Source organism: Pseudofulvibacter geojedonensis, assembly GCF_042675745.1.
In the GTDB taxonomy this organism is placed as follows: Bacteria; Bacteroidota; Bacteroidia; order Flavobacteriales; family Flavobacteriaceae; genus Pseudofulvibacter; species Pseudofulvibacter geojedonensis.
Genome location: NZ_JBHTJM010000008.1, coordinates 230,332 through 345,674, shown reverse-complemented (window position 1 = coordinate 345,674; position 115,343 = coordinate 230,332). Strand labels below are relative to the sequence as shown.

The window sequence follows — 115,343 nt, the reverse complement described above, 5'->3', positions numbered from 1 at the left end:
ATAATGTAACTTCTAAAGCACAGACTGTTTTAGGTAAGGTAGCTAAAGTTATAAATAGCAAACCTGATTTTGAATGTATGGTTGAGGGCCACACTGATAATGTACCTTATAAAAAAGGAGTTTTATTAGACAATTGGGATTTAAGTGTTAAACGTTCTACAGCTATTATTAGAGTATTACAAGAGCTTAAAGTTAACCCTAGTCAGTTAATTGCTGCAGGTAGAAGTCATTATGTTCCACTAGTTGAAAATAACACTGCAGAAAATAGAGCAAAAAACAGAAGGACTAGAATTGTAATTCTTCCTAAGATTGATCAGTTTTATGATATGATTGAAAAAGAAATGAAAAATCTTGCTAAAGAAGAATAAAGAAAAGTCATTCAATACAAAAAACAAAAGAGCTTATAGTTTATAAGCTCTTTTGTTTTTTGTGAAGTTTACAAATTAAAAACAAGTTATAATTTCCCTCTAATTATTTCCCCTAGCTCATTTACCACAACCCTTTTTATTTTCTTATCCTTTTTCATAATTACTTTGTATTCTTTTTTAGTAATTCTACCTTGTTTTTGAGCATAAGAATACTTGTCTGTTATCATAGACCATCCAGGAAATTTTTTAGCCAAAGATTTTCTAATATTTTCTGGCAATTTGGCATGTTTGTAACGTTCAACTACAGACATTAACTCACCAGTAGCACTAAACGAAGCTGCTAACACCGCCCCTTCTGTCTTTAGAATAACAAAATATGAGTTTTCTCCGTCTATTTTATCATCTAAGTTATAGGCTATAAATTTATCTTCTAACCTTGCCACCCTTGCATCTGGATGCTTATCTGGCAAATAAACAGAAAATTCTTCTCCTGCTTTCTTTAAAACAATTTCTGGTAGTCCTCCTGCTTCTAATAATTCTTCGTAAGTTTCTTGTTGGGCATAAATTCCTAAAATAAATCCTAAAGAAAGGATTAAACTCATTAACTTTTTCATAATATAAAATTTTAAGATTGATGAATCATAGCCAAAATCTATCAGGCCATTTAATATGAAAAAAGAGTTTTCAATAAATTAGTTAGTCAACATTTAACCGTGAAAAGTAAACTCAATAAAAAGAAATTGGGGAGGCTTTCTAGTAATAAAGAATAACGATTCTAATGATTAATTAGAATTATTAGAGTAGTATCAAAAATACAAATTAATAAGATTTGTTTGTGTTAAGTAAATTATAAAACATCTAGACTGCCTTTTCCTTCTCGAATTATTTCTGCTTCGCCTTGAGAAAAATCTATAACTGTAGATGCTGTATTATCTCCGTAACCACCATCTATAACAATATCTACCAAATTTTGCCATTTTTCGAATATCAATTCAGGATCAGTGGTATATTCTATAATATCATCTTCATCATGTATAGAAGTAGACACAATTGGGTTTCCTAATTCTTCTACAATAGCTCTTGCAATATTATTATCGGGTACACGAATACCAACCGTTTTTTTCTTTTTAAATACCTTAGGTAGGTTATTATTTCCTGGAAGGATAAATGTATACGGACCTGGTAAAGCTCTTTTTAATACTTTGAAAACGGAAGTATCTATTTGTTGTACATAGTCACTTAAATGACTTAAATCGTTACAAACAAAAGAAAAGTTAGCCTTTTCTAATTTAATCCCTTTTATTTTAGCTATTCGTTCAAGTCCTCTTACTTTAGTAATATCACAACCTAAACCGTAAACCGTATCTGTAGGATAAATTACAATACCACCATTTTGCAATACTTTAACCACTTTGGCTATTTCTTTTGGGTTAGGGTTATCGTTGTATATTTTTATAAATTGTGACATCTTTAAATGTTATTATTTGATTGAACATTAACAAAAATAATTGACTATATTAAGTTACGAAAAGTATTTTTAAAACTTTAGACTACCCAATAACATTTAACTTAGCAAAACGCAATAGCAATTTTTTTAATCCACCATTTTCAAAAAGTATTTCGGCTTTTTTATCTCCTCCAACTCCTTCTAACCTAACTACTTTTCCCTTTCCAAAACGAATATGCTCTACAATATTACCTGCTTCTAAAGTTGTACCTAAATTATTAGCTGTATTAGAAGCCCCTCCTCCTGGTTTTATCTTACGTAATTTTCTACTAGCAGCTTCACTATCAAATCGTTTAGGTGGTGTTCCTGATACTGGTTTTTTTAATCGAAGTTTACTTTTATCTACTTCGCCAAAAATATCAGCATCTATCATAGGCTTATACCTACGCTCGTGAATTGGCGTTAAATATTCTAAATATTTCTCATCTATTTCTTCAATGAATCTACTAGGCTCGCAATCAACTAGTTTTCCCCAACGATACCTACTCTGTGTATATGTTAAATATGCTTGCTTTTCTGCTCTGGTTAAAGCTACGTAAAATAGCCTACGCTCTTCTTCTAATTCACTACGAGTGTTCATACTCATAGCAGAAGGAAACAAATCTTCTTCTAAACCTACAATATACAAATACGGGAATTCTAACCCTTTAGATAAATGAATCGTCATTAACGCCACTCTATCATCATCTCCTGTATCTTGATCTAAATCTGTTGCAAGAGCTACATCTTCTAAAAACTCTGCTAAAGAACCTGTTGTTCCATCTAATTCTTTTTGCTCTTCAACAAAATCTTTAACCCCATTTAACAGCTCTTCTATATTTTCTAAACGAGCTACTCCTTCAGGAGTTCCATCTTTCTTTAATTCCTGTAACAATCCAGTTTTTTTTGCTACATGCTCTGCAACTTCGAATGCATTAGCATTTTGATTCATTATTTGAAAACTCTGAATCATGGTTACAAAATTATCCAGTTTAGTTCTAGTTCCTGAGTTGATTTTTAACTCAGGTAACTTCTGAATATTCTGCATTACTTCAAAAATAGAACGCTTGTAATGATTAGCAGTTATAGTTAACTTTTCTAAAGTAGTCTGCCCTATTCCTCTAGCCGGATAATTAATAACTCTTTTTAAAGCTTCTTCGTCTGCAGGGTTAACTAATATTCTTAAATATGCTAATACATCTTTAATTTCTTTACGCTGATAAAAAGATAAGCCTCCATAAATTCTATACGGAATATCTCTTTTACGCAAAGCATCTTCCATAGCACGAGATTGAGCATTAGTTCTGTAGAGAATCGCAAAATCACCATTATTTAACTGGTGCTCCATTTTGTTTTCAAAAATAGAACTCGCTACATATCTACCCTCTTCCCCGTCTGTTACCAGTCTATTAACCTTAATCTTTCCTCCATCTTCATTATGAGTCCAAACATCTTTATCTAATTTGGTCTTATTATGCTCAATAACTGAATTGGCTGCCTCAACAATATTTTTAGTTGATCGGTAATTTTGTTCCAATCTATACATTTTAACTCCATGATAATCTTTTTGGAAGTTTAAAATGTTATTAATATTTGCTCCTCTAAAAGCATAAATACTTTGGGCGTCATCTCCTACAACACAAATATTCTGAAACTTATCTGATAATGCTTTAACTATTAAGTACTGAGAATGGTTGGTATCTTGATACTCATCTACCAATATATATCTAAATCGATTTTGATACTTGGCTAACACTTCAGGAAAACGAGTTAGTAGTTCGTTAGTACGAAGCAACAAATCATCAAAATCCATTGCGCCTGCCTTAAAACAACGCTCTACATATTCTTGATATATTTCACCTATTCTAGGTCTTTTAGCCATGGCATCTGCCTCTTGCAATTCTCCATTTTGGTAATATGCCTTAACAGTAATTAAGCTATTTTTAAAAGATGATATTCTACTTTGTACTTGCTTGTATTTATATACATCTTTATCTAATCCTTTTTCTTTAATTATAGAAGATATTAAACGCTGTGAATCTTGCGTATCGTATATTGTGAAGTTAGACGGATATCCTAATTTATCAGCTTCTATCCTTAAAATTTTAGCAAAAATAGAATGAAAAGTTCCCATCCATAAATTTTTAGCTTCAGAATTTCCCACTATAGCTGCTATACGCCCTTTCATTTCACGAGCAGCTTTATTCGTAAAAGTTAAGGACAAAATATTAAATGCATCTACCCCTTCGCTCATTAAATAAGCAATACGATAAGTTAATACTCTCGTTTTTCCAGAACCTGCTCCTGCAATAACAATCATTGGTCCTTCTTTATGTAAGGTAGGCTCTTTCTGTGCAGAATTTAATTCTGCTATATAATCTTGTATATTCTTCTTCATAATCGCTTCAAAAATAAGATTATCAGTTACTAGAAACAACTACCTTTATTGAAAGTTATAAACTAAATTCATTTTAAATTAACAATACTTTTTTTAAATATAATATCTATTGGTATTTTTGAATAAATCAGTGATTATTTTATGAATACAATTCTAAACTTCTTAGGTACTATTTCTTGGTGGATGTGGATTATTATTGGTTTACTTATACTTGCCATAAGAGATATTATTCAGCGTAGCCATGCTATTAGTCATAATTTTCCTATTCTAGGTCATATTAGATACCTATTTGAAAGTATTGGCCCTGAAATTCGCCAGTATTTTGTTGCAAATAACAGAGAAGAGTTACCTTTTAATAGAATTGAACGCGGTTGGATTTATGCCTCTGCAAAACAGGAAAACAACTACGAAGGCTTTGGTACCGATAGAGATATCTATGCTCATCAGCACATTTTTATAAACAATGCAATGATGCCCTATCAAATAGGTGAAAATCATCCTAACAAGATAGACAAGTCTTTTATTCCTTGTGCAAAAGTAATGGGGTTACATAGCAAAAGGAGAAAACCGTACAGACCAGCATCTGCCATAAATGTATCTGCAATGAGTTTTGGTTCATTATCTGCTAGAGCAATAGACTCATTAAATAAAGGTGTAAAAATTGCTGGTGCTTATCACAATACAGGTGAAGGTGGATTATCTCCTTATCATAGTAATGGTGGTGATGTAGTTTTCCACTTCGGAACAGGTTATTTTGGAGTTCGGGCTGAAGACGGTGGGTTTTCTATGGAGAAAATGATAAAACTAGTTGAAGATAATCCATTTATTAAAGCTATAGAAATTAAGTTATCTCAAGGGGCTAAACCTGGAAAAGGAGGAGTTCTACCTGGTAAAAAAATAACCGCAGAAATAGCTAAAATTAGAGGAGTTGAAATAGGTAAAGATGTATTATCTCCTCCTAACCATAAAGCTTTTTCTAATGTACCAGAAATGGTTGATTTTATTGAAGCCATAGCAGAAGCTACTGGTTTACCTGTAGGTATCAAAGCTGCAATTGGAAAATTAGACCAATGGGAGGAATTGGCAGACATTATGGTAAAAACCGGCAAAGGACCAGACTTTATTGCTGTAGACGGAGGTGAAGGAGGAACTGGGGCTGCTCCACCTAGTTTTGCAGATCATGTATCCTTACCTTGGGTTTATGGATTTTCAGATTTATACAAATTGTTTCAATCTAAAAACCTAACTGAACGTATTGTTTTTATTGGAAGTGGTAAATTAGGGTTTCCTGCTAAAGCAGCCATGGCCTTTGCTATGGGCGTTGATTGTATAAATGTTGCCCGAGAAGCCATGATGAGTATTGGTTGTATACAAGCTCAAGTTTGTCATACCAATTCGTGTCCGGCTGGAGTTGCTACACAGAATAAATGGTTACAACGTGGTATAGATGTGCCTATTAAATCAGAACGTCTTGCTCAATATTTCAAAACCTTTAGAAAAGAACTCATAGAAATTACTCATGCTGCTGGTCATGAACACCCTTGTCAGTTTACTATGAAAGATATTGAGGTTAATGTAGACGACCACAATTTATCTAAAGAATTGAATAAAACATATAATTACGAAAAAACACCCGTGCCTTTTTCTTCTGTAGAATACTTTAAAAAGTGTGAGTATTTAGGAGGGAAAGACTACATGGATAAATCTACTAGAATATATACATCTGTATTAAAAAAATAAACTTATTTTTAGCCTTCAAATTTCTTAAACATGGATTTACAAAAAATTACCGAGCTCATTTTATATCTTTTTCCTGCTATTATTACTGGTGGAGTTGCCTATATGTTTTTTAAGAAACATACAGCCAATGAAGAAGGTAGAAGGCGATATTTAATTCAAAAAGAAGCTCAAGCTACCGCCCTGCCACTGCGATTACAAGCTTATGAGCGTATGGCATTATTTTTAGAACGCATTAATCCATCTAGCTTACTTTTAAGAGTGAACCCTATAAGTAATGATAAAGACCAGTACCAACAATTAATAGTTGCCAATATAGAACAAGAATTTGAACATAATCTAGCTCAACAAGTGTATATAAGTGACGAATGTTGGAATGTTATAAAAACAGCTAAGAGTACTACTATACAAATGGTTAGAAATGTTGCTGGAAATCCGGAAACAGAAGATGCTAATAAACTGAGAGAGATTATATTAACTAGTCTATTAGATAAATCTTCCCCTTCAGAAACAGCAATGGCCTTTGTTAAAAGTGAAGTTGGCGAAATGTTTTAATTCATCACAAAACATCCCATCAATCAAACCGTAATTATGGTTCTATGAACATTATTCTCTATAAATTTTATAGAGTAATAAACTGTTTAACAATTATTTATGTAGTTTATCGGATATTTTACACGTAAACCCTTGTTTTTCAGATATTTGTACTAACAAAACAAGAGATTGTATCTTTTTTTAGTGAAGTTGCAAACACATTGAACATAAATAAATAGTAAATTATTTTGGGGCTACTTATGACTGTTTGGCTATACTTACTTGAAAAAATATCCTTGTTAACAATATAAAAGCTGGTTGTTGAGTGTCATAAACAACTAGCTTTTTTATTTCAACGAAGTTCCATTTTTTTTCTTAGCATGCATATAGCCCAACTCCCACCATAGAGTCATTTGCTTTTTATTAAAAACCAATGAGTTATCGGTTAATTTAGTCGGAGTATAATATATATTTAGTTTTACATTGTTATGCTTAGCCGCTAGTTTCCCCAGAGCAATATCTTTTTTCTCTACCTGATCTAATAAACTATCAAATAAATCAATCATCATAGAAAAAGGGTTTTTACCTATAACCTTTCTGTAAGAAAAAGCTTCTGTTTCTAAAATAATTGCATCTATTTCTGTTGCTCCTCTAGCTATAGCCTCCTGCAAAGGAACTATACAAGAAAAACCTCCATCTGCATACTCATGCTCATCTTTTTTTACCAAACTCATAAAAGGAACATAATTACAAGATATCCAAATCCATTCAATATATTCTTCATAAGTAAAGTCTCTAATAGATTTATATTCTACTCTATTTAAAGTTAAATTAGTTACAGTAATAATTATATCTTTATGAGTAGCTCTTATTTCATTAAAATCGGTTTCGCTAATACTATTTTGAATAAGTTTTTTTAGTCGTTTGCTCTCTCCAAAAGTTCTTTTTCCTTTTATAAGCTGCCTTAACACATTAAAATGATGAATTCTAACAAATTCTTCACCTTTTCTATGTCTTATTAAAAAAGGTGCGATACTAAAAATACTATGTTGATTTACGTTGGTGTAGACCCCCTGTATCTTTTTAATTTTCTGAATAGATAAATGAGGAATTAACAAACTACCTGTAGATGATCCTAAATACAAATCGTAATCACGTTTTAGCTCCGTAATAAGATATTCGGCCACTCCACCTGCAAAGGCCCCTTTACTTCCTCCTCCTGATATAACTAGAGCTTTCAAATAGTTTTAATTATAAATATTAAATAATTTACGTGTTATTATTGAATTATTCAAAAAGATACGACAACTATTTATTTTCTTGGGTTATTTGGTTCAATAGCTTTTTACAAAATGAACGAAATCGCCAATTATGGTGGGTGCTTGCCTGGTATAAATTCTTTAATGTTATTGAACTAATTAACTCTAATTCGTTTAAATATTGAAATGCATTTCTCCTCACTTCAAAATGAAAAGCCGGGTGGGTATAATTTTCTAATTCCTTATAAAACTTATTATAATCTCCTTTCTGAAATCCTTCTGTATTTAATGCGAGAGCTAACCATAGTGTCCTAATGTTTCTATTATTAAAACCTATTATGTTTTTTGTTTGATTTAAATATTTCTCTCTATCATCTGGAAAATTCACCCATAAATTATACAAAGCATTTTCTATAGTTTGATAAGATGTATCATTTAGCAAAGATTCGTATTTACCCTTTAAGTCATGTGGAATTTCTCTCATAGAATTAGCTATATATTGACGAGTTTTTAACTCTGACTTAAATCCTTCTTTAATTAAATCCATTGAAGTAGGATAATCTTTTTTAATCAACGACTCTCCTAGTACAACATTCTTAACTCTGTAATTTCCTTTTGGTAATTGGGTAATAAGACTTGATACAATAATTGAATCATTATTGTTAGTTCTGTACCTAAGATATTCATTTGTTTTATGGGTTTCTAAAAAACCAATATCTTCATTTTCTTCTATAAGTTTTATCAAGGCAGATTGAGGAAATTCTGTAGATAGCAACCAATCTTGCCTAAAGTTATTTAAGTTAACCCTTTTTGTTTCTTCAATAATGCTCAAAAAATCTTCTGTTTCAACATTTTTATATTGATAATTTTTTAAATATTTCTTGACTGAGTTCTTAAAAACTTCATCGCCTACTAAATCACGTAAACTGTGTAAAGCCCAAGCTCCTTTTTTATAAAAGGTTAAACTACTAGCTTTTGGATTCATTAACGGAATGGTATCTTTCTCTTGAGCATTAATAATCTCCTGCGAATACTCATACAATTTATGTTGATAATGTTTTTCTCCAAACAATTTCTTTTCAGCTAATAAAGCATAGTACGTAGCAAAACCTTCATGCAACCAATGATGGGTACCATGAGTTTCGGTTACCAAATCGCCAAACCATTGGTGAGCTAACTCATGCGCATTTACATTTACATAATTTTTATCTATAAAAGCAGTATCATTAACCACAAAAGCATCAGAAAATATGGTAAGACTTGTATTTTCCATACCTGCATATAAAAAGTCTTTAACTGGTACTTGCTTGTAATTTTTCCAAGGATACGGAACTCCTATTTCTTCTTCTAAAAAATCAAACATTTGTTTAGAATAGCGGTAAGTAGATTCAAACTTAACCGAATCTTTAGGATAGTAATACATTTCTAAAGGAATACCACTAGCAGATTTTTCTACTTTTTTATTGTAATTACCAATAGCCAACGCTACTAAATAAGAACTCATAGGTTTTTGCATATCGTATTGCCAAGTAAGAATTGAATCGTTTTTCTTCTTTTTAGATATGAGCTTTCCGTTAGCTATGACATCATAATTTTTGTGAAATGACACTGATAAATCAAACTCTATCTTATCATTCATATCGTCTATACTAGGCAACCAGTTAGAAGTATATTTACCTTGACCTTGAGTCCAGATTTGTGGATTCGCTTCCGGATGATTTGGATGCTCCCAGTCTATAAAATATAAAGCTTTTTTAGGGTATGTTATATACCCCAAATTAATCTTATACTTGTTGCCTTTCTTGAAAGGGTAATTATAAATAATATGCTTATCAGTAAACTTATGAAATATTCTTTCACTAGAATTTAAAGCTGATTGAGCATGAGAAAAACTCTTAGCATCTAAATAAATTGAATCAACATCCTTTAATATCTTAAATTCATAAATAACATTTCCTCTCACCTCTTTTGCCTTTGGAAGAATAGAAATTTCAGCTTTGCATCTTAAAAAATCAACATTATTGGTTTGCTGCCCAAAAGATTTACTAATGAATACAAACATTAATAGTAAAATATAATATCTCATGCCATAAAACTATCAAAAATGACTCCAAAAAAAAAGCAAATCACAACTAAGTGATTTGCTTTAAAGCATATTTATATTATTATTTTACTAATTTACTGTTGGAGCAGTAATAGCTGTATTACTTTTAACTATTACATAAGTAGAAGTTGCATAATAAGCATTACCGTTTTGCGTGTCATTAGTCCAATCTTCATAATCATATTCAAAAGTAAAAGTAGAACCAGCCATAGAATTTCCAAAAGTATCTATTCTATTTGGCACTGCCATACCAGGACACCACCCTGCTCTATCAGGCATCCAATTACCTGGAGCTTGATTATTTATTGGGTTAGAAGCGCACCCCATTGGCCCCATATAATGCTGAAAAGTATTCGCCCCGTCTATTTTTACATCATGAGTTCTAAAACACCATTCTGCACAAGGCCTATTCCCCGAATCATATGGTGTTGCATGTCCCCAACCAGAAATAGTTGTTCTTAAGTGTGTGCTTTCTGCATTTGCAGGTATAGTAACTTGCTTATCTAAATCAAAATTATGAGATTCACCGTATGGTACTCCATCAATAGAATTGATATGATATGGTAAAACTTCAGCAACAGAATAGTACGGATAATCTGGTGTTCCCTCTATAAAATCAAAATCTACAGTAATTAAATCAGCTTTAGGAGTCCAATTTTCTATATAAATTCTCAATTCAACAGAACCTGTTAACAAAGATTTAAAGTCAGTCACATCAAACTCCAACCCCCTTTCAAGCAACTCAGTACCAACCCAATAAGGTGTAATATAACGTCCTATTTCAAACCAGTTTCCTGTTGCTGGATCTTTAACTTTTACATTAGCAAAACGATCCCAATCATCACAACCACTTGTTGGACAATCTATCTGTAAAAACATTTTTATTTCTGCAATATTATCTAAATCAGGATGCAATGTAAATGTTTGAGTAGCGGATTGATTGTATCCTCCTCCAAAAGCTATTGGTTGTTCATTAAAAGCTACATAATTATGAGTAATTGGTACTCCTGAACCTGATACGTTTTTAGTTATTGTTGTAACTCCTGTACTCTCTATTACTAATTGTCCAGAATGATCACCTACTGTAAGAGGAGAAAATCGAACATATACTTGCTGATTTCCTGAATTCGCTGTAGCAAAAGGGATTGTTAAAGTATCAGAATATGTTGAACCATCTAAAGATATTTTAAAATTATTATCAGAGATAGTAACACTAATATCTGCCGTTAAACCAGATGATTGAATTGTTATACTTTGCGAAGCAGAGCTTTGATTAATCAAAACATCTCCAAAATAACTTATATTACTTGTAGATGTCATAGCTGGCGCTATTGGGTCTGGTGGTGTAGTACCTCCACTTCCAGAATCATCACTACCTCCACAAGATAATAAAGCAAAGGTTAAAATTGTAAAAAATAAATGTGGTAATCTTTTCATATTTTAGAAATTAAATTGGGTTAATTACTCAAATTTACCAAAATATAAACGGCACTATATTTATAGGGACAGAACATCCTTTTTTAAGGATATATAGTCCTGTTAATTCATTATATTTGATTTTTAAATCAAAAAAATTGAGTGTTTTACAAACTCCCATAGACTATTTAAAAACTGTTGGTCCCAACAGAGCAGACTTACTAAAAAAAGAGTTAGGAGTTTACACCTATCAAGATTTACTCAATTTATTCCCAAACAGATATTTAGATCGTACTCAGTACTACAAAATTAATCAGCTACAACGTAATTCTGCAGAAGTTCAAATAGTAGGCAAGATTATCCATATAAAAATGGTTGAGCAGAAAAGAGGTAAACGATTGGTTGCTACTTTTGCTGATGAAACTGGTGAAATGGAGCTTGTTTGGTTTCGCGGACATAAATGGATAAAAGACAGTTTAAAATTAAATACTCCTTACGTTATCTTTGGTAAATGCAATTGGTACAATGGTTTTACAATGCCTCACCCAGAACTAGAGTTATTGGCAGAGCATAAAGCTAGTATTAAGTCAAGCATGCAAGCTATTTACCCTTCTACTGAAAAATTAAATAACAAAGGAATTTCTAACCGAATAAAAATAAAACTTGTTCAAATTCTTTTTGAAGAAACCAAAGGACGATTTCAAGAAACCTTATCTCCAAATATATTAGAAGAGTTTAATCTGTTAAGTAAATCTGAAGCTTTAAGAAATATTCATTTTCCTAAAAATGCAGAGCTATTAGCTAAAGCTCAATTCAGGTTGAAATTTGAAGAGTTATTCTATATTCAATTACAATTAGTTAGAAAAAATATAACTAGAAAACATAAAATTAAAGGATATCCGTTTGATCAAGTTGGAGAACTATTCAACGAGTTCTATCAAAATCACTTGCCTTTTGAACTCACTAATGCTCAGAAAAGAGTAATTAAAGAGATAAGAAATGATTTAGGTAGCTCAGCTCAAATGAATAGGCTATTACAAGGTGATGTTGGTTCTGGAAAAACAATTGTTGCTTTAATGACTGTTTTACTTGCCATAGATAATGACTTTCAAGCTTGTTTAATGGCTCCTACAGAAATATTAGCTACTCAACACTATAATGGTTTAAAAGAATTGGTAAAAGATTTACCCATTACACTTAAACTGTTAACGGGTTCTACCAAAACAGCTGAGAGAAAAGTTATTCATCAAGATTTAGAAGATGGTTCTCTTAATTTATTAATAGGAACTCATGCGGTTCTAGAAGACAAAGTTCAATTTAAAAACTTAGGTCTAGCTATTATAGATGAACAACACAGATTTGGTGTAGCACAAAGAGCTAAATTGTGGAAAAAAAATACTGTACCTCCTCATATTTTAGTAATGACAGCCACACCTATCCCGAGAACTCTAGCTATGAGTTTGTATGGTGACTTAGATATTTCTGTAATAGATGAATTACCCCCGGGTAGAAAACCAATAAAAACAGTACATCGATACGATAGCAATCGTTTAAAAGTTTTTGCGTTTATAAGAGATGAAATAAAGAAAGGAAGACAGGTTTATATTGTTTATCCATTAATTCAGGAATCTGAACAATTAGACTATAAAGATTTAATGGATGGTTTTGAAAGCATTTCCAGAGATTTTCCACAGCCAGGTTATCAAATATCAATCGTTCATGGTAAAATGAAACCTGCAGACAAAGAGTACGAAATGCAACGCTTTGCTAAAGGTGAAACTCAAATTATGGTAGCTACAACTGTTATAGAAGTTGGTGTAAACGTTCCTAATGCTAGTGTTATGATTATTGAAAGTGCTGAGCGTTTTGGTTTATCACAATTACACCAATTACGCGGACGTGTTGGTAGAGGTGCCGAACAGAGCTTTTGTATTTTAATGACTGGATATAAATTAAGTAACGAAGCCAAAACTAGGTTAGAAGCTATGGTGAAAACTAATGACGGCTTTGAACTTTCTGAAGTAGATTTAAAATTACGCGGACCAGGAGATATTATGGGAACTCAACAAAGTGGAATCTTAAATCTAAAAATAGCTGATATTGTTAAAGACAATGACATATTAAAACTAGCTAGACATACAGCAATTAGAACATTAAAAGAAGATCCTAATCTTAGTTTAGAAAAAAACAAACTAATTAACTATACCTACCAACTATTAGGTAAACACAAAAATATCTGGAACTATATTAGTTAAGCAAAACTTTTTTCATTGTTGAAGTCTTATTTACCGTTTCCTGAAATTCCATTTCAGGGTTAGAATCTTTTGTTATCCCTCCACCTACATAGATAGCAACTTGGTTATTTTCATATTGCATGCAACGAAGGTTTACAAACAAATTAGACTCTGTTGTAGAAAATTGATACGCTTTGTTCTCTGTATTTCTCCTATTATTTCTTCTTTCAATTGGTTTGTTTAACTCACCTAAAAACCCCGTATAATATTCTCTATCGTAGGTTTCATTCTTCATAATAAAATTCTTTGCTGCTTTTTTGGGCAATCCACATACTGCTGGGGTTGGATGCAATCTTTCAATCACCTCTTTTAAACTTACATTAAAACTTCCGGTAATATCTGTTCTAATATGTGCTAGTTTACCTGCTTGAACTGTATAAGGTTCACTTACCTGAAGTTTATTGGTAACAGTATTTAACTCTCCAATAATAAAATCAGTAACAAACTGTTGTTCTTGTTTTTCTTTATTTCCCCATGCTACTTCTTCTTTATACAATTGAGTTCCAGCTAATGCCATTGTCTTAAATCGCTTAGCATGAGTAGACAATAACACCTCTGGAGTAGCACCTAACCAACAACCAACTTTAGGATGATACCACACATATACAAATGCATTTAAATAAGTATTTAATAAAGCTTCAAACAAATCTATAGGTGATTTTTCACTGATTAAAACTGACTCTTTTCTAGAAAGAACCACCTTCTCAAACTCTCCTTTTTTTATAAATTCAACTCCTTTTTCTACTAAACTAATATGATCTTCTTTTCCAGCTTCATTATTAGCTATACTACCGGATTCATTAGTGTTTTCAGAAATATATCTTTCTTCTATTACTTTATCAAAAGGAATAATAACTGACTGATTCTCCATATTAAAGGGAGCCATTACAAATCCACTCTCATTAAAAGTAGTTGATAAATGCAATGTATTATCTTCTTGAAAAACCCCAGTTAAAACATCAGTTTTTGGCTTTTTATAAGCAACAAAAGGTAAATTAAAACCGTATTGAGTTTGTATTTTATTGAATAGAGTTTGTTTCATATATAAATTTTCAACCTCATCTTTATGAGATTCTGAAACAAGTTCAGAATGACGATAATTTATTTAGACAGTACAATATTAGTAAGTTTACATAAAGAAATTAGTTTGCCTTCTTCATCTTCAATTCGTATTTCCCACAAATGAGTTGTTTTTCCTTTATGTTTTATTCTTGCAGTGGCAAATACAAATCCGTCTCGTTTACTTTTTAAATGATTAGCAGAAATTTCTAATCCTTTAACTGTAAACTTATCATTATCAATAAAAAAATGAGAAGCAGCACTACCAACACTTTCTGCCAACGCAACAGAAGCTCCACCATGTAAAAAACCCATTGGTTGGTGTACTTGAGCAGTAACAGGCATTTTAGCTGTTAAAAAATCTTCTCCACAATCTATATATTCAATAGAAAGGGTTTCCATTAATGTGTTTTTAGAAATTTTATTACACATTTCTAAAATTGCTTCTTTATCTAAAGTCATTGCAGTACTTTTATAGTGTAAAAATACAAATACCTATCAACATATTCCTAATGAACTACCAACCTATTTTAGAGAATGATTTTGTTAGATTAGAACCATTAACCATTAAAGATGTTAATAGACTAATTCTTGTTGCTCAAGAAGAAAACCTTATCCAGCATTCTCCGTCAATTATTAATTCTAAGGAATCACTTTCAAAATATATAGAAAAAGCTATTTCAGACAGAGTCAATAAAACTTCTATTCCTTTTATAATCTATCATAAAGGATTGAATAGTTATCTAGGTTCTACAAGATTTGGATTAATTAACAACTATAATAAAGTGTTACACATTGGTTGGACTTGGATTAGCAAATCTATTCAAGGAACCGGTATTAACCAGCAGATGAAATTTTTAATGCTACAATATGCTTTTGAGGTATTAGAATTTGAAAAAGTAGAGTTTAAAATTGATGAACGAAATATTCGTTCTAGAAAAGCTGTAGAAAAAATTGGAGGAACACTTGAAGGTGTTTTAAGAAAAGATACGCTAATGAAAGATGGTTTTAGAAGATCTACTTGTTGCTATGGTATTCTAAAAGAAGAATGGCCACATATAAAAAGTTCAATCTTTAAAGGTTTTGAAAATGACTGAAGAAAAAACAATTAGTTATACTATAAACAATACTTATTCTACTTTAAATAAGCTTACAAATGCAACCAAAAATAATTGGTTTGTTATTCACGGATTAGGCTTTTTGAGTAAATATTTTATTAAATATTTTGATGAATTAAATAAGGAAGAAAACTACATCGTTGCTCCTCAAGCTCAAAACAAACATTACTTAAAAAATCAATACAAGCACGTAGGAACTACTTGGTTAACTAAAAACAATACTCAATTTGATATTGTAAATGTTTTGGCTCATTTAGATGCTGTTTACTCCGCTGAAGGATTACCAGAAAGTACTAACAATATACTATTAGGTTTCTCTCAAGGAGTCTCTATTGTAACCAGATGGGTTGCTTCCCGACAAATACCTTGCAACACTTTGGTTTTATATGCTGGTAAGATTCCTAGAGAATTTAAACCCAATCATTTTAAACATATTAGTAGGGTATTATTAATTGTTGGAGATAAAGATGAATATGTAACAACCGAGGTTTTACTAGCTGAAACTAAATATGCTCAAGAACTATTTGGCAATAAACTAGAAATAAAAGTTTTTGACGGTACTCACGAAATGAAAAAGAACATTATTAACTCAATTTTAAGCTAGTCTACTCTCCCTTGGGGAGAGGATTGAAGTGAGGGTGAATGAAAAATTTAAAAGAACATATTAACCAGTGTACTACTTGTGCTCCTTTTTTTAAGCACCAACCAAGACCCGTTTGCACATTTCACTCAAATTCTAAAATTGTAATTATTGGGCAAGCTCCAGGAACAAAAGTTCATCTTTCTGGAATTCCTTGGAATGATAAAAGCGGAGAGAATTTACGAAACTGGATGGGTATTGATTCTGAAACTTTTTACAACGAAAAACTCATTTCTATTGTACCTATGGGTTTTTGCTATCCTGGAAAAGGAAAAACAGGCGATTTACCTCCTAGAAAAGAATGCGCTCCCAAATGGCATCCTGAGATTTTTAAACAATTAAAAAATGTTGAGTTGGTATTATTAGTTGGTAAATACGCTCAAGATTATTATTTAAAAGAAACCAAGAAAAGAACCCTAACAGAAACGGTATTAAACTATAAAGAATACATGCCCAACTATTTTGTATTACCACACCCCTCTCCTAGAAATAATATCTGGATGAAGAAAAATGAGTGGTTTAAATATGAGGTTATTCCAAGTTTGCAAGAAATAATAAAAAGGATATCTCATAATAATTAATTTTATAACTCGTTAGACTAACAACTAACTAAGTGCAAATGAAAAAATCACTCAATATTGTATTTCTTCTATTTTCATCATTAATTTTTGCTCAAAAAGAGATAGATACCAGCCAAATCGAATATATAAGAAGATCTTATCAATTTGATTATGACAAAAAAGTCCTAACAACTTTAGGGCCTAATTCTTTAATTAAATACAAAAGTGGCTTATATAAAACAACCGATATAATGGGCTATACAACTATAAAAGATTATCATGTAAATCACTGGCAATCAGTTTACAATAATTTAGGAAAAACCTACATGCGATCAGATAAAACCTCTAAAAGAATTTACTATTATCGTGGAGAAATTATAGACTCTATAAGGGTTACTTACAAAAACAACTTCAAAAAAGACACAATTATTATTCCTAAAAATAATAGCAAAAGCAATAATTATCCAAAAAACATATATAAAAATAGCTTAATTCAAGAAAGAATTCATAATGATCAAAGAATTGAATTTTTCAAATACGATAAAAACAAAAACTTAATAAAAAAAGGATTTAAGGGAACAAAAAATCATACTAACAGTTATCAATATAATGATGAAAATAAATTAATATCTAGATCTAATTACAGGATTAGAAAAAACACATTACTCATATTCAATTATAATTATTATTATAATGAAAGAGGTTTACTTATAAGAATAGATAAATATCTTTATATTAATAAAATAGATCATTCAAAAGAGCCTATTTCATGTACATTATACCATTATGATTATCAATAATTACTTTACAAGCTTATCAACAATATCTTTAACAGGTAATATAGCCTTGGTGTACTCTATGCTTGGTCCAGCAACCCAAACGGTTTTATAAGTAGCTTTATTTGCAGCATTGGCAACGGCTTTCATACCAATAGAAAAACGAATCATCTTCACCCACTTTTTCAGTTTCCTATTTTTGTTCAGGATAGACTCTATCCATGTTTGTTTGGTTCCAATCTTTTCTACATAAGGAGTTTTAATTACGGTACAAGGGGTTCCTGAAATACGCTCTGTCATGATTATATCTTCGGCTCCATAATCTACACAAGCTTGTTTGTATTCTTGAGATACTGAAGCTTCTTCACTTGCTATAAACGGACTTCCTACAGAGACACCAACAGCTCCATAAGATAACATCTCATCTATATCTTGCTTACATCCTACTCCTCCAGCAGAAATAACTGGTATAGAACAAGCTTCATTAATAGATTCTATTAGTTGTTTTGGAGACATATCACCTCTATGCCCACCTGCTTCATTGTTAACAGCAATAATAGCATCTCCACCTAAACCTTCTACCTTTTTGGCCATTGCCACATCTACAACATCACAAAAAACTTTAATTCCTACTTTGTGTGCTGCTTCTATGGTTGATTTTGGACTACCTAAAGAAGTTATTATAAAATCTGCTCCTTCTTCACAAATCACTTCTAATTGCCCTTTAAACTTTGGGTTAGATTTGTTTACTATTAAATTGAAACCAAAAGCTCCGTTATCTGTCTTGGCTGCTTTTAACTCTTTACAAGCTGCTCTTAATTCATCTAAAGTTCTATAATTAAGTGCTGGAATACAAGTAGCTATTCCTTGTTTCATTCCCTCTATAGACATAGCTACATTAGATACTAAAAACATTGGTGCCATGATTACTGGATGCTCTATTTGTAATAATTCTTGTAAAGTTTCTTTAACCATTTGAAAAGAAGATTTTATCTTATAAATTTACATCAAATATAGCATTTTATTATTATGCTTGCATAATTTATTTTCATGAATTCTACAATTTCAATTATAAAATTTCAAGATGATTACGCTAAAGACTTTGCTAGCCTAAATTATGAATGGTTAGAAAAATATTTTGTTATAGAACCGCATGATACAGAGATGCTAGAAAACCCCAAAGAATATATTATTGATAAAGGTGGTGAGATATTTTTGGCAAAAATTAAAGATGAAATTGTTGGTACTGTTGCTTTAATAAAGATTAAGGATGGTGAGTTTGAACTAGCAAAAATGGCTGTTACCGAAAAGTATAAAGGTTGTAAAATTGGCCATCAATTAATGGAAGCTACTATTAATTATGCCAAAGAGAAACAAATTAACTCCTTGATGTTAGAATCTAATAGAAAGTTAAAACCTGCTTTATATTTATATAAAAAATTTGGTTTTAAAGAAGTGCCCACAGACCCTAATAGCCCCTATGAAAGAGCTGATATAAAAATGGTTTTAAAGTTTAACTAACCATTTTGTAAAATTTCTTAATAACCGTTAAACTTTTGTTTGATGAGATGTAATCGGTAATGATTTCTTTACGTAACATATCTATATCAGTATTGTAATATCTGGCCCATTTATCTTCAGAAAACAACTTTCTTATTTGTTTTACCCTTTTTTGAGCCTCTAAAGCAGTAAACAAGACTTTGCCTTCTTTATTACTAATTCCTATATGTTGAAAATTCACTTTTTTCGATTCAAAATCAACTAAAATATAAAAAAGCTTATCGGTATCATTTAAATGATAGAAATCGGTCCACTTAGCAAAACCTAAATGATATTGTTGATTCTTATAAGCTGAATTAGCTAACAACTTCCATCTACAATTAGCTACTCTTCCCCAATGATCTGAATACCTGTATACTCCTTCTTCTGTATAATGATATAAAGAATCTGATTTACTTTTATAATGAGCCGGATTCTCTTTAAAAAGATTTTCAGACACTTCTTGAAATTCGCAATAGGTATGCTTGAAGAAATTATATTTATTATAAATTTTCAAAGGATTAATTTTTTGAGGCATCAAAATTACAACAATCCTTCTTTTTCTCTTTGTTTCTGAATAAAATCTACTCCACAGCTTAGCTTTTTAGCTATTTTATCTTTAGGTGTCATCATTCTCCAAAAAGGAGTAATTTCCTCTATAGGTTTTCCTTGTTCTAATTCTTCTAATGCAGCTTCTGCAACTGTACGTAAAAAAATACTAGAAGTTACCGGACATGTTTTTTCTGCTCCATATTCTATTGCTAAATCATTGCGCATCGTAGGTATATCTATTTCATTCCCCTTCTCTATACACTTAACATATTCATCAACTATTTTAGGGGTAGCTATAAACATTTTGCATCCTTCAGGCATATCAGCAAAACGCTTATCAATCCTTTTTATGATAAACTCCTTTTTAGCATCTCGCTTTTCTATCCAAGTTTTCTTTGCCATACTATTTTTTAAAAGCTGCTTCATAAGTTGCTATCCATTCTTTTGGAGTTACTTTAGACACCAAGTCTCCTAATAACTTATACGGTATATGTGCTTCTTTTTTAAAACGAATACAGCTTTTACCCATATTCAGCTTTACTTTTATATCTGTTTTTGTATATTCCTTTGTTAACCAATCCATTAACTCTTTATTAGCATAAATTCCCATATGGTAAAAACCAATATGAGCTTTTTGAGAAGCCAAGCTTATAAATGGTAGCGGTAGTTTAGGATCACAATGGTATCCATTTGGATATAATGAATGTGGTACTACATAGCCCAACATTCCATAGCTCATTACCTCTTCAAATCCATCTGGTAAATTATCTAATATAGTGTTTCTAAGCTTTTTAATAACTTCTTTTCTATCATCAGGTAATTCTGCTATATATTGCTCTGGCGTTGTAGCTTTAGATTGCATATAATAAATATTGATTAGTTTATAAATTTAGAAAAATCTATTTTATAAATTCTACTCAACCCATTATTATATTTGTTTATTTCTGACATAAACTCTGTAGTTGAGTAATTGTTTCCTGTTTTAATAGTAGATCTTCTACTAGTAAAATACAAAGTCTTAGAAGGCATATGTACAAACGGACAATAATCCATTTGTTGAGAATTATAATTTTCTCCTAAGTTCTTAGCTGGAGTCCATTTACCTTCTTTTTTATAACTTATATACATATCTCCACTTCCCAATCCATCTTTTCGTTTATATGCTCCGAATAGTATAAAACTTTCATCTGGCGCAACGAAAGCATTGTATTCATAACCTTCTGAGTTAATTGCTACTGATAAAGAAATAGTTTCTTGGTAACTCTGGTCTTTCCACTCAGATAAAAAGATATCATCTTTACCTTTTGCTGTAGGCTTATCACTTGTAAAGTACATATTTTTAGAATTAGTAATTACTGGATAGAACTCGTTGTATTCTGTATTTATAGGGGCTCCTAAATTTCTAGGTTTAGACCAGTTACTTGTTTTAGATTTACGCTCAACGACCCAGATATCATAATCTTTAGGATTCTCTTCTGATTCATTTAAAGGTCTGTTAGAAACAAAATATAATTGCAAACCATCTGGAGATAAAAAAGGTTCTAAGTCTTTATACTTTCCCGAAAAAGATACTAAAACTGGACTTTGCCAGTTTCCCTCTTTTTTTACTGTTTTAAAAATACCCGATACTTCTTCATTAGGACTCTGCACTGTAAAATAGGCCTCGTTTGAGTTATTAGAAATTGTAAAATCTCTTGTTTTAGCAAAATCTTTTAAGTTGGGTAATGCTGGTTCTTGGCTAAATGCAAATAATTGTACCCATATTGCAAGTACAGAAAAAAGAAATTTCATAGTGTAGTTTTTAAAACTTAAAAGTAAAACTAAACTAAAAACCCTCTTTTGTTTTTATAAATATTTTAACAATAAAATCAATATAAAAAGGCAACCCTAATTGGGTTGCCTTGAATATTAAAGATATGTAACGTAACAATTACTTTACTTCTTCAAAATCTACATCTTGAACATCTTCTGTATCGTTAGTAGACTCTGTTTGTCCTTCTGGTTCAGCAGCTCCACCTTGTTGAGCTTCTTGCTGAGCCTTATACATTTCTTCTGATGCTACTTTCCAAGCTTCATTTATTTTATCTAAAGCTGGTTGAATAGTTGCAACATCTTTTGTTTCGTAAGCTTTCTTTAACTCTTCTAAAGCTGCTTCTATTGGCTGTTTCTTATCATCAGATAATTTATCACCAAACTCTTTTAATTGCTTTTCCGTTTGGAAAATCATTGCATCAGCTTCATTTAACTTATCTACTTGCTCTTTTTTAGCTTTATCAGCTTCAGCATTTGCTTCAGCCTCACGCTTCATCTTTTCTATTTCCTCTTCTGTTAACCCTGAAGAAGCTTCTATCCTAATATCTTGAGACTTACCTGTAGCTTTATCTGTAGCAGATACTTTAATAATTCCGTTAGCATCAATATCAAAAGTTACTTCAATTTGAGGTACTCCTCTCTGTGCTGGTGGAATTCCATCTAAATGAAAACGACCAATTGTTTTGTTATCTGCAGCCATTGGACGCTCTCCTTGCAATACATGAATCTCTACAGATGGTTGATTGTCTGCTGCAGTTGAAAACACCTGAGATTTCTTAGTAGGAATAGTTGTATTGGCATCAATTAACTTAGTCATTACATTACCCATAGTTTCAATTCCTAATGATAATGGAGTAACATCTAATAATAATACATCTTTTACATCTCCAGTTAATACACCTCCTTGAATCGCTGCTCCAATAGCAACAACCTCATCTGGGTTTACTCCTTTTGATGGAGCTTTACCAAAGAACTTTTCTACTTCTTCTTGAATTTTAGGAATACGAGTAGAACCTCCTACTAAAATTACTTCATCGATGTCTGATTTAGAAATTCCTGCATCTTGTAATGCTTTTTCACAAGGCAACATAGAACGACGTACTAAATCATCTGCTAATTGCTCAAACTTAGCTCTAGTTAATGTTTTAACTAAGTGCTTAGGTCCTGAAGCATCTGCAGTAATATATGGTAAGTTAATTTCTGTTTGTGTAGAAGCAGATAATTCAATCTTCGCTTTTTCTGCTGCTTCTTTTAAACGCTGCAATGCCATTGGATCTTTAGTTAAATCCATTCCACCATTCTCGCTTTTAAACTCATCAGCCATCCAATCAATTAATACTTGATCGAAATCATCTCCTCCTAAATGTGTATCACCATTTGTAGATAATACTTCAAATACACCATCTCCTAATTCTAAGATAGAAACATCAAAAGTACCTCCTCCTAAATCATATACAACTATTTTTTTGTCTTGATCTGCCTTGTCTAATCCATAAGCCAATGCTGCTGCTGTTGGCTCATTAATAATTCTTTCTACTTTTAAACCAGCTATTTCTCCAGCTTCTTTAGTAGCCTGACGTTGTGCATCGTTAAAATAAGCTGGAACTGTAATTACTGCTCTAGAAACATCTTGCCCTAAATAATCTTCAGCTGTTTTTTTCATTTTCTGAAGTGTCATAGCAGATAGTTCTTGAGGAGAATATAAACGTCCGTCAATATCTACACGAGGTGTATCGTTATCTCCTTTTACAACTTTATAAGCTGTTCTACTAATTTCTTCAGTACACTCTGAAAATTTATTTCCCATAAAACGTTTAACAGAAGCTACCGTTTTTGTTGGGTTGGTTACCGCTTGCCTTTTTGCAGGGTCACCTACTTTAATCTCTCCTCCTTCTACAAAAGCAATTACAGATGGGGTTGTTCTTTTTCCTTCTGCATTAGGTATAACTACTGGCTCATTACCTTCCATTACAGAAACACAAGAGTTGGTAGTACCTAAATCGATTCCAATTATTTTACTCATTTTATAATTTATATTTAAATTTTTAATTCAATTTTACGCTTACTTATTGTCAAGATGTATGCCAATACTTTTTGTATGACATGGTGTCAGTTTCATATTTTTTTATATATTTGGAATGAATTTAATCTACTAAAAGAATCCTCTAACATATGGAAGAAATTGGGAGGAGCAATTCTTGATTGAATTTGTATAGTACTTACTATATACCATATCTAAAAAATGTAACCTATAAATTTTTAGATATGGATTGTAAATTCCCCTTTTCGAAATTCTTTAACTTAGTAGTATTTCTATTTAGTTTTATTGCAAATTCTCAAACACCTGAGTCTTGTGATTGTACTCCTGACATTTCTGGTCTTAGTAATTACTTAAACAGTTTAACTCTAAATGAGAATGCTCCTTTGCGTTTTGATGTACCTAGCAACACATCTACTTATGCTGTATTACACGGAGTAATTGGCAGTACTACCCCTGCCGTTACTCAAACTTTTATAGATAATTATCCCAATGTTACCACTCTAGTATTTATGCAAATACCAGGTAGTGAAGATGATACTGCCAATTTACAAGCTTCTCAAAAGTTAAAAGATAGAGGTTATACCACCTACCTTCCTGCTGTAAATGCTTATAATCAAGATGCTTTTATTGCTTCTGGAGGAACAGATATGTTCTTTGCGGGTAACAAACGTATTATAGATCCAGGTGCAGAAGTTGGTGTACACTCATGGAGCGACGGTACTAACGAAGCGACCGATTACCCAGTAGGCCATGATAATCATCAACCATATATAAATTATTATGTGGCTATGGGTTTAAGTCAAGCAGATTCTGAAGCTTTTTATTATTATACTATTAATGCAGCTCCAGCTAATAATATTCACAATATGACAGAAGCAGAAATAGAACAATATAAACTAAGAACTTGTAAATATACTTCTAACCCAACTTACACAATTACAAATAATAACAATACTCTTAGCTCTAATTTAACTGGGGCTAGTTACCAATGGGTTGATTGTAATAATGGTAATGCACCTATAAGTGGAGCTACAAATCAAAACTTTACTCCTACTTCTAACGGTAGCTATGCAGTACAAATAACTGAAAATGGTTGCAATGGAATTTCAAATTGTATCCAAATAAATTCTTTATCAGTTAGTCAACATGAGCTAAATAATTTAATCAAACTATACCCAAATCCAACTGAAAGTGACAATGTATACCTAGACTGTTCTCGTTTAAATGAAGAAGTGTATATTTCTATTAAAGATATAAATGGCAAACATATCAAAACCATTAATTCTTTAGGTGCTGAAATACTAACTATTAATACTCAACGCTATGCTCGTGGTATTTATTTTTTAACATTACAGTCAGAAAGTCTATATAAAAACATTAAAATGTTAGTAAAATAAAATTACTACTTTACAATACCTCACATTAAACATAAAAAAAGAGCGCATAAAGCGCTCTTTTTAAAGATTTATTATCTGCATTAAAAACCCGAATTTTAATTACCCATTGTGTAATAAATCTATATATAATTGGGGGCTAAACTCTTATTATTCAGTTATTAAAACATCAAAGTAAAATTGACCTTGCCAACAATCAGAAGTTTGATCTCCAAAAATATCAGTTCTAGTAATATTCATAGTAATAGACGCTGCTGATTTAGAGGCATAATTCAAACTAAAAGTGTCTGGATGTGAGCTGTTATTATTTGCACTAAATATCATTCCACTAGGAGCAAATGGTAATGCTGGAGAAAAATCATAACGTACTTGTAATCTTTCTGGCCTGTAAGGTGCCAATAAGACATCGTTTCCGCTTATAGTAGCTACTGTTCCGACAGTAGTTTGTCTTGATAAAATCTCCCATGATACAGTTGTATTAACACCTCTAACATCTATATTAAAACTACCTGTGCTACCAGTTGACACATTATTACAAATAGGAATTTCCATTGTTTGAAACTCTAATATATTTGGTAAGTTACTAATGTTATTATTAGATAAAGTTTGCCATGTAGCATTTCCGTTTGCATCAGATACTAATGCCTTACCCACACCTTGATTACCGTCTACCAATCGCATAGCTGCAGGTGCTGTTGTTGTAATAGTTATATCGTCTACATAAGCCGTATCACTACCACTACTTGCTGAACTATCTTTTTCATAAGCCCACCTTAAAGTTTGAGTCCCTGCTGCAAGTAAATATATTTGTTGAGTATAACCTATTGTACCTGACCACTGGTCTTGCTGTACTCCATCAATATAAAAGCGTAAATAATCGTAACCAGATTCACTACTTACTTCATAATAAAAACTAAGTGAAGCACCTCCTGCTGGAATGGTTATTGTTCGCTCCATGTAAGTTGTTTGTGAGTCAGTAATAGTCCCCGCTCCTGCTGCGTTTGATCCTGAATTAACATTAGTAGACTGTATTGTCCAATTAGCATCTCCTCCTGTTGTAAATGACCCCATTCCTGATTCAAAACCTTGATTTAATAAGCTTCCAGGGGTACCTATGTTTTCTATATGAAATTTAGTAGAAGGACTGTTGGTACCTACTCCAACATTGCCAGAATTAGCATTATACATATCATTCCCCACTACTGTCCAGTCAGTATCTGCTCCTCCAAAGGTTGTCCATATAGTTCCATTATAGTAATAGAATCCAGGTGAGTTATCTGTCTGATAAATTAATAAACCTGTAGCAGGACTTGTTATTGCGTTACGTTCTGTTTCTAACATTCTTGGTATTAACAAACCAGAAGTATTAGAATCTATATCTAACATAGCACTTGAATCTGGTGTAGTTGTACCTATTCCTACTTGAGCATAGGTACCAAATGTGCATAACAGCAACATTAATAGTAAATTGTTTTTATTCATTTCGGGTATTATTTTAAAGATGATACAAATCACTTAATAATAAAACCCTTTTTAAAAAAGTTGGGATATAATTACATAAAACTGGTATAGAACAACTTATGTGCTTATTTAGATTCTATAAATCTTATTAAATCAGCTTTGTAGCTTTTAGAAACAGGTATTTTATTGTTTTCAATTTCTATTTCCATTACTGACTTTTTGTAACTGCTTATTTGATCTAGGTTAACTATAAAAGCTCTATGAACTTGAATAAATTTTTTATTTGGTAATACTTTTATAAATTCTTTTATTGTTTCCCTATGCTTATATGTAAGCTGCTTTGTATGAATAAAAAGATAGTTTTTTTGAGACTCAATATAACGAATATCTTTCCAAAGCACCTTTTCAAATTTATCAATGTTTTTTAAATATATATATTGTTCTCTTTCAGTTAAAGAACTTTTTTCTTTTAAACGCATTAATGAATTATGTTTCAATAAGGCTATTTCTATAGATGAAAATAGTTCTGACTTTTGAAATGGTTTATTTAAAAATCCGTAAGGGCTAGTATTTATAGCTTCGTTAAGTGTTTTATGATCTGTATATGCTGTTAAATATATAAATGGTATCTGATAATTTTCCTGAATATATGTACCTAACCATATACCATCTTTATCATCATTTAAATTAACATCTAAAATTACACAATCAATCTCTTCTTCTTTGAAAAAATTCAAGGCTTCATTTATATTTAACGCACATCCGACAATTGTATATCCTTGAGAAGATAAAAAATTTGCTATTGATTTGGCGGTTATATATTCGTCTTCTACTATTAATATTTTAGCTGTTGTATTCATTAAATACCTCCTTTAAAAATAACCTTTACCAATGCGCCTTCTGAATTCAAAACACTTAATTTGCCTTTAAGCTGTCTTGACAATCCGCTTATTAAATCAAACCCTATTGAGCTAATTTTATCTAATTTAAAATCCTTATCTAAACCAACTCCATCATCTTTAATACTTAACTCAAAAGCATCTTCGTTCAATTGAATCAATTTTATACTGATCTTGCCTGAGTTTTGTTTTACAAAAGCATGCTTATAAGCATTACAAACTGCTTCGTTAACTATTAAACTTACAGGAACAGCTGTTGTTACACTAAAGTCGATATTATCTGCAACAATACTAATTAAAATATTCTTAGTGTTATCTCTATAAGAGCTTTCTAATACTGATAACAATTCCTCTAAATAGTTTTGCATATTTACCTTACTAACAGCGTCAGATTGATACATCATTTTATGCATAAGCGCTACAGATTGAATTCTGTTTTGACCTTCTTTGAGTAATATTTTTACCTTGTCATTATCAATATTAATACTCTGTAAGTCTAACAATCCAGAAATAATCTGAAGGTTATTTTTTACCCTATGATGTACTTCTTTAAGTAAAACTTCTTTTTCTGATAAAGCAATTTTTATTTGTTCATTTTTTAGCTTTATTTCTTTTCTACTTTTCTTTAAAAAATAACCGTTGTACAAACTAATAAACAGTATTATTGACAAAAAAACTGCCAAAAAAGTTATTACCTTGTTTAACTTATCTTTAAATCTTACTTCTTGATTTATTAAATTTATTTTATGTTGCTCTACTAATTTTTTTTCTTGTTCTCTTGTATAAACTAATTCATTACTAGCCAATAATTTATTTAGGTCGTTTTTATCAATAACATTTTTAAGTTTAAAAGCTTTGTTAAAATAAGAGTAAGCAGAATCTTTCTGATTTATTTTATAATAATACGTTGCCGTATTTTTTAAGTAAATAACCTCTGTATCTTTATTTGTCAATTGACTTAATACATAGGGTATTTTTTCTAGTGTAGATTTAGCTTTGTAATACTGCCCTATTTTAATATAGCATTTTACTAGTAAATTATAGCTATTCGCTGTACTTTGCAAATTACCAGAGTTTAACAAACCTATTTCTATATCTTCAATTAATAACGGAATGGCCTCTTTATATTTTTCTTTTACTACATAAACCTCTGCAATATTACCTTTAACCAACGCTGTAATATCTCTATAATGATCTTGATGCTTACCTTTTAAATTTTGTTCGGCATAACTCAAAGCTTTATTGTAATTTAACAAAGCAAGGTTATAATTTTCTGCCTTAAAAAAATAATACCCTAAATCATTAAAACCAGATGAAACAATTAAAGGCTCCCCTTTATCTTCTGCTATCAATTCTTCTAATTCTCTCCTAAGTGTTGAGGCTGCCTTATCATACATTTTTAATTGGGCATATAGCCTACTATTCATGTTATATGTCCAAAGAGGGTACTCTGCTCCTTGCTTTATGTAATCTTTAATTTTAGTGTTTAATTCAAAAATATCTGAGTATAATTGTAATTTGTAATAAGCTCTTTTTAATTTAGATAGCACCTCAACCTTATTGCTTACAGACAATTGTTCTTTTCCTAACAATGTTTTTAACGTATTAATGCTTTTAATATAATCGTTATTAAAATAATGCAAATCTGCATAAGCTAAATTAAGTTTAAGAAATAAGTGGTCATCTAAATCATTATTTAGATTATCAGGTAGGTTGTTTAATAAAAAAGTAGTGTTTTCTATTATTTCTGAATCTGATAGATCATTGAAAATTTCTAACTTATCATTTAATGATAAACTTTCATAGTCATAAAGTTTATCCTCTGTTTGAGCTGATAAACTAAAACTAAAAAAGTAATTAAAAATAATAACGAGTATGTATAAATGTTTAGCTTTCATTCTTTTAGCTACTAGTACAAATATAGCAAGAACATAAATAATTAACTGTTTTTTAAGCTTAGTAACGAAAGAAATGTATCCCTAAAAGTCTAGCAATTATCCCAAACAAAAAAAGCAACAATATCACTGTTGCTTTTTGTTATTTCTAAATATTCATCCATTTAAATTGGTATTTGGTATCTGGTATAACTGCTCTCTCGGCTATACGATACATTCTATCTGGCAAACGCATTAGATAATCTCTCGCTTTTTCGGCCTCAGAAGACAAATTAGAAATTTTATCTATTTCCCATACTTTATTTAGCTTTTTCATAATATCAACATAATCAAAACCAGTATAAACTCCAGCTCTTTGAGCTACCATTGAAAATTGATCGAATATTGAAGCTTTTTCTGCATACGACTCTCTTAAAAACATAGCGGGCATTACTATTTGCTTTTTCATCATATAGTAATAAGCTAGCATCATTTCATTAGGATCTATTTTAAATATCTCCTTTACAAAGTCTGAATATGCTACATGATGTCTCATTTCATCTCCTGCAATAATTTTAGACATTTTAGCCAATACCTTATGTCCATTTTTACGAGCTATTTTAGCTACATTATTATGAGATATATATGTTGCTAATTCTTGAAAACTTGTATAAACAAAGTTTTTATACGGATCTTTAGCAGTACCAATATCAAACCCATCAGCTATTAAATACTGAGTAGACATTTCTACTTCTCGCATATTTACCCGTCCAGATAAATATAAATACTTATTTAATACATCTCCATGTCTATTTTCTTCTGCAGTCCAAGCTCTTACCCACTTTGCCCAACCATTGTTAGGATCTTCCTCTTGGTCTTGTTGCACTCCATCTAAATCCATTAGCCAAGATTCATATGTAGGTAATGCCTCTTCAGTAATCATATCTCCAACCATTACAACCCAAAAATCATCATCTAGTTCTCTAGATATTTCTTGAATTTCTTTTATTTCATCAATAAAATTTTCAGACTGAGCGTTAGGTAAGAAATCTGTTGGTTGCCAAATTTCTTCAACAGGTATTAAAAATTTATCTACAAACACATCAATTTTTTTTTCTAGTGTTTGCATTACTTCTTTTCTTATGTTTGGTATAGACATTTTTTACTTTTTAAGGGGATTTAAGTCGCTTGAATTGTCCAAATATACCATATTAACATTAGTTAATAGCTCTATTTTAGGTATAATATTATATTTAACTATTTTTCTTTTAAATTGTAAAATTTGTCTTAATAAATAAGGGAGGTATTTACTAAAAAACACCTCCCTTAGTAAAATACTTAAATTACTAACTAGTTTACAGTTGGTAAATTACTGTATTTCTTAGCGTATTCTAACATTTGACCTTCAAAGGTTTCTGGTTGTTCAATTGTAAATCCACTAATGTCTCCATTTACATCTGTGGTAGGTACTATAACAGGATTTACAAACCCGCTATAAGCTGGGTCTTTAAACTGTTCGTTACGCTCTAATACTTCTGCATGTATCGCCTGATCTACTTTTACACCATAACCTTCTACTAAAGCTTCAACAGCATTAAAATCTCCTTCAGATTTAATACGCTGAGTTTCTCTTAATAATTCACCAAATAAATCATGCAGCTTATCGTAGTCATTGATATTAAAATAGGTCTTTCCGTCTTTTACAACTTTCTCTATAACATTATCAGCTTGTCCTTTTTCAAAAACCCATGCAGATACCCACTGACGGTTACGCATATGCGCTTCTTCTACATTATCTCCTAGATTTAATCGAATTAATTGAGTCATTAAACCATTTCTAATATAGCCATCGTAAGCAGCTTTACCAACAGCTTTCCAATCATCTACTAAACCTAATTCTTGTAATTTAGCATCATATAAATAATATAATCCTACCAAATCTGCTCTTCCTTCTTCTAATGTTGAAGCATAATTTTTTAAGGTTTCTTTTGTTTCTCCCACTCCAGGGTTTAGCTGTCCAGAAGCATGACCAATTACTTCATGCAAAGCAGTATGAAGCTTATCGGCTAACTTTCCGTATTTCTCTTCTAGTTCTACTTCCTCTGCATCGTGAGCAAATTCTTTTAAACGACCGCTCCCTCCTGCATTATTATACGAATTTATTATATTTCCTAAAGAAACTGATTTACTCCCTACTGCAGCTCTAATCCAATTAGCATTAGGCAAGTTAACTCCTATTGGTGTACTTGGAGAAGCGTCTCCAGCCTCTCCAGCAACGCTAACCACTTTATAACTTACCCCAACTACGTTTTTCTTTTTATGGGCATCCATTAAAGGTGAATTATCTTCAAACCATTGCGCATTATTGGCTAAAACTGCCATTTTTTTAGACATATCAAAGTCTTTTATTTGAACAATACTTTCATAAGAACCTCTATAGCCTAACGGATCGTTATATACTTCTATAAAACTATTAATATAATCTATATTACCTTCTGTAGCAGCAGTCCAAGCAACATTATAATCATCCCAAGTTTGTAAATCTCCTGTTTGGTAGTATTTTATTAAAAGTGCTAAAGCATCTGCCTGAGCCTTATTTTCTGCTACACCCTGAGCCTTTTCTAGCCAACCAATAATTTTATCAATTGCAGATCCATACAAGCCACCAGATTTATAAACACGCTCTTTCAATTCTCCATTTTCTTTCACCAACTGAGAGTTTAATCCGTATGATAGAGGCTTATCTGGATTAGGATGTTTCATTTTTTTGTAGAAAGATTCTACATCTGCATTGGTTACATTAGGACCATAAAAATTAACTGCACTTAATGCTACATTATCAACTCCTTTTGCTTGGTTCACTTTTTTTGCATCTTTATCATTAAAAATCACATCAAAAGCTTCTCCTTCTAAAATAGTATTAGTTTCTGCTAAAAGTGTTTTTAGATAATCTGAAGAAAACTCTGGTTGTAACTTATCGTTAGAGTAATGATGGTGTATACCATTTGAAAACCATACTCTTTTTAGATATTCTTCAAAAGCCATCCAATCATTAGTAGTTTTATCTCCCGAAAAATTGTTGTATACACTTTCTAAAGCTTTACGAATCGTTAAATTATGACGGTAATTTTGATCCCACATTATATCTCTTCCCTCAAGTCCAGCTTGAGTAAGATAGTAAACCAATTTTTGTTCTTTTAAACTCAATTCATTAAAACCTGGTATTTGATAGCGTAATACTTTTATATCTGCAAATTTACCTACGTTGTAATTAAATTCTTTGTTTTCTTTTTTATTAGCTACTTGTTCTACAGCTGGTTGAGTAGATTCTTTAGTTTCTTCATTTTTGTTTTTACCACAAGAAATAACTAGTGTAGAGGCCAATACTAAGCCTAAAATTGGTTTTATTTTCATTTGTTAAATAGATTTAATTGCCCTAAAAGTAGTGAAAGTGACTAATATATAAAAACAACATTTTTTATTATATTTAGGGCACTAGAATATTAACTTTTACTAACTCGTTAGTTTAAACAACTAACTTAAAACAAACTAAACATGAAAATAGTTAAGTATTTACTCATTTTAATTGTAGTTGTAGTTCTTGGTTATTGCATTTTAGCAGCAATGCAACCTAGTTCTTATAATTTTGAAAGAAGTAGAATAATTAAAGCGCCAATTGAATATGTATACAAACATATAAGTGATTATAAAAAATGTGAAGCTTGGGGACCTTGGCAAGAACAAGATACTACAATGACATTTCAATACAGTGACCAAACTTCTGGGGTTGGTGCTAGATACTCTTGGAATGGAGCTTGGGGACCAGGAAGTATGAAGACTCTAGAAGCTATTGAAAATAAATCGCTGAAACAAGAATTAAAATTTGCAGGTTTTGAACCTTCTGAGGTAAACTGGAGTTTAGAAGAAACTGACGAAGGAACAAAAGTTACCTGGGGTATGAAAGGTAATTCAGATTTTAAATTAAAAGCTATGATGTTACCTCAAGGTGGAATGGAAAAAGCAAATGAAGCTTCTTTTTTAAGAGGTTTAGAAAAGTTAGACAGTATTGTTGTAGACGATTTTACCAAGAATCCACCTGCTCCTCCTGCACCTACTTATTCTTTAGGAGGTATTATGAAATTAGATCAAGAAGCTCAGCAATTTATTGGGTATAAACAAAATATGAAAATAGACCATGAAGCAATGACTAAGTTGTTTATGGAGTTTTTACCTAAAGCTGGTATGCATGCTGTAGCACAAAAAATGGAAGAAGGTGATTACACACCAGGCGCAGTATTTACAAAATGGGATGAAAAAGCTGGAGAAGCTGAATTTTATATTGGACTTGTAGTTAAAAAAGATATTCCTTTAGCAGATGGTATGGAAAAAATCACTTTACCTAAAGGTAATAACATTATGATGTCTAAATACGGCCCTTACGGAACTGGTGATCATGAAGCTCATATGGCTATAGATGCCTATTTAAAAGAAAATGGGTTAGAACAAAATGGACCTATTTGGGAATTGTATGTTAACGATCCTAGTACTGTTAAACCTGAAGAAATTGAAACTGAAATTCACTATCCAGTTAAATAAAAAATTCTCTTATAAAAAAATAGAGGTTGTTTTTAAAAACAACCTCTATTTTTTTATACTAATTCTTCTTTAAGCTCTTCAACTATTGGTTCTTTTACGGCCTTTAACTTATTGAATTCTTCTAACTTTTCTAGTTCACCATCAAAATACGGAAACACATCCATAATAGGCGATTCTGATATAGCTGGAATTGAATAATCGGATGTGGTATTAACCAAAACAGCATTTGAATTATCAAAAGCTTCCTTTACATCGTTTGCTTGTACTAGAAAATACATATTTGTTTTTCTTTCCTTACCACTCTCTTCATCAAAGGCTACCAAAGATATTTTAGATTTAAACCAACGATCACTATTTTCAAACGGATGAATTTCTGCAAAATTGGCAACTTTAATATTCGTAATCATAAATTCTTCTGTAACATACAGAGCCATTTCTTCGTTTATTCTCTTCTCTGCTTCGGTATAAGAAACAGCATCAACCAAATACGGTTCTGTAACCACTTTTTGCTTACCAGTTTCGTCTATTTTTCTATACTTTACTTTACATTCATACCATGTAGCACTCATAATTTTTCATTTTTTAGACTGGCAAATATAACTGCTGATGACATTGAATAAACAAGATATTAATTTAGATATTCACAATTTGATTTTTCATATCTTCGCTATCTTATGAAAGCTATTTTACTTATTTTTTTAGGAGGAGGTACCGGTAGTGTTTTACGTTATTTTATAGGCAAAGCTTTGAACTCTAATATTACTGGAATACCATACGGTACTTTTTTAGCCAACATACTAGGATCTTTATTAATAGGTCTTATACTAGGAATGGCTAATAAAGAGAATCTGGTATCACAAAATCATGTTTTACTATTAGCAACAGGATTTTGTGGTGGTTTCACTACTTTCTCAACCTTTGCTTATGAGAACCATTTATTCTTAAAATCTGGTGATTTTTTATCGTTCGCCCTATATACAATAGGAAGCTTTATTGTAGGTTTTTTTATGGTGTTTTTTGGTATGTATCTTACTAAATAGAATAACTATTCATTACTACAAAAAAGAATGTTGTTAAAGCAATTATACTAATAAAAACATGCAAAACTCCAACAATAAGTAACCTAAAAAGGGTACTGATTATTGATCTTTTATAAAATTTCTTAGCAGCAATAAAACCATAAATTAATAACGCTAAAAAAGCAAAACCTCCTACATCTTCTGAAAACATCCAATCGATTATGGTTGTAATAGATAGCATGACAAATAAAAAGGCCTGCAAATGAAGAGCAAATACCAAATGGTCTATATAGAAATACTCTTTTTTATAAAAAGATATAAATAGTATAAACCCTAAAACAGGTATCATGGCAAATAACAAAATAGGTAGTTTATTTTGTAAATAATTAAAAAAGTTTCTTGCCTCTTTTTTGTCAGAGAAAATTTGTTTCATCTTTTCCTCAAAATCAGCATCAATATCTTCTATTAAAGTGTCTTCTTGTTCGTATTTAGTAGTTTTATCTGCCAAAGTTTTATCTTGTTCTTCAGCAACTTTCTCTATTTTATCATTCCTTGTGTCAACTATATTGTTAATGACACTTCCATTAGACGTAACACCTAATAATATGAAAAAGAAAAAACTAATAAATACATATAATCTAATAGGGCGGAGATAAGCTTCTATTTTTCCATTCAAATATTCTAATGATAGAAAACTAGGCTTGAAAAGTAAAAATTTTAGTGATCTAAATAATTTATTATCAAAAGAAAAGTAAGTAGATGTAAAATCATTTATTAACATCTTTACTGTTACTCTTCTAATATGATTTTCTTGCCCACAATTAAAACAAAAATTCATTTCTTCTTTTAAATGAGTTTTGCAATTAGGACAACTAATTCTTTTCCTTCTCCTCTTTCCCATTTTAATGCTTATTAAACTTTTTTACGCCAGCAGTAACCTCTACTAATAAATGATTCTCTATTGGAGGTATTGGGCAAGAATACCTTCCAGAATAAGCACAATATGGATTATATGATTTATTAAAATCTAATACTACATTATTTTGGAATGGCTTTTTAAAATCTATATATCTTCCTCCTCCATAACTAGTTTCACCATTAGTTAAATCTGTAAAAGGAATAAATAAATAGTCTTTGTATTCTTCTTTTTCAATTAACTTAACGTTCTGATATACATTTAACTTTAGTTTTTTACCCTTTAATTTAAAATGTAATTCTCCATATTTGACATATTCAGGTAACCTATCTGTAGAAGTTTTCATTTTAAAAGAAGCTTCATCTTTAGTTCTTACAAAATTAGCTTCTACTCTATAACTTAAATCAATATCAAAAAAATCTAAGGCTTTAAAATGTTTCCTGTCTTTTTCTGTTAACGGAGATTTTCCTTCTGTTTTAAATTGTGTATTCAATTCTTTTTGGTGCTCTTTTATTTCTTTGATTGCTTCTTTATTTTGAGCAAAAACAGTACTTGACACCAATAATACTAAAAGTAATAATCTCTTCATTTTAAAAAATTTATTTCAAAAATAAACTTTATAATTAAAAATTCTATAGCTTTGCAGTATCAAATACTTACAAAAATGATTTGTACACAAATAAATAAATGGGTCTACAGGCCTTCTCAAAAGAGAAGATCGGGCACTTGTTGTATTTATTTGTTATCTCAATAATGATATCAATTATATCAATATAAAAACGCCTGGCTTCTTCGTCAGGCGTTTTATTTTTATATAGAATTCCTAACTGGGTTCATCATCAATCATATCAATTTAATCATCATCAATCAAAAAACAACTATTATGAAAAAACTCTACTTAAATTATATCGACTCTTTTAGCGGGCTGTCTAAAGAAGTCTGGTGGTTATCACTTATTACATTAATAAACAGAGCTGGTACCATGGTTATTCCGTTTCTATCACTTTACCTTACAGAAAGTCTAGATTTCACACCCAGTAATGTTGGTTGGATAATGTCTGCTTTTGGTTTAGGTTCTGCAGCTGGCTCATGGTTGGGAGGAAAACTAACCGATAAAATAGGCTATTACAAAGTAATGTTGTTTAGCTTATTGCTAACAGGGTTATTATTTATTGGATTACAATTCTTAACCACATTTAGTTCTTTCTGTTTAGGAATTTTTATAGTTATGACAGTAGCAGACACTTTTAGACCTGCTATGTTTGTTGCTTTGAGTGCTTATAGCAAACCCGAAAACAAAACTAGATCTGTAACCTTAATACGTTTAGCGATTAACTTAGGTTTTTCTGCAGGACCAGCTGTTGGTGGATTAATTATAACGTATTTGAGTTATGGAGGCTTATTTTGGGTTGATGGCATTACTTGTGCTTTAGCCAGTATTTTATTACTTAAAGTACTTAATCCCAAAAAGGCTATAGTTATTGATGAAGAAAAGGTTATCAATCCAAAATCGGCTTATACAGATAAAACATTTTGGGTATTTCTTGTTGCTATGTCTTTATTCGGAATTGTTTTTATGCAGTTTTTTTCAACTATTCCCTTATACTATAAAAACATTCACTTTTTAAGTGAATTTCAAATAGGCTTATTAATGGGTATGAATGGTTCTATCATTTTTGTTTTAGAAATGCCTGTAGTAAAATGGTTAGAAAAAACTAAACGCTCAAAATCTGGACTAATGCTTATAGGTGCTATTTTAACCGGGTTGAGTTTTATTATATTAACAACTACTTCTTGGGTTGGAATATTAGTAATTAGTATGTTATTAGTGACTATTGGAGAAATGATAGCCTTTCCTTTTTCTAATGCCTTTGCAATGGATAGATCTAAACGTGGCAATAAAGGAGAATATATGGCTTTGTATAGTATTGCTTTTTCTATAGCACATATATTTAGCCATAACGGAGGGATGCATTTAATAGAATATATTGGATACAACAACACTTGGTATATTATAACTGCTATTTCTACAATATGTATATTGTTGTTATATATATTAAGACAACGAATGAAATTAAAAAGCATAAGCACATGAATTTAAACCAAATAACTCTACCGTCTTTAAACCTTAAAAAGGCGGTAGTATTTTATCAAAAGTTAGGATTCAATCTTATAGTAGATGCTTTACCCAGGTATGCCCGTTTTGAATGTTTAAACGGAGAAAGCACTTTCTCTTTACATCTAGTAGATCAACTACCTAATAAAACCGGAATCAGCATTTATTTTGAAGTCGATGATTTAAATAAAACCGTCAATCAACTAATAAAGAAAGGAATTGTATTTGAACAATTACCCAAAGAGCAATCTTGGCTGTGGAAAGAAGCTTATTTAAAAGATCTAGATGGTAATCAATTAATTATTTACTCAGCAGGTAAAAATCGTAAAAATCCTCCTTGGAGAATTAATTAAATACTGCCATTACATTGCTTTACTTACAAATACAACTATTATACCCACAATAGTTCCTATAATAAAAATTAGTAAGAACATTATAGTAGTAAGCACTATAAAACGCAACAATTTTATTATACTTTTTACTATAGAGTGGTCATGTAATTTACTCAATGCATACCAATAAAATAGTAACATTAAAACTGGACTCAATGTATAAATAATAGGCGAAATAAACATAGATAGAAAAAAGGCTATTACGGTAAACCACATAGTAACTCCTTGTATAAATGCATTTATAACCATGTGTTCTCCTAAGTTATAAGACTTTCTATAAGTCCACTTGCTTAACAAAGCATAGAATAATAAAAAAACAAATGTTAATATGTTAAAATATTTAAGAAAATACTTTAACCACTTTTCTTGAAAATTTAATTGAAATCTTGCTGAATCTTGTTGAATTTTTAATTGTTGTAATTCCTTCTCAGATATTCCTTCAATTGCTGTTAAATCTCGTTCGGCTAATTCTCTTAATTCAGAAAATTGTTCACCCCCCATACTCGATTGTATTTCTATAAAACTATCTGGAAATAAATTAAAAACCAGTAGTGATAAAGCAGTACCAATAGCTAAAAACGCAAACGGATTTACATACTTTTTTCTAACTCCAGATAAATACTCACTCAAAACTATTTTTGGGCTAACTACCATCATTTTTAGAGTTCTGAAATATTTACTATCAAAACCAAATACGTTAGAAACAACCTCAGTTATTAGTTTTCTAAGTGTTATTTTTTCTATTACTACCTTAGCTCCACATTTATTACAAAACAAGTCTTCAGTACTTAAAGTCGCAGCACAATTTTTACAATTCACAAATAAATAATATTAGTTCAATTAGGAGCTCAAATATAAAAACATGCTTTTAATTTAAGATACTTTTCTTACATTTAATATATGAAATATTTTATTACATTCTGCTTCGTTATTTCTTGTTTTTCATGTAAAGAACAAGTTGCTCAATCAACAATAGAATCACAAAAAGAAGAAAAGAAAGAACGCTATTTACCCAAACTTACCCCAAAAAACTACAATGTTGCCTTTCTAATTATGAATGGGGTTTATAATACCGAATTAACAGCTCCCTACGATATTTTTCAGCATACTATTTTTAGAAAGGGTATAAAAGCTATGAATGTATTTACCGTTGCTAATACTTTAGATCCTATTATTTCTTTTGAAGGAATACGAATACTGCCTGATTATGATTATACTACAGATTTATTACCTGAAATAGATATTTTAGTTATACCAAGTGCCGAACATCATTTAGATTCTGATTTAGAAGATGAAGTCATGATTAACTTTGTAAAAAAGATAGATCAAGAAGCTCAGTTTATTACTTCTCATTGCGATGGCGCCTTTGTATTAGCTAAGGCAGGAGTTTTAAATAACTCTGTATCTACTACTTTCCCGAGTGATATAAATAAAATGAAAGATATGTTTCCAGAATTAGATATTAGAAAAGAAGTTTTGTTTGTTCACGATAATAAGTACATCACTTCGGCTGGAGGAGCTAAAAGCTTTGAAGCAGCCTTGTACTTGTGTGAACACTTATACGGAAAAGAAGTTACTAAACAAATAGCCGCTGGACTAGTAATAGATTGGGATTTAGAAAAAATACCTCATTTAATAATTAAAAACTAACCACAAACTTTACAGTTTTCTTTAGGTTTCACTTCTCCAACTAGTTCTCCCTTATCATTTTCTGAATAATCACAGCAATCTATGTACCCTTGTTTTATCAATTTTCTTCCTCGTTGAATTTGTGATTTTATAGTAGATAGTGGTAATTGTAATTGTTCTGCAACTTTTGCTTGTTTCATTCCTTTTATATCTGCCAAAAAAAGAGGGTCTCTATATTTTTTAGGAAGGTTTTTAATAATCCCTGGCAAACAATCTTCTGGCGAGTGTTCTTTATTTTCCCAAAATTCATCTTTGGTATCATAATCTAATAAAGGGACTGTTAATTGTGATTTTCTAAAATAATCGAGTGTTGTATTTCTAGCTATAGAAAACAGCCATGATTTTACCTTTTTATCGTCTATAATGGTATCTATTTTACTATAAGCTTTAATAAAGGTTTCCTGCACTAAGTCGTTAGTAAGTTGCTCATTTTTCACCTTACTAAAAACAAAACGTTTCATGTCTAAATGATATGAATTCCAAAGTTGAGTAATATTCATATACTACAATTTAAAAAGATTCCCACTCTCGTGGGAATACAATTTAACAATTACATCCGTTACAAGTACAAGATTCACATGTACAATTGATGCAACTTCCGTTTTTACAGTTTTCGCAGTTACAACTGCAACCTTTATAATTTTTCATGATGTGTAAATTTTAGATTCATATAGTAGACGCAACTTTTAAAAAAAAGATGCATCTCCTTACTATAAATTTACAAAAATCAATCCTAAGCCAATCATATCAATGGTTTTCTTTACTTAAATTCATTAAGATTGTTACGGTGTTTAATATACTAAGCTTTTATTTTATTAGTATATCTTTTTAGTTCTTCTTTTACTTTTGGAGCCAATAAAACCAGCCCTATCATATTAGGAACCATCATAGCAAATACTAAAGCGTCAGAAAAATTAATAACAGCCCCTAGAGTTGCTGCTGCACCAATAATAGTAAAAATGCAAAATATAATTTTGTAAACATTACCAGTTCTTCTTTCTCTTCCAAATAAATAAGACCAAGCCTGGTAACCGTAATATGACCAAGATATCATAGATGAAAAAGCAAATAAAATTACCGCAATAGCCAATACATAAGGAAACCACGATATTCCGCTCTCTAAAGCTTTTGCTGTTAAAATAGCGCCTTGTTCATTAGATATAGATGCTCCTACTGTTAATTGTCCGGTTATAATTAAGACCAAAGCTGTCATGGTACAAACTACTACAGTATCTATAAAAGGTTCTAATAAAGCTACTAAACCTTCGCTAGCGGCATATTTAGTTTTTACTGCAGAATGTGCTATAGACGATGAGCCCACACCTGCTTCGTTAGAAAAAGCTGCACGCTGAAAACCTTGAATTAACACTCCTATAAACCCTCCAGCTATACCTTGCGGATTAAAAGCACCATTCCAAATAGCCGAAAAAGCATTGGGTATACTCTCATAATTAATAACCAAAATAGTTACTACTGCTAAAATATATACTACTACCATTAAAGGCACAACCTTGTCTGTAACTTTGGCTATTTTTTTTATTCCGCCAATAATAACAATACCAACCAAAGTAGCCATTATTAAACCAAATAGCCATCCTTTACCATAAATAAAACTCTGCTCGCCTCCTGTTACATATTCAAATAATTTAAACGCTTGGTTTACCTGAAACATATTTCCTCCTCCAAAAGATCCGCCAACACACATTATGGCAAATAGAATAGATAAGCCCTTACCTAATTTAGAAAAGCCTAACTCTCCTATTCCCTTTTTTAGGTAGTACATAGGCCCTCCAAACACTGTTCCATCTGCTGCTATTTCTCTGTATTTTACCCCTAAGGTACATTCAACAAATTTAGTAGCCATACCTAACATGCCTACTAAAATCATCCAGAAAGTAGCTCCTGCCCCACCAATAGATAAGGCTATAGCTACTCCAGCAATATTACCCAAACCAACTGTTGCAGATAAGGCAGCAGTTAGTGCTTGAAAATGAGAAACCTCTCCTTCTCCTTCTACTTTTAAAGTATCTAGAATATCTTCTTTATTGTCTGGTTTGTCTATAGCATCATACTTACCTCTAACAACATTAATAGCTGTTTTAAAGCCTGTGATATTAATTAGTTTAAAGTATATAGAAAAGTATAACGCTCCTATAATTAATACTATTAATACCCAAGGTATACCTACTGTTTCTGTAATTGGTATAGAGGCAAACATTAGGTTTACAAACCAACCAGTACTATTACTAAAAAAATCGTTGATTAGTTGATCTATTCCTTGATTTTGTTCTTGAATATTAAGAAATAATGAATTAAAAAGAGTTACTATACTGATCATTCGTTTTTTTTTGCCGCTATTAGTTTTTAGAACTGCTAGCGATGTTGACTGCTGCTAAATTGCTAACAAATAAGACAATACAAAAGCTTACGCAATGCTGAAATTTGCTTAAGTAAGTACTTAAGCATATGATTAAGCACGCTAAATAAGATTGTTAATAACCTAAAAGAAAAATCAGTTAATAGCTTTGTAAGAATTCTTACATTTGAAAACAACTATAAAACTTGTGCATATCCTAACATATAAACAGGATAAAAGCCGAAAAGTTACTTATAAAAAATTGGGCATTCATTGCTAAAAGCACTTAAAATTGATTTTTTTTGAAAAGGGAATAAAATATTGCGGATTAAAACTCTTAAAAAATGATTAAAAGAAATAACACCAATTAAAGACCTTTAAAAAAGTTTAAACACAAAATAATATAACATGAAATTTAGATCCTTACTTTTTACCTTAACTTTAATTTTTACAACTTTTTGCTATTCTCAAGTTAGAGTGGGTGATTTTAGTGTAGATACGTATAAACACAGCAAGTTAAATAAAAAAACTTTAAATCGATTTACCACAAAAACCACAAAATTTGTTTTACCTAAATTTTATTCTAAATCAACTTTTGAAAGCATCTTAAATGAAGTTTGGGATGTTACTCCTTATGAATTAATAATGGATAACGATTTTAATGATTCAAAAGTAAAAGTAGACGACGTTTTAGCTCAATTTATGAATATCGGTATTACTAAATCAAAATCTACAGGAATGAAAGTTGATTATGGGTTTCACATTTTAGATTTTCACGTAGTTGATAAATTAAAGAAAAAGCCTAAAGAAGGTAAACTAAAATGGTATTCTTCAAAAGTAGGAACTATCTATTTTACACCAGATATTAGTTTGAGACAACAAGCAGGTGCAAACTCTAAAGAATTAAAAGGTGATTTATTAAACTTTAGGCTAGGTTACTTGAAAAACTTCTTGCAATTTACCAACAACTCTATCAAAAATAAGATCTCAACTGACCTTTATGATGATTATGTAAAGTCCGAACTTAAAAATGTTAAAAATAGTACAATCTACATTGATAAGACTTTTCTTTATGGATACAATCCCTGGAAGGTAACAGATAAAAAATCACCAGAAATAGAAGACTTAATGAAAGATTTTTCATTTGATTATAAAATCGTTGAATACAAAGAAATAGAAAAAATGATCTTAGATAATCAAGCTACAGACTTTTATTATTTAATGTATAATCAAATTAATTCTAACAAAATAATAACTATTATTAATGGTAATACTGGTGATATAATTTACCAACAGCATTCATTGATGTCATTTAACATTAATTCAAAAGACTTTAAGGAACTGGATAAAAAAATAAAAAAGCTTAAATAAGAACTTTGGACAGCATTGACTATAAGTAATTACTTGTTCTCGCCTACTTCTGAAAATTCACTAACGTACAGTTCGTACTTTGTGTTAATTTCTCTCGGATTTTCAGTTGAGGAATGTTCTTGCAAAGTTAACAGCTAACCTAGGCAATTACTTATGGTCGATACCCGTTAGCAAACATTGAATACTTCAAATACAAATAAAATAATTCATCAAATGAAGAATATAATTGGAATTTTAATACTTTGGATTGGACTAGTAAGTTTTGACCTAGGTTCTGGAACTGCATATCTAAAATGTAAATCGGAATCTGGACGAACTGAATTTTATGCTGAATTGCAAGATATTGAAGGGTTACTTGAAAAAGCAATTCTAAAAATTGATGAAACTGAACTAGAATACAAAACTAACGAAGGACATATAATTTTTGATCCAAAAAATGGAGTTTTAACAATGTATATAGTTGACTTAGAAAACAAAGAAGACTATTTGAGTCACCAATACATTCAATTTTGGTCAATACCTTCAACGTTCAAGATTGTAAAGAACGAAAGACATCACCAAATCTATGAGTTCAAAGCCAAAATATATGGAACTGAGCCGAGAAAGCAAAAAGAATTTAATACTCCTATAATTACTTTAAACTGCAGACTTGAATATGAAATATAACGTTTACTTACAACACCTAAGTTAATACACAGTTTAGCCAAGCCTTTGGCTTACATATGAATAAAACTATATTATATATTATCATAGGAATTTTAATCACTTTTTGCTCTACAACAAAAAATGTAAATATTGAGAAAGAAAAGTCAAGCAACGGAAAACCAATTACCTATGACTTTGCTGATAAAATTAGTAAAGAAAAGTTAGATTTTATTAAAAAAAACTATAATTGGAGTACTGAAAAATACTTATCATAAACTACAGACAACCTATAAATAATTGTCATTTTGATAATAACAAAATTACATCTGAAGGAAAAAAATGGTGGAAGAACTTTTATTCAAAAATTGATATTAGTGAATGTTTAAATATAACAGTTTTAGCAAATGGCGAACGAGTAATGAAGAAATTAGATAGCGTTAATTACTTTGACGATAAATATAATTTTTTATTGACCAATTTTTTTAAGAGAAAGAATTCTTGTTTTGGGTTTTAGTTATAAATAGTGATGGCTTTTATATTCAATTTAATGGGCATTATTCTGAAAGACAAGTAGCAAAATACATCGAAAACCTTAAAAAGTAAAACGTATTAGAACAATAGCAATAAATAATTGTTTGTTCTAGCTTACTTCTGAAAGTCTAAGAAGATTTTCTATTCAATTTATATATTAAATATTAGTCTCTTAAAAACACAATGAAATCATACACAACTTCACCAAAAAACAACATTTATAAATGTGTTGTATTTACAACAATTACACAAAAAAAGAAAATAAAAAAGAAAAAAACCTGAGTAGAACTCAAGCTTTTTTGGAATCTAAAAAGAGATTGTGTCATTATTAGGGAATCTCTTTTTAAGAACAGTAATTAATTTTTGGGGATTAAGTCTGTTTGTTTATCTGTTATAAATATAAAGTGTTTTTAGAGCTAATGGTTAGAAAATGTTGTAAACTAATTGAAATATGTTGTAAAAAACATTATTAACTTCTTAACTTTAAAACATTTACAATATCGGCTAACTTATATCCTTTAGCTTGCAATAGAATCAAGTAGTGAAATAATAAATCTGCAGATTCATTTAAGAACAAATCATCATTAGAATCTTTTGCTTCAATAACTACCTCAACTGCTTCCTCTCCTACTTTCTGAGCTATTTTATTAATTCCTTTTGCAAACAAAGAACTTACATAAGAGTTACTATCTGAACCTTCTATCCTATCTTTAATAACACTTTCTAAATCTGTTAAAAAACCAAATGTTTGTTCATTAACTTCTCCCCAACAGGTATCTGTTCCTTTATGACAAGTTGGTCCTTTTGGATTAACCTTAATTAACAAACTATCATTATCACAATCATTTGCTATACTTACTAAGTTTAAATAATTACCGCTTTCTTCACCCTTAGTCCACAAACGTTGTTTGCTTCTACTATAAAAAGTTACCAAATTAGTCTCTATGGTTTTTGTGTAGGCTTCTAGATTCATGTATCCTAACATCAATACATTTTTAGTATTTACATCTTGAATAATCGCAGGCACCAAACCACTTTTTTCATTAAATTTTATATTCATTTTTCTTCTCTTTATAATATTCTGAAACAAGCTCAGAATGACGTTTTTACAAACGCACTGGAATATTATTTTGTTTTAAATTTTGCTTTAACTCTGGAATAGCTATTTCTCCAAAGTGAAACACACTGGCTGCCAAAGCTGCATCTGCTTTTCCTAGCTGAAATGCATCTATAAAATGTTCTTCATTTCCTGCTCCACCAGAAGCTATAATCGGAATTGAAACTTCTTTATTTAGCTTAGCCAAAGCTTCATTTGCAAAACCAGATTTAGTACCATCGTTATTCATTGAAGTAAATAAAATTTCTCCTGCTCCTTTTTTCTCTACTTCTTTAGCCCATTCAAACAAATCTAAATCAGTAGCAACTTTGCCTCCTACCAAATACACTTTCCATTCATTATCAACCTTTTTAGCATCTATAGCTACTGTTACACACTGACTACCAAATCTTTTAGATAAATCGGTTATTAAGTCTGGTCTTTTTATTGCTGCAGAATTAATAGCAATCTTATCTGCTCCAGACTGCAACAAAACCTCAGCGGCTTCAATAGAGTTTACTCCCCCTCCTACTGTAAAAGGAATGTTTAACTGCTCTGCAACAGATAGCACCAGCTTTTTTAATGTTGCCCTTCTCTCTTCTGTAGCTGATATATCTAAGAATACCAATTCGTCTGCTCCCTCTAATGCATACTGTTTAGCTAAGGCTACAGGATCTCCAGCATCTCTAAGATTTACAAAATTTACTCCCTTTACCGTTCTTCCGTTTTTGATATCTAAACACGGTATGATTCTCTTAGTTAACATTTTTATTTTTTAAAATTAAATTCTCAATTTGTTTCAAGCTTATTCGTTGTTCATAAATAGCTTTTCCTATAATAACACCTTCACAACCTAAATCAAGTAATTTAGGTAACTCTTCAAAACAAGATATTCCACCAGATGCAATTAATTTTAAATCTGAAGAATTCGATTTTATAATTTCATCATACTTTTTAAATGAAGGTCCTTGTAACATCCCGTCTTTAGATATATCTGTACATATTACATACTGAATCCCTTTGGAAACATAAGTACTAATAAAATTGACTACTTCTAAATCCGAATTTTCTAGCCATCCATTGGTAGCAATCATTCCGTTATTAAAATCTGCTCCTAAAATTATTTTTTCTGAACCGTATTGATGGATCCATTTTATAAACAATTCTGGTTCTTTAACAGCTATACTTCCTCCTGTTATTTGCTGAGCTCCAGATTCAAAAGCTATTTTTAAGTCTTCATTACTTTTTAATCCTCCTCCAAAATCTATTTGCAAATTGGTTTTAGTAGCAATCTTTTCTAAAACTTTATAATTAACAATATGTTTAGCTTTAGCTCCGTCTAAATCTACTAAATGTAGATATTTAATCCCGCTTGCTTCAAACTCTTTAGCTACTTCTAAAGGGTCTTCATTGTATATTTTTTTAGTGTTGTAATCTCCTTTAGATAAGCGAACACATTTTCCTTCTATTATATCTATTGCTGGTATTATTCTCATTGATTCAATTTTTAATCAACCCTGAACTTGTTTCAGGGTCTTAAATTTCAATTACTTTTAATAAAGGATTTGATTTTTTTATCAAATTCCATTTCCATTCTTTATGCCAGTTTTTTATTTGTTTCTCTCTTTTTCTAGCTTTTATATTATCATTGAACTCTTCATAATAGATTAAATCATAGACATTATATTTCTTTGTAAAAACTGAACCATTTCCTGATTTATGTCTTGATAATCTCTGCTTTAAATTATTAGTAAATCCAACATATAAAACCGTTCTATTTTTATTTGACAATATGTAACAATAATATTTTTTCATATTTTAAAAAGATTCTGAAACAAGTTCAGAATTTTCGCTAAAGGCTCAAAAAATTAGATAATATTTTTTCTCCTACTAATCCACTTTTTTCAGGATGAAATTGTACTCCATAAAAATTATCCTTGTTTAAAGCTGAAGCATATGATATACCATAATTAGTAGAAGCTATTTGTTCCTTACAGTTTTCTGCATAATAACTATGAACCAAATACATATATTCATCTTCTTTAACTCCGTCAAAAAGTCTAGTTTTTAAATTTTTAATTGTATTCCAACCCATTTGAGGTACTTTAACTCTATAATCGAGATTTAGTTTACTTTGTTCATCTTTAAAACTTGTGAATTCTACCTCTTCATTATTTGATGCTTTTTTGAAATCATTTTTTGCTATTGACGAAAACCTTTTAATATTGGTATTAAAAACACCTAAGCCTTTGGTATTTCCTTCCTCTGTTTTATTACACAGTAACTGCATTCCTAAACATATTCCTAAAACAGGCTGAGTCAATTGAGGGATTACTTGATCTAGTTTATTCTGCGTTAACCTATTCATTGCAAAACTAGCTTCACCTACACCTGGAAATATGACTCTATCGGAGCTAAACAACTCTTCTATAGAGCTCGTTAATTTTGCCTCTACCCCTAACCTCTTAAATGCAAACTGAATACTCTTAATATTACCTGCTCCGTAATCAATTATACTTACTTTCATTTTATAAAACTCCTTTAGTTGATGGCAATACCATATTGTTTACATCTCTCTTTTTTGCCATTTTAATTGCTTTAGCAAAAGCTTTAAAAATAGCTTCAATCTTGTGGTGTTCATTTACACCTTCAGCCTTTATATTTAGGTTAGCCTTAGCCCCATCTGTAAAAGATTTAAAAAAATGAAAAAACATTTCTGTAGGCATTTTGCCTATCATTTCACGATTAAATTCTGCATCCCATTCTAGCCAGTTTCTACCTCCAAAATCAATTGCTACTTGGGCTAGACAATCATCCATTGGTAAGCAAAAACCATATCTCTCTATTCCAAGCTTATCCCCTAAAGCCTCAGAAAAAACTTCTCCTAAAGCTATAGCAGTATCTTCTATAGTATGGTGCTCATCTACTTCTAAATCTCCTTTTACTTTGATATCTAATTCTAATTGTCCGTGTTTGGCTATTTGTTCTAACATATGATCAAAAAATGCTATACCAGTATCTATTCTACTTTTTACTTTACCATCTAAATTTAAAGTTATAGCTATATCTGTTTCATTTGTTTTTCTATAAACTGTAGCCGATCTGTCTGTTAATTTTAAGAACTGATATATCTCTTCCCAATCATTACTTTCAATAGCTATAAACTTATTCAATTCTTGTTGAGTAACAGAAATCTCTCTAGTTCCTAAATTGGTTTCATCATTTATATATATACCTTTAGCTCCAAGGTTTTTTGCTAGTTCAATATCTGTCAGTCTATCGCCTATTACAAAAGAGTTTTTCAAATCATAATCATCAGAAAAATATTTAGTAAGTAAACCTGTACCAGGTTTTCTTGTATTAGCTTCTTCCGCAGGAAAAGTCCTATCTATACATATATCTGAAAATATGACTCCTTCATTCTCAAAAGTTTTTAAAATAAAATTGTGTACTGGCCAAAAAGTATTTTCAGGAAAAACTTCAGTTCCTAAACCATCTTGGTTGGTTATCATTACTAATTCATAATCTAACTCTTTGGCTATTTTTGAGAGATAACTTAAACACTTAGGATAAAAAATCATCTTTTCAAAAGCATCTATTTGCTCATCTACAGTTTCTTTTATTATTGTGCCATCTCTATCTATAAACAATACTTTTTTTGCCATTACAATTCTTTTAAAGTGTTAATTAATATTTTGTTCTCGTTTGGTGTACCAATAGTTATTCTTAAACAGTTTTCGCATAAAAACTGTTTAGTTCTATTCCTAACTACAATACCATTCTCAATAAGTTGGTTGTATCTTTTAGTAGCATTATCTACTTTCACTAGTAAAAAATTAGCATCAGAGGGATAAACTTTTTTGACATAACTTATATTACCCAATTCTTTTATCAAAATTAACCTCTCTGAAAGTAAAGTCTTTAATTGTTTATCAAAAACATCCTTTTGGTTTAAAACCTCAATAGCCTTCTCTTGAGTTAATTGATTGACATTATAAGGAGGTTTGATTCTATTTAAAATTGAAATAATTTCTTTAGATGCATAAGCAATACCTAATCTTATTCCTGCCATACCATATGCTTTCGAAAGAGTTTGAGTTATAATTAAATTAGGGTAATCATTCAACCTAGAAAGCCAAATTTTATCTAAGGTAAAATCTATATAAGCCTCATCTAATACTACTATTCCATTAAATCTTTTCAGTAACTCTTCTACTCTACTTGTTTCGAAACAATTTCCTGAAGGATTATTTGGGGAACACAAGAACAAAAGCTTAGTATTAGCTGCGTTTAACTTTAATATTTCTGATACATTCGGCTGAAAATTAGATTCTAAAGGAACTTCTTTTATCTCAATATCATTAGTGTTCGCTAATACATTGTACATTCCATAAGTAGGTGGTAAACTTATTACTGCATCAATCCCTGGCTCACAAAATGCTCTAAATATTAAATCTAGTATTTCATCACTTCCATTACCCAATATTATATTTTCAACTTGTACACCTTTTTGTTGCCCCAATACTTCTTTTAGTTTTAATTGCTTAGGATCTGGGTACCTGTTGATTATAGATGGATTTGGGTTTTCATTAGCATCTAAAAAAATATAATCTTTAGACAACCCTTTAAATTCATCTCTGGCAGATGAGTAAGGTTGCATTCTTTTTATATTGTCTCTTATTAACTTATCTAAGTTCATTTTCAATTTCTTTTAATCGTAAACTAACTGCATTTTTGTGAGCTTGTAGTCCTTCTGCTTCTGCCATTAACTCTATTGCATTCCCTATTTTCTGAATTCCTTGTTTAGTTATTTTTTGAAAAGTCATGCTTTTCAAAAAACTATCTAGATTAACTCCAGAATAAGATTTTGCAAAACCATTTGTAGGCAAGGTATGATTAGTTCCTGAAGCATAATCACCTGCACTTTCTGGAGTATAGTTACCTATAAATACAGAACCAGCATTTTCTATATTCTCAATAAAATACTGTTCATTGTCTGAACAGATAATAAAGTGTTCTGGTCCATATTCATTAATTAACTCAATAGCATTAGTTATATCTTCTACAAGAATTAATTTAGAATTTTCTATAGCCTTTGTTGCTATTTCTTTTCTCGGTAATTCAGCCAATTGTTGAGTCAATTCTTTCTCAACAATTGCAATTATAGTCTCACTAGGAGATACTAATATTACTTGACTATCGGCACCGTGTTCTGCTTGACTTAATAGATCTGAAGCTACAAAACTAGGAATAGCCGTTTCATCTGCATATACTAATAATTCACTAGGTCCGGCAGGCATATCAATAGCCACTTCGTACTTAGTAGCCAGTTGCTTTGCTACCGTTACAAACTGATTTCCTGGACCAAATATTTTATAAACTTTAGGTATAGTTTCTGTTCCAAAAGTCAACCCTGCAATTGCCTGAATTCCCCCTACTTTAAATATTTTAGTCACTCCACATAGTTGAGCAGTATATAAAATTGCTGGATTAACATTTCCTTCTTTATCTGGCGGTGTACACAAAATAATTTCTTTACAACCAGCAACTTTTGCGGGCACCGCTAACATTAACACCGTAGAAAACAAAGGTGCCGAACCACCTGGTATGTATAAACCAACTTTATTTATTGGCTTTTTTTCCTGCCAACAAGAAACCCCTTCTATCGTTTCTTTTACAATCTTACCTGTAGATTGTGCTGAATGGAAAAGTTCAATATTATTTTTAGCCAATTTTATGGCTTCTTGTAAATCTTCTGACACTTTTAAAACAGCGGCAGAAATTTCAGTTTCGCTTACTTCTAATTCATCTATTTTAATACCATCAAAAAAGTTTGTATATTTTTTTAATGCTAGATCTCCTTTCGTTTTTACTTCAGAAAATATTTGCTCAACCGTTTGCTCTATATCTTCTACAGATTGAGTTGGTCTCTTTAATAAATCTGACCATGAATCTCTTTTTGGATTAATTACTTTGTTCATTTTTAATATACTTTTATAATACCATTTTTTCTATTGGACAAACCAAAATACCTTCAGCTCCTTTTTCTTTTAACTCATCTATAATTTCCCAGAATTTGTTTTTATTAATTACCGTATGCAAAGAGCTCCACCCTTCTTCTACTAAAGGTAGAATTGTAGGACTCTTCATTCCAGGTAGCAGAGACACAATATCATCCAATTTATCATTTGGAGCATTCAACAACACATACTTATAATTACGAGCTTTTAAAACCGATTGAATTCTAAATTGAAGCTTACTTAATAAGCTTTTTTTATCAGAAGTTAATTGAGGTGAAATAGCCAATACTGCTTCAGAAGTTAATAAAACTTCTACCTCTTTCAAGTTATTTTTAAACAAAGTGCTACCACTAGAAACTATATCGCAAATTCCATCTGCTAAACCAATATTAGGTGCTATTTCTACAGACCCATTAATTTTATGAAGATTAACACTTATCCCTTTTTCTTGCAAAAAATTATTAACTGTATTAGGATAAGAAGTAGCTATGCGCTTATTTTTAAAGTAATTTAAAGAAGAATACTCTTGCTCTTTTGGTATCGCTAAAGATACTCTACACTTAGAAAACCCTAGTTTTTCGGCTATGGTTATATCTGTGCCTTTCTCTATTAATACATTCTCTCCAATAATAGCGCAATCTACTACGCCATCTCTTAAATATTGAGGAATATCTCCATTACGCAAATAATAAACCTCTAGATCAAAATTTGAAGCTTGGGCTTTTAATTGGTCTTTTCCATTATCAATAGAGATACCACAATCTTTTAAAATTTTAAGAGAATCTTGATTTAACCTTCCTGACTTTTGAATTGCTATTCTTAATTTACTCATTTTGTTTGTTAGTGTGTTTGAGTAAATCTAGATGAAGAAAATAAGAAGCTAAATAGCAACAAAAAACCCGTCTGATTTACTCAAACGGGTTTAAAATATATCTTTAATTTATTCAATACATTTTCAGCTCGCCTGAGTGCAAGTATGAAAATGATGATGATGTAATTGAATAAAATTCATTTCTGTTTTTTGTCTGTACAAATATTTATAAAACTATTTTACAAATCCAAATAAAATTAAATAAAAATATTTTTTGTCCCTCTAAACTTGTAAAAAAGCGAGCTATTCATCCTTGTTTCTTTTCTTTTTATCGATTAAAACATTAATTACCAACCAACTAACCGTTATATCAGAACTGAAAAACTTATTTTTAATTAGAATAATACTAACTAATATTTCATGAGAAATTTTTTATTATCACTACTAATATTCCTTATTTGGGCTTTTATAGGAATGTGGTGGTACTACTCTTGCACTTGGTGTAATGGTCATACTTCTACAAAAACTATTCAAGAAGAAACCAATATTAGGCCTGAAAAAAATGACACTGATTCTTTAATAAAAAGCAACAAGTCTGGTATTCAAATACTCGATGAAAAAGGAGAAAGCATCATAAATCTTTCTGAAGGTATAAGAATTTTTAAACACTCAGATTCAATTGATATACCTACTTCAAGCTTAACTATAAAAGATTCTATTTTTAAATATTTAAACACTCACCAAAATCAAGAATTACAAATTGTGGGCTGGTATAATGAAGCTGAAAGTAAAACAAATATTGATAGTTTAAATTTAGGGTTAAACCGAGCTAATTATATAAAAGACTTACTTTCGAAATTTGGGGTTAATCCAGATAAAATATATGCAACAGGAGCTAAAAATACTTTTAACTACTCTTCTAATAATGATTATTTAGGAGGGATTGAGCTATTCTTTAAAAAAATATCTGAAGACCATTTATCTAAGATTGATAAGGGAATTACCAATAAAACATTGTACTCACACTTCAACCAAAGAGCGTTTAAACCAGATAATACATTACAAGCATATGCTTTTGAATTAAAAAATTATTTAAACAATCACCCTAATAAAAAAGTAATGATTATTGGTCATTCAGATAATGTTGGTGATGAAAAAACAAATGAAATTGTAGCAAGAGATAGAGCTACCAATGTATTAAAATACTTAGCTAGTACTGGAATAAATAAAGAAAAACTTTCTGCTTCATCTAAAGGTGAGTTAGAGCCTATAGCCACTAATAACACGAAAGAAGGTAGAGCTCTAAATAGAAGAATTGAAATAAAAGTAAACTAAAAAACGAACAAAAATATAACTATTATGTCTCATATATTTAATACCAATAACTGTCCTAACTGGTGGTGTTTATTAATATTAATGTTCCTATCATTTTTACTAGGGTGGCTATTATCTAGATATTTTACAAGGAGAAGTTATCAAGAAAAATTAAACGACTGCCATGATGAAAATAGAAAGCTCAAAGCAAATTTTGGAGATTATCAGTCTGAAATACAACATGCTAAGTCTACTTTTAAATCAGAATCTAAAATAAAAGCCGTAAAAACTATGGAGCGCTCTGGTAATGCAGTAGAAAAACCTAGTTTGAACTTTTCTAGTTTTGGTGAAGCTACAGAAGCTGATAAAGACGATTTAAAACGTATAAGTGGAGTTGGTCCATTTATTGAAAAGAAGCTTAATAGTATTGGTATTTATACTTTCAACCAGATTAGTCGATTTAAAGACGAAGATATTGAGACTGTAACCAAACTTATAGAGTTTTTCCCTGGAAGAATTTTACGAGATGACTGGAGAGGGCAAGCCAACACTCTAAAAGATGGAGGTGAAACCGACTTTAGTAAACGTTTAGATAATAAAGATGTAGATTACGATAAATAAAATTTGACTAATAAATTATGCTATAAAACCTCAAGTTCTGCTTGAGGTTTTATATTTTTACTTAAGTATGAAATGGAACAACGCCCTGACTGACTATAAACATTACCTAAAATTAGAAAGAGGCCTTTCTGAAAACTCTATTATAAATTATGAACTAGACATTCTAAAGCTCATTCGTTTTTTAGACGATAATTCTATTAATTTATCACCACTAAATATTAAAACAGAAACAATTCAAGAGTTTATTTACCAATTAGCCAAGGTAGTTAACGAACGTTCACAATCGAGGATTATTTCTGGATTAAAAAGTTTTTTTTCATATTTAATTTTTGAAGACTATAGAGATACTAATCCTATGGAGTTAATTGAAGCTCCTAAAATAGGACGCAAATTACCCGATACCCTTACTGTTAAGGAAATAGATTTATTAACAGAAGCCGTAGACCTTAGTAAAGCCGAAGGGCACAGAAATAAAGCTATTATAGAAACACTTTACAGTTGTGGTTTGCGAGTATCTGAATTAACAAGTTTAAAATTATCAGATTTATTCTTTGAAGAAGGTTTTATTAAAGTAACTGGAAAAGGAGATAAACAACGTTTTGTACCAATTAGTCCTTACACTCAAAAATTAATTAACTTATACACCAACCATTCAAGAATACATGTACCAATTCAGTCATCTCATGAGGATATTTTATTTTTAAATAGAAGAGGTAGACAATTAACTAGAGCCATGATTTTTACAATTGTTAAACAATTGGCAGTAAAAATTAAATTAAATAAAACTATTAGCCCTCATACTTTTAGACATTCTTTCGCTACACATTTGTTAGAAAATGGAGCCGATTTAAGAGCCATACAACTCATGCTTGGTCATGAAAGTATTACTACTACAGAAATTTATATGCATGTAGACAGAACTCATCTAGCTAATGTTATAGAACAATTTCACCCAAGAAAATAAGTGCATTTATTTTGTTTCTTTTTTCTGCGCTACAACATGATAAACATGCCACTGTTTTTCTTTATTATTTATGGTTTTCCCTACTTTATTTACCTCTTCAAAAACCTTTATCTCAAAATCAGAAAACAACGCTCTAATTTCTGCTGTTGATAAAAATGTTATTTCATTATTGGGATACCATCCATCTTCTTTTCCAAAAAAATGTCCAGAAAACCACCCATTAGGCTTTATGGCTGACACTATTTCTGACCAAAACCCCTTAAAATGAGTTGGTTTGCAAAATGGCAGAGAAAAAGAGGCATTTAACAGTTTACAGTTTGGTAATTTTACTTCTTCAAAAGATTTATCAAGAAGTTCTAATTGTGTTTTAAATGGAGTTTGCTCAATCTTTTGTTTAATATGCTTGATAGCAGAAATTTCTTTATCTATAGCTAATACTTGCAAACCTGCGGACAGCATTGCAAAAGTATCAACACCTGAACCACAGCCTAAATCAATTGCATAATCTGCTTTTTGTTCTGTTTTCTCAAAATAATTGAGAACCCATTGTAAAGTTGCTGAAGGAGGAAGCATTTGCTTTGAAAGTTCATCGATATGTTTATTCCAATTCGTCTTCAAATTCTAATACTTTTTATACCAAATAGCAGTACATTCTTCTACAATTAAGCTTTGTTTAGTTTTTATATACTCACCAAAATTATTACTCCAAAAGAAGCTAATTAACTCTACAGCTTGGTCTACTGAATCAAATTCATAATCTGTTTTAAACCATGGAGTTACAGAAAACCCTTTTTTATTCTCCAAGTATTCATAAAGGTTTGCCAATTCCTTATTAGGTGGTGCTGGCTTATGGGCCCCTGTACCCAAAGTACCAAATATTAAGATCATTCCATTAGGTTTAAGTAACCTTTCCATCTCGGCGAGAACCTTATCTATTTCTTTTTCCCATACTGTACCAGACTTAGCCACCATATAACCCAAACTCCACCCTTCAATTACTACATCGGCTGTATTATCTGGTAGTGGAATTGATTTATTTTCTGCTACGGATAGCTTACAATTTTTAACTGAACATTTTTCAAGATGTTCTTGATTCACAGCCAGCATTTCTTCTGAAATATCGAATGCTTGTACTTGTTTTGCATGCTCTGTTAATAATTTTGTAAGCAAACCTGTTCCAGCAGCCATTTCTACCACTTCTTTTCCTTTTAATGAAACCAGATTATTTATTTGTTCCCTGTCCATTTTAGACCTCAAAAGGTGATATTTACTGCAATATTCGCTGTAAATAGTATTGTGTGATATACTCTTGCTAACTTAAATTTTAATTGGTTGATTTTTTTAGCACTAACTCCTAGAACAATAAGTCCGTATATTACATTTTCTATTAAAAGTGAATAATAAACCCCCGTAGCAGAAAAGAAATATGGAATAGTGAGTATTAAGGGTAGGAATAAAAATAATTGGCGGTAAAACACCAATTGATTGGTTAATTTACCATCTCCAATTGACTGGAATAACATAATACTACTACTAATTAAAGGTAGCATAGGCATCGCAAAAAAGATAATTCTAAACAGTTGTAATTGTTGAGGACTAATAACTAAATCTGGTAATAAAAAGTTGAATAAAAACGTTGGAAACAAGTAAATAGGTAACCAAACTACACTTAAAAACCCTAATGCTCCAATTCTAAACTTATAGACTGCTTCTTTTATCCTATTCGGCTGATTCGCCCCAAAATTAATCCCAATTACAGGAGGTAAACCACTTAAAAATCCTAATACAGGAGACGATAAAAACATAAAAATACGGTATGCTGCACTAAAAAAAGCAACATCAGTGGTTGTTCCGTAATAGGTTATAGACCTGAAAATAATAAGCTGTCTAATAAAATTTATTCCATGCAAAGAAAAGGCAGACGATCCTACTTTTAGGATAGGGAAAATTATTTCTTGATCCCAACGCAATGTTAAGCTACCAATATGGTAAGATGTTCTTTTACTTAAAAAATAACCTAAAACCAATAGAGCATACACCCCCATAGCTATCAAACTCGCCCAAACAGCTCCTTCTAACCCTAAGTCAAAAACATTTATAAATAACGGAGTAAGAATTATATTTATAACAATATAGGTTATCGAAATTCCCATAGAGAATTTAATCTTTCCCTCGGCACGAATCAGGTTGTTTGCAGATAAACCGAATACATTAAAAAAAGAGCCTAGTATATAAATTTTAAAATACGTTTCTGCTAATGACTTTAAGGAACCCGTCGCCCCTACCATACCTACCAGCTCACTAGCGAAAAAATATCCTAAACAGGTAAGCACAAGTGAAAATAATATGCTTAAACTAAATACATTAGACAACATATTTTGTTGAACAAAAGTATCTTCTGACCCCAAAGCTCTACTCAATAATGAAGAAGCTCCTACCGAAACCAACGCTATTATTGCCCCTGTTAATACAGTAAGTGGAAAAACTAGCGAGGTAGCTGCAAAAGCATCACTCCCTAAATAATACCCTAAAAAAGAAGCATCTATCATTGTGCCTATAGACAGTATCAAAGAACCAAACACTCCTGGTAACGAAAATTTCAAGATAAGTTTCCAAATTTTTTCAGTTTTAATATCTAGAGTGGCCATATGAATTTTTAAAATTGGTGGATGTAAGTAATTTTACTTATCAATTGATTGGTTTGAGTTTCAGGAATAATACTTCTATCGTTTGCTGTATTAAACACCACATACAAGTAAGACAATGGTTTAAACTCCCATGAAAAGCGAATATTCCAATTATCAGACTTGGTGGTTTCTAAGTATTGATAAAAACCTGTAAGTTGTATTCTTGGGTTAATAGCCAATCTAAACTCTGGAGCAATAAGGCTTGCTTTAACTTTTTCTCCCGTATGGGTTAAATAATCATTAAACGTATAGTTCATTGAAAAAAATAAGTGCGGATTGGGTGAAAAATTCACTTTAGCTCTATAGGTGTCTAATTTTCCTCTATAAAAATTTCCTGTTTCGTAAATAGCTGAATAAGCTAATTTTTTAGAAAAATCGGAACGATACGAAAAAGTATGCCTCACATAATTGTATTTACCTGGTGCTATTGTTACTCCTAAAGGAGAAAAAGATCGATATAATTGTTGTCTAGTTGGTGTTAGTGTATAAACAAGTCTTCCCCCATTCTGAAAATTGGCATAAAACAGAAAGAGCTTTAATTCATCTTCTAAAAACTTATAATTATCTGCGCTTCTATAATGCCACCAATACACCCCAGGTTCAAATGAACGAATGAACTTTGGTTTCCATTTTGGACGATAATTTAAATATAACCCAGGATTAGTAGTTAACAAATTCTCACGTGAAACAAAGCCTGATCGGGCTCTATAATTATCTGTAACAATAGACTGATTCCAAAAAGCAACTAATTTATTGCTTGCATAACTTAATGAAGATGTTGCTGCCGTTCCTTGCATGTCGTCTTGCTGATCTGATGAGCCAGAAAGCATATACTTCCATGATAACGACGGACTAAATCGAACAAAACCATCTACCGAACCAGTAAGGTTTAAGTGCTCACTAGTGCTATTTGTAGCATTTGTTTGAACAGCTGTTATCATACCACCAATACGGTTTTGTTTACCTATATTTTTTGAATATCTCCCTATACCAAACCACTGTGCTGCATTAGTTTCCGTTTCACGCTGCTTAATAAGCATTATACCCCCGCTATTTTTTGGTGTACGGTGAGTTAGACGTAAACCATAATCTATAGGTATAGGTTTCCCATAAGCATCTAAACCTATTTGCCTACTAAAAAATGGAGCAATGTCTCTGTTACCTAATGAAAATAAACTAGCATTCTCTAAAAAGAAATGTCTCCGTTCAGGAAAATAAATAGAAAATCGAGATAGGTTAATCACTTGCCTATCGGCATCAGCCTGAGCAAAATCGGTATTTACAGTAGCATCTAATACCGTATTTGGAGTGATGGCCCATTTTACCTCTCCCCCTACTTTCATTTTTGTTTTTGAAGCTTCATCTAAACCTACATTACTACTTTCTGTAAGTACATAAGGCTGTATACGTAAATTTAAATGGGGCTTAGGAGGCTTTATACCTTTTAATTTTCCAGCATAATCCATACGGTATGGAGAAAAGGCTCTTGGATATACAGGCCATGAGCTAAGCTCATTCAATCTACGAGCATTTCTGTAAAACTTAATTCCCCACCATGCCTCATTATTGTTTGTTTTATATCGTAAAGTAGACCACGGAATAGCCATCTCTGCAACCCAACCCTCACTATTCCTAGTAGTACGAACCTTCCACTGACCATCCCATTCGTTATCATATAATGCGTCATCAAAACTTAATAAATCTCGTTGAGCACCGTAAGGATTGGTTTGAAAAGTAATGGAATTACGTTTATCGTTAAACGGATCTATACTCACTCCAAAAATATCGAAAGAATAAAAATTAAAATCACGACTCAATTCTGGAACTCTTATTCCTTTTCTACCCAAACTATCTGAACAAATGGCTCCAATGTAAAGAAACTTTTGGTTAAACAATACCTTGACCTCTGTTGCTAAAGTAGCTGTGCTATCTTGATAAGGCTCTACTTGTTTAGTTATAAATATAGCTTTAGCGTTAGACCATACTACCTCATCTAAATTTCCATCAACTTTTAAATCTTTTACAATCTCTAAAGCATCTATTTCTAAAGTATTAGAAATGGAAAGCGAATCTTTTTGTTGACTGAAAAGTGATAAAGAAAATGATAGGCTCAGTATGACGAATATATTTTTCACTAGTAATCGTTTATATTTTTTTAAATTTTATAAAACCTATAACAAAAAGTATCCCTCCAAAAAGAACTATTTTAGACAAGCGCTCTCTAATATTTAACCATCGATTTACATTGTTATCTACCCATGTGTAAGTAGGTCTTTGTTTATAATTCTCTAAGGTTAAAGGCTTATTCCAAAACAGTTTTGAATAATAAAAATGAGTTATTTGATTATGAAAAGGAGATAATGACCGCTGAAACTGAATTAACGTATTCCAATCTGTTTTACTGGTTTCTGTAAATGATTTTTGAATGTTGGTTGCTGGGTTTAACCAATCTAAATGGTGAATCCATTGCTCTCTTTTAGATAGTTGATTATTAAATTTATCTACCATTTGCTTACTATGTGCGTCTTTTAACCAAGTAAAGGCTGCATACGTTTTTGCCATAAAGTTCGTATCTATCAAACTATCGGTAACTGCATAAGTTTTATTATGCTCAAAAAACTCCTTTAAAACGGCATTGGCTTCTTCTTTGTCATCATCATTCTCTAAGCCTGTTCTTCTAGTAATTTCTGATAAACTAGCACTGTTTATAGGGTATTTTGTAGTTACTACAATGTTCAGTAAAGAGGGTATTATTACTAATAATAATAACCAACAACTAATACTTACAATAGCATTAAAAGCAGAATTCTTTTTAAAACTGATGATTAAGTATAGAAGACCATACCAAAAAAATGAATAGAATGTAACACCTAACAACCAGTATATTGTAGACAAATAATTATAGTTACTCAACGGATTACCACAAACTAACATACCTCCAAAGGTTATAAGCAACGCTATACCTGTAATAAGTACAAAATGAAAACTAAAACGTAAGGTTGTAATTTTTCTAACAGATATAGTTTGCATACGAAGCAAGGGCAAAGTACCTCCTTCTTTCTCTGCAGCATATAGGCTATATACAGAAGTAATGATTAGTAAAGGAAATAGATAAATAAGTACAAATAACAAATCGAAATTACCTACCAAAAGATTTACAGGATTTGCCAACTCATTTTCAAAAAGTTGGTAGTACAAACTCATACCAGTAAGGCTAAAATAATAACGATATAAATCACGCTGACCAATAGCTAAAGCAGCATAATCATGGGGTGGCAAGCTAGCACTATACTCATGCCTATACCACGCGTAAGATGGCTTACAAGCAATATCTTTTAGTTCCTCCTCTTTTCTCGTTTCAGGTTCTTTACCAAAAGAAGCAATGTATTTCTCAAACCCTTCTTTTTCAAGTGTTTTAACGACTTCTATATTTTCTTTTTGAGTCTTTATTTCAGATCTACCATAGTAAATAGCATATGCAGATACTAACAGAAATATCGCTAAAAACAGCAATTGAAACCTATTTCTAACGAATAATTTCCATTCATATTTTATCAATATTTTAAACATAATGGCTATTTGCTTTTCTATGAGCGCGATTTAGTAACAAAAGACTAAAACTTACCCAGAGGATTATAGAAATTATTTCGATGATGTATTGTTTCAATACCTGATACACCATTTGAGTTTGGTGTCTAAAATCGGGTACTTTTTCAAAAAGATCTTTACCTACTTTATACTCATAAAACTCTCCGTATTTTGTATTATACGCCATGTCATCATTCATGGTTTTAATAAGTTTTCTACGGTACTTATTAACCTCATCCTCAAAATGAAAAGTGGAATGTATGTCTGTTGCTGCTATTGCCATAGACAAATTTTGTGTAGCTTGATACGGATTTATCAGACTAGTAAAACGACTAATAAAGTTTTGATCTAGCAATTGATTACGAAGTTTTTTGGTATGAAAATCATATATTTTATCAGAATACTCCTCAGAAGCCTGCATGCTATAACCACTAAAATTAAAAGGTAGCTTTTGGATAGAATCTACATCATGCTTTTGAAGCATTTCTTTTTTTAACTGCTCATAGCGTTGTACTTTAGATGTTTTTCCGTCTAATCCATTGTCCTTATGAGTTTGAATACCTGCTTTAAATGCCCTCATTGATGGCAACGGATAAATGCTCTCGCTCAAATTTGCCGTAGCTTTAGGCAATAAAATAGTGGCAGCTATCCAGCATACTAATAAAGTAAGCAAAGCCGATTTACCATTTTTACACTGTAAGGATACCCAAACTGATAAAACAATTAAAACAAACAAATAAGTAATATACAATACAATTAATAAAATTAATCGTGTAGATATATCAGGGATCACTGTGTTATCAATATCTAAAAACCAACTTACAGTAAAGCCAACAAAAAAAGGAATTAAAGTCAGTCCAACCAATAAAGAAATGGCTATAATTTTTCCCCAACTAAGTATTCCCAAAGAAACGCCTTGACTCAATAAAAGCCTTAAAGTACCACTTTCTCGTTCTTTTGTGTAAGCCGAAAAAGCAACAAAAATAATCAGTAGCGGTAAAAACACTTTTAACACCATGGCTATACTTAATTCTCCAAAACGCACCATACTACTACGTAACTGAGCTGGTCTAAACATAAACTCATGCTGATAATGAGCCTCTAAGTAAATAGATGTGCCTGTATAGCTATCTAAACCGAAATCGAAAATGCTGAGTATCGATTTTGGTTTAAAAACATATGTACCATAGTGAGCTGCAATATGAGGATGCTTTTCATGTTGTTCTAGCCATTGTTTACGCTTTTCTTTTTGAAGATTTTCTATATTGGCTTGTTGTTGTGTATAAGCCACATAACCACTGTACATGGATGCAGAAAGTAACAGCATAACTATAAGTCCTAATGCTACTACTAAACGCTCGCGAAAAGCGCTTTTAAGTTCTTTTTTAACAACTGCAATTAATGTTTCCATAGCTTAGTTGTGCATATGGTTAATGTACATGCGCTCTAATTCTTGAAAATTGATATTGTCTGATTGAAATTCTTCAATCAAATTACCACCTTTCATAATACCAATATGTGTACCTGTATTTTTGGCTCTGAACAAATCGTGAGTAGCCATAAGGGTAGTAACTCCTTTTTCTTTCATAGAGAGTAACAGTTCTGAAAATTCATTACTGGCTTTTGGGTCTAACCCAGAGGTAGGTTCATCTAATAATAATACAGACGATTTACGAGCAACGGCTAATGCTATGCCTATTTTTTGACGCATACCTTTAGAATAGTTTTTTACCCGCTGATGGATAAATTCTGGTTGCAAACCTGCATCAATTATAAGCTTCTCTAACTCTATCTTTGTATATTTTAAACCACCTAAGCTACAAAAGAACTCTAGATTTTCTATCCCTGTTAAATTAGTATAAAGCATTAAATTTTCAGGTATATAAGAAATCATTGATTTGGTTTCCTGTGCATACTTATTTACATCTTTTGAATTGATAAAAACAGAACCACTGGAAGGAGCAATAAAATTTAAAAACAAATTAATGGTGGTCGATTTCCCTGCACCATTAGCTCCAAGTAAGCAAAAAATATCTCCTGGATTAACGGTTAAGTTAAGCTCATTTAAAGCTGTAAAATTGCCATACTTTTTTGTTAAGTTTTTAGCTTCTAACATAATTGCTCTTGGCTTTAAAAAAACAAGCAGGGAAATATTGTAGTCCCTCCTTGTTTACTGTTATAAAAAGTGTAGACTAGTTCAATTTTTGAAAACCAGTAATCTGTCCGTCAGCATCAATTTCTTTGCTAATTTGTCCAGAAGCGATATCATAAGTATAAATCGCATTTTCTGATGCTGTAGCAATCACAAAGTGAAGTTTTCCATCATTAAAATCTCTTATAATAGAAGTTTTAGAGCCAAATGTTTTTGGAGCCCCTATATCTATAGCTGTTTGAGATTCTAAATCTATTTTATAATATTTGTAATTGGGTCCATTAAACTCGTAAGCATCAGATTCGTCATCCATTCTTAACGTAAAGGTACCTTTACCAGGAAAGTGCCATAGGCCTTGACAAGCCTTACCTGTTTTTTCATCTAAATTCATAAAATATGAAGGATCAAACTCTGTTTCTCCATTTTTAATACGTAAAATACCACTTGGCGTGTTAGCTGTTCCAAATCCCATTACATAAAGGTCACCATTTGCATCTAGGTTAAATCCATTTACAGCTCCACCTGCGGCAAAAATATTACCGGTTCTATTATCTTCAATTACTTTTTCAACAGTAGATGTTTCTAAATCAATAACAGCAACGAAAGCTTTATCGTAGGTAGATGTCCAGTTGTTTTGGTACTCTACTCCCATAAATAATTTCCCATCTCTTGCTTTCATTCCTAAATACCAATACGATTCTACACCATCTATTTCAATAGAAGAAAGATCTATTTCACCAGTTACACTAGCTGTTGAAGGATTAAATTTAATAACTCGTGCTAAACCTCCTGCTACAGTACCATAAGCTTCTGTTTCACTAACAAACTCTATAGTTGAAAATGTATTTGCACCAGGAATTACAATTTGCCCTGCTTCTTTAGCTATACCGTTAGAATCAAAAGAATACTTAAATAATGTTGCTGGCGCGCCAAAACGTGTTACAAATAAATCCTTATTATAAGTCCATAATTGCCCCCAATTTGCTAACTCAGTAGCATTGTTGTTGTTTATACTAGTCATATCTAGATTTACTGTTCCTTGCAAATAAGTTGTTTGAGATGGCCATGCCCCTCCTACTGTAGCAAAAGCATAATTGACTTCTTGTATTGGTTGTTGACTTGTTCCATCATCATCATTATTAGAACAAGATATAACCGCCATTGATAAAAATAAACCTGCTGCAACGGCAAGCACTTTTTTAATATAATTCATTTGATTTAATTTTTTGTCTTTCATAGTTATTCTGGTTTTATAGATTATTAAATGTGTAATTCATCTTAAAGAAAAAAGCTCTTCCAGGACGTTGTACGTTAAAATTGTCAAATGCTTTTTCATTGGTCACGTTTTGACTTTCTAGGGTAAGAGTAAATTGTTTATTGTAGCATAAATAACTTACTCCAACATTTTGCACCCATTGACTTGGAATAGTAGGTTTGGTTTCTTCTAGACCGTCTACTTCCCAATTGAGGTAAAAGTCCTTAACATATCTACCACTCCACCAAAAGGACAATTGATCTTTTTCTCTATTAATTGGAGTCTTAAAATTAACCTCATGATTTGCAAAAAAATATGGCCTATTTGGTAACCTTGCATTAAAATATTTTGGGTTTACGGTATTAGAATTTTCTTGTGAAGATCTGTTTCTAATATCCTGATAAGTTAAATTACCATTAAGTTCAATGCTCTTAAAAGGTTGGTAACTACCAAATAATTCAAATCCTATGGCTCTTGCTTTGAGAAGATTTTGGTATTGTGCCTGAAATTGAGTTGTTTTTAAAAATATAATATCATCTATATCTCTAAAAAAACCATTTATACCTAACATCCAATCTGGTTCCTCCCATTTAACTAATGCGTTAATGTTATGACTAATTTCTGGTGTTAAATTGGCATTTTGATCGATTAATATAAAATCACCAAACAATTCATATTCATCTGGCAATCTTGTAGCATACTCATAGGAGGTTTTTATCAATAATTTTCTTAAAGCTTGTATAGAAAAAGCCTGACTGACTCCATTATAATTGCCGTTTTGTTTTAAATCTGTAACAGTTCCGTTTTGGGCATCATTATCAAAACCTTTCGATTGATAATAATAGTGTTTTAATGCTGTAATACTGGTGATTTTTTGGTTCCAAAATCGATACTGATAAGATAATCCACTCACTGTTTTAAATCGAGATGCTTTATTTTTAAACGGATCGTACCCATAAAAATTTGCTGCTGTAGCATCTTTGCCATCTCTCTCATAATTTGAAACAAGTGAACTAAAGTTTAACTGGCTATTTTTATTAAAAATATATTTAAGGTTTACCCTTCCAAAAGACACATTGGCTTGAGTTTCTAAAGTACTTTGTGAAGTTGTAATTTCTCCACCGTAACTACGTTGAGTAAATACTTTTCCATCCCAAGTATACACATTAAGAGTAGTATCATTAAATTTAGTATTAATATGATTGTAGCCCAAAAAAGCATCGGTAAAGAATTTTTTATTGTTATTAGACCATTTATGTCTTATAGAAGCATTTGTAGAGTTATTAGTTCCGTACGCTTCACCATAAGGTTGACTCATGATAGCATTGTGCTGAATCTCGTCATATAATCTTTGATGTGCTAGGGAAACCGATAACAAATCAGCCCATTTTTTATTTACTAAACTAGCTTTTGTTTTTATCAAACCTTGCTTGAAAGTATCATGAAACCGTCTTACCGTTATATTTTGTGGGTTATAAGACTCATCAGGAACTGTTACATCTACTTTATAATTGTTGTCAGAATAATTAAAAAAGGCATTGACACCTAAAATTAACCCTGATTTTTCAACCACCTTTTGAGCATTTAAACTTGCCTGATGTGTATTAAATGATCCGTGAGAGTAACTCACTTCCATATTATTCCTCTTTTGTTTTCGAGTAATAACATTTATTCCTCCTCCCAGTGCATCGGCACCCAAATGTATAGGCACAACACCTTTATAAACTTCTATACGACTAATAAAATTAGAAGGAAGTAGGTTTACCCCATAACCATATCCTAAAAAGTCTACAGGTATATCGTCTATAAATATTTTTATTTGCTTTCCTTGTAGTCCGTTAATAGAAATATTTGAATTCCCTCCCATTCCTCCATCTTGGCGGATATTAATTCCAGATTCTTTGTTTAAAATATCATTAGTAGAAGTGGCTTTATTATGGTATTTCTTAGCTTTAATTATAGCTACTTGTTGTGGACTATCTTCTAGCTTTTTAACTTCAGATTTACCAACAATTGTAATAGAATTTAAATTTGTTGAGTTTTCTATTAAGGTAAAATTAACTAGAAGTTGTTTCTTACCGGTTGCATCAATTATTTTTTGTTCTTCATTATATCCTAAAAAACTACATTTTAATATATAATTACCTTGAGGTATCTTTAATTTATAATTACCTTCAAAGTCTGTTACTGCTCCATAAGAATTAATTACAAGACTTGCACCAATTAAAGGCTCATTGCTTTTTGTAACAACTTTTCCAATAACAACAACTTCTTGAGCAATTATATACTGTGACAATAGCAACAATAAAAATGATATCATAATTTTCTTTATCATTTTTTAAAACTTATTTTCGAGTATTATACCACTATCAACTAATTCGTTATAAGAATCATTATTAGTAATGTTTACAATTCTATTTTTTAATGTAATTCCGTCAGCTCTTTCTCTAATCTTAGCTTGTAATTCAGTAAGTTCATAAATGTCTTCTGTGCTATTTGACATAACATAGGTTCTATCTTCCCTTTTTAACGGAATATATTGATGATTTTTAATAACAAAAGGACTGTTATTCTCATTTAATGCTATAACCTCTCTTTCTTCATTATATAGTAAAAAGCAATTACTAGATATAGTATGAATTTCTGAAGCACTTAAAGGACTTAAAAGCATACACTTTACTTTATTACCTGATTCAAAGCACTCTACAATTTTTATTGGTGTAGCTTCTGTTGAGTTGTTTTTTATAATTGAAACATAACCGTTATCATTCTTTTTTGTTGCTCTTTTTTCAATATTATCAACAAAGAAAAAATCGTCTTCTTTAGTCTTAGAATAACGTTTTTCACCATTATTATACACCTCAGAAATTAGAGTGTATTTTCCTGGAGGTGCCTTTTTTGGTAGCGCAAATTGAAAATAATAATGACGTCCAGATTCAATACCTGAAATAATGTTTGCTAATGCTTCACGTTTAATTACACCAGACAGATAATCATTTAAAACTAAAAATGGAGTATTTTTTTTTAGGTATTTAAATTTCTTCCCATCTTCATTTAACAATACATCTTCATCTCTAGGATTTGCAAACCCCAAAATACACTCTTCCATAAGCATAGTAACTTGTCCATTAGGCCATTGTACACCAATACGTACAAAAGGAAAAACATGGCCTTTCTTGAGGTGAGAAATATTAAAATTCCAATGTATAGTCACCCCTTTTCCGGCAACTGTTCGTTTAGGAAAAATACTCATGATTTTCTTAATGCTAATATTTTTTCACGACTATATTTATGGGCATAATCTCGGAACCATATTTCTAAAGTTTCTTGCCCTAAATAGTCATATACAACCCCCATTATAAATTCTAATTTATTCTGAAACTCAACACTTGCTTGTTCAGGATTTTCTTGATTTTTTCTAGTTTGAATTTCCTTTTCTCTCTTAGATGCAGGTAAATGATGAAAATAACTCCCAAAATACTTATCGCAGAAAGAATGATAATCTTTAGTAAAAAGAATAAAGTTATGCCACATCTCATCAATAATTAATAACTCATCTGGAATAAAAACCCCTTTTATTTGGGCTATATACATAAACTTTAATGTAGCCTTAAAAATATCTTCAGCCTCATTATTGCTCACATTATACATATCGGTAAATCGGGATAGTATATTTTCATTTTTATAAGCAAGTATATTTTCTAACTGCTTAGAGTCAAGGTTAATTGGTTTATTTTGAATATTAACGTACATTTGTACTTTGTTTGTTTTTTATACTTAAAAACAAAGAGGTAGCGGCAACTACCCCTTCATAATCTTTTTTACACTTTAGTTATTAAAGTGAAGCTCTACAGTGACCACAGTTTGAACAGTGCGTTGTGTTTACAGATTTTCTTTCTGCAATAAGCTGAGCAATGATACTTTTCTTAGTATTCATAATACTTATAATTTAGATTTCCCCTACTCTATTTAAGGTTTTCGGATTCCCCTTTCTAACTTACGTTAACGCAACAATGTTGCATTAATGAGATACAAACATATTTAATTTCTTTTAAAAAACAAACATTATTGCGATTAAGTTGCAATTAATATTTGATAGAACAATAAATTTGAATACAACTGTCAGGAATGAAGTATTGTAAGAATAGCTAAAAATTTATAAGTGGTAAATAACTTACTAGAAAGAAAATCTCTTTTAATAAAGAAATAAAATGAAAGAAACAGTTTAACAGAAGTTATGTAGATGACAACTATTTCTCAAGTCATCAATAAAAAAGCCAATCATAATTATGATTGGCTTTTGTCGGGGTAGCAGGATTCGAACCTGCGACCTCCTGCTCCCAAAGCAGGCGCGATAACCGGGCTACGCTATACCCCGAATAATGGGATGCAAATATATTATTTTTCTACATTTTACAAACATCTTAAACACTTTTTTTCATTAAAATATTAACCTACTTTTGCTAAAAAACTCAATACATGTTAATCATAGGTATAACAGGTGGTACAGGCAGTGGTAAAACTACTGTAGTTAAACAAATTTTAAATGAATTAACTGAAGATGATATCTGTATCATCTCTCAAGATTCTTATTATAGTGACACTTCTCATTTAAGCTATGAAGAACGAACAAAAATAAACTTTGATCATCCACAATCAATAGATTTTGATTTGCTTACGCAACACGTTCAACAATTAAAAGAAGGGAAAACAATAAACCAACCCGTATATTCTTTCGTAGAACATAACAGAACTAAAGAAACAATTCTTACTTCTCCTAAAAAAGTTATAATAGTAGAAGGTATATTAATTTTTACCAACCCAACACTACGTAACTTATTCGATATTAAAATTTATGTTCACGCCGATTCAGATGAAAGATTGATAAGACGTGTAAAAAGAGATATTGCAGAGAGAGGAAGAGATTTAGACGAGGTTTTAAATAGATACCAAAATACTTTAAAACCAATGCACCAACAATTTATAGAAAGTACTAAAGAATATGCAGATATTATTATACCTAACAACAAGTTTAATACAGTAGGTATAAATATTGTAAAGACTATAATTAACGAAAAATTATCGTAATTTTAACTTCGAAAATTATAAACATTGTTACAAAAAATTAAACAACATAAATATTTAAAATACCTAATCAATCCGTACATACTAGTACTTATTGGTTTTGTTATATGGATGTTGTTTATCGATGATAATTCTTATTTATTCCATAGAGAACTTGATGCTGTTATTGATGAGAAAAAATCTGAAATCAAGTTATATCAAACAGAAATAGATAAGGATAAAAAAAGTATCAAAAAATTAGAAAATTCAGATCAACTCGAAAACTTTGCTCGTGAAGAATATTACATGAAAAAAGAAAACGAAGAGATTTATATTATAGAGTACGAAAACGACTCAACCAAAAAAAAGAAAGATGAGTAACTTTTTATTCAATGATTTTGATGAAGTATCTGCACAAGCTTGGAAACAAAAAATTCAAGTAGATTTAAAAGGTGCAGATTATAACGAAACACTTCTTTGGCATACCAATGAAGGTATTACTGTTAAACCGTTTTACCACCAAGATCAAGACGCTAAAACTAGTGTTACCGAAAACAACAACTGGGATATTTGCCAATATATTGATGTTAAAAATTCTCTAAAAGCAAATGTTTTAGCCAAAGATGCTTTAGAAAAAGGTAGTGAAGCAATACTTTTTAAAATTCATTCCGAAATACATATAAAAGAACTACTTGAGGGTATTGGAAATAACATTCCTGTTCATTTTATATTTACTGGATTCTTTCAGAAAACTATTGAGGAAATTTTATCACTAAAAAATAACTTTCACTTCTTACATCTTGACATTATTGGAAATCTAGCCAAAACAGGAAACTGGTACAACTCATTAGAGTTAGATTATCAATTCATTAAAGAGATTCATAGCAATTACCCTGAATTCAATACTATTAGTGTTGATACATCAATATATCAAAATGCTGGAGCAACTATTTCACAACAATTAGCATATGCTATGGCTCATGCAAATGAATATTTCCATTATTTTCAAGAGCAAGGAATTAAAAATATTCAGTTTATTACTGCTACAAGTAGTAATTACTTTTTTGAAATAGCTAAATTAAAGGCTTTACGTATTTTAATTAATACTTTAAACAAGGTATATAGTACAGAAACTAAGTGTTCTATCTTAAGCTTACCTTCTTACAGAAATAAAACTATATATGATTACAATGTAAACTTATTACGTACTACTACAGAGTGTATGAGTGCTATATTAGGAGGTGCAAATACAGTTTGCAATTTACCTTATGATTATATATATCACAATCAAAATGAATTTGGTGACCGCATTGCTAGGAATCAATTATTAGTACTAAAAAACGAAAGCTCTTTTGATGTAGTCCAAAACCCAGCAGATGGTTCTTATTATATTGAGACACTTAGTATTCAATTAGCAGAGAAAGCATTAGATATATTCAAACAAATTGAAAATGGAGGAGGCTTTTTAAAACAACTAAAAGAAGGTACCATCCAGCGAAAAATAAAAGAAAGTGCTCAACGTGAGCAAGAACAATTTAACAACGGAGAGTTGGTATTGTTAGGAACTAATAAATACCCAAATAATCAAGATCGTATGAGTCATGATCTTGAAAAACATCCATTCGTTGAAAAAAAGATCAGAAAGACCTTAATAGAACCTATAATAGCTAGAAGACTAGCTGAAAACTCTGATAAAGAAAGATTAAAAACCGAAAACAATCAATAAACTATAAAAATTAAATCATGAAAAAGTTACTAGTAGCATCTATCATCTGTGCGTCAATATTTAGTTGTAAAAAAGAAGAGAATATTACTTATAAATATGCAGATCAACCTTCAGTGTTAACTTGTGAGATTAGTGATAATAAATTATATACTGAAGCATATTATACTTTTGAAAATGCAATTTTAACTCATGCTAAAAATACCAATAGAAATCCTAACAGAGTTATTACTTTAGATCAAGCTATGCGTAACTTTGTGTCTAGATCTAGAGGTGTAATTAATATTAATGACTACGTTACTAAAGAAAGTTTAGATGTTTTTAAAGCACTACATAGCAAAGGTTTGTGGAATGGGGAAAAATTAAAAAGTCAATCAGATGTTTTAAACTGTATTGGAAAAAGCATTTCTAACAAAGACTTAAAAACCTCATTCAATGCTTTGCGATCTGTTGAAGAAAGCTTAGATCCAAAACTAATTGTATCAGCCATAGTTAGTAGTAATAATAGGAGTCAATATAAAGACAAAGCTTTAATGACTTACATTGCCTTAGATGCCTACTTTGGTAAATTTATAGGTAAAGATTTTTCTAAAATAGAATTCTTAAAAGCTAAAGAAGAAACTCCTGCCGTTACAAAACCAGAAGTTACTTTAAAGAAAGATCCTCATGCTGGTCATAATCACGGACCTAACGACGGACACAACCACTAAATTTTTTAAACTCAATTCAGTTTCTATACTGAAAAGAAGTTGAAACTTTTAATATAACATAATGAAAAGAAAAGATTTTCAACATATCAATTTAGTAACAGATGTTTCAATAGAAAACAATACTGTTACTGAACACTCTACAGCCGAAGATATTAACGTTAAATCTAGCTACAATAAAGAAGATGTTTCTAATTTAAAGCACCTAAACTTTGTGGCTGGTTTAGCTCCCAATCTTAGAGGGCCATATTCTACAATGTATGTAAGAAGACCATGGACTATTAGGCAATATGCCGGTTTTTCTACTGCTGAAGAATCAAATGCTTTTTACAGACGTAATCTTGCAGCTGGACAAAAAGGACTATCGGTAGCTTTTGATTTAGCTACACATAGAGGTTATGATTCAGATCATGAACGAGTTGTAGGTGATGTAGGTAAAGCTGGAGTTGCTATAGATTCTGTTGAAGATATGAAAATTCTTTTCGATCAGATTCCTTTAGACAAGATGTCAGTTTCAATGACTATGAATGGAGCGGTACTCCCTATCATGGCTTTTTATATTGTTGCTGCAGAAGAACAAGGAGTTGATAAAAGTTTACTAGCAGGAACCATTCAGAACGATATTTTAAAGGAGTTTATGGTAAGAAACACTTATATCTATCCACCTACTCCATCCATGAAAATTATATCTGATATTTTTGAATACACCTCGGCAAATATGCCAAAATTCAACTCTATTAGTATTTCTGGTTACCATATGCAAGAAGCAGGAGCTACATGCGATATTGAGTTAGCTTACACCCTTGCAGATGGATTAGAATATATTCGCAAAGGCTTAGCTGCTGGAATGGATATTGATTCTTTCGCCCCTAGACTTTCGTTCTTCTGGGCTATAGGAATGAATCATTTTATGGAAATTGCTAAAATGCGTGCTGCTCGTATGCTTTGGGCTAAATTAGTAAAACAATTCAACCCCAAAAACCCAAAGTCATTAGCACTTAGAACGCATTGTCAAACTTCGGGTTGGAGCTTAACCGAGCAAGATCCGTTTAACAATGTAGCAAGAACTTGTATAGAAGCTGCTGCTGCTGCTTTTGGTGGAACTCAAAGTTTACATACCAATGCGTTAGATGAGGCAATTGCGCTACCTACAGATTTCTCGGCACGTATTGCTCGTAATACTCAAATATATTTACAAGAAGAAACTCACATTACCAAAACGGTAGATCCATGGGCTGGTAGTTACTATGTTGAAAACTTAACGAATGATATTGCTAAAAAAGCATGGAAATTAATTGAAGAAGTTGAAGAATTAGGAGGTATGACCAAAGCCATTGAAGCTGGTATTCCTAAAATGCGTATTGAAGAAGCTGCCGCTAGAAAACAAGCTAGAATAGACTCTGGGCAAGATGTAATAGTCGGAGTTAATAAATATCGACTAGAAAAAGAAGATCCCTTACATATTCTAGAGGTAGACAACACAGTTGTTCGTCAATCGCAAATTGAACGATTGAATCAAATAAAGTCAGACAGAAATAACGATTTAGTTCAAGAAAGTTTACGTAAATTAACAGAAGCTGCCGAAAGTGGTACTGATAATCTATTGGCTTTAGCTGTAGATGCCGCTAGAAAAAGAGCTACTTTAGGTGAAATATCTGATGCTTTAGAAGCTAAATTCGGAAGATACAAAGCAGAAATTAAATCATTTACAGGCGTGTATAGTAAAGAAATTAAAAACGACGATTCTTTTGAAAAAGCTAAGAAATTAGCAGATGACTTTGCTGAGTTAGATGGGCGTAGACCTCGTATTATGATTGCTAAAATGGGGCAAGATGGCCATGATCGAGGAGCAAAAGTAGTAGCTACAGGCTACGCTGATGTTGGTTTTGACGTAGATATAGGCCCATTATTTCAAACACCTGCCGAAGCTGCTAAACAAGCTGTAGAAAACGATGTTCATGTTTTAGGAGTTTCTTCTTTAGCTGCTGGACACAAGACTTTGGTACCTGCGGTAATTGCTGAGCTTAAAAAATACGGTCGTGAAGATATTATGGTAATTGTTGGAGGTGTTATACCACACCAAGATTATCAGTATCTATTTGATGCTGGAGCAGTTGCTGTTTTCGGGCCTGGAACTAAAATTTCAGACGCAGCTATTGAAATGTTACAGTTGTTAATTGAAAGCGTATCGTAAAATATTAATATTTAAATTTACTAAAAGCGCAATATTTTAAACATTGCGCTTTTTTTATAAAATCTATTGACCTTACAAATAACAACAACAAGTTTTTTACATAATTACTTACCTTATGAGTCATAATTAACTTACATTTGCAAGCAAACAAATCTAACCTAATTATGACTAAGAAAATCTTATCATTAGCTGCTCTAGCAGCAATTATGGCTTGTAAATCTTCTCAAACAACAGAAGCTCCTATAACGCCAAAAACTCCAGAAGCTCCTGCTGTAGTTGAGGCTTCCGCAAAAGAAGAACTAATTCCTAGCGATCCTTCCGTAGTACAAGGAACTCTTTCTAACGGAATGAAGTATTACTTAAAAAACAACGGAAAACCAGCAGATAAAGTTGAGTTGCGTTTAGTAGTAAATGCTGGTTCTATTTTAGAGGATGATGACCAACAAGGATTGGCTCATTTCATGGAGCATATGAACTTTAATGGTACTAAAAACTTCAAGAAAAACGAATTGGTAGATTATTTACAAGGAATTGGAGTAAAATTTGGTGCGCATTTAAACGCCTATACTGGATTTGATGAAACAGTATATATTTTACCAATACCAAGTGATGATCCTGAAAAACTTGAAAAAGGTTTTCAAATCATTGAGGATTGGGCTTTCAACGCACTGTTAACAGATGAAGAGATTAACAAAGAGCGTGGAGTTGTTTTAGAAGAGTTAAGAACACGATTAGACGCAGAGAACAGAATGATGCAAAACTACTTGCCAAAAGTTCTATACAAGTCTAAATACTCTAAGCGTTTACCAATAGGTAAAAAAGAAATTTTAGAAAACTTTCATCCCGATGCAATTCGCCGTTTCCACAAAGATTGGTACAGACCAGAATTAATGTCGGTTATTGCTGTAGGAGATGTAGATATTGCTACTTTAGAAGCTAAAGTTAAATCGCATTTTGGAAGCTATCCAGCTAGCAAAAACCCAAGAAAACGTGAGGTGTTTTCTACTCAAAATCACGACGAGACTTTCATTGCTATAGAAGCAGACAAAGAAGCTACTTTTAATCAAATTCAGTTAATGTATAAAGCTGTAGGAACAGCAAAACCTGAAGTAACACTAGCAGACGCAAGACATTCTTTAGTAGATGGTTTATTTTCTCAGATGATTAACAATCGTTTAGGAGAATTACGCAACAGTGCCAACCCTCCTTTTGTTTACGGATATTCTTTTTATGGAGGTACTTGGGTACGTAACAAAGAAGCATATCAATCAATAGCTATGGCTACCGAAGGAAAACAATTAGAGGCTTTAAAAGCGTTGGTTGAAGAAAATGAGCGTGTAAAGCGTTTCGGATTCCAAAAAGGAGAATTAGCTAGAGCTAAAACAGCAATGATGGCTCAGTTAGATAAAATGTATGAAAACAGAGATAAACAAGAATCAAAAAGATTAATTCAGCCATATATTGATAACTTTTTAGAAGGAGAGGCTATGCCTAGTGTAGAATGGGCTGTAAACTTTAGCAAAAAAGAAATTCCTACTATTACTTTAGAAGATGTTAACGGATTAATTGAAGGATATTTATCTGACAAAAACCGTGTAGTTATTATTAAAGGAAAAGAAAAAACCGTTACCAAGCAGCAAGTTACAGACCTATTAAATTCAGTTAAAACAGATACCTCTATTAAAGCTTACCAAGATGAAACTGTTCAAGAATCTTTATTTACAGCTTTACCTACAAAAGGAAGTATTACCAAAGAAACTAAAAATGAAAAATTAGGAATTACTACTTTAACTTTAAGCAACGGAGCTACTGTTAAATACAAAAAAACCGATTTTAAAAATGATGAAATAGTATTCCAAGCTCAGAGTTATGGAGGAACTTCTTTAATTAGTGATAAAGATTACTTAGCTGCTAATTTAGCTTTAAGAGGAGTAACTGAAGCTGGTATTGCAGGATTAAATAAAAACGATTTAAAAAAGTTTTTAACTGGAAAAATAGCCAATGTTAGACCTTATGTATCTTCTTTATCAGAAAAAATGACTGGATCATCTACACCTAAAGATTTAGAGACATTATTCCAATTAATTCACTTAAACTTTACAGCAATTAATAAAGATCAAGAGGCTTTCAATTCATATACAACCAAACAAAAAGGTTTTATGGGTAATTTATTAGCAAACCCTCAGTATTTCTTTATGAATGAAATGAGCAAGTTTCGCTATGGTAAAAGCCCTCGTTTTACTGGATTCCCAACAGTTGAAGATTATGATAAAACAAACTATGAGTTAGCTTATAAGATTTTTAAAGAGCGTTTTGCAAACGCTGGAGATTTCTCTTTCTATTTCGTTGGTAATATAGATGAGGCTAAATTAAAAGAATACTCAGAACTATATTTAGCAAGCTTACCTGCTAATAACTCTCGAGAAGAGTATAAAGATTTAGGATTTAGACCTTTATCTGGTAAACACGAAAAATTAGTTAATAAAGGAAATGACCCTAAAAGTCAGGTAAGTATAATCTATACAGGAGAAACTAAATACGACGCCTATGAAGCTTTATATTTTAAAGCTTTAAGTGAAATTTTAGGTATTAAAATGACCGAAAAACTACGTGAAGAAGCAGCGGGTGTTTATTCTCCTAGGGTAAGAGGTAGTATTACTGAGAGCGCTTACGATTCCTTTAACTTAACTATTTCATTTGGTTGCGGACCAGAAAATGTAAATTCATTAAAAGCTATTGCTAACCAAGAAGTTGCAAACATAATTGCTAACGGTCCTACTGAAAAAGATTTAAATAAAGCTAAAGAAGCTTTCTTATTAGCTAGAAAAGAAGGGTTAGAGAAAAATAAGTTTTGGTTACAAAAAATTGCCGATAGTGATTTTGATAAAAAAGACATCAATAAAATTTTTGAGTATAACGATGCGGTTAATAAGTTAACTACTAAAGACATTCAAAATGTAGCTAAAAAATATTTAAGCAAAGGTGCTATTACTGGTATTTTAATGCCAGAAAACACCAAGTAAAAAACTTTACTTATTGATATTTAAAGCCTTGAGTTTTTAAAAAAGCTCAAGGCTTTTTTTATGCAAAAAATCATTAACCTCTTATTAACAAATTAGCACTTGAAAAAACCGTAAATAATTGTATTTTTACGATTCTATACAAATTTCTACTAAATGGGTAAAATAATAGCAATTGCAAATCAAAAAGGTGGTGTTGGTAAAACAACTACCTCTGTCAATCTAGCGGCTTCTTTAGGTGTTTTAGAAAAAAAGGTATTACTTATAGATGCCGATCCTCAAGCAAATGCTACTTCTGGTTTAGGAATAGATGTTGAATCTGTAGAGATAGGAACCTATCAATTATTAGAACATACTAGTTCTGCAAAAGATGCTATTGTAAAAACAGAATCTCCAAACCTAGACTTAATACCAGCTCATATAGATTTAGTAGCTATAGAAATAGAGTTAGTAGATAAAGAACAAAGAGAGTACATGCTAAAAAAGGCATTAGAACCTATTATAGATTTGTACGATTTTATTTTAATAGACTGTGCTCCTTCATTAGGCTTGTTAACCTTAAATGCATTAACAGCTGCTCATGCAGTTATTATTCCTATCCAATGCGAGTATTTTGCATTAGAAGGTTTAGGCAAACTATTAAATACTATAAAAAGTGTTCAGAAAGTTCATAACAAAGATCTAGATATAGAAGGCTTGTTATTAACTATGTACGATGCCCGTTTGCGTTTATCTAACCAAGTTGTTGAAGAAGTTCAAAAGCATTTTAATGAAATGGTTTTTGAAACCATTATACAGCGTAACGTTCGTTTAAGTGAAGCTCCTAGTTTTGGTGAAAGTATTATAAATTACGATGCCAGTAGTAAAGGAGCTAGTAACTACTTGAGTTTGGCAAACGAAGTAATTCAGAAAAATTAATTAAAGGTAATTCAAGGATATTAGGAAGAAGATTTATGGCAAAAGCAACAAAAAAGCAAGCATTAGGAAGAGGATTATCGGCTTTATTGAAAGACCCTGAGAAAGATATTACATCTGCATCAGATAAAAACGCCGATAAAGTAGTTGGCAATATTATTGAGCTTGAAATAGATGCTATTGAAGTTAATCCGTTTCAACCAAGAACTACTTTTAACGAAGAAGCATTACAAGAGTTAGCTACCTCTATTAGAGAATTAGGAATTATTCAACCAATTACCGTTAGAAAAACTGGTGTTAACCAATTTCAATTAATTTCTGGTGAGCGTCGTTTTAGAGCATCAAAATTAGTAGGGTTAAAAACCGTTCCTGCTTATGTGCGTTTAGCTAACGACCAAGAATCTTTAGAAATGGCTTTGGTAGAAAACATCCAACGTCATGATTTAGACCCTATAGAAGTTGCTCTTTCATACCAACGCTTAATAGAAGAAATTAAGTTAACTCAAGGACAATTAAGTGAACGTGTTGGTAAAAAAAGATCTACTATTGCTAATTACTTACGTCTTTTAAAATTAGACCCAATGATTCAAACAGGTATGAAAGATGGTTTTCTTTCTATGGGTCACGGAAGAGCTTTAGTTAATATTGATGACTTATCTGATCAATTAGATATTTACGAGCAGATTCTAACCAAAAAGCTTTCCGTTAGAGCTACAGAAAAATTAGTTCAAGATTATAAAAATAGTGGTTCTACTTCACCACAAGAAAAAGAAACATTAGAGATTCCTAAGCATATTAAAACAGGTAAAAAAGATTTCTCTGACTACTTTGGAGCTAAAATAGATATTAAAATTGGAAAAAAAGGTAATGGTAAAATTACCATCCCTTTCTCTTCTGAAGAAGATTTTAACCGAATTAAAAAACTAATTAATAGTGAAAAATAGTTTTTTAATCCTTGTATTTTTTCTTATCTCTACTTTAGGTTACTCTCAACAAGAAGGAACTCTAACCATTGTTGAAGAAGACTCTAAAAAAGAAAAAAAAGTACAGAAAAAATTAGATCAAAACATAGATCCGCTCTCTCCTGCCCGAGCAGCTTTTTACTCGGCGGTAGTTCCTGGATTAGGCCAAGCTTATAATAAAAAATACTGGAAAATACCTATTGTTTATGCTGGAATGGGAGCTGGTATTTATTTTTATATTAGAAACAACAAACAATACAACAGGTACAGAGATGCATACAAAAGTAGGCTCGCTGGTTTAACCAATGATGAATTCTCTAATGCAGATGGTACTCCTATATTATCTAATGAGTCATTAATAGATGCCCAACAATTTTATAGCAGAAACAAAGAAGTTTCTTTATTAGTAACGGCTGCATTTTATATATTAAATATTATAGACGCAAACGTAGATGCACATTTAATGCAATTCAATGTAAATGAAGATTTATCTATAAGACCTGATGTATATCAAAATGATTTTAACAATAGAACCAACCTTGGTTTAAGCTTAAATTATCAATTTTAACCCTTATCACTTTAAGACTATACTTTAAAAGTCAAATTACATGAACATTGCTTTATTAGGTTACGGAAAAATGGGAAAAGTTATTGAAAAAATAGCTGTAGAAAGAGGACATAAAATTGTGTTAAAAACCACTCGTGACACTTCCGAAATAAATTTATCTAATGTAGATGTGGCTATAGACTTTAGTATTCCGTCTGCTGCGGTAAATAACATATCTACTTGTTTCAATCAAAATACACCAGTAATATCTGGAACAACAGGTTGGTTAGGTAGTTATGATAAAATGGTTGAACTGTGTCAGTCTAAAAAAGGAGCCTTTATATATAGTTCTAATTTTAGTTTGGGAGTAAATATTTTTTTTGAACTAAATAAACAATTAGCTAAAATGATGGCTAATTTAAATCAATACAATGTTAGTATGGAAGAAATACACCATACACAAAAATTAGATGCTCCAAGCGGCACCGCAATTACTCTTGCAGAAGGTATAATAGAAAACACTTCTAAAACTGCTTGGCAACTAGATAGGACTGAAAAGAATACTGAAATTCCTATTGTTGCTAAACGTATTGAAGGAGTTCCTGGTACTCATACTGTTAATTTTTCAAGTGAAATTGATAGTATCGAAATTAAACATACAGCTCATAATAGAAATGGATTTGCCTTGGGAGCAGTTATAGCTGCTGAGTGGATTAAAGGAAAAACAGGAGTTTATAACATGAAAGATGTTTTAGGTTTATAAAATGTTAATTAATTTATAAACTCGTAACATAAAATTTAAACAGAACACTAATACAAAAACTAAAGTTAGACTGAATTTAAAAAGTCAAAAAAATATATCGTATGTCATTAACAAATTGGTTTATCGTTTTCTTAATCATTCAAGTAATTCACTTTTTAGGAACTTGGAAATTATATATAAAAGCTGGTAGAAAAGCATGGGAAGCTGCCGTACCTGTATACAATGCAGTTGTTTTAATGAAAATAATAAACCGACCAAAAGAATGGTATTGGGTTATCTTATTATTTGTTCCTATTGTTAATGTTCTAATGTTCCCCATTGTATGGGTTGAGACCTGTAGAAGTTTTAGAAAAAACACCTACACAGATACTGCTTTAGCTGTTCTTACTGGAGGATTCTACATCTATTACTTAAATTACTTTGTTGATGTACGCTATAAAGAAAACAGAAGCTTAAAACCAATTAGTAGTTCTGGAGAGTGGACTAGTTCAATACTATTTGCTGTAATAGCAGCAACTTTAGTGCATACTTACTTTATGCAACCATTCGTTATTCCCACCTCTTCTTTAGAAAAAACATTATTAAAAGGAGATTTTTTATTTGTAAGTAAGTTTCATTATGGTGCTCGTTTACCTATGACAGCTGTGGCTGCACCTATGGTTCATGACACATTACCAATTGTAAAAACAAAATCGTATATAGCTGATGACTTGAATAAAGACGGATGGAGAAATAAACTTCAGTTTCCATACATGCGTATTCCTGGTTTTCAAAATATTAAACGAAACGATATTGTTGTTTTTAACTGGCCTGCAGATTCTTCATACAACATGGGAGTCAATAATCCAGATAGAAAATATTTAAAACCTATCGACAAAAAAACCAACTATGTAAAGCGTTGTGTTGGTTTACCTGGTGATCATTTAGAAGTTAGAGATGGCTATGTGTTTATCAACGGTAAACAAAATGAGTTACCAGAAAGAGCTAAACCTCAGTTTTATTATATAGTAACTTCTAAAAAGTTTTTATCTGATAAATATTTAGCTGAAGACATAGGCACAACCGAATATAATATTTTTTATAAACTAAGTAAAGAAAAAAATCAGCGCTATCAATTTAGTAATGCTTTACCTTTTCCTGGAGATCCCAATAGTATTTTAGTTGAACTTCCTAGTGTTTATGCTAGTCAGGTAAGACAAAATCCAGATTTTCAAGCTACAGACAGATATGCTATAAACTTATCTAACGAAGAAGCTGAAAAACTCAAAAAGAATCCTGCTATAAAATCTATCGAACGTAGAATTTTACCAAAAGGAACTAGAGGGAATCAAATATTTCCTAAGAATCCTAATTTTAAATGGAATGGCGACAATTACGGACCTATTCAAATACCTAAAGAAGGAGAGTCTATAGATATAAATATTGAAAATCTACCTTTGTACAAAAAGGCAATTACTGATTATGAAGGTAATACGCTTCAAACAAAAGGAAGTGATATTTATATAAATGGTGAAAAAGCAACTAGTTACACTTTTAAACAAAACTATTATTGGATGATGGGAGATAACCGCCAGAATTCATTAGATGCCCGTTCTTTTGGTTTCACTCCTTTTAACCACGTGGTAGGAAAACCCGTATTTGTTTGGATGAGCATTAGTGGTGTTGAAAAAGGGTTTGGAAATATAGCAAACTGGAAGTTTAATTGGGATCGTATTTTTACTACCGTTAACGGTAGTGGTAAACCTAAATCATACTTTTCGTATTTCATTATTGCTTTAGTATTGTGGCAAGGTTTCCGTTTTTACAGAAAGAAGAAAAAGAAAAATAAGGAAGAAGAATTATAATTCATGAACATTCTTATTCACCCAACCTACTTCCCTACTATAGCTCATTTCATTGCTATAGCAAAAGCAGATATTGTTACATTTGAAACTGCCGATAACTTTCAGAAGCAATCGTACAGAAACAGAATGAACATTTATGGTGCTAATGGCAAACTATTGCTAAACGTTCCTGTTAAGCATAACAAAGAAGGATTAAAAACAGCTTACAAAGAAGTTGAAATAGAAAATGTTGAATTATGGCAAAACCAACATTGGAGATCTATTGTTTCTGCCTATAAATCATCTCCATTTTTTGAATATTACGAAGATGAATTACAACCATTTTTCACCAATCCTCAATCATCTTTATTTACACTCAATGAAAATATTTTTAAAGCTTTATGCGACTGTATAGAATTAGATATAAAAATTGAGACAACAACTGTTTACAATAAAGAATATACTAGTGAATCTAGTATTACCGACTTACGTTATTTAGCTAGAGCCAAAAAACCATTTATAGTAAACAATTCGGCTTATATTCAGGTTTTTGGTGACAAACATGGCTATTTACCCAACCTAAGCATCTTAGATTTGTTATTTAACGAAGGACCAAATACTTTAAACTATTTAGAACAAGAAACTCCATTTTGGATATAATGAGGCCGCTCATTCATTATTTTTTACACTTTGGAGTACCTCTATTTATTGCTCTATACTTTTATAAAAAGAAATGGAAACAAGTGTATCTTATCTTTTTAGCTAGTATGCTTATAGATTTAGATCATTTATTAGCCAACCCTATTTTTGACCCTAACAGATGTAGCGTAGGCTTTCACCCATTACATAGTTACTTTGCTGTTATTATTTATATAATCGGACTAGTACCAACAAAAACAAGAGTTCTAGCTTTAGCCCTTCTTTTTCACATCCTTACCGACTATATTGATTGTTTACTTATGTAAAGAAGTTTAAAATTTAAGCAACAAAGACTCTCCATAGTTTTTATATTGAAATCTATTGCATATAAAGAACTATACATACAAGAAACACCATTGTTAAGTATTTAAACTTTATTCATTATTACTTAACAGTCTTTAAGTAAAAGAAAATTACTTATCTGAATTATATGTATCACTATTAATTAAATCATTAATTACTGGAGCTATTTCCTTTGGTACATCCTTATCCCATTTATCAGAAGTTATTCTAGCTATAACATTTGCGTCTTTATCTACTTTTATAAAAGTAGGAATTAGTCTAATTCCATATTTTGAAGTAATTGCCTGTCCATTATCAGCAACATCATTATCCACATTTATTTTAATGAAGGTAGCGTTTTTCATTGCAGATTTAAGCTCTTTATTCTTCATGGCCTTGCTAAACTTCTTACATGGAGCACACCAATCTGCATAAAAATATAAAATTGGCACTTTACCTTCGTTTAAACTTTTGGCAATAACATCTTTTATAGCTGTATTATTTACATCTTTATAATAATAAACAATATCTAACTCATTACTTTTAGATTGTGCTTGAGTTACGTAAGTTCCTAATAGAAATAGAGTAATCAGTAATATTTTTTTCATAACTTTTTTTTAATTAAATCTTACCAAGTAAAACTGGCTTTTATTGGATAATGATCTGAATATTTATTAGATAAATTTTTAAATGATGTAATTTCTAATCGTTCCTCGGCAAGAATAAAATCAATTCTCAACGGAAAAAACTTAAAATCAAATGTTTTTCCGAATCCATTTCCTGCTTCTACAAACGCATCAACATAACCATTTTCTTTAAATTGTTTATAGATATACGAATAGGCTGTATTATTAAAATCTCCTAATACAATTTTCTTATATGAGCAGTTTTTTTGATGTTCAATAATTTTTAATGCCTGATCTTGTTGTTTTACAAACCTTGGTCCTATTCTTTTAATTAAACTCTCTGTAGAAGACTCTGATAATTCTTGCACATTAGGGTTGATATGTAGTGATTCAAAATGAACATTATAAATTCTAATCGTGTCATTTTTTTTTACAATATCTACATAAATTGCTTTATTACTACTATTATTAAAACTAATAACTCCTTTATTTGCAATAGGATATTTAGACATTATAGCTTGACCATATTGGTTCTTATTACCTAGCAAACTTTCATACTGAAAAGGATACGAAAACTTAACACTTTCATCTGGTCTATATTCTTGAAAGGCTATTACATCTGGTTTTTCTTTTTTTACTAAATTAGACACTTCCCCTCCAACATTTCCGTTATCTAACCAATTATACAAGTTAAACAAACGAACATTATAACTCATTACAGATAAGCTATTAACAACTCCTTCAGTTTGTTTAGCTGATGAAAATTTATACAGGGTACCAACATTAGAATAACCTATAACAAGAACTAGTAAGGATAGTAACAATTGCTTTTTTACTTTGAGCAACCAATACAACACAAACAAAGCATTACAAACAATTAATACAGGAACAGACAAACTTAATACCGATAATGCTGAAAAAGTTTTTGGAGGAACATAAGGTAATACATAAGCTAATAATAATACCGCAGCAAATATGCTATTAAGTATATATATTAATTTATCTAATAGGTTAAGTTTTTTCATAAGTAACACTTATATAAACGAAGTATTTACACTATTATTCCTTACCAGCTTGAAATAAAAAATCTTTTTCTTCTTTGCTTAGACTTTCATAACCACTTTTACTAATCTTGTCTAGAATGGCATCTATTTTTTCTTGTTTTATACGCTGTTTCTGAAAAATTGTTTTATCGTTAGTTCGCTTTTGGCTTCTATGTACGGTTTTCATTTTTGCTGGTTTCGGTTTGAACCAACTAGCAATAGAATCCATTATTTTTTCAAAACCTTTTCCTATGTCTTTCCCTTGTTTTAATTGAGAAGCATATATATATCCCAATAATGCTCCTCCTAGATGAGCAAATTCTCCTCCTGAATTATTACCCGGTATTAACGAAATAAAAGCAATTACATACAATCCTGCAATGATCCACAACTTAACTCTAACTTGAGTAATTAGCAATTGTATTTCGTAATTAGGAGCATACGTAGCAGCTCCAATTAACAAAGAAAAAACTGCTGCAGACGCTCCAACTAATATAGAATCTTCATTAATAAAAGCTGGAAACAAATTATAAGCTAATAAAAAACATACAGCACCGGATAAAATTCCTAAAAAGTAAAAATTATAAAGCTGTTTATTTGTAAAAAATCTCGAGAAAATTTGACCCGTAAAATACAATGCTATCATATTACCAAGCATATGCATAAAACTAAAATGCAAAAAACCGTAGGTAAATATGGTCCAAATCTTTAATAGAACACTATTCAAATTATCTGATAGGGCAAAATATTCTCCTATAAAACCAATTCCTTTTTTAGTAGCAGAGTATGCTATCGCATTTACTATAGCAACAACAGTAAAAATTATTACATTTATAGCAATTAACCTTTCATATGGCAATAATGACTTGTATTTAATCTTTAAATCGTCTAACATTTTAATTCCAACGTTTATCGTTAAACTGGTTTTTTTTCCAATATAGCATCATAATAAAACCAATTATGGCTCCTCCTAAGTGTGCCCAATGAGCTACATTTCCTCTTCCAAATAAAGAAAACCCTCCGGTAAAACCTCCTATTAAGTCTATTATTACTAAAAATGATATTAAATATTTAGCCTTTACTGGTATAGGCGGAAATAACAACATTAATTGAGAATTAGGAAATAACATACCAAAAGCAACTAAAACTCCCATAATTGCCCCAGAAGCACCTACTGCAGGAGTATTATAGATATAGTAAAAATTAGTAAGCGATTTTTCAGAAACATACTTTAAAATAGATCTATCGTAATTACCTGTTTCTAGAATGTTATTTACATTCAAATCTGTAAGGCCTGCTGTTATTAAATCATTATAGACAGGTTGAAACTGTAAATAATTGGCTAACGTATAAATTAAACTAGCTCCAATTCCTGCAGAAAAATAAAAGAATAAAAATTTATTTTTACCCCACATTTGCTCTAAGGCAGATCCAAACATCCACAACCCTAACATATTGAACAACAAATGCTGAAAATCTGCATGCATAAACATAGTAGTAAAAAACTGCCATGGCATGAACAAATCATTCTTAATAAAAAATAAAGCCAAATAATTATCTAAATATATTCCTCTAGATTTTAGTAGTTGTGTTCCTAAAAAAACAACAACATTTATGATAACTAAATGCTTTACTGTATTGGTTATTCTAATCATAGTAATTTTTTATCAAAGTCTGTTGTATTATAGGTAATAAACACTGACTTGTTAGTAGGACTAATGGTTGGTTCTTTACAAGCAAACAACCTATTTACCAAATCTTCTTGTTCTGCTGTACTCAGGGCTTTTCCACTTTTAATTGCTAAACTCTTTGCTAAACTTTTAGCAACGATATGAGTATGCAGTTCATTTTCTATTTCAGTTTCATTAACAACAGCCGTTAATAAATCTGAAATAATAATACCAACTTCCTGGTTGCCTATGGCAGCAGGAACTCCACTAATTTCAACCGTTTCATCTTCAAGTTTAGAGAAAATAAAACCTGTACTTTCTAATACTTCTCTAATCGTAGACAGCAAACTCAACTCCTGCGGACTCACGCTTAATGTTACTGGAAAAAGCAATTGCTGACTTACGGCTTCATTAATGGTAATATGTTGCAAAAATTCTTCAAATAAAATTCGTTCGTGAGCACGGCCTTGGTTTATAACCATCATCCCCGACTTTATTTTACTGATAATATATTTATTTTGTATTTGTAAAGTAATATGGTTTTGAGTTACTTCTTTATCTTCAAAAAAAGAGCCTGTAACCTCTTCAGACTCAACCTCTACTATATTAGATTGTTCCAAATTACCAGTCATTTTAGACTCTAAACCTACATATAAACTCTCCCAACCTTCAGTTGATTTTTTAGAATAGCTTGAACCTCCGTAATTACCTGAACTAGATGTCCCTTTAGGTTTTTCGTTTGCAAACGGATTGAAATTACTATCTACTTCTATAGTTGGTGTACCAATATTTTTACTCTGATAACTATAAGGAGTATCAAGGTTTGGATCTCTCTGGAAATCTAATATTGGTGCAATCTGAAATTGCCCCAAGCTATGCTTTACCGTAGATTTTATAATAGCATATAAATCATGTTCATTATCGAACTTAATCTCTGTTTTAGTTGGATGAATATTTATATCTATCGTTTTAGGGTCTACTTCCAGAAACAAAAAATACCCTGGATGAGTTCGTTCACGAAGTAACCCCTCAAAAGCTGCTGTTATAGCATGATTTAAATACGAGTTTTTGATATACCTATCATTAACAAATATAAACTGTTCTCCTCTACTCTTTTTAGCAAATTCAGGTTTTAAAACAAAGCCTGAAATTTTCACAATTTCAGTTTCTTCGTTTACCGGAACTAACTTTTCATTCGCTTTACTTCCTAAAACTCCAACTATTCGCTGTCTATAATTTGCATTCGGTAAATTAAACAATGTATTACCATTATGATGCAATGTAAACGTAATAGATGGATGTGCTAAAGCTACACGTTGAAACTCGTCTATTACATGACGCATTTCTACCTGATCTGATTTTAAAAAGTTTCGTCTAGCTGGAATATTAAAAAATAAATTCTTTACAGCTATAGAAGTTCCAACAGGAGTTACAATTGGTTCTTGAGCAGTAACTTCACTACCTTCTATTTTTAATAATGTACCTAATTCATCAGCTTCTCTCTTAGTCTTCATTTCAACATGAGCAATTGCAGCAATAGAAGCTAATGCCTCTCCTCTAAACCCTTTTGTATTTAACTGAAATAAATCTTCTGCACTAGCGATTTTAGATGTGGCATGACGCTCAAAAGACAAACGAGCATCTGTAACACTCATACCAAAGCCATTGTCTATAACCTGAACTAGGGTTTTACCTGCATCTTTAACCAATAATTGTATACGAGTAGCTTTAGCATCTATAGCGTTCTCTAAAAGCTCTTTAACTACAGAGGCAGGTCTTTGAACTACTTCTCCTGCTGCTATTTGATTAGCAACATGATCTGGTAATAACTGAATAATATCAGACATTAAAATAATTTGATGTTATATTTATCTAGAACAAGAATGGTAATTACCACTAATAATGCTATAATTACTAATAACCTAGATTGAGATTGTTTTTGGTCTTTTTCTTTGTTTACAGCCCTCCAGTCGTCTCTAAAAGAACTCCTTCTAAAACTTCCTTTAATATTACTTTCGGTAGTAGTTCCATGATGTTTCTCATGCAATTTTTGCAAACGCTCTTTACGCTCGTCGTAATAACGAGGTGTATAACCAAAAGATTTATTCTTATTTTGCTTAAATAATGTTGGAAGTCTCATAAAAAAAGTATTTCTGACTTACTCCAAAATTAATCAATTTACAGTAAACTTAAGGTATTGCAAGTCTTAAAACTTGTTAACAAAAAAGCCTTATTACGATTTGCAATAAGGCTTTGTACTATAATTCTTCTTTTTGAACTAATATTTACTTAATGTAGCCATTTTTATAGCTGCCACTGCAGCTTCTGTTCCTTTATTTCCATGTTTACCTCCAGAACGATCTATTGCTTGTTGCATATTATTATCTGTTAATACGCAAAAAATAACTGGTACATCGCCATGTACATTCAAATCTTTAATTCCCTGAGCAGCACCACTACACACAAAATCAAAATGTTTGGTTTCTCCTTGTATCACACTACCAATAGCAATAACTGCATCTACATCTTGAGTCTGTAACATATGCTTGCTTCCAAAAGTTAATTCGAAAGTACCAGGAACATCCCACACTACAATATTATCTTCTTCTACACCATTTTCTAAAAGAGTTTCTTTAGCTCCTTTTAACAAACCTTGTGTGATATTCTCGTTCCACTCAGAAACAACAATCCCAAACCGAAAATCTTTCGCGTTTGGGATTGTGTTTTTATCGTAAGTAGATAAATTTTTATGTATTGTAGCCATATTATTTTCCAGCTTGAGCTTGCCCTAACAAAGCATCTACTTTAGAAGCTTCTGCAGAGGTCTTGAACTCATCTTTAATTCTAGTTAAATGCTTAGCAGCTACATCGTTTTTACCTAAATCTAAAGCAACTACTGCTGCTTTATATAAAAATCTCGGAGCAGTAAAATCGTTATTACCAACATTAGCAGCTTTCTCGTATTCTCCTAAAGCATCCTCTAATTGATTTAACTGTACAAATGCATCAGCAACTCCTCCTCTAGCGTTAGCCATCATAACCTCATCTTTAGATGAAAACTTATCTAAATAAGTTACGGCGTTCTTGTAGTCATTCATATTTAAATAAGACATACCAGCCATATAATTAGCTAAGTTAGCAGCATCTGTTCCGCTATACTCATTAGTAATATCTATTAAACCAAATTTCCCTTCACCTCCATTTAAAGCTAAGTTAAATAAAGAATCTTTAGCTTTTCCTGAAGCATTTACTGCTTGAGTAAAATACGTTTGGGCTTTAAACATATCGTTAGCAGCTTCTGATTCTTTAGGAGATTGGATGAATTTTCCGTAAGCCATGTAAGCTAACATTCCTAAAGCAAGTACTCCTACTATTCCAAAAATATATTTTTGGTTAGCAGCAAACCATTCTTCAGCTTTGTTAGCAGATGCATCTAAAGTGTCAAACACTTCTTCTGTAGTACTCTCTCCTTCTACATAACCTGTGTTATCATCAAGTATCTCTTCTGCTACCTCTTTAACTTTTTCTTTTGGTTTCTTATATCCTCTTTTCTTGTACGTTGCCATATTCTTAATTTCTAAGTCACGCAAAAATATAATTTTTCTTTAAACTTTAAAGGCATTGTTTTGATAATTTTCAATAATTTGCAAAGCTCAAATAAAACTTGGTTTCGAGCTTCTATTTATATATGATTTTAAAGCAGCTATCTTTAGTTAATTACAAAAATTTTGAATCTAAATCTTTTACTTTTAGTGATAAGATTAATTGCTTTGTTGGTAATAATGGTGTTGGTAAAACCAATGTATTAGATGCTATTTACCATTTATCTTATGGTAAAAGCTATTTTAATCCTGTTGCTTCTCAAAATGTAAATCATTCTGCTGATTTTTTTATGATTGATGGAGCTTATGAAAAAAATGATCGTTCAGAAAAAATCATCGTTGGTTATAAAAAAAATCAAAAAAAGACTATTAAGCGCAATGGTAAATTATATGAACGTTTTTCTGACCACATAGGCTTTTTACCTTTAGTTATTGTTTCTCCAGCCGATAGAGATTTAATAATTGAAGGAAGCGAAACAAGAAGAAAGTTTATAGACAGTATTATATCACAATCTGACAAGGAATACTTAAATACACTTATTAAATACAATAAAACACTAGCACAAAGAAATTCGCTATTAAAATATTTTGCAGCCAATAACACTTTTGATGCTAGTACATTAGAAGTGTATAATGAACAATTAACCAATTACGGAACATTTATTTATTCTAAAAGAAAAATGTTTGTTGAATTGTTTAATACCATATTTCTCAATAGACACAAGGTTGTAAGCGGTGCAAACGAAAAAACGAGTATTATTTATAAAAGTCAACTACACGATACCAATCTAGATAATCTATTAACACAAAGCATTAATAAAGATAAAGCTTTACAATACACATCTGTAGGTATACATAAAGATGATTTGGTTTTTAACATAGAAAACCACCCTATAAAACGTTTTGGTAGTCAAGGACAACAAAAATCTTTTTTAATTGCTTTAAAACTGGCTCAATTTGATTTTTTAAAAAACGAATCAGGTGTAAGACCAATTCTACTTTTAGATGATATTTTTGACAAATTAGATGAAAATAGAGTTTCTCAATTAATTCATTTAGTTAATGGTAATGATTTTGGACAAATATTTATATCTGATACACATAAAGAACGAACAGAAAACATTATAAAAGAAACAGAAAAAACATATGAATTGTTTCAGTTAAAACAAAAAGAAAACCAAGGATATGAAAACTAAATTTTATTTCTTTTTAATCGTACTTAGCTTCCTATTAAACTCTTGTAATCATAAAAATAAAGAAATTGATTTAGAGCAGTTAAACGGTTATTGGGAAATTGAAACTGTTGAAACAACTGATCAAAAAGTTAGGCAATACAATATCAATACTACTGTTGAATATTTTTATTTAGATAGCAACTTTAAAGGATATAGAAAGAAAGCCACTGCAGATATTAGTGGAAAATATAGATCTAACAATAGAAAAGATAGTATTACCATAAAAGATGAAGATGGTGTCTTTTTTTTAAAGACTAATACGCAGATACACTCACAAAAGGAAAAAATTCTAGAACTTACTCAAGAAAAGTTATTATTAGAAAATGAAACAGGTAACAAATACTTTTACAAAAGACATCAAAAACTAGATTTCAATTAAATATGACTAAAAGGAATAAAGAACAAATTAGTTTATCTGATGCCTTAAAAGGCTTTATTAAAGAAAATAACCTAGAAAAAGGATTGGAGAAAATTGATGCTAGAGATGCATGGTACGCAGTAATGGGTAATGCCATTGAGGCATATACTACTTCTGTAGAACTTCAGAACAATGTTTTACTAGTTCGCCTAAGTTCTTCTGTTTTGCGAGAAGAATTAAGTTACGGAAAGGCAAAAATTATAGCCAATATAAATGAATATTTGAGAAAAGATACTGTTAAGGAATTGATACTAGCCTAAATAAAAAAGGAGAAATTAATAAATTTCTCCTTTTTTATAATTTTATTGTCTAGCCTTAAAAATTTCCATAAACATAAAAATTCCCATATTTCTAGCTCTATTTTTAGCTAACTGGGCTCTTTCGCCTAAAAACAATTCATCTATAGTCTGTAACCAATAGTTTAACCAAATTCCAAAATGTTCATTTTGGATGGAATTATTGTTTTTTTTATCAACTTCAACATGCTTTTTTAATGGATTTCCAGAAAAGACATTCTTCATAAATAGCTGACTTTCCCAAAAATTAGTTAAGTGTATTATATGCGACTCCCAATCGCTGATAACATTATTAAAAAACGGACCTAATTCTCGATCTACCTTTACTTTTTCATAAAAAGCACTTACCAATAAAAAAACGTCTTCTCTATTTTTTATATCTGTTAAAATTTGCATTTCCCTAGTTAAAATTTAAAAACAATATAACTAAATTTATAATAGTTGCGAAGATAAGTGTATTAAACGCAAATTTCTTTTTCATCTGCCCTAAAATTGTAGCATTATAGCCCATACAAACTATAACACATATAGCTAATTCATAAATGGTTGTACTAGAATTATCTTTTAATAAATACATTACAGATATTGAGCCCAAACAAGTTAAAACCATCATACTTATAGGTGCATAACCTAAAAAACCTGTTTCAAAATCTTTAAATGCTTTGGTATATGCTTTTGTTATCATAATAAGTTATTTTTACAAATACAAAGTTCTAGTAATAACCTTCCTTATTTTATGATTCAAATCATAAGCAATCTACTTTGTTTTTTTAGATATTAATCTAACATAAAATAGGGCAATAGATAAACAACAAATATTAAATATGGTTCCTGAACAATTATTAATACAATATGGAGCAGTTTTAAAAAAATACAATAAAGACTCAACTGTACTATACAAAGGGCAACAAGCCAACTTCTTTTTTCAAATAAAAACAGGATCTGTAAAAATGTATAACCTATCTGAAGATGGAAAAGAGTTTGTTTTAGAGTTATTTTATAACACTCAAAGTTTTGCCGAACCTCCTTTATTTAGTGATTTTAATTATCCTGCTGAAGCAATTACTACTATTGATTCTGAAATATACGTATTGCCTAAAGCATCTTTTCTTAATTTATTAAAAGAAAACTTTGACGTTCATTTAACTCTTAATAAAATATTATGCAATCGCTTAAAATATAAATCAATGATTTTAAGTGAAATTAGTGTTCAAACTCCCGAACACCAAATGATTACTCTACTAACTTACCTTAAAGACACTGCCAATTGTAACAGTGAGTACGAAATACCGTTAACAAGGCAACAACTTGCAGACTTAACAGGTCTACGAGTAGAAACGGTAATAAGAACTTTAAAAAAGTTAGCTCAACAAGAAAAAATTATTATTAAAAACCGTAAGGTTTTTATCTAGTCTAGTCTTGTTCTATTTTTGGCCATTTCCAAGCATTATAAACTATTACAAGTGTAATTATACTTTCTACAAAACCTAGAAAAGCATAGAAGCCATACCATAGGGTTAATGAGTTGAAAGCTATTATTAGCATCATTAATGAATATAATGATCCGACAACTATATTTGTTAACCTGTTTATTTTTGATGGCAACATAACAGATAATGCTATTAAAACTGCTGGTATTGTTAATACAACTGATGCAATAACTAACTTTAAAGGACTATCTAAAACATGCGTTCCGCTTAATAGACTCTCTACCTTTTCTGGAACATACAATTCAAAATAATCTCCATATACATAACAAAACATTACAGAAGTCCATAAAACTGAAAGCTTTATTTTAATATTTACTTTTGAATTTTCTAACATTATAAAACTGTATTTATTAGTATAGACGCAAATATTTACCAAATAGTTGCCTCACTAAAAAAATAATTATCTGCTCTTTTAAAAATCCAATAACATAACTTGTAGATAAACATTACAAAACTTATTTTAGCTAGATGATTAAAGTAGTCCTTTTAGGTGCAGGTAATGTTGCCACTCATTTGTTTGAGGCTTTTCAACAGTCAAACGAAATTGATGTAGTACAGGTATACAACCAATCTAAAAATAGGCTTCGTTCTTTTAAAGAAAGAGTAAGTACAACTACTAACTTAAAAGAATTAAAAAAAGCAGATGTCTATATAATTGCTATTAAAGACGATGCTATAGAAAAGCTCAGCAATCAACTACCTCATACAGACCGGTTAATAGTTCATACTTCGGGTTCTGTTTCTATAAATTCTTTAAGCAAACACAACAGACACGGTGTTTTTTACCCGTTACAAACTTTTACTAAAGGAAAAGAGGTAAATTTCAAGACCATACCTATTTGTTTAGAAACTGCTGTAATAACTGATTATATTATTTTAGAAAAGTTAGCCAAGGCTATTAGTCAGGCTGTTTATAATATTAATTCTACACAACGAAAAGCTTTGCATGTAGCTGCCATTTTTGTAAATAACTTTGTAAATCATTTATATCAGAAAAGCAATGAAATCTGTGAAGAACACAAAGTTCCTTTCGAGGTTTTACATCCGTTATTACTTGAGACTGCTCAAAAAGCTTTAGAAATGAATCCTTTAAAAGCACAAACAGGTCCAGCTATTAGAAAAGATCAAAAAATAATTGAGTCACACATAAAAAATCTCAGTACTCAACAACAAAAAGATATTTATACCATACTTACTAAATCTATACAAGAAACTCATGGCAACAAGTTATAAAGAAATCATGAACAACATTGACACGTTAATTTTTGATGTAGATGGCGTTCTAACTAACGGAATGATTACCATTACTACAGACGGGCAAATGTACCGACATATGAATATAAAAGATGGATACGCATTACGATCTGCTGTTTTAGCAGGCTTTAATGTATGTATTATTTCTGGAGGTTCTAATGAAGGAGTTCGCAAACGCTTAGAAGGTTTAGGTATTACAGATATTTATCTTGGTGCACACCAAAAAATGATTCAGTTTGAAGAATATTGTTCTAACAAAGGTATTGATGCTAGTACCATTATGTATATGGGAGATGACATACCTGATTTACCCGTAATGCAACAAGTAGCTTTAGCTTGTGCCCCTCAAGATGCTGCTCCAGAAATTAAAGATGTAGCAGAATATATTTCTCAAATTAAAGGTGGTGACGGTTGTGTAAGAGATGTTATTGAACAAGTAATGCGTGTTCAAGGTAAATGGACAACTCAAACTGAAGCGAAATACGACTAGCCAAATTCTATAAAAAAAATCTTGAACTCATCTTATGCAAATCCTACAACTAATTCGCTTTAAAAACCTATTTATGATAGCCTTTATACAGTGCTTATTAAAATATGTTTTTTTTGCATTACCTCAATTTCAAAATATACCAACAGCCTTAAATACTAATAACTTTACCTTGTTAGTATTAGCCACTATTTGTATTGCAGCTGCAGGTTATATTATTAACGACATTTACGATGTTCAAGCAGATAACATTAATAAACCTAAGAAAGTATTTATTAACAAAGGAATTTCAGAAAGTTTGGCCAATAATTTATTTATGGGCTTTACTATTTTAGGTATAGTTTTAGGAACCTATGTTTCATGGCAAATTGGTAAAAATAGTTTCGCTACTATTTTCTTGTTGGTTTCTGCTTTATTATATTTTTATGCTACTAGTTTAAAACAAACCATATTAGTAGGAAACATAGTTATTTCTGCTATAGTAAGTTTGAGCGTCTTAATTGTTGGAATTTTTGAAATTGCTCCTATGGTAACTCCAGAAACCAAAGATGCATATTTATTTATGTTTAAGTTTTTAATAGACTATGCCTTATTTGCTTTCTTAATTAACCTAGTGAGAGAATTGGTAAAAGACTTAGAAGACATAGATGGTGATTACAAAGCTGGATATAATACTTTACCCATAGCGATTGGAAGAAATAGAGCCAGTAAAATAGCTTTTGCTTTATGCTTATTAACTATAATTACTATTTTTTATTATACAATTACTTATTTATTTGAAAATCAATATCTACTACTCTACTTTATCTTTGTAATTATTGGCCCTCTAGCTTATTGTGCTATAAAACTAATAACAGCCAAGCATAAAAAACATTTCACGCATATTAGTTTGATTTTAAAAATTACTATGCTCCTAGGAATGTTATCTATTGTTCTTTTAAAATTTGTTTAGTATGTTAAACGAAAAACTACAAGGCAAGCACTTAATACTCGCTTCTGGTTCTCCTAGAAGACAACAGTTCTTTAAAGACTTGGGGATAAATTTTGAAATTCGTTTAAAAGAAGTTGAAGAAATTTACCCTCCAAGACTCAAGCACTTTGAAATTAGTGATTATCTAGCACAATTAAAGTCTTTACCTTTTGAAAAAGAATTACAAGAAAACGATATTCTAATTACTAGCGATACAATAGTTTGGTTAAACGAACAAGCACTTGGTAAACCTCATTCTAGAGAAGAAGCATTTAATATGTTAAAGAGTATGAGTAATACTACTCATGAGGTCATTACATCTGTATGTATAAAAACAACTAAATACCAAAAAACCGTACATGCAGTAACCAAAGTTACTTTTAAAGAACTTAGCTCAGATGAAATTAACTATTATATAAACAATTATAAACCTTTTGATAAGGCTGGTGCTTATGGCATACAAGAGTGGATTGGCGCTATAGGTATTACCAAAATAGAAGGAACTTATAATAATGTTGTAGGTTTACCAGTTAACCTAGTATATAGAGAGTTATTATCTTTAGTCTCATAACAAACTTTCTTTTTTTATTCATAGTTAAACTATAGTTATCAAAGTTAGTTTTTACCTAAATAGCCACTGATATTGATTGAATTATAAAAACAATTGTGTATTTGGACGCAAAAAAACACCTTTTGTAGAAAAACACAAGCTTTTTATCTAATTTGTAGTATAAAAACCTCATAAACAAGTAAGTATTAGTAAATTTAAGTAAAGTAATTTATCGGGTAATTAATTATTTTAAATCATTAAAGCCAGCATTTTGTGTAATTTAGCTGGCTTTTCTTTTATATTAAAATAACAAACCCCTAGTCTATTTGAGAATAAACTAAGGGCTGTGCTAAACTAACCAATATTAAAATTTACTTGAAAAACAAATGCTTTTCTGAATATGAACAATTATGTTCTTATTATTATAGTTCAAATATACACAGTATTTAGATTCTTTTTAAATAAATGTTGTAAACCACTTGCAACATGTTGCATAACAAACAATTAAGAAACATTAAAACCTTAAAACAAATACATAAAACTCCCTATAGTGACACCATTATTCCTAGAAACTGATTCCAGTTTTTAGCAAATTAATAGTAAACTTACATTAATAAACAAATTGTTTTTAATGCTATAAGCTACTTATAGTTTGTTATACAAACCAAAATTGAGAGGCTACAATTACTTTAAAAAATATAAGCAAAAACAAACCCCTAGTCCGTTTGGGGGAAGACTAGGGGTTGTGCTAAACTAACCAATATTAAAATTTACTTGAAAAACAATTTGTTCTTAGTTACTAAAAACAATCATTACTCTTGTAATTATACCTCAAATATATATGGGTTTATTAGATAAATAAAATGAATGTTGTCAACTATTCATTTTATGTTGTGTAATAATTTTTCCTTGTTGTCACAATAAACGGTTATTTTGATAATTAACCTTTTTTAGTGATGCTTATAACTAGAATTTTAACTTAAAAAAACTGTTAGTTTTAATATATTTGAGCAACTAAGTCACAAACTTAATTCCATGTTTAAAAACTATACCACTGCCCTATTTATTTTATTAACCTCATTATCTTGGGCACAAGCACCTAAAAAGCTTAATCCTTCAGAAATACATAACGAAATTAAAAAGTTAAACTTCTTAGGTTCCGTTTTGTATTTAGCCGCACACCCAGACGATGAAAATACAAGGCTAATATCTTATCTATCCAATCACCTACATGCAAGAACTGCATACTTATCTTTAACCAGAGGTGATGGTGGGCAAAATTTAATAGGACCAGAACTAAGAGAAAAACTAGGTGTATTACGAACTCAAGAATTATTAGCTGCTAGAAATATAGATGGTGGAGAACAATTTTTTACCAGAGCTAATGATTTTGGTTACTCTAAACATCCAGATGAAACTTTAGCTATTTGGAACGAAGAAGAAGTTTTAAGCGATGTTATTAGAGTTATTAGACAATTTAAGCCAGATATAATAGTAAATAGGTTTGACCACAGAAGTCCTGGTACAACTCATGGTCACCATACTACCTCAGCTATGTTAGGTGTAGAAGCTTTTGATTTGGCTAAGAAATCATCAGTTTATCCTAACCAAGCTAATGAATTAGGCACATGGCAACCCAAACGTATTTTCTTTAATACATCTTGGTGGTTTTATGGTAGTAAAGAAAAATTTGAAAAAGCTGACAAATCAAATATGGTAACTGCAGATATAGGTGTTTATTACCCTTCTAAAGGATTATCTAACACCGAAATAGCTGCTCTTAGTAGGAGTCAGCATAAGTGCCAAGGTTTTGGTAGTAGTGGAACTAGAGGAGAACAATTAGAATATTTAGAATTACTGAAAGGAGATTACCCAAAAAACAATGACTTATTTGAAGGTATTAACACGAGTTGGTCTAGAGTTAAAGGTGGTAAAGCTATTGGAGATATCCTTAATAAGGTTGAGAACAATTTTAATTTTAATAAACCAAGTATTCATTTACCAGAATTAATAAAAGCCTATCAATTAATTCAGCAATTAAACAATGACCATTGGAAAACTCAAAAAACAAAAGAAATCTCTTTTATAATAGAACAATGTGCTGGATTGTATTTAGAAGCTGTTGCTAGTTCTTCTATAACCAACCCGGGTTCTAAAAATGATTTAAAAATTGAAGCTATTAATAGGAGTAATAACAAAATTACGCTTAATTCAATAGATGTTTTAGATCAAGCTTTTGAGCAAGGTTTATCCTTAGAATTCAATAAAAAAAACACTATTGATGTTAGCTATCAACTTTCAAAAACAGCTAATACCAATGGACCATATTGGCTTAATAAAGAAGGAACATTAGGAATGTACCATGTCAGTAATATAAAAAACATTGGCTTACCAGAAACAAACAAAATTACCAAAGCTACCTTCAACTTAAACATTTTAGATACTCCTATCAGCATTCAAAAAGATATTATTTATAAGTATACAGACCCTGCAAAAGGAGAAATTTACGAACCGTTTTACGTCTTACCAGAAGTAACCTCATCTATAAAAGAAGATGTATATATTTTTAATAACAACGAAGCTAAAAAAGTTAGCGTAGAAGTTCTTGCTAACAAAGAGAATATTAGTGGCGTATTACAATTAAAAGTTCCTGAAGGCTGGAGTGCTCTACCTGAAAGAGCTGATTTAACAATTGCCAATAAAGGAATGAGCAAAACTGTTGACTTTATGGTTACACCTAGTAAAACTCAATCTGAAGGAGCTATTGAATCTGTATTTACTTATCAAAACACTAGTTACAACAAAGAATTAGTTTATATAGATTACGATCACATACCTAAGCAAGCGGTGTTACTAGACAGTAAAGCTAAAGTGGTAAAATTAGATATTACAACAAAAGGTAAGTTAATTGGCTATATAAAAGGCTCTGGAGATGTTACTGTAGAAAGTTTAGAACATATTGATTATGAAGTAGAAGAACTAATTCCTGATAACATTAATAATACATCTCAATTAGAAAAATACGATGCTATAGTTGTAGGTATTAGAGCTTATAATGTTTTAGAGAACTTAACTCATAAACAAGACATCCTGTTCGATTACGTAAAAAACGGAGGGAATATGGTGGTTCAATACAATACTCGTCATCGATTAAAAACTGATAAATTAGCTCCTTACGATATTACCTTATCTAGAGATCGTGTTACCGATGAATATGCGCCTGTTACTTTTCTAGCAAAAGACCATGAAGTTTTAAACTATCCTAATAAAATCACTCAAAAAGATTTTGAAGGTTGGGTACAAGAACGTGGATTGTATTTCCCTAATAAATGGGCAAAAGAATTCACTCCTATATTGAGTATGCACGATAAAGGGGAGTCTAAAAAAGATGGTAGTTTATTAATTGCTAAATACGGAAAAGGGAATTATATATATACAGGATTAAGTTTCTTTAGAGAGTTTCCTGCTGGAGTACCAGGTGCATACCGATTATTTGCTAATATCTTATCACTAGGAAAAAATGGAAAATAAGACTCAATACAAATGGAAAAAAATGTACACTTTAGTACTCGTTGCTAATGCCATTTACATTCTATTGTTTTATTTAATAACCTCATTATACAATTAATATGCAAACATTAGATTGGGTTATTTTATTAAGCACTATTGCTTTTATTGTAGGCTATGGCTCTTGGAAAACACGCGGAAGAAAAACTGTAAAAGAATTTATTAAAGGTGGAGATAGTAAATGGTGGACTATTGGTCTGTCTGTAATGGCAACTCAGGCGAGTGCTATTACTTTTTTGTCTACTCCAGGGCAAGCTTTTCATAGCGGGATGGGCTTTGTTCAATTTTACTTTGGTTTACCTATAGCCATGGTCATTATATGTATGGTATTTATTCCTATTTACCATAAACTAAATGTTTACACCGCTTACGAATATTTAGAACAACGTTTCGATTTAAAAACACGAACCTTAGCTGCAGTTCTGTTTTTAGTGCAAAGAGGCTTAGCTGCAGGTATTACCATTTTTGCCCCTGCTATAGTCCTTTCTACTATATTAGGTTGGGATTTAAAACTCCTTAATTTAATTATTGGAACCCTAGTAATTATCTATACCGTTTCTGGAGGAACTACAGCCGTAAGTGTTACTCAGAAACAACAAATGTTTGTAATCATGACAGGTATGTTTATTGCCTTTTTCATGATATTAGATTACTTACCAGAAGGAGTTGGTTTTTCTGAAGCCATAGATATAGCTGCTATAAATGATAAAATGAAAGTATTAGATTTTTCTTTTAATTTAGAAAACAGATATACTTTTTGGAGTGGGATTATTGGAGGAAGTTTCTTAGCATTATCATATTTTGGAACCGATCAGAGTCAGGTTCAGCGATATTTATCTGGTAAATCCATAAAAGAAAGTCAATTAGGACTGTTATTTAACGGGCTATTAAAAGTGCCTATGCAATTCTTTATTTTATTAGTTGGTGTAATGGTATTTGTATTCTACCAATTTAGTACCTCACCTATTCATTTTAATCCAGAAGTAAAAGAACAAATTAGTGCGACTCAATATGCTAATGAGTATCAGATATTAGAACAAAAGCATCAAGCCAATCAGCAACAAATTTTAGCATTAAATACCAGTGACATTAATAAAAGAAAAGAATTAAACGATTTAGATAAGGCTTATAGACTGGAAGCTAAAGAACTAATTAAAAAAGCAAACATAACTGCTGAGGCTAACGATAAAGATTATGTCTTTTTACACTTTATTCTAACCAAATTACCTGTTGGATTAATAGGTTTATTATTAGCTGTTATTTTAAGTGCTGCAATGTCTAGTACTGCTAGTGAATTAAATGCTTTAGCTACCACTACTACTATAGATTTATACAAAAGAAACCAAAAAAACAAAAAGACCGATACTCATTATGTAAAAGCTACCAAGTGGTTTACGTTTGCTTGGGGAGTTATTGCTATTCTATTTGCTTGCTTTGGTACGCTGGTTGAAAACTTAATACAGCTGGTAAATATTATAGGTTCTATATTCTATGGTAATATTCTAGGTATCTTCTTGCTAGCCTTTTTCTTTAAGTTTGTAAAATCTAAAGCTGTTTTTATTGCTGCTATTATTACTCAAGTAATCGTTATTGGGTTATACCTATTAGATGACAATGGAACTATTTCTTTGCCTTACTTATGGTTAAACTTAATTGGTTGTGTAATAGTAATTTTTATTGCTATAATTATACAGAGTTTCTATAAAGAAAATATATCTACAGGCTCTATATCTGATATAGGTTCTTAAAAACAAAAAAAGCCTCCTAAATTTAGGAGGCTTTTCTTTTAAAGAATATTCAAGGATTATAAAGTCTTTAATAAGTCTTCGTTTTTCTTAATATAAGCATCGTACTTAGCTTCTTTAGCTAATGCTAATGAGCGCTCTGCTGCTTTTTTAGCTGCTTTCTTATCTCCAGCTTTTTTGTAAATTAATGCCTGAGTATGTATATACCAGAATCTTGGTTTATCTGATAATTCAACCGCTTTCTCTATCCACATTTTAGCTTTGTTAATGTCTTTTCCATTATCATAATAAAAAGTAGCCGAATCAAAGTAGTCGTTGGCAGAAGGACCAGCCATTACCTTTTCTATATTAGCAACAGCTTTTTTATCTGTTGGTACCGTAAATGGTACTTCTACCATTACATTTTCCCATACAAACTCTAAAGAAGCTCCATTTGTTTTAATATTAGTTATTAAAATCATGAAAGTTTCTACATTAAACGGTAACTTCTCTACTTTAGCAGTAGTTGTTAAAGCCACTTTAGCATCATCCCATTTTCTAGGTGCTCCCCAGTTGTTAGTGTCTGTGTAAAAATAAATATCCCATGAACCTGCATTCGGCTTTGTAAACAAAGCATACTCTCCTGCCTTTAATTCTTTTCCTCCTATCATTACATCATCAGAAAATGATATGGTTGTGTTTTTGTTGGCTCCAGTTCTCCAAACTTTACCGTAAGGAACTAAATCTCCAAAAATTGTTCTTCCTTTTACTCCAGGTCTAGAATAATTTACTGTAACATCTGTTAAACCTACTTTTTGCTCCATTTTAGAAGCTGGACTTGGTTGTGGTGTTTCTACCTGAGCAGAAGAAAATTGTACTGTTGCAAAAGCTAATGCAACTAAAAGTATTTTTTTCATTGTTATAAATATTAATTGGTTACTAAATTAAGACGTAATTTCTACAATTACTTACAGCTATATATTAGCTATTTCTTTTATTTCGTTCATTATTTTTTGAGCCAACTCATCTGCTAAATCCTGTGACTTAGCTTCTGTATAAATTCTAATAATTGGTTCGGTATTAGATTTACGTAAATGTACCCAATTTTCTGCAAAATCGATCTTTACTCCATCTACGGTAGTAATATCTTCACTTGCATACTTTTCTTCCATAGCTTTTAAAATACCATCTACATCTAACTGTGGAGTTAATTGTATCTTATTTTTACTCATAAAGTAACTAGGATACGAATCTCTTAACTCTCTGGTTGACACCTTTTGTTCTGCTAAATGTGTTAAAAATAAAGCCACCCCAACTAAAGAATCTCTACCATAATGACTTGCCGGATAAATAATTCCCCCATTTCCTTCTCCTCCAATTATAGCCTCGTTCTTCTTCATTAACTCTACTACATTCACCTCTCCTACTGCAGAAGCTTCATATGTACCTCCATGCTTTTCGGTTACATCTCGTAAAGCACGAGATGAAGACATGTTTGAAACTGTATTCCCTCCTTTTTTACTCAACACATAATCTGCACAAGCTACTAAGGTGTATTCTTCTCCAAACATTTCACCATCGTTACACATAAAAGCTAATCTATCTACATCTGGATCTACTACAATTCCTAAATCGGCATTTTCTTTAACCACTAATTCAGATAAATCAGTTAAATGTTCTTTTAAGGGTTCTGGATTATGAGGAAAATGTCCGGTAGGCTCACAATATAATTTAACTACATGTACTCCCATTCTTTCTAATAACATTGGTATAGCAATTCCTCCTGTAGAATTAACCCCATCTACTACAACTTTAAAACCTGCTGCTTTTACTTTGTCTGCATCAACTAGTTCTAAATCTAACACCTCATCTACATGAATATCAATATAAGCATCATTTATTGTACGCTTTCCTAAATCGTCAACTTCGGCAAAATTAAAGGAATCGCTCTCAGCTATTTCTAATATTTTAGCTCCTTCGGCACCATTTAAAAATTCTCCTTTACTATTTAATAATTTTAAAGCATTCCATTGTTTTGGATTGTGAGAGGCTGTCAAAATTATACCTCCATCTGCATGCTCTAACGGTACAGCAACTTCTACTGTTGGTGTGGTAGATAGACCTAAATCAATTACATGAATACCTAAGCCTATTAAGGTATTCATAACCAATTCTTGAATCATATTACCCGATAAACGTGCGTCACGCCCTACCACTACTCTATATGTATCTTTGTTTCTATCATTCTTTAACCAAGTACCATAAGCTGCAGCAAACTTAACTGCATCAATAGGTGTTAAATTTTCACCTACTTTCCCTCCTATAGTACCTCTTATTCCTGATATTGATTTTATTAATGTCATTCTTTTTTGATTTATTACAAATATAAGGGAATCACTTGCTATAAAATGATTGATATATCAAATTTATATTAACAATTATGTTGTACTTTTAACTCGTGAATTTTCTAGCTCATATATATTTATCTAATGAAGAAAATGCAATAAAAATAGGTAATTTTATTGCTGACGGTATTCGTGGAAAGCAATATCTAAATTACCCTAAAGACATACAGAAAGGAATTTTGTTACACCGGCAAATTGATACTTTTACCGACAAACATGAAATTGTAAAACAGAGTAAACGTAGACTCTATAAAGCTTATGGACATTATGCAAGTGTTATTGTAGATATACTTTATGATCATTTTTTAGCTAAAAACTGGATGAATTATTCTGATATTCCTTTACATATTTACGTAAATGATTTTTACAATTTATTAGAAGATAATTTTGAATTACTACCTATTTCTGTTAAAAAAATGATGCCGTATATGATGCAAGATAACTGGTTGCTTTCTTACGCAAGTATAGATGGTATTACCAAAGTTTTGGAGGGGATGAATAGAAGGACCAATAATCACTCTAGAATGAATCTAGCTGTTACAGAATTAAAAGAATTTTACAATGAATTTGAAAACGAGTTTACCTTGTTTTTTGAAGACCTGATAATTTTTACAAAAAAATACTTATCTGATAACTAAAAAGGGCTACACATAATATATTGTAGCCCTTTTTAATAATTATATCTATAATTATTAAACTATTTTCTTTAGCAACAATTCATTATTATTAAAATTAGAATCTGCCATCCTACTACTTCCTCTATCCCATCCTAATTTGTAATAAAATAACTTTACTGCATTTTCTTTGCTTATAGATTTACGATTTTTATCTTCAATTAAGTCTAAATCAATTATTAAATCTAGCGAAGATGGTTTGTTATAATTATCTTCTATTAATTCTTCTTTTAATACCTGCATTATGTCATCAACTGCTTTATCATAACCTTTTAATAAATACAATTCTTTGACATCATTTCTTTTCTTTAAAATTTCTTTAATTACTTGTGTTTTAATCTTTTCCATAGGTTTTTTTTTATTAAAACACTACTACAGTCTTATTGGGATGTACTTAACTTTTTTGGCATTTTTTTTTCATAAATTTTTACGTGGTTTTTAATTGATTAACATTAGAACAATTTATTTATAATCATTAATTTATGAAATAAATTATACAAAACGGTAAGTTTTATCTTAAATTCGATGAATTACAATATTTTTTAACAAATTTAATTAGTTTACATTTTCCAGAAAACTAAGATTTACACTTTCTAATTTCAATCAATTACTAAGCTATTAATGAACCTGAGTTGGCTAGTTTACTATATTTTTATCTATAAATATTTCTCTAAAAAGATTTTTTAGACAGGTGGATTTGTATTATTGTCTCTCATTCCTCATCTCTTTCTTCTTTTTAACCTTATTGTGTTTTTTTAATTGATTTGACAATCTCTTAGGAGCTATAGGAAATCGTAAATCTTGGTATGATGTTAATGAATTATCACTATTAATTTCATCTTTTCTATTAGCTATTACATGCCAACTAAAATTGACATTACTTTTACCTTTCTTCAATTCTTTTACTTGAAATCCTTTATCGGTTTTATCTGTTACATAAACTCCATTACATTCACCTTCAAGTTGAATAAGTACCCTAAGTGGATTGGTTTTAGATACATGAATATTTTTAGTTAATATTGGATCTAACTGTATATAAGCTTGACCATTTTTTAAAGTTCCTATGCCGCTATCTGTAAATAATACTTCTGGAGCCTCTGGCGCGAACATAGTTACATCCTCTTTTTCTCCTCTAACAATTGTACTTACAACTCCATTACCTATAACTTTATGATTTACCCAAATAGGTGCTATTATAGTTCCTGTGTTTTCTCTTGATCCTACATATGTATAGGCTCCAGATGTTGTACCTCCTGAATAAAAATACCCTCCATAATACATTTCATTTCCAATAAGACCTACTCCATCTGGATTATATCCTGCCAATTGAGCCCTAGGTTCGTTATAAGTTAAGTCATTATTATCAAACTCTGATACAAAGTGACCTGTATATCGCTCTCCCGTTGTGTTTTCTGAATAAGCATAAATTGCTAGTTCAGGAGCATTTGTTGTTAAACCTATTGAATTTACACTAGCGTCTTGATAAGAAGTTGTACCTCCTGCAATGGCTCTAATTCCTACGGTTTCTGTTGCTGCATTAGCTATTCCTAATATACCTGTAGAGGAGCCACCAGTGCTATTGTTTCCGCCATAAACCCCAGCAGTTAGAAACCCTGTCACATCTTCATCTGCCGAAGTTACTCCTCTAACTCCTTCATCACTAACAGAACTTCCATATATTCCATTATTAGTGGTTGACACTCCCCAAACTCCAAAATAATCTGGAGACGATCCGTACACTCCTATTCCGCCAGTTCCTGTAACATACGAACTTATTCCATCAATATCTGCAACAGAAGTTCTTACCTCTACAAAATTATCCCCAGATACTGAAGTAGTACCTATAGCTACTTCTCCTCCAGATTGTAAACGCATTACTTCATTGTTATTTGTTTTAAAAACCATGTCTACATTATCTGTGGTTCCTAAAAAATTAACTGCACTATTGGTTCCTGCGTTACCCAACCTAGCCCAATCAGCCGTTTGACTGTTCAAGAGTCGGGTCCAAATACCTGTAGTTGAATTCCAATAGTAAAATCCTGCAGTTACATCGCTAATATTGTTGGTATTATAAATTAATAACGAATTAGCCGGTGATGTTATAGTTGTAGTATCTGTAGAACCTGTTAAGGGTATTCTAGGTATTAAAATTCCTTTATTATTTCCAGATGACATAGCATCTATATCTAAAAGAGAGCTAGCCTCTGGAGTTGTTGTGCCAATACCTACCTGAGCATACGTTACAAACGTAAAAGATAAAAAGGTGAATACTATGCTTCTAAATACTTTTTTCATGATTTGTAGCTTTTATCGGTTAAATATTCTATTCTCCTGTTGGCCCACCTACATCTACATTACCATCTCCTTGACCACTTCCAGCATCTCCAGAACCTGATCCAGTTCCTGCATCTCCATCAGATCCTGTTCCACCTGAGTCAGTTCCACCTGAATCAGTTCCTCCTGAATCTGTTCCTCCTGAATCTGTTCCTCCTGAATCTGTTCCTCCTGAATCTGTTCCTCCTGAATCTGTTCCTCCTGAATCCGTTCCTCCTGAATCAGTTCCTCCTGAATCCGTTCCTCCTGAGTCTGTTCCTCCTGAATCAGTTCCGCCTGAGTCTGTTCCTCCTGAATCAGTTCCGCCTGAGTCTGTTCCTCCTGAGTCTGTTCCTCCTGAATCTGTTCCTCCTGAGTCTGTTCCTCCTGAGTCTGTTCCTCCTGAGTCTGTTCCTCCTGAGTCTGTTCCTCCTGAATCCGTTCCACCTGAGTCTGTTCCTCCTGAGTCAGTTCCACCTGAATCTGTTCCGCCTGAGTCTGTTCCTCCTGAGTCTGTTCCTCCTGAATCCGTTCCACCTGAGTCTGTTCCTCCTGAATCCGTTCCTCCTGAATCTGTTCCACCTGAATCTGTTGGAGGTCTAACTGGCACGCAGTCAGTCCCATCAAAAGATACATATGTTGCCCAATTATTGTTATTAAATTGTGTTCCTGCTGCCCAAGCCGTCTCTGTAACACACCCCTTCTTTACTACCGCATGAGCTGCAACACAAAATTCGTCTACACTTGTATTAAATATTATTACTATTTTATTAGTACCTGATGGGTAGGTGTTTTTTATAGGGAAATTTCCAATTTTTGGATTATTGGCATTGTTTACTGGAATTGAGTTACAATCTCCAATATAAAAATGACTCTCTATAGCTTTCCAATTATCTCTTAAACGAAAAACGATTTTATATTTTCCTTCTTCAAGCTTAATGATCTTAAAAGTACCTACTCTTATGTTTTGACCGGCCCAAATTTTTCTTTTTAAACAAAACCTCTTAACTGTTGAATCATTACACCTAGAGGCGTGAGAACTAGATGAATCTAGTTCATTTACTGTTTGATAATCAATTGATTCTATTTCAAAAAATTCTCCCGAATTGTATTTTTCTTCCTGTTTATCGTTTAACTTTATCTCTTCATGATCTTCACATGAAAGCAACAGAAGTGCTAAACAAAAAAATAATCTAATTGTGGTTTTCATAGTTTTTTTATTTTTAAACTAAGAAATAAACCTAATAGTTCGTGTGGGTTTTTTCTTAAAATCGACAACAGGTACTTTAAAAATCGATTAAATGAATATTTAGAAGTTCAATTGAATTTTAAGTATTTACAAAATAAATAAATCAGTAAATTTTATCATCATAGATAAGTTTGTTTACGAAATGACATGGAAACTGTATATTTGATCAACTGATTTTAAAATTTAAACCATGAAGAATATAGATGTTGTTGTTGTTACAGAAGATAGGTATCTCAACCCTACCGAAATAAACGACTATAATAAAAATGTTTTATTAGAAGACCGTTTGGTAATAGAAGCTTTAGAAAAGCAAGGCTTAAAAGCAGACAGAAAAAGTTGGTCTGATACAAGTTTTAATTGGTCTAGTACTAAATATATTTTATTTCGATCGACATGGGATTATTTTGATAGATACAGTGAGTTTGAAAACTGGTTAGGCAAAGTAACATCAGAAACTATATTATTAAACTCTGCTAATACAATACAATGGAACATAGACAAGCATTATTTATTAGACCTTCAAGAAAAAGGAATACCAGTTTGTGAAACGCATTTTATAGAAAAAGGAACGATAACCTCATTACTAGAATTGCATCAAAAATTAGGTTGGAAAAAAACAGTTTTAAAACCTTGTATTTCTGGAGCAGCTAGACACACTTATAAACTTGATTTAAACAACTTAGATAAACACGAAAACATTTTTCAAAAGCTCATTGCAAATGAAGCTATGATGCTACAACCTTTTCAGGAAAATATTGTTACCAAAGGTGAATACTCTTTTATGGTAATGAATGGTAAATACACTCATGCTGTATTAAAGATAGCAAAACCCGGTGATTTTAGAGTTCAAGATGATTTTGGAGGTAGTGTTCATATTCACGAAGCAACTCCAGAAGAAAAAACTTTTGCTGAAAAAGCTGTATTAGCATGTCCAGAATTACCTATGTACGCTCGCGTAGATGTTATTATTGACAATAATAATAACTTAGCTATTTCTGAAGTAGAATTAATTGAGCCTGAATTGTGGTTCAGAAATCATCATGAAGCCGCAACTGTTTTAGCTAAAGGAATAAAAAAGTTAATAGCTTAGTTTAAGATTGGGATTATTGGTACCTATCAGTTCAAACTACTTAGAGGTAAATAATAGCAATAACAAAACACCTTTATTATATACTCTAGAAAGCCAACAGTTCAAAATAACTATATTTTGTAGCTTATTCCTATACCAGAGTAAAAGTTTGCATAAGTTCTGTAAGCTAAAGATGAAGTTATTATATTATTAGTCTCTCTATTATTAATAGAAGCTTCTATTAATAGAGATATTTTTTTTGACAATTTATAACTCCCATTTACATTTGCTTTAAAATACTTATATACAAGCGGACTTTTATTATTGTCGTTGTCTCTAGCTTTTATAGTAGTAAAAGATCTATATATACCTGTCCCTCTAAGTGACCATGAGTATTTTCTTGCTTTATAAGATAGTAGTAAAGATGGACTCCATTCTTTATAACCAAATTTATTTTTTGTTTTATCTAATCTTAAATTATAATCTAGGTTAAAACTCAAAGCTGTTTTCTTAGTAAGGTATGCTTTATAAAAAGCTCCTAGAGTTGCATATTGCCAAACTAACTCAGACTCTTTCCCTTTCTTTAAAATTGAATAATTTCTATTACTAAATCTAGCATTAAAACCGTAAGAATGGGTTAAAGAGCGGATTTTAAAACGTTTTTTGCTACTAATTTCTGCACCATACCTTATGTAATAAATACTTTTCTTTTCAGTATTCTCAAAGTCTCTTTTACCAAAATGAAATGCAAGAAAGTTTTTATTACGCTTAAATAATTTAAAGTGAAATATACTATTACCAGTAACATCTAGATAGCCTAAAGGAACTTGAGCCTCATTTTCATCTAAATTAAACCCTTTTCGCTCTTTGTAAGCAAAAGATACATTATTCTCCCATTTAATATTTTTAAAAATGTCAAATGAATATAATACTTTACCAGGTATAATAAAATGGTTTAGTTTCTCTTGTGTATAGAAGAATCGTGACCTAGGAGTTAAACTAAACTTAAAATCTGAATACCTCCATTCTTTTTTATAACTAATCTTTGCTCTTAAATCTGAATAAAAACTATTTTGATAAAGTCTATCTTCTCTCAGAGTAGTATGTTCTTCTATATAATAATTTGATTCGACTATGTTTTCAAGTAGCTCATCATCAAACAACTCATCATCTATAAAATCATCATCCACCAAAGTATTTTCTACTTTTAAAAACAGATCTGGGTTTTTATTAATATTTTTCTCATAACCAGAAAAATATATAATACTAGTTTTTATTTGAGCTATACTAATGCTACTAAAGAGCATTATAAATGCAACCAGACAGTTTTTCATAAGAAATTGGTTGAAATATTTATGGGTAAAAATGAGAAAATGGAGATCTACCTATTAGTAATCAGATAAAATCAAAATACTTACTATTAGGTTTTAGAAAAGAGCTTATTTACTTAAACTAGCATCTGTTAATAAAACAGGTTCTGTATTCTCTTTTTGAAAATTAGATACTATATCTGTAACATTATTTATATCGTTAGATATAGAATACGTAATAGGCTTTTCAAAGTTTTTTTCTACTGTAAGATTTGAAAAAAATGCACAACTAATTATAGTTGCTAAAACAATTACATACGGGAATGGAGATCTTTGGAATTTCATACTATTTTTTTAAGGGGTTATACTAATGAAACAGGTGCAACTTTTAAAACCCTACCAGTTTGCATTTGTTTTTTGTAAAATTTCTTTTAGGCCTATTTTATTCGCCATTTGTATTCCTAAACCTGGTCTTACATTAATTTCTAAAATTAATGGTCCATGGTTTTTATCTAAGACAATATCTGCTCCTAAATAATTTAACGGGAAGTATTTAGCTGTTTTTTTTGCTATAGTTAAGACTTCTTCCCATAGAGGTATTGGCTTATTTAATATTTGATTTCCGTTATCTGGATGATTATCAAAATAAGATTTACCATCATAACCTTGAGTTAAAACGCCTCTTTCCATATCGATACCAATTCCTATACCTCCTTGGTGTAAATTAGCCTTACCGTCAGATTTATCTGTGGGAACTCTTAGCATAGCCAAAAGAGGTTTTTCTTTTAATAAGATAACTCTAAAATCTGGAACTCCTTGGGGGTAAATTTCTTGAAAAAAACTATGGGGTTCTATACATTCCTCTATAATTACCCTATCGTTAGAGCCTAAAGAAAAAATTCCCATAATAATATTAGCCATATGAAAATAAATATCGTCGTTAGACACCACTTTACCACTGCTAATCCAATTACCATTAGTGTCTTTTCTTAAAATCTTAATTCCACCACCACCGCTTCCGTTAGCTGGTTTAATAGCTACTTTATCATACTTTTGAACACTTTCCCAACCGGTTTGTATTCCACCAATACGTTCTATAATAGCATAGGTTTTAGTGCAGGCTATTTGATGCTTTTCTAGAATAGATTTAGTTAAAATTTTATCGTCTGCATACTTATAATTCTTTCTATCATTATTTGGATAAATTAATGATGCATTACGTTCATTAATACCCAAAGCACTAAAATTATTAGTTAGGCTTCTCTTAAATATATTTGATAAGTTCATATTACTTACGAGTTATAATTAGTAATTAATCTAGAATATATTTAAATCTTCTATATTCTGTTAAACGTAGTCCTATCCATTTTCCTAGCATTAAATTAACTGCTAGAATAATTAATATAATTTCTGGAAAGATTAGTAATACAGTTTTTATTATAACCGATGAAAAAACTAAATAACAAAATGAGGTTACAACTAAAGTTTGGAGCATTGTTTTTAAAGCATTTTTATGTCCTTCTTCTATTATAGCTCTACTAAATCGCTCTGCCATAATAGATACAATAATGATTGGAAAAAAAGTTAAAGCTACCAACCACTCTACTTCATATGCTATACCTATATTAATTAAACTTAATATTATAAAAATAACGCTCGTTAAAATAACAACTACTTTTGGCGTATAAAGTAAGCCCCATTTATTTAAAGGTATAGACATTAGAGTTACAATAAATATCATTAATAAAAACAACAACATTCCTGTAAAGTAGCCAGTATTTGTTAGTGTAAAAGCTATTAAAACAGATAAAAATACTCCATAAGTTTTTAATCCTATAACGTTTTTAAACAGTGCTACAATTAACCCTCCTACTGGTAACAATAAAAAGAAATACAATACATTATCAGACATTACACCTTCTTTAGAAAGCCTCCAAAAAGAGATTGGGTGATTCATTATAGCTTCGTTACCGGTAACATTTACGTATGGTATATGATTTATTTCTTTTATATCATATTTATAATCAAACAAAACATTTGGTGTATGTGTTACCAAAAACTTATCACCTCTATATAGCTCTATATAATTTGCAGGTAAATAAGCAAAGTAACCATTTAACACATCGAAAGGAACCCACTTATCCTTTATAAAAATTTCTGTCCATAAATGAGAAGTCCTCTTTTTAATACTTTCTAATATTACTCCCCCAACTAACCTTGCTGGTATTCCTTTGTTTCTACAAATAGTAACCAATAATCTTGACTTACCGTTACAAGATGCCTGGTTTTGCTCTAAAGCTGTTACAGCATCTGTTAAATCTCTAATTGGTGCAGATGGTATGTTGTTTACAAAATCGTAGTAACTTTTTAATAACGATTTAAGATCTGTTTTTCCTTTACTTAAAGAATCTACTAGCTTAGTTATTTTTGGATTGTTAACCTGCATATATTTTTCTGGAGCTAAATACTTACTATCTGTATAATAAATATTCTCTACAGGTAAATCATCGGCTATATTATATTTAATTGCTTTTCCTTTAAAAAGAAAAGAATAAGAAATTGTGTTAAATGCTTTCTTCTTTTTCTTTTTTCTCCATATTCCTCTGTCATTACCATTTTCATCTTTTTTAATCTCGAAAGACATTCCTTTAGACTTATTGACGATTTTCTCTATTTTTTGACGATCATTATCTATAGGTAAAAAAGATTTTACAAAAATTTTCTTCCCCTTCTTACTCTTTATATAAAAATCATATGTAACAGAATATACTTTTTGAGGAAGGAAATCATCATAAGATTTAATTACAGGTTTGAACTTAAAACTCATGGAAATTAATGCTACTACTATTAGCAATACTAGTGTAACAGAATACGAATTAAGCTTTCTCATAATGATCGATTTTAATGGTTTATCTATTAAATTGTTAAGGTAAAAGGGGTTGTTTTGAGTTGTAATTTCTCGTCTATTAAATTACTAAGAAGATACTCTGCTTAGATATTTATAGAACAAAAAAGAAGATTTTAACCCTACTAGTTAACTCCAAAAAAGCTTTATGGATGTATATAAATAGATAAAATGAGGTAGATTATTTTTCATTTAAACAATTAAAAATCAAATAAATGAAATCTAACAATAGAAGTATAAAGTTATTTTTTAACGAAAGAATAAAAACAACTTGAGCTTAAAAACATTTCTTTTCAAGAAACTTTATAAGTATTAGGTTTAGAAGAA

The 115,343-nt window shown here is 30.9% G+C and carries 112 protein-coding genes and 1 tRNA gene (2 of these 113 only partly in view); 46 read left to right on the top strand and 67 right to left on the bottom strand.

The features are described from left to right. Positions 1 to 368, top strand: partial view of an OmpA/MotB family protein gene (locus ACFQ1O_RS08860; protein WP_377715501.1) — the 3' end only. It extends 487 nt beyond the left edge of the window; 368 of the gene's 855 nt are visible here — the last part of the coding sequence; the start codon falls outside the window, past its left edge; it ends in the stop codon at positions 366 to 368. 86 nt (positions 369 to 454) lie between these two features. Here ACFQ1O_RS08860 and ACFQ1O_RS08855 read toward each other — a convergent pair whose 3' ends face one another. The 3 genes from ACFQ1O_RS08855 to ACFQ1O_RS08845 form a co-directional block, all read right to left on the bottom strand. Beyond that, positions 455 to 982: a hypothetical protein gene (locus tag ACFQ1O_RS08855; RefSeq protein WP_377715499.1), complete on the bottom strand. Its 528-nt coding sequence runs from the start codon at positions 980 to 982 to the stop codon at positions 455 to 457. A 233-nt stretch (positions 983 to 1,215) separates the two neighbouring features. Then, positions 1,216 to 1,836 carry an L-threonylcarbamoyladenylate synthase gene (locus ACFQ1O_RS08850; RefSeq protein ID WP_377715497.1) on the bottom strand — a complete coding sequence of 207 codons (621 nt, stop codon included), beginning with the start codon at positions 1,834 to 1,836 and terminating at the stop codon, positions 1,216 to 1,218. Positions 1,837 to 1,918: 82 nt separating this feature from the next. Then, positions 1,919 to 4,252 carry an ATP-dependent helicase gene (locus tag ACFQ1O_RS08845; RefSeq protein WP_377715495.1) on the bottom strand — a complete coding sequence of 778 codons (2,334 nt, stop codon included), beginning with the start codon at positions 4,250 to 4,252 and terminating at the stop codon, positions 1,919 to 1,921. 141 nt (positions 4,253 to 4,393) lie between these two features. On the opposite strand from ACFQ1O_RS08845, the gene ACFQ1O_RS08840 reads away from it, so the two are divergent. Beyond that, positions 4,394 to 5,992, top strand: coding sequence for an FMN-binding glutamate synthase family protein (locus ACFQ1O_RS08840; protein WP_377715493.1), 1,599 nt, complete (start codon positions 4,394 to 4,396; stop codon positions 5,990 to 5,992). A gap of 30 nt (positions 5,993 to 6,022) precedes the next feature. Further along, complete coding sequence (locus tag ACFQ1O_RS08835) at positions 6,023 to 6,544, top strand: DUF7935 family protein (protein ID WP_377715491.1); 522 nt, start codon at positions 6,023 to 6,025, stop codon at positions 6,542 to 6,544. A 326-nt stretch (positions 6,545 to 6,870) separates the two neighbouring features. On the opposite strand, the gene ACFQ1O_RS08830 is transcribed toward ACFQ1O_RS08835, so the two are convergent. The 3 genes from ACFQ1O_RS08830 to ACFQ1O_RS08820 form a co-directional block, all read right to left on the bottom strand. Further along, entirely contained in the window at positions 6,871 to 7,764 is an 894-nt protein-coding gene (locus tag ACFQ1O_RS08830; RefSeq protein WP_377715489.1) for a patatin-like phospholipase family protein, read from the bottom strand. A 67-nt stretch (positions 7,765 to 7,831) separates the two neighbouring features. Continuing rightward, complete coding sequence (locus ACFQ1O_RS08825) at positions 7,832 to 9,868, bottom strand: M1 family metallopeptidase (RefSeq protein WP_377715487.1); 2,037 nt, start codon at positions 9,866 to 9,868, stop codon at positions 7,832 to 7,834. Positions 9,869 to 9,955: 87 nt separating this feature from the next. After that, a complete protein-coding gene (locus tag ACFQ1O_RS08820) occupies positions 9,956 to 11,323 on the bottom strand; it encodes a peptide-N-glycosidase F-related protein (protein ID WP_377715485.1) in 1,368 nt (455 codons plus the stop codon). Between the two features lie 137 nt (positions 11,324 to 11,460). On the opposite strand from ACFQ1O_RS08820, the gene recG reads away from it, so the two are divergent. Next, entirely contained in the window at positions 11,461 to 13,557 is a 2,097-nt protein-coding gene (gene recG / locus ACFQ1O_RS08815; protein WP_377715483.1) for an ATP-dependent DNA helicase RecG, read from the top strand. On the opposite strand, the gene ACFQ1O_RS08810 is transcribed toward recG, so the two are convergent. After that, the gene (locus ACFQ1O_RS08810) at positions 13,550 to 14,638 is read right to left on the bottom strand and encodes a chorismate-binding protein (protein ID WP_377715480.1); all 1,089 of its coding nucleotides are present in this window, start codon (positions 14,636 to 14,638) and stop codon (positions 13,550 to 13,552) included. The two genes, recG and ACFQ1O_RS08810, sit on opposite strands and share 8 nt — an antisense overlap. Positions 14,639 to 14,697: 59 nt before the next feature. Further along, positions 14,698 to 15,117, bottom strand: coding sequence for a PaaI family thioesterase (locus ACFQ1O_RS08805; protein ID WP_377715478.1), 420 nt, complete (start codon positions 15,115 to 15,117; stop codon positions 14,698 to 14,700). A 50-nt stretch (positions 15,118 to 15,167) separates the two neighbouring features. Between ACFQ1O_RS08805 and ACFQ1O_RS08800 the strand changes: the two genes are divergently transcribed. Genes ACFQ1O_RS08800 through ACFQ1O_RS08785 form a run of 4 tightly spaced genes read left to right on the top strand, consistent with a single transcriptional unit; the run spans position 15,168 to position 17,773 of the window. Further along, positions 15,168 to 15,752, top strand: a complete 585-nt coding sequence (locus ACFQ1O_RS08800; protein ID WP_377715475.1) for a GNAT family N-acetyltransferase — start codon at positions 15,168 to 15,170, stop codon at positions 15,750 to 15,752. After that, on the top strand, positions 15,745 to 16,377 hold the full coding sequence (locus tag ACFQ1O_RS08795) for an alpha/beta hydrolase (protein ID WP_377715473.1): 633 nt from the start codon (positions 15,745 to 15,747) through the stop codon (positions 16,375 to 16,377). The genes ACFQ1O_RS08800 and ACFQ1O_RS08795 overlap by 8 nt, the downstream gene beginning before the upstream one ends. A 38-nt stretch (positions 16,378 to 16,415) precedes the next feature. Next, a complete protein-coding gene (locus ACFQ1O_RS08790; protein WP_377715470.1) occupies positions 16,416 to 16,994 on the top strand; it encodes a uracil-DNA glycosylase family protein in 579 nt (192 codons plus the stop codon). A 38-nt stretch (positions 16,995 to 17,032) separates the two neighbouring features. Next, entirely contained in the window at positions 17,033 to 17,773 is a 741-nt protein-coding gene (locus ACFQ1O_RS08785; protein WP_377715467.1) for a hypothetical protein, read from the top strand. Here the strand turns inward: ACFQ1O_RS08785 and ACFQ1O_RS08780 are convergent, their stop codons facing one another. Next, complete coding sequence (locus ACFQ1O_RS08780; RefSeq protein ID WP_377715465.1) at positions 17,774 to 18,724, bottom strand: NAD(P)H-dependent flavin oxidoreductase; 951 nt, start codon at positions 18,722 to 18,724, stop codon at positions 17,774 to 17,776. Positions 18,725 to 18,799: 75 nt separating this feature from the next. On the opposite strand from ACFQ1O_RS08780, the gene ACFQ1O_RS08775 reads away from it, so the two are divergent. After that, on the top strand, positions 18,800 to 19,270 hold the full coding sequence (locus tag ACFQ1O_RS08775; protein WP_377715463.1) for a GNAT family N-acetyltransferase: 471 nt from the start codon (positions 18,800 to 18,802) through the stop codon (positions 19,268 to 19,270). On the opposite strand, the gene ACFQ1O_RS08770 is transcribed toward ACFQ1O_RS08775, so the two are convergent. From ACFQ1O_RS08770 to dnaK, 5 genes are all read right to left on the bottom strand, one after another. After that, on the bottom strand, positions 19,263 to 19,805 hold the full coding sequence (locus tag ACFQ1O_RS08770; protein ID WP_377715461.1) for a hypothetical protein: 543 nt from the start codon (positions 19,803 to 19,805) through the stop codon (positions 19,263 to 19,265). The two genes, ACFQ1O_RS08775 and ACFQ1O_RS08770, sit on opposite strands and share 8 nt — an antisense overlap. A 26-nt stretch (positions 19,806 to 19,831) precedes the next feature. Beyond that, entirely contained in the window at positions 19,832 to 20,242 is a 411-nt protein-coding gene (locus tag ACFQ1O_RS08765) for a hypothetical protein (RefSeq protein ID WP_377715459.1), read from the bottom strand. A gap of 1 nt (position 20,243) precedes the next feature. Next, positions 20,244 to 20,702 carry a DUF1801 domain-containing protein gene (locus ACFQ1O_RS08760; protein WP_377715457.1) on the bottom strand — a complete coding sequence of 153 codons (459 nt, stop codon included), beginning with the start codon at positions 20,700 to 20,702 and terminating at the stop codon, positions 20,244 to 20,246. Between the two features lie 14 nt (positions 20,703 to 20,716). Continuing rightward, positions 20,717 to 21,631, bottom strand: coding sequence for a TolB family protein (locus ACFQ1O_RS08755; RefSeq protein WP_377715455.1), 915 nt, complete (start codon positions 21,629 to 21,631; stop codon positions 20,717 to 20,719). 139 nt (positions 21,632 to 21,770) lie between these two features. After that, entirely contained in the window at positions 21,771 to 23,675 is a 1,905-nt protein-coding gene (gene dnaK / locus ACFQ1O_RS08750) for a molecular chaperone DnaK (protein ID WP_377715453.1), read from the bottom strand. 242 nt (positions 23,676 to 23,917) lie between these two features. Here dnaK and ACFQ1O_RS08745 point away from each other — a divergent pair, with 242 nt between their 5' ends. Continuing rightward, positions 23,918 to 25,090: a T9SS type A sorting domain-containing protein gene (locus tag ACFQ1O_RS08745; RefSeq protein WP_377715451.1), complete on the top strand. Its 1,173-nt coding sequence runs from the start codon at positions 23,918 to 23,920 to the stop codon at positions 25,088 to 25,090. A gap of 147 nt (positions 25,091 to 25,237) precedes the next feature. Here ACFQ1O_RS08745 and ACFQ1O_RS08740 read toward each other — a convergent pair whose 3' ends face one another. From ACFQ1O_RS08740 to ACFQ1O_RS08720, 5 genes are all read right to left on the bottom strand, one after another. Further along, entirely contained in the window at positions 25,238 to 26,569 is a 1,332-nt protein-coding gene (locus tag ACFQ1O_RS08740) for a hypothetical protein (protein ID WP_377715449.1), read from the bottom strand. Positions 26,570 to 26,673: 104 nt separating this feature from the next. After that, positions 26,674 to 27,408, bottom strand: coding sequence for a LytR/AlgR family response regulator transcription factor (locus tag ACFQ1O_RS08735; protein WP_377715447.1), 735 nt, complete (start codon positions 27,406 to 27,408; stop codon positions 26,674 to 26,676). Continuing rightward, positions 27,408 to 29,345, bottom strand: a complete 1,938-nt coding sequence (locus tag ACFQ1O_RS08730; protein WP_377715445.1) for a tetratricopeptide repeat-containing sensor histidine kinase — start codon at positions 29,343 to 29,345, stop codon at positions 27,408 to 27,410. Before ACFQ1O_RS08730 ends, ACFQ1O_RS08735 begins: the two co-directional genes overlap by 1 nt. Before the next feature lie 145 nt (positions 29,346 to 29,490). Continuing rightward, positions 29,491 to 30,480 carry an acyl-ACP desaturase gene (locus ACFQ1O_RS08725; protein WP_377715443.1) on the bottom strand — a complete coding sequence of 330 codons (990 nt, stop codon included), beginning with the start codon at positions 30,478 to 30,480 and terminating at the stop codon, positions 29,491 to 29,493. Positions 30,481 to 30,671: 191 nt separating this feature from the next. Beyond that, entirely contained in the window at positions 30,672 to 32,735 is a 2,064-nt protein-coding gene (locus ACFQ1O_RS08720; RefSeq protein ID WP_377715442.1) for a dipeptidyl-peptidase 3 family protein, read from the bottom strand. 141 nt (positions 32,736 to 32,876) lie between these two features. Here ACFQ1O_RS08720 and ACFQ1O_RS08715 point away from each other — a divergent pair, with 141 nt between their 5' ends. Further along, positions 32,877 to 33,917: an SRPBCC family protein gene (locus ACFQ1O_RS08715; RefSeq protein ID WP_377715440.1), complete on the top strand. Its 1,041-nt coding sequence runs from the start codon at positions 32,877 to 32,879 to the stop codon at positions 33,915 to 33,917. 53 nt (positions 33,918 to 33,970) lie between these two features. Here ACFQ1O_RS08715 and ACFQ1O_RS08710 read toward each other — a convergent pair whose 3' ends face one another. Further along, positions 33,971 to 34,486 carry a DUF4494 domain-containing protein gene (locus tag ACFQ1O_RS08710; protein ID WP_377715438.1) on the bottom strand — a complete coding sequence of 172 codons (516 nt, stop codon included), beginning with the start codon at positions 34,484 to 34,486 and terminating at the stop codon, positions 33,971 to 33,973. A gap of 105 nt (positions 34,487 to 34,591) precedes the next feature. Between ACFQ1O_RS08710 and crcB the strand changes: the two genes are divergently transcribed. Then, the gene (crcB, locus tag ACFQ1O_RS08705) at positions 34,592 to 34,957 is read left to right on the top strand and encodes a fluoride efflux transporter CrcB (protein ID WP_377715436.1); all 366 of its coding nucleotides are present in this window, start codon (positions 34,592 to 34,594) and stop codon (positions 34,955 to 34,957) included. Here crcB and ACFQ1O_RS08700 read toward each other — a convergent pair. Continuing rightward, positions 34,950 to 35,837, bottom strand: coding sequence for a DUF3667 domain-containing protein (locus ACFQ1O_RS08700; RefSeq protein WP_377715435.1), 888 nt, complete (start codon positions 35,835 to 35,837; stop codon positions 34,950 to 34,952). The genes crcB and ACFQ1O_RS08700 overlap by 8 nt on opposite strands. A 1-nt stretch (position 35,838) precedes the next feature. After that, complete coding sequence (locus ACFQ1O_RS08695; protein ID WP_377715433.1) at positions 35,839 to 36,441, bottom strand: DUF1684 domain-containing protein; 603 nt, start codon at positions 36,439 to 36,441, stop codon at positions 35,839 to 35,841. 294 nt (positions 36,442 to 36,735) lie between these two features. Between ACFQ1O_RS08695 and ACFQ1O_RS08690 the strand changes: the two genes are divergently transcribed. Both ACFQ1O_RS08690 and ACFQ1O_RS08685 read left to right on the top strand, forming a co-directional pair. Continuing rightward, positions 36,736 to 37,947, top strand: a complete 1,212-nt coding sequence (locus ACFQ1O_RS08690; RefSeq protein ID WP_377715432.1) for an MDR family MFS transporter — start codon at positions 36,736 to 36,738, stop codon at positions 37,945 to 37,947. Beyond that, positions 37,944 to 38,321 (top strand): VOC family protein, encoded by a 378-nt coding sequence (locus tag ACFQ1O_RS08685; RefSeq protein ID WP_377715430.1) that lies wholly within the window; start codon positions 37,944 to 37,946, stop codon positions 38,319 to 38,321. Before ACFQ1O_RS08690 ends, ACFQ1O_RS08685 begins: the two co-directional genes overlap by 4 nt. 9 nt (positions 38,322 to 38,330) lie before the next feature. On the opposite strand, the gene ACFQ1O_RS08680 is transcribed toward ACFQ1O_RS08685, so the two are convergent. Continuing rightward, the gene (locus ACFQ1O_RS08680) at positions 38,331 to 39,179 is read right to left on the bottom strand and encodes a DUF3667 domain-containing protein (RefSeq protein ID WP_377715428.1); all 849 of its coding nucleotides are present in this window, start codon (positions 39,177 to 39,179) and stop codon (positions 38,331 to 38,333) included. An 81-nt stretch (positions 39,180 to 39,260) separates the two neighbouring features. On the opposite strand from ACFQ1O_RS08680, the gene ACFQ1O_RS08675 reads away from it, so the two are divergent. Beyond that, the gene (locus tag ACFQ1O_RS08675; protein ID WP_377715426.1) at positions 39,261 to 40,010 is read left to right on the top strand and encodes a DJ-1/PfpI family protein; all 750 of its coding nucleotides are present in this window, start codon (positions 39,261 to 39,263) and stop codon (positions 40,008 to 40,010) included. On the opposite strand, the gene ACFQ1O_RS08670 is transcribed toward ACFQ1O_RS08675, so the two are convergent. Beyond that, on the bottom strand, positions 40,007 to 40,549 hold the full coding sequence (locus ACFQ1O_RS08670; protein WP_377715424.1) for a sigma-70 family RNA polymerase sigma factor: 543 nt from the start codon (positions 40,547 to 40,549) through the stop codon (positions 40,007 to 40,009). The genes ACFQ1O_RS08675 and ACFQ1O_RS08670 overlap by 4 nt on opposite strands. A gap of 299 nt (positions 40,550 to 40,848) precedes the next feature. Continuing rightward, positions 40,849 to 42,387: an alanine/glycine:cation symporter family protein gene (locus tag ACFQ1O_RS08665; protein ID WP_377715422.1), complete on the bottom strand. Its 1,539-nt coding sequence runs from the start codon at positions 42,385 to 42,387 to the stop codon at positions 40,849 to 40,851. 426 nt (positions 42,388 to 42,813) lie between these two features. Between ACFQ1O_RS08665 and ACFQ1O_RS08660 the strand changes: the two genes are divergently transcribed. The 3 genes from ACFQ1O_RS08660 (at position 42,814) to ACFQ1O_RS08650 (ending at position 44,696) form a co-directional block, all read left to right on the top strand. Next, on the top strand, positions 42,814 to 43,776 hold the full coding sequence (locus ACFQ1O_RS08660; protein ID WP_377715421.1) for a hypothetical protein: 963 nt from the start codon (positions 42,814 to 42,816) through the stop codon (positions 43,774 to 43,776). Positions 43,777 to 43,989: 213 nt separating this feature from the next. Continuing rightward, a complete protein-coding gene (locus ACFQ1O_RS08655; protein WP_377715419.1) occupies positions 43,990 to 44,442 on the top strand; it encodes a hypothetical protein in 453 nt (150 codons plus the stop codon). A 56-nt stretch (positions 44,443 to 44,498) separates the two neighbouring features. After that, on the top strand, positions 44,499 to 44,696 hold the full coding sequence (locus ACFQ1O_RS08650) for a hypothetical protein (RefSeq protein ID WP_377715417.1): 198 nt from the start codon (positions 44,499 to 44,501) through the stop codon (positions 44,694 to 44,696). 725 nt (positions 44,697 to 45,421) lie between these two features. On the opposite strand, the gene hisIE is transcribed toward ACFQ1O_RS08650, so the two are convergent. The 9 genes from hisIE to hisG are packed head-to-tail and all read right to left on the bottom strand — an operon-like array spanning position 45,422 to position 52,900. Next, complete coding sequence (gene hisIE, locus ACFQ1O_RS08645) at positions 45,422 to 46,012, bottom strand: bifunctional phosphoribosyl-AMP cyclohydrolase/phosphoribosyl-ATP diphosphatase HisIE (protein WP_377715415.1); 591 nt, start codon at positions 46,010 to 46,012, stop codon at positions 45,422 to 45,424. A 46-nt stretch (positions 46,013 to 46,058) separates the two neighbouring features. Continuing rightward, positions 46,059 to 46,814, bottom strand: coding sequence for an imidazole glycerol phosphate synthase subunit HisF (gene hisF / locus ACFQ1O_RS08640; protein ID WP_377715413.1), 756 nt, complete (start codon positions 46,812 to 46,814; stop codon positions 46,059 to 46,061). Further along, positions 46,804 to 47,544 (bottom strand): 1-(5-phosphoribosyl)-5-[(5-phosphoribosylamino)methylideneamino]imidazole-4-carboxamide isomerase, encoded by a 741-nt coding sequence (hisA, locus tag ACFQ1O_RS08635; protein WP_377715411.1) that lies wholly within the window; start codon positions 47,542 to 47,544, stop codon positions 46,804 to 46,806. The genes hisF and hisA overlap by 11 nt, the downstream gene beginning before the upstream one ends. A gap of 40 nt (positions 47,545 to 47,584) precedes the next feature. Then, positions 47,585 to 47,863, bottom strand: coding sequence for a GIY-YIG nuclease family protein (locus tag ACFQ1O_RS08630; protein WP_377715409.1), 279 nt, complete (start codon positions 47,861 to 47,863; stop codon positions 47,585 to 47,587). A 37-nt stretch (positions 47,864 to 47,900) separates the two neighbouring features. Further along, entirely contained in the window at positions 47,901 to 48,575 is a 675-nt protein-coding gene (locus ACFQ1O_RS08625; RefSeq protein WP_377715407.1) for an imidazole glycerol phosphate synthase subunit HisH, read from the bottom strand. 1 nt (position 48,576) lies between these two features. Then, positions 48,577 to 49,713: a bifunctional histidinol-phosphatase/imidazoleglycerol-phosphate dehydratase HisB gene (hisB, locus tag ACFQ1O_RS08620; RefSeq protein ID WP_377715405.1), complete on the bottom strand. Its 1,137-nt coding sequence runs from the start codon at positions 49,711 to 49,713 to the stop codon at positions 48,577 to 48,579. Beyond that, entirely contained in the window at positions 49,713 to 50,747 is a 1,035-nt protein-coding gene (hisC, locus tag ACFQ1O_RS08615) for a histidinol-phosphate transaminase (RefSeq protein WP_377715403.1), read from the bottom strand. The genes hisB and hisC overlap by 1 nt, the downstream gene beginning before the upstream one ends. Then, positions 50,734 to 52,029 carry a histidinol dehydrogenase gene (gene hisD / locus ACFQ1O_RS08610; RefSeq protein ID WP_377715401.1) on the bottom strand — a complete coding sequence of 432 codons (1,296 nt, stop codon included), beginning with the start codon at positions 52,027 to 52,029 and terminating at the stop codon, positions 50,734 to 50,736. Before hisD ends, hisC begins: the two co-directional genes overlap by 14 nt. Positions 52,030 to 52,042: 13 nt before the next feature. Next, entirely contained in the window at positions 52,043 to 52,900 is an 858-nt protein-coding gene (gene hisG / locus ACFQ1O_RS08605; protein WP_377715399.1) for an ATP phosphoribosyltransferase, read from the bottom strand. 399 nt (positions 52,901 to 53,299) lie between these two features. Between hisG and ACFQ1O_RS08600 the strand changes: the two genes are divergently transcribed. The 3 genes from ACFQ1O_RS08600 to ACFQ1O_RS08590 all read left to right on the top strand — a co-directional run bounded on the left by ACFQ1O_RS08600 (position 53,300) and on the right by ACFQ1O_RS08590 (position 55,778). After that, the gene (locus tag ACFQ1O_RS08600; protein WP_377715397.1) at positions 53,300 to 54,214 is read left to right on the top strand and encodes an OmpA family protein; all 915 of its coding nucleotides are present in this window, start codon (positions 53,300 to 53,302) and stop codon (positions 54,212 to 54,214) included. Positions 54,215 to 54,238: 24 nt separating this feature from the next. After that, entirely contained in the window at positions 54,239 to 54,814 is a 576-nt protein-coding gene (locus ACFQ1O_RS08595; protein ID WP_377715395.1) for a hypothetical protein, read from the top strand. Between the two features lie 67 nt (positions 54,815 to 54,881). Further along, entirely contained in the window at positions 54,882 to 55,778 is an 897-nt protein-coding gene (locus ACFQ1O_RS08590) for a site-specific tyrosine recombinase (RefSeq protein WP_377715393.1), read from the top strand. 6 nt (positions 55,779 to 55,784) lie between these two features. On the opposite strand, the gene ACFQ1O_RS08585 is transcribed toward ACFQ1O_RS08590, so the two are convergent. The 12 genes from ACFQ1O_RS08585 to ACFQ1O_RS08530 all read right to left on the bottom strand — a co-directional run bounded on the left by ACFQ1O_RS08585 (position 55,785) and on the right by ACFQ1O_RS08530 (position 69,838). Next, positions 55,785 to 56,396: a class I SAM-dependent methyltransferase gene (locus tag ACFQ1O_RS08585; protein ID WP_377715391.1), complete on the bottom strand. Its 612-nt coding sequence runs from the start codon at positions 56,394 to 56,396 to the stop codon at positions 55,785 to 55,787. 3 nt (positions 56,397 to 56,399) lie between these two features. Next, a complete protein-coding gene (locus tag ACFQ1O_RS08580) occupies positions 56,400 to 57,023 on the bottom strand; it encodes a class I SAM-dependent methyltransferase (protein ID WP_377715389.1) in 624 nt (207 codons plus the stop codon). 8 nt (positions 57,024 to 57,031) lie between these two features. Then, the gene (locus ACFQ1O_RS08575; RefSeq protein ID WP_377715387.1) at positions 57,032 to 58,426 is read right to left on the bottom strand and encodes an MATE family efflux transporter; all 1,395 of its coding nucleotides are present in this window, start codon (positions 58,424 to 58,426) and stop codon (positions 57,032 to 57,034) included. 8 nt (positions 58,427 to 58,434) lie between these two features. Continuing rightward, positions 58,435 to 60,600, bottom strand: coding sequence for a carbohydrate binding family 9 domain-containing protein (locus ACFQ1O_RS08570; protein WP_377715385.1), 2,166 nt, complete (start codon positions 60,598 to 60,600; stop codon positions 58,435 to 58,437). A gap of 10 nt (positions 60,601 to 60,610) precedes the next feature. Next, entirely contained in the window at positions 60,611 to 62,035 is a 1,425-nt protein-coding gene (locus ACFQ1O_RS08565) for a DUF3526 domain-containing protein (protein WP_377715383.1), read from the bottom strand. Next, on the bottom strand, positions 62,028 to 63,464 hold the full coding sequence (locus tag ACFQ1O_RS08560; RefSeq protein ID WP_377715381.1) for a DUF3526 domain-containing protein: 1,437 nt from the start codon (positions 63,462 to 63,464) through the stop codon (positions 62,028 to 62,030). Before ACFQ1O_RS08560 ends, ACFQ1O_RS08565 begins: the two co-directional genes overlap by 8 nt. A 3-nt stretch (positions 63,465 to 63,467) precedes the next feature. Next, the gene (locus ACFQ1O_RS08555; protein ID WP_377715379.1) at positions 63,468 to 64,169 is read right to left on the bottom strand and encodes an ABC transporter ATP-binding protein; all 702 of its coding nucleotides are present in this window, start codon (positions 64,167 to 64,169) and stop codon (positions 63,468 to 63,470) included. A 76-nt stretch (positions 64,170 to 64,245) separates the two neighbouring features. After that, positions 64,246 to 65,442, bottom strand: a complete 1,197-nt coding sequence (locus ACFQ1O_RS08550) for a DUF4374 domain-containing protein (RefSeq protein ID WP_377715377.1) — start codon at positions 65,440 to 65,442, stop codon at positions 64,246 to 64,248. 13 nt (positions 65,443 to 65,455) lie between these two features. After that, positions 65,456 to 67,795, bottom strand: coding sequence for a TonB-dependent receptor (locus ACFQ1O_RS08545; RefSeq protein WP_377715375.1), 2,340 nt, complete (start codon positions 67,793 to 67,795; stop codon positions 65,456 to 65,458). A 3-nt stretch (positions 67,796 to 67,798) separates the two neighbouring features. After that, complete coding sequence (locus tag ACFQ1O_RS08540; RefSeq protein ID WP_377715373.1) at positions 67,799 to 68,713, bottom strand: hypothetical protein; 915 nt, start codon at positions 68,711 to 68,713, stop codon at positions 67,799 to 67,801. Then, positions 68,710 to 69,213 (bottom strand): hypothetical protein, encoded by a 504-nt coding sequence (locus ACFQ1O_RS08535; protein ID WP_377715371.1) that lies wholly within the window; start codon positions 69,211 to 69,213, stop codon positions 68,710 to 68,712. Before ACFQ1O_RS08535 ends, ACFQ1O_RS08540 begins: the two co-directional genes overlap by 4 nt. Before the next feature lie 550 nt (positions 69,214 to 69,763). Next, positions 69,764 to 69,838 (bottom strand) — tRNA-Pro (locus ACFQ1O_RS08530). A gap of 101 nt (positions 69,839 to 69,939) precedes the next feature. Here ACFQ1O_RS08530 and udk point away from each other — a divergent pair. From udk to ACFQ1O_RS08465, 13 genes are all read left to right on the top strand, one after another. After that, positions 69,940 to 70,548 (top strand): uridine kinase, encoded by a 609-nt coding sequence (gene udk / locus ACFQ1O_RS08525; protein ID WP_377715369.1) that lies wholly within the window; start codon positions 69,940 to 69,942, stop codon positions 70,546 to 70,548. A gap of 24 nt (positions 70,549 to 70,572) precedes the next feature. Further along, positions 70,573 to 70,905, top strand: a complete 333-nt coding sequence (locus ACFQ1O_RS08520) for an FtsB family cell division protein (RefSeq protein ID WP_377715367.1) — start codon at positions 70,573 to 70,575, stop codon at positions 70,903 to 70,905. Then, positions 70,898 to 72,250 (top strand): methylmalonyl-CoA mutase subunit beta, encoded by a 1,353-nt coding sequence (locus ACFQ1O_RS08515; RefSeq protein ID WP_377715365.1) that lies wholly within the window; start codon positions 70,898 to 70,900, stop codon positions 72,248 to 72,250. The genes ACFQ1O_RS08520 and ACFQ1O_RS08515 overlap by 8 nt, the downstream gene beginning before the upstream one ends. A 17-nt stretch (positions 72,251 to 72,267) precedes the next feature. Then, positions 72,268 to 72,957 (top strand): hypothetical protein, encoded by a 690-nt coding sequence (locus tag ACFQ1O_RS08510; RefSeq protein ID WP_377715364.1) that lies wholly within the window; start codon positions 72,268 to 72,270, stop codon positions 72,955 to 72,957. Positions 72,958 to 73,018: 61 nt separating this feature from the next. After that, a complete protein-coding gene (scpA, locus tag ACFQ1O_RS08505) occupies positions 73,019 to 75,148 on the top strand; it encodes a methylmalonyl-CoA mutase (protein WP_377715363.1) in 2,130 nt (709 codons plus the stop codon). A 164-nt stretch (positions 75,149 to 75,312) separates the two neighbouring features. Continuing rightward, the gene (locus tag ACFQ1O_RS08500) at positions 75,313 to 78,171 is read left to right on the top strand and encodes a M16 family metallopeptidase (RefSeq protein WP_377715361.1); all 2,859 of its coding nucleotides are present in this window, start codon (positions 75,313 to 75,315) and stop codon (positions 78,169 to 78,171) included. Between the two features lie 153 nt (positions 78,172 to 78,324). Continuing rightward, the gene (locus ACFQ1O_RS08495) at positions 78,325 to 79,086 is read left to right on the top strand and encodes a ParA family protein (protein WP_377715358.1); all 762 of its coding nucleotides are present in this window, start codon (positions 78,325 to 78,327) and stop codon (positions 79,084 to 79,086) included. Positions 79,087 to 79,121: 35 nt separating this feature from the next. Next, a complete protein-coding gene (locus ACFQ1O_RS08490) occupies positions 79,122 to 80,027 on the top strand; it encodes a ParB/RepB/Spo0J family partition protein (protein ID WP_377715356.1) in 906 nt (301 codons plus the stop codon). Continuing rightward, positions 80,017 to 80,613, top strand: coding sequence for a DUF5683 domain-containing protein (locus tag ACFQ1O_RS08485; protein ID WP_377715353.1), 597 nt, complete (start codon positions 80,017 to 80,019; stop codon positions 80,611 to 80,613). Before ACFQ1O_RS08490 ends, ACFQ1O_RS08485 begins: the two co-directional genes overlap by 11 nt. Before the next feature lie 40 nt (positions 80,614 to 80,653). Further along, on the top strand, positions 80,654 to 81,355 hold the full coding sequence (dapB, locus tag ACFQ1O_RS08480; RefSeq protein WP_377715351.1) for a 4-hydroxy-tetrahydrodipicolinate reductase: 702 nt from the start codon (positions 80,654 to 80,656) through the stop codon (positions 81,353 to 81,355). A 101-nt stretch (positions 81,356 to 81,456) separates the two neighbouring features. Next, the gene (lepB, locus tag ACFQ1O_RS08475; protein WP_377715349.1) at positions 81,457 to 83,199 is read left to right on the top strand and encodes a signal peptidase I; all 1,743 of its coding nucleotides are present in this window, start codon (positions 81,457 to 81,459) and stop codon (positions 83,197 to 83,199) included. Between the two features lie 3 nt (positions 83,200 to 83,202). Beyond that, positions 83,203 to 83,838, top strand: a complete 636-nt coding sequence (locus tag ACFQ1O_RS08470) for a WbqC family protein (RefSeq protein ID WP_377715347.1) — start codon at positions 83,203 to 83,205, stop codon at positions 83,836 to 83,838. Beyond that, complete coding sequence (locus ACFQ1O_RS08465; protein ID WP_377715345.1) at positions 83,838 to 84,143, top strand: DUF6122 family protein; 306 nt, start codon at positions 83,838 to 83,840, stop codon at positions 84,141 to 84,143. The genes ACFQ1O_RS08470 and ACFQ1O_RS08465 overlap by 1 nt, the downstream gene beginning before the upstream one ends. A 147-nt stretch (positions 84,144 to 84,290) precedes the next feature. Here the strand turns inward: ACFQ1O_RS08465 and ACFQ1O_RS08460 are convergent, their stop codons facing one another. The 8 genes from ACFQ1O_RS08460 to ACFQ1O_RS08425 form a co-directional block, all read right to left on the bottom strand. Continuing rightward, positions 84,291 to 84,767, bottom strand: a complete 477-nt coding sequence (locus ACFQ1O_RS08460) for a TlpA family protein disulfide reductase (RefSeq protein WP_377715343.1) — start codon at positions 84,765 to 84,767, stop codon at positions 84,291 to 84,293. A 20-nt stretch (positions 84,768 to 84,787) separates the two neighbouring features. After that, on the bottom strand, positions 84,788 to 85,810 hold the full coding sequence (locus ACFQ1O_RS08455; RefSeq protein ID WP_377715341.1) for an endonuclease/exonuclease/phosphatase family protein: 1,023 nt from the start codon (positions 85,808 to 85,810) through the stop codon (positions 84,788 to 84,790). 34 nt (positions 85,811 to 85,844) lie between these two features. After that, on the bottom strand, positions 85,845 to 86,723 hold the full coding sequence (locus tag ACFQ1O_RS08450; protein ID WP_377715339.1) for a rhomboid family intramembrane serine protease: 879 nt from the start codon (positions 86,721 to 86,723) through the stop codon (positions 85,845 to 85,847). A gap of 1 nt (position 86,724) precedes the next feature. Beyond that, complete coding sequence (locus ACFQ1O_RS08445; protein ID WP_377715337.1) at positions 86,725 to 87,483, bottom strand: rhomboid family intramembrane serine protease; 759 nt, start codon at positions 87,481 to 87,483, stop codon at positions 86,725 to 86,727. Then, a complete protein-coding gene (gene mutL, locus ACFQ1O_RS08440) occupies positions 87,480 to 89,345 on the bottom strand; it encodes a DNA mismatch repair endonuclease MutL (RefSeq protein WP_377715335.1) in 1,866 nt (621 codons plus the stop codon). The genes ACFQ1O_RS08445 and mutL overlap by 4 nt, the downstream gene beginning before the upstream one ends. Continuing rightward, entirely contained in the window at positions 89,345 to 89,638 is a 294-nt protein-coding gene (locus ACFQ1O_RS08435) for a hypothetical protein (protein ID WP_377715333.1), read from the bottom strand. Before ACFQ1O_RS08435 ends, mutL begins: the two co-directional genes overlap by 1 nt. Before the next feature lie 138 nt (positions 89,639 to 89,776). Continuing rightward, positions 89,777 to 90,262: a 6,7-dimethyl-8-ribityllumazine synthase gene (gene ribH / locus ACFQ1O_RS08430; protein ID WP_377715331.1), complete on the bottom strand. Its 486-nt coding sequence runs from the start codon at positions 90,260 to 90,262 to the stop codon at positions 89,777 to 89,779. Position 90,263: 1 nt separating this feature from the next. Then, positions 90,264 to 91,064, bottom strand: a complete 801-nt coding sequence (locus ACFQ1O_RS08425; protein WP_377715330.1) for a tetratricopeptide repeat protein — start codon at positions 91,062 to 91,064, stop codon at positions 90,264 to 90,266. A gap of 122 nt (positions 91,065 to 91,186) precedes the next feature. On the opposite strand from ACFQ1O_RS08425, the gene recF reads away from it, so the two are divergent. From recF to ACFQ1O_RS08410, 3 genes are read left to right on the top strand one after another with little or no spacing between them, the layout of a single operon-like run. After that, on the top strand, positions 91,187 to 92,296 hold the full coding sequence (gene recF / locus ACFQ1O_RS08420) for a DNA replication/repair protein RecF (protein WP_377715328.1): 1,110 nt from the start codon (positions 91,187 to 91,189) through the stop codon (positions 92,294 to 92,296). After that, complete coding sequence (locus ACFQ1O_RS08415) at positions 92,286 to 92,714, top strand: hypothetical protein (protein WP_377715326.1); 429 nt, start codon at positions 92,286 to 92,288, stop codon at positions 92,712 to 92,714. The genes recF and ACFQ1O_RS08415 overlap by 11 nt, the downstream gene beginning before the upstream one ends. A gap of 2 nt (positions 92,715 to 92,716) precedes the next feature. Then, the gene (locus ACFQ1O_RS08410; protein ID WP_377715324.1) at positions 92,717 to 93,013 is read left to right on the top strand and encodes a DUF721 domain-containing protein; all 297 of its coding nucleotides are present in this window, start codon (positions 92,717 to 92,719) and stop codon (positions 93,011 to 93,013) included. Between the two features lie 42 nt (positions 93,014 to 93,055). Here ACFQ1O_RS08410 and ACFQ1O_RS08405 read toward each other — a convergent pair whose 3' ends face one another. Next, complete coding sequence (locus ACFQ1O_RS08405) at positions 93,056 to 93,445, bottom strand: group III truncated hemoglobin (protein ID WP_377715322.1); 390 nt, start codon at positions 93,443 to 93,445, stop codon at positions 93,056 to 93,058. A 4-nt stretch (positions 93,446 to 93,449) separates the two neighbouring features. After that, positions 93,450 to 93,734, bottom strand: coding sequence for a hypothetical protein (locus ACFQ1O_RS08400; RefSeq protein WP_377715320.1), 285 nt, complete (start codon positions 93,732 to 93,734; stop codon positions 93,450 to 93,452). Between the two features lie 139 nt (positions 93,735 to 93,873). On the opposite strand from ACFQ1O_RS08400, the gene ACFQ1O_RS08395 reads away from it, so the two are divergent. Then, complete coding sequence (locus ACFQ1O_RS08395; RefSeq protein ID WP_377715318.1) at positions 93,874 to 94,461, top strand: Crp/Fnr family transcriptional regulator; 588 nt, start codon at positions 93,874 to 93,876, stop codon at positions 94,459 to 94,461. 1 nt (position 94,462) lies between these two features. Here ACFQ1O_RS08395 and ACFQ1O_RS08390 read toward each other — a convergent pair whose 3' ends face one another. Further along, positions 94,463 to 94,873 (bottom strand): DUF6326 family protein, encoded by a 411-nt coding sequence (locus tag ACFQ1O_RS08390; RefSeq protein WP_377715316.1) that lies wholly within the window; start codon positions 94,871 to 94,873, stop codon positions 94,463 to 94,465. Between the two features lie 134 nt (positions 94,874 to 95,007). Here ACFQ1O_RS08390 and ACFQ1O_RS08385 point away from each other — a divergent pair, with 134 nt between their 5' ends. From ACFQ1O_RS08385 to ACFQ1O_RS08360, 6 genes are all read left to right on the top strand, one after another. Continuing rightward, the gene (locus ACFQ1O_RS08385; protein WP_377715314.1) at positions 95,008 to 95,772 is read left to right on the top strand and encodes a Rossmann-like and DUF2520 domain-containing protein; all 765 of its coding nucleotides are present in this window, start codon (positions 95,008 to 95,010) and stop codon (positions 95,770 to 95,772) included. Then, the gene (locus ACFQ1O_RS08380) at positions 95,756 to 96,283 is read left to right on the top strand and encodes a KdsC family phosphatase (protein ID WP_377715312.1); all 528 of its coding nucleotides are present in this window, start codon (positions 95,756 to 95,758) and stop codon (positions 96,281 to 96,283) included. The genes ACFQ1O_RS08385 and ACFQ1O_RS08380 overlap by 17 nt, the downstream gene beginning before the upstream one ends. Positions 96,284 to 96,317: 34 nt before the next feature. Beyond that, positions 96,318 to 97,232, top strand: coding sequence for a geranylgeranylglycerol-phosphate geranylgeranyltransferase (locus ACFQ1O_RS08375; RefSeq protein ID WP_377715310.1), 915 nt, complete (start codon positions 96,318 to 96,320; stop codon positions 97,230 to 97,232). A 1-nt stretch (position 97,233) separates the two neighbouring features. Then, entirely contained in the window at positions 97,234 to 97,821 is a 588-nt protein-coding gene (locus tag ACFQ1O_RS08370; RefSeq protein ID WP_377715308.1) for a Maf-like protein, read from the top strand. A 1,014-nt stretch (positions 97,822 to 98,835) separates the two neighbouring features. Next, positions 98,836 to 101,331: a PIG-L family deacetylase gene (locus ACFQ1O_RS08365; RefSeq protein ID WP_377715306.1), complete on the top strand. Its 2,496-nt coding sequence runs from the start codon at positions 98,836 to 98,838 to the stop codon at positions 101,329 to 101,331. A 98-nt stretch (positions 101,332 to 101,429) separates the two neighbouring features. Further along, positions 101,430 to 103,115: a sodium:solute symporter gene (locus ACFQ1O_RS08360; RefSeq protein ID WP_377715304.1), complete on the top strand. Its 1,686-nt coding sequence runs from the start codon at positions 101,430 to 101,432 to the stop codon at positions 103,113 to 103,115. 56 nt (positions 103,116 to 103,171) lie between these two features. Here the strand turns inward: ACFQ1O_RS08360 and ACFQ1O_RS08355 are convergent, their stop codons facing one another. Together ACFQ1O_RS08355 and glmM are read right to left on the bottom strand one after the other, a co-directional pair. Next, the gene (locus ACFQ1O_RS08355) at positions 103,172 to 104,008 is read right to left on the bottom strand and encodes a DUF2911 domain-containing protein (protein WP_377715302.1); all 837 of its coding nucleotides are present in this window, start codon (positions 104,006 to 104,008) and stop codon (positions 103,172 to 103,174) included. A gap of 57 nt (positions 104,009 to 104,065) precedes the next feature. Further along, on the bottom strand, positions 104,066 to 105,454 hold the full coding sequence (glmM, locus tag ACFQ1O_RS08350) for a phosphoglucosamine mutase (protein WP_377715300.1): 1,389 nt from the start codon (positions 105,452 to 105,454) through the stop codon (positions 104,066 to 104,068). A gap of 95 nt (positions 105,455 to 105,549) precedes the next feature. On the opposite strand from glmM, the gene ACFQ1O_RS08345 reads away from it, so the two are divergent. Further along, on the top strand, positions 105,550 to 106,134 hold the full coding sequence (locus tag ACFQ1O_RS08345) for an acyl carrier protein phosphodiesterase (protein ID WP_377715298.1): 585 nt from the start codon (positions 105,550 to 105,552) through the stop codon (positions 106,132 to 106,134). 54 nt (positions 106,135 to 106,188) lie between these two features. Here the strand turns inward: ACFQ1O_RS08345 and ACFQ1O_RS08340 are convergent, their stop codons facing one another. From ACFQ1O_RS08340 to ACFQ1O_RS08330, 3 genes are all read right to left on the bottom strand, one after another. Continuing rightward, positions 106,189 to 106,518, bottom strand: coding sequence for a hypothetical protein (locus ACFQ1O_RS08340; RefSeq protein WP_377715296.1), 330 nt, complete (start codon positions 106,516 to 106,518; stop codon positions 106,189 to 106,191). A gap of 354 nt (positions 106,519 to 106,872) precedes the next feature. Further along, on the bottom strand, positions 106,873 to 108,465 hold the full coding sequence (locus ACFQ1O_RS08335; RefSeq protein WP_377715294.1) for a hypothetical protein: 1,593 nt from the start codon (positions 108,463 to 108,465) through the stop codon (positions 106,873 to 106,875). 28 nt (positions 108,466 to 108,493) lie between these two features. Further along, a complete protein-coding gene (locus tag ACFQ1O_RS08330; RefSeq protein WP_377715292.1) occupies positions 108,494 to 109,693 on the bottom strand; it encodes a hypothetical protein in 1,200 nt (399 codons plus the stop codon). A gap of 229 nt (positions 109,694 to 109,922) precedes the next feature. On the opposite strand from ACFQ1O_RS08330, the gene ACFQ1O_RS08325 reads away from it, so the two are divergent. Then, positions 109,923 to 110,822 (top strand): ATP-grasp domain-containing protein, encoded by a 900-nt coding sequence (locus tag ACFQ1O_RS08325; protein WP_377715290.1) that lies wholly within the window; start codon positions 109,923 to 109,925, stop codon positions 110,820 to 110,822. A gap of 110 nt (positions 110,823 to 110,932) precedes the next feature. On the opposite strand, the gene ACFQ1O_RS08320 is transcribed toward ACFQ1O_RS08325, so the two are convergent. The 5 genes from ACFQ1O_RS08320 to ACFQ1O_RS08300 form a co-directional block, all read right to left on the bottom strand. Then, the gene (locus tag ACFQ1O_RS08320) at positions 110,933 to 112,135 is read right to left on the bottom strand and encodes a hypothetical protein (RefSeq protein ID WP_377715288.1); all 1,203 of its coding nucleotides are present in this window, start codon (positions 112,133 to 112,135) and stop codon (positions 110,933 to 110,935) included. A 105-nt stretch (positions 112,136 to 112,240) separates the two neighbouring features. Then, positions 112,241 to 112,456 (bottom strand): hypothetical protein, encoded by a 216-nt coding sequence (locus tag ACFQ1O_RS08315; protein ID WP_377715286.1) that lies wholly within the window; start codon positions 112,454 to 112,456, stop codon positions 112,241 to 112,243. A gap of 51 nt (positions 112,457 to 112,507) precedes the next feature. After that, on the bottom strand, positions 112,508 to 113,398 hold the full coding sequence (locus ACFQ1O_RS08310) for a sugar-transfer associated ATP-grasp domain-containing protein (protein WP_377715284.1): 891 nt from the start codon (positions 113,396 to 113,398) through the stop codon (positions 112,508 to 112,510). A 25-nt stretch (positions 113,399 to 113,423) separates the two neighbouring features. After that, positions 113,424 to 115,001 carry a 7TM domain-containing protein gene (locus ACFQ1O_RS08305; RefSeq protein WP_377715282.1) on the bottom strand — a complete coding sequence of 526 codons (1,578 nt, stop codon included), beginning with the start codon at positions 114,999 to 115,001 and terminating at the stop codon, positions 113,424 to 113,426. A 292-nt stretch (positions 115,002 to 115,293) separates the two neighbouring features. Further along, positions 115,294 to 115,343, bottom strand: the end of a protein-coding gene (locus ACFQ1O_RS08300; protein WP_377715280.1) for a lycopene cyclase domain-containing protein. 637 nt of this gene lie beyond the right edge of the window; only the last 50 of its 687 coding nucleotides appear in the window; its start codon lies off the right edge, out of view; its stop codon occupies positions 115,294 to 115,296.

Excerpts from the sequence above, each read along its gene's own strand:
- ACFQ1O_RS08855 (WP_377715499.1), bottom strand. The coding sequence starts at position 982 with ATGAAAAAGTTAATGAGTTTAATCCTTTCTTTAGGATTTATTTTAGGA.
- ACFQ1O_RS08850 (WP_377715497.1), bottom strand. The coding sequence starts at position 1,836 with ATGTCACAATTTATAAAAATATACAACGATAACCCTAACCCAAAAGAA.
- ACFQ1O_RS08845 (WP_377715495.1), bottom strand. The coding sequence starts at position 4,252 with ATGAAGAAGAATATACAAGATTATATAGCAGAATTAAATTCTGCACAG.
- ACFQ1O_RS08840 (WP_377715493.1), top strand. The coding sequence starts at position 4,394 with ATGAATACAATTCTAAACTTCTTAGGTACTATTTCTTGGTGGATGTGG.
- ACFQ1O_RS08835 (WP_377715491.1), top strand. The coding sequence starts at position 6,023 with ATGGATTTACAAAAAATTACCGAGCTCATTTTATATCTTTTTCCTGCT.
- ACFQ1O_RS08825 (WP_377715487.1), bottom strand. The coding sequence starts at position 9,868 with ATGAGATATTATATTTTACTATTAATGTTTGTATTCATTAGTAAATCT.
- ACFQ1O_RS08820 (WP_377715485.1), bottom strand. The coding sequence starts at position 11,323 with ATGAAAAGATTACCACATTTATTTTTTACAATTTTAACCTTTGCTTTA.
- ACFQ1O_RS08810 (WP_377715480.1), bottom strand. The coding sequence starts at position 14,638 with ATGAAACAAACTCTATTCAATAAAATACAAACTCAATACGGTTTTAAT.
- ACFQ1O_RS08805 (WP_377715478.1), bottom strand. The coding sequence starts at position 15,117 with ATGACTTTAGATAAAGAAGCAATTTTAGAAATGTGTAATAAAATTTCT.
- ACFQ1O_RS08800 (WP_377715475.1), top strand. The coding sequence starts at position 15,168 with ATGAACTACCAACCTATTTTAGAGAATGATTTTGTTAGATTAGAACCA.
- ACFQ1O_RS08795 (WP_377715473.1), top strand. The coding sequence starts at position 15,745 with ATGACTGAAGAAAAAACAATTAGTTATACTATAAACAATACTTATTCT.
- ACFQ1O_RS08790 (WP_377715470.1), top strand. The coding sequence starts at position 16,416 with ATGAAAAATTTAAAAGAACATATTAACCAGTGTACTACTTGTGCTCCT.
- ACFQ1O_RS08785 (WP_377715467.1), top strand. The coding sequence starts at position 17,033 with ATGAAAAAATCACTCAATATTGTATTTCTTCTATTTTCATCATTAATT.
- ACFQ1O_RS08780 (WP_377715465.1), bottom strand. The coding sequence starts at position 18,724 with ATGGTTAAAGAAACTTTACAAGAATTATTACAAATAGAGCATCCAGTA.
- ACFQ1O_RS08775 (WP_377715463.1), top strand. The coding sequence starts at position 18,800 with ATGAATTCTACAATTTCAATTATAAAATTTCAAGATGATTACGCTAAA.
- ACFQ1O_RS08765 (WP_377715459.1), bottom strand. The coding sequence starts at position 20,242 with ATGGCAAAGAAAACTTGGATAGAAAAGCGAGATGCTAAAAAGGAGTTT.
- ACFQ1O_RS08760 (WP_377715457.1), bottom strand. The coding sequence starts at position 20,702 with ATGCAATCTAAAGCTACAACGCCAGAGCAATATATAGCAGAATTACCT.
- ACFQ1O_RS08755 (WP_377715455.1), bottom strand. The coding sequence starts at position 21,631 with ATGAAATTTCTTTTTTCTGTACTTGCAATATGGGTACAATTATTTGCA.
- dnaK (WP_377715453.1), bottom strand. The coding sequence starts at position 23,675 with ATGAGTAAAATAATTGGAATCGATTTAGGTACTACCAACTCTTGTGTT.
- ACFQ1O_RS08745 (WP_377715451.1), top strand. The coding sequence starts at position 23,918 with ATGGATTGTAAATTCCCCTTTTCGAAATTCTTTAACTTAGTAGTATTT.
- ACFQ1O_RS08740 (WP_377715449.1), bottom strand. The coding sequence starts at position 26,569 with ATGAATAAAAACAATTTACTATTAATGTTGCTGTTATGCACATTTGGT.
- ACFQ1O_RS08735 (WP_377715447.1), bottom strand. The coding sequence starts at position 27,408 with ATGAATACAACAGCTAAAATATTAATAGTAGAAGACGAATATATAACC.
- ACFQ1O_RS08730 (WP_377715445.1), bottom strand. The coding sequence starts at position 29,345 with ATGAAAGCTAAACATTTATACATACTCGTTATTATTTTTAATTACTTT.
- ACFQ1O_RS08725 (WP_377715443.1), bottom strand. The coding sequence starts at position 30,480 with ATGTCTATACCAAACATAAGAAAAGAAGTAATGCAAACACTAGAAAAA.
- ACFQ1O_RS08720 (WP_377715442.1), bottom strand. The coding sequence starts at position 32,735 with ATGAAAATAAAACCAATTTTAGGCTTAGTATTGGCCTCTACACTAGTT.
- ACFQ1O_RS08715 (WP_377715440.1), top strand. The coding sequence starts at position 32,877 with ATGAAAATAGTTAAGTATTTACTCATTTTAATTGTAGTTGTAGTTCTT.
- ACFQ1O_RS08710 (WP_377715438.1), bottom strand. The coding sequence starts at position 34,486 with ATGAGTGCTACATGGTATGAATGTAAAGTAAAGTATAGAAAAATAGAC.
- crcB (WP_377715436.1), top strand. The coding sequence starts at position 34,592 with ATGAAAGCTATTTTACTTATTTTTTTAGGAGGAGGTACCGGTAGTGTT.
- ACFQ1O_RS08700 (WP_377715435.1), bottom strand. The coding sequence starts at position 35,837 with ATGGGAAAGAGGAGAAGGAAAAGAATTAGTTGTCCTAATTGCAAAACT.
- ACFQ1O_RS08695 (WP_377715433.1), bottom strand. The coding sequence starts at position 36,441 with ATGAAGAGATTATTACTTTTAGTATTATTGGTGTCAAGTACTGTTTTT.
- ACFQ1O_RS08690 (WP_377715432.1), top strand. The coding sequence starts at position 36,736 with ATGAAAAAACTCTACTTAAATTATATCGACTCTTTTAGCGGGCTGTCT.
- ACFQ1O_RS08685 (WP_377715430.1), top strand. The coding sequence starts at position 37,944 with ATGAATTTAAACCAAATAACTCTACCGTCTTTAAACCTTAAAAAGGCG.
- ACFQ1O_RS08675 (WP_377715426.1), top strand. The coding sequence starts at position 39,261 with ATGAAATATTTTATTACATTCTGCTTCGTTATTTCTTGTTTTTCATGT.
- ACFQ1O_RS08670 (WP_377715424.1), bottom strand. The coding sequence starts at position 40,549 with ATGAATATTACTCAACTTTGGAATTCATATCATTTAGACATGAAACGT.
- ACFQ1O_RS08665 (WP_377715422.1), bottom strand. The coding sequence starts at position 42,387 with ATGATCAGTATAGTAACTCTTTTTAATTCATTATTTCTTAATATTCAA.
- ACFQ1O_RS08660 (WP_377715421.1), top strand. The coding sequence starts at position 42,814 with ATGAAATTTAGATCCTTACTTTTTACCTTAACTTTAATTTTTACAACT.
- ACFQ1O_RS08655 (WP_377715419.1), top strand. The coding sequence starts at position 43,990 with ATGAAGAATATAATTGGAATTTTAATACTTTGGATTGGACTAGTAAGT.
- ACFQ1O_RS08650 (WP_377715417.1), top strand. The coding sequence starts at position 44,499 with ATGAATAAAACTATATTATATATTATCATAGGAATTTTAATCACTTTT.
- hisIE (WP_377715415.1), bottom strand. The coding sequence starts at position 46,012 with ATGAATATAAAATTTAATGAAAAAAGTGGTTTGGTGCCTGCGATTATT.
- hisF (WP_377715413.1), bottom strand. The coding sequence starts at position 46,814 with ATGTTAACTAAGAGAATCATACCGTGTTTAGATATCAAAAACGGAAGA.
- hisA (WP_377715411.1), bottom strand. The coding sequence starts at position 47,544 with ATGAGAATAATACCAGCAATAGATATAATAGAAGGAAAATGTGTTCGC.
- ACFQ1O_RS08630 (WP_377715409.1), bottom strand. The coding sequence starts at position 47,863 with ATGAAAAAATATTATTGTTACATATTGTCAAATAAAAATAGAACGGTT.
- ACFQ1O_RS08625 (WP_377715407.1), bottom strand. The coding sequence starts at position 48,575 with ATGAAAGTAAGTATAATTGATTACGGAGCAGGTAATATTAAGAGTATT.
- hisB (WP_377715405.1), bottom strand. The coding sequence starts at position 49,713 with ATGGCAAAAAAAGTATTGTTTATAGATAGAGATGGCACAATAATAAAA.
- hisC (WP_377715403.1), bottom strand. The coding sequence starts at position 50,747 with ATGAACTTAGATAAGTTAATAAGAGACAATATAAAAAGAATGCAACCT.
- hisD (WP_377715401.1), bottom strand. The coding sequence starts at position 52,029 with ATGAACAAAGTAATTAATCCAAAAAGAGATTCATGGTCAGATTTATTA.
- hisG (WP_377715399.1), bottom strand. The coding sequence starts at position 52,900 with ATGAGTAAATTAAGAATAGCAATTCAAAAGTCAGGAAGGTTAAATCAA.
- ACFQ1O_RS08600 (WP_377715397.1), top strand. The coding sequence starts at position 53,300 with ATGAGAAATTTTTTATTATCACTACTAATATTCCTTATTTGGGCTTTT.
- ACFQ1O_RS08595 (WP_377715395.1), top strand. The coding sequence starts at position 54,239 with ATGTCTCATATATTTAATACCAATAACTGTCCTAACTGGTGGTGTTTA.
- ACFQ1O_RS08590 (WP_377715393.1), top strand. The coding sequence starts at position 54,882 with ATGAAATGGAACAACGCCCTGACTGACTATAAACATTACCTAAAATTA.
- ACFQ1O_RS08580 (WP_377715389.1), bottom strand. The coding sequence starts at position 57,023 with ATGGACAGGGAACAAATAAATAATCTGGTTTCATTAAAAGGAAAAGAA.
- ACFQ1O_RS08575 (WP_377715387.1), bottom strand. The coding sequence starts at position 58,426 with ATGGCCACTCTAGATATTAAAACTGAAAAAATTTGGAAACTTATCTTG.
- ACFQ1O_RS08565 (WP_377715383.1), bottom strand. The coding sequence starts at position 62,035 with ATGTTTAAAATATTGATAAAATATGAATGGAAATTATTCGTTAGAAAT.
- ACFQ1O_RS08560 (WP_377715381.1), bottom strand. The coding sequence starts at position 63,464 with ATGGAAACATTAATTGCAGTTGTTAAAAAAGAACTTAAAAGCGCTTTT.
- ACFQ1O_RS08555 (WP_377715379.1), bottom strand. The coding sequence starts at position 64,169 with ATGTTAGAAGCTAAAAACTTAACAAAAAAGTATGGCAATTTTACAGCT.
- ACFQ1O_RS08550 (WP_377715377.1), bottom strand. The coding sequence starts at position 65,442 with ATGAAAGACAAAAAATTAAATCAAATGAATTATATTAAAAAAGTGCTT.
- ACFQ1O_RS08545 (WP_377715375.1), bottom strand. The coding sequence starts at position 67,795 with ATGATAAAGAAAATTATGATATCATTTTTATTGTTGCTATTGTCACAG.
- ACFQ1O_RS08540 (WP_377715373.1), bottom strand. The coding sequence starts at position 68,713 with ATGAGTATTTTTCCTAAACGAACAGTTGCCGGAAAAGGGGTGACTATA.
- ACFQ1O_RS08535 (WP_377715371.1), bottom strand. The coding sequence starts at position 69,213 with ATGTACGTTAATATTCAAAATAAACCAATTAACCTTGACTCTAAGCAG.
- udk (WP_377715369.1), top strand. The coding sequence starts at position 69,940 with ATGTTAATCATAGGTATAACAGGTGGTACAGGCAGTGGTAAAACTACT.
- ACFQ1O_RS08515 (WP_377715365.1), top strand. The coding sequence starts at position 70,898 with ATGAGTAACTTTTTATTCAATGATTTTGATGAAGTATCTGCACAAGCT.
- ACFQ1O_RS08510 (WP_377715364.1), top strand. The coding sequence starts at position 72,268 with ATGAAAAAGTTACTAGTAGCATCTATCATCTGTGCGTCAATATTTAGT.
- scpA (WP_377715363.1), top strand. The coding sequence starts at position 73,019 with ATGAAAAGAAAAGATTTTCAACATATCAATTTAGTAACAGATGTTTCA.
- ACFQ1O_RS08500 (WP_377715361.1), top strand. The coding sequence starts at position 75,313 with ATGACTAAGAAAATCTTATCATTAGCTGCTCTAGCAGCAATTATGGCT.
- ACFQ1O_RS08495 (WP_377715358.1), top strand. The coding sequence starts at position 78,325 with ATGGGTAAAATAATAGCAATTGCAAATCAAAAAGGTGGTGTTGGTAAA.
- ACFQ1O_RS08490 (WP_377715356.1), top strand. The coding sequence starts at position 79,122 with ATGGCAAAAGCAACAAAAAAGCAAGCATTAGGAAGAGGATTATCGGCT.
- dapB (WP_377715351.1), top strand. The coding sequence starts at position 80,654 with ATGAACATTGCTTTATTAGGTTACGGAAAAATGGGAAAAGTTATTGAA.
- lepB (WP_377715349.1), top strand. The coding sequence starts at position 81,457 with ATGTCATTAACAAATTGGTTTATCGTTTTCTTAATCATTCAAGTAATT.
- ACFQ1O_RS08470 (WP_377715347.1), top strand. The coding sequence starts at position 83,203 with ATGAACATTCTTATTCACCCAACCTACTTCCCTACTATAGCTCATTTC.
- ACFQ1O_RS08465 (WP_377715345.1), top strand. The coding sequence starts at position 83,838 with ATGAGGCCGCTCATTCATTATTTTTTACACTTTGGAGTACCTCTATTT.
- ACFQ1O_RS08460 (WP_377715343.1), bottom strand. The coding sequence starts at position 84,767 with ATGAAAAAAATATTACTGATTACTCTATTTCTATTAGGAACTTACGTA.
- ACFQ1O_RS08455 (WP_377715341.1), bottom strand. The coding sequence starts at position 85,810 with ATGAAAAAACTTAACCTATTAGATAAATTAATATATATACTTAATAGC.
- ACFQ1O_RS08450 (WP_377715339.1), bottom strand. The coding sequence starts at position 86,723 with ATGTTAGACGATTTAAAGATTAAATACAAGTCATTATTGCCATATGAA.
- ACFQ1O_RS08445 (WP_377715337.1), bottom strand. The coding sequence starts at position 87,483 with ATGATTAGAATAACCAATACAGTAAAGCATTTAGTTATCATAAATGTT.
- mutL (WP_377715335.1), bottom strand. The coding sequence starts at position 89,345 with ATGTCTGATATTATTCAGTTATTACCAGATCATGTTGCTAATCAAATA.
- ACFQ1O_RS08435 (WP_377715333.1), bottom strand. The coding sequence starts at position 89,638 with ATGAGACTTCCAACATTATTTAAGCAAAATAAGAATAAATCTTTTGGT.
- ribH (WP_377715331.1), bottom strand. The coding sequence starts at position 90,262 with ATGGCTACAATACATAAAAATTTATCTACTTACGATAAAAACACAATC.
- ACFQ1O_RS08425 (WP_377715330.1), bottom strand. The coding sequence starts at position 91,064 with ATGGCAACGTACAAGAAAAGAGGATATAAGAAACCAAAAGAAAAAGTT.
- recF (WP_377715328.1), top strand. The coding sequence starts at position 91,187 with ATGATTTTAAAGCAGCTATCTTTAGTTAATTACAAAAATTTTGAATCT.
- ACFQ1O_RS08415 (WP_377715326.1), top strand. The coding sequence starts at position 92,286 with ATGAAAACTAAATTTTATTTCTTTTTAATCGTACTTAGCTTCCTATTA.
- ACFQ1O_RS08410 (WP_377715324.1), top strand. The coding sequence starts at position 92,717 with ATGACTAAAAGGAATAAAGAACAAATTAGTTTATCTGATGCCTTAAAA.
- ACFQ1O_RS08405 (WP_377715322.1), bottom strand. The coding sequence starts at position 93,445 with ATGCAAATTTTAACAGATATAAAAAATAGAGAAGACGTTTTTTTATTG.
- ACFQ1O_RS08400 (WP_377715320.1), bottom strand. The coding sequence starts at position 93,734 with ATGATAACAAAAGCATATACCAAAGCATTTAAAGATTTTGAAACAGGT.
- ACFQ1O_RS08395 (WP_377715318.1), top strand. The coding sequence starts at position 93,874 with ATGGTTCCTGAACAATTATTAATACAATATGGAGCAGTTTTAAAAAAA.
- ACFQ1O_RS08390 (WP_377715316.1), bottom strand. The coding sequence starts at position 94,873 with ATGTTAGAAAATTCAAAAGTAAATATTAAAATAAAGCTTTCAGTTTTA.
- ACFQ1O_RS08385 (WP_377715314.1), top strand. The coding sequence starts at position 95,008 with ATGATTAAAGTAGTCCTTTTAGGTGCAGGTAATGTTGCCACTCATTTG.
- ACFQ1O_RS08380 (WP_377715312.1), top strand. The coding sequence starts at position 95,756 with ATGGCAACAAGTTATAAAGAAATCATGAACAACATTGACACGTTAATT.
- ACFQ1O_RS08375 (WP_377715310.1), top strand. The coding sequence starts at position 96,318 with ATGCAAATCCTACAACTAATTCGCTTTAAAAACCTATTTATGATAGCC.
- ACFQ1O_RS08370 (WP_377715308.1), top strand. The coding sequence starts at position 97,234 with ATGTTAAACGAAAAACTACAAGGCAAGCACTTAATACTCGCTTCTGGT.
- ACFQ1O_RS08365 (WP_377715306.1), top strand. The coding sequence starts at position 98,836 with ATGTTTAAAAACTATACCACTGCCCTATTTATTTTATTAACCTCATTA.
- ACFQ1O_RS08360 (WP_377715304.1), top strand. The coding sequence starts at position 101,430 with ATGCAAACATTAGATTGGGTTATTTTATTAAGCACTATTGCTTTTATT.
- ACFQ1O_RS08355 (WP_377715302.1), bottom strand. The coding sequence starts at position 104,008 with ATGAAAAAAATACTTTTAGTTGCATTAGCTTTTGCAACAGTACAATTT.
- glmM (WP_377715300.1), bottom strand. The coding sequence starts at position 105,454 with ATGACATTAATAAAATCAATATCAGGAATAAGAGGTACTATAGGAGGG.
- ACFQ1O_RS08340 (WP_377715296.1), bottom strand. The coding sequence starts at position 106,518 with ATGGAAAAGATTAAAACACAAGTAATTAAAGAAATTTTAAAGAAAAGA.
- ACFQ1O_RS08335 (WP_377715294.1), bottom strand. The coding sequence starts at position 108,465 with ATGAAAAAAGTATTTAGAAGCATAGTATTCACCTTTTTATCTTTTACG.
- ACFQ1O_RS08330 (WP_377715292.1), bottom strand. The coding sequence starts at position 109,693 with ATGAAAACCACAATTAGATTATTTTTTTGTTTAGCACTTCTGTTGCTT.
- ACFQ1O_RS08325 (WP_377715290.1), top strand. The coding sequence starts at position 109,923 with ATGAAGAATATAGATGTTGTTGTTGTTACAGAAGATAGGTATCTCAAC.
- ACFQ1O_RS08320 (WP_377715288.1), bottom strand. The coding sequence starts at position 112,135 with ATGAAAAACTGTCTGGTTGCATTTATAATGCTCTTTAGTAGCATTAGT.
- ACFQ1O_RS08315 (WP_377715286.1), bottom strand. The coding sequence starts at position 112,456 with ATGAAATTCCAAAGATCTCCATTCCCGTATGTAATTGTTTTAGCAACT.
- ACFQ1O_RS08310 (WP_377715284.1), bottom strand. The coding sequence starts at position 113,398 with ATGAACTTATCAAATATATTTAAGAGAAGCCTAACTAATAATTTTAGT.
- ACFQ1O_RS08305 (WP_377715282.1), bottom strand. The coding sequence starts at position 115,001 with ATGAGAAAGCTTAATTCGTATTCTGTTACACTAGTATTGCTAATAGTA.